The sequence below is a fragment of the Micromonospora sp. NPDC049903 genome (assembly GCF_044460945.1).
Classification (GTDB): Bacteria; Actinomycetota; Actinomycetes; order Mycobacteriales; family Micromonosporaceae; genus Micromonospora.
Window position 1 is genome coordinate 387,665 of record NZ_JBITKL010000002.1, and the last position, 113,215, is coordinate 500,879.

Annotated in this window: 106 protein-coding genes, 1 tRNA gene and 1 pseudogene (2 of these 108 cut by a window edge); 42 read left to right on the top strand and 66 right to left on the bottom strand. The window is 72.2% G+C overall.

Translation table 11 applies throughout. The features are described from left to right. The 3 genes in view from ACIBO1_RS06595 to nagA are tightly spaced (each overlapping or abutting the next) and all read left to right on the top strand, a layout consistent with a single transcriptional unit that may run on beyond the window. A protein-coding gene (locus ACIBO1_RS06595; RefSeq protein ID WP_396742032.1) for an SIS domain-containing protein crosses the window boundary here: on the top strand, positions 1–339 show its end. The gene continues 591 nt to the left of window position 1, outside the view; 339 of the gene's 930 nt are visible here — the last part of the coding sequence; the start codon falls outside the window, past its left edge; it ends in the stop codon at positions 337–339. Further along, a complete protein-coding gene (locus tag ACIBO1_RS06600; protein WP_396742034.1) occupies positions 336–1,379 on the top strand; it encodes an ROK family protein in 1,044 nt (347 codons plus the stop codon). Before ACIBO1_RS06595 ends, ACIBO1_RS06600 begins: the two co-directional genes overlap by 4 nt. Next, positions 1,379–2,488: an N-acetylglucosamine-6-phosphate deacetylase gene (gene nagA, locus ACIBO1_RS06605; protein WP_396742036.1), complete on the top strand. Its 1,110-nt coding sequence runs from the start codon at positions 1,379–1,381 to the stop codon at positions 2,486–2,488. Before ACIBO1_RS06600 ends, nagA begins: the two co-directional genes overlap by 1 nt. A 10-nt stretch (positions 2,489–2,498) precedes the next feature. Here the strand turns inward: nagA and ACIBO1_RS06610 are convergent, their stop codons facing one another. After that, positions 2,499–3,710 (bottom strand): DUF4032 domain-containing protein, encoded by a 1,212-nt coding sequence (locus ACIBO1_RS06610; RefSeq protein ID WP_350699248.1) that lies wholly within the window; start codon positions 3,708–3,710, stop codon positions 2,499–2,501. 135 nt (positions 3,711–3,845) lie between these two features. Here ACIBO1_RS06610 and ACIBO1_RS06615 point away from each other — a divergent pair, with 135 nt between their 5' ends. Both ACIBO1_RS06615 and ACIBO1_RS06620 read left to right on the top strand, forming a co-directional pair. Then, positions 3,846–4,577 (top strand): phosphatase PAP2 family protein, encoded by a 732-nt coding sequence (locus ACIBO1_RS06615; RefSeq protein WP_396742459.1) that lies wholly within the window; start codon positions 3,846–3,848, stop codon positions 4,575–4,577. Positions 4,578–4,586: 9 nt separating this feature from the next. Then, a complete protein-coding gene (locus tag ACIBO1_RS06620; RefSeq protein WP_396742039.1) occupies positions 4,587–5,819 on the top strand; it encodes an APC family permease in 1,233 nt (410 codons plus the stop codon). 12 nt (positions 5,820–5,831) lie between these two features. Here ACIBO1_RS06620 and ACIBO1_RS06625 read toward each other — a convergent pair whose 3' ends face one another. From ACIBO1_RS06625 to ACIBO1_RS06635, 3 genes are read right to left on the bottom strand one after another with little or no spacing between them, the layout of a single operon-like run. Next, on the bottom strand, positions 5,832–6,185 hold the full coding sequence (locus ACIBO1_RS06625; RefSeq protein ID WP_396742041.1) for a hypothetical protein: 354 nt from the start codon (positions 6,183–6,185) through the stop codon (positions 5,832–5,834). Beyond that, positions 6,182–6,655: a hypothetical protein gene (locus ACIBO1_RS06630; protein ID WP_396742043.1), complete on the bottom strand. Its 474-nt coding sequence runs from the start codon at positions 6,653–6,655 to the stop codon at positions 6,182–6,184. Before ACIBO1_RS06630 ends, ACIBO1_RS06625 begins: the two co-directional genes overlap by 4 nt. A 33-nt stretch (positions 6,656–6,688) precedes the next feature. After that, a complete protein-coding gene (locus tag ACIBO1_RS06635; RefSeq protein WP_396742045.1) occupies positions 6,689–8,485 on the bottom strand; it encodes a potassium channel family protein in 1,797 nt (598 codons plus the stop codon). Positions 8,486–8,577: 92 nt separating this feature from the next. Between ACIBO1_RS06635 and ACIBO1_RS06640 the strand changes: the two genes are divergently transcribed. Further along, complete coding sequence (locus tag ACIBO1_RS06640; RefSeq protein WP_396742461.1) at positions 8,578–9,048, top strand: MSMEG_6728 family protein; 471 nt, start codon at positions 8,578–8,580, stop codon at positions 9,046–9,048. 210 nt (positions 9,049–9,258) lie between these two features. Then, positions 9,259–10,785, top strand: coding sequence for an FAD-dependent oxidoreductase (locus tag ACIBO1_RS06645; RefSeq protein WP_396742047.1), 1,527 nt, complete (start codon positions 9,259–9,261; stop codon positions 10,783–10,785). A 63-nt stretch (positions 10,786–10,848) separates the two neighbouring features. Here the strand turns inward: ACIBO1_RS06645 and ACIBO1_RS06650 are convergent, their stop codons facing one another. After that, positions 10,849–11,616, bottom strand: a complete 768-nt coding sequence (locus tag ACIBO1_RS06650) for an enoyl-CoA hydratase/isomerase family protein (RefSeq protein ID WP_396742049.1) — start codon at positions 11,614–11,616, stop codon at positions 10,849–10,851. 166 nt (positions 11,617–11,782) lie between these two features. Between ACIBO1_RS06650 and ACIBO1_RS06655 the strand changes: the two genes are divergently transcribed. Then, the gene (locus ACIBO1_RS06655) at positions 11,783–12,808 is read left to right on the top strand and encodes a glycosyltransferase family 2 protein (RefSeq protein ID WP_396742051.1); all 1,026 of its coding nucleotides are present in this window, start codon (positions 11,783–11,785) and stop codon (positions 12,806–12,808) included. After that, on the top strand, positions 12,795–13,961 hold the full coding sequence (locus ACIBO1_RS06660; RefSeq protein ID WP_396742053.1) for a glycosyltransferase: 1,167 nt from the start codon (positions 12,795–12,797) through the stop codon (positions 13,959–13,961). The genes ACIBO1_RS06655 and ACIBO1_RS06660 overlap by 14 nt, the downstream gene beginning before the upstream one ends. 60 nt (positions 13,962–14,021) lie before the next feature. On the opposite strand, the gene ACIBO1_RS06665 is transcribed toward ACIBO1_RS06660, so the two are convergent. The 3 genes from ACIBO1_RS06665 to ACIBO1_RS06675 all read right to left on the bottom strand — a co-directional run bounded on the left by ACIBO1_RS06665 (position 14,022) and on the right by ACIBO1_RS06675 (position 16,735). Next, positions 14,022–15,605 carry a hypothetical protein gene (locus tag ACIBO1_RS06665; RefSeq protein ID WP_396742055.1) on the bottom strand — a complete coding sequence of 528 codons (1,584 nt, stop codon included), beginning with the start codon at positions 15,603–15,605 and terminating at the stop codon, positions 14,022–14,024. Beyond that, positions 15,602–16,525, bottom strand: coding sequence for a hypothetical protein (locus tag ACIBO1_RS06670; protein ID WP_396742057.1), 924 nt, complete (start codon positions 16,523–16,525; stop codon positions 15,602–15,604). The genes ACIBO1_RS06665 and ACIBO1_RS06670 overlap by 4 nt, the downstream gene beginning before the upstream one ends. Positions 16,526–16,658: 133 nt before the next feature. Beyond that, positions 16,659–16,735: transfer RNA gene (locus ACIBO1_RS06675), tRNA-Thr, on the bottom strand. Positions 16,736–17,059: 324 nt separating this feature from the next. Between ACIBO1_RS06675 and ACIBO1_RS06680 the strand changes: the two genes are divergently transcribed. Further along, positions 17,060–18,151 (top strand): sn-glycerol-3-phosphate ABC transporter ATP-binding protein UgpC, encoded by a 1,092-nt coding sequence (locus tag ACIBO1_RS06680; RefSeq protein ID WP_350699237.1) that lies wholly within the window; start codon positions 17,060–17,062, stop codon positions 18,149–18,151. A 74-nt stretch (positions 18,152–18,225) separates the two neighbouring features. Here the strand turns inward: ACIBO1_RS06680 and rlmB are convergent, their stop codons facing one another. Together rlmB and cysS are read right to left on the bottom strand one after the other, a co-directional pair. Continuing rightward, positions 18,226–19,347, bottom strand: a complete 1,122-nt coding sequence (rlmB, locus tag ACIBO1_RS06685) for a 23S rRNA (guanosine(2251)-2'-O)-methyltransferase RlmB (protein WP_396742060.1) — start codon at positions 19,345–19,347, stop codon at positions 18,226–18,228. Next, positions 19,347–20,762 (bottom strand): cysteine--tRNA ligase, encoded by a 1,416-nt coding sequence (cysS, locus tag ACIBO1_RS06690; protein WP_396742062.1) that lies wholly within the window; start codon positions 20,760–20,762, stop codon positions 19,347–19,349. Before cysS ends, rlmB begins: the two co-directional genes overlap by 1 nt. 63 nt (positions 20,763–20,825) lie before the next feature. Between cysS and ACIBO1_RS06695 the strand changes: the two genes are divergently transcribed. After that, on the top strand, positions 20,826–21,506 hold the full coding sequence (locus tag ACIBO1_RS06695) for an IclR family transcriptional regulator (protein WP_396742064.1): 681 nt from the start codon (positions 20,826–20,828) through the stop codon (positions 21,504–21,506). A gap of 121 nt (positions 21,507–21,627) precedes the next feature. Continuing rightward, complete coding sequence (locus tag ACIBO1_RS06700; RefSeq protein WP_396742066.1) at positions 21,628–22,491, top strand: hypothetical protein; 864 nt, start codon at positions 21,628–21,630, stop codon at positions 22,489–22,491. 83 nt (positions 22,492–22,574) lie between these two features. Here the strand turns inward: ACIBO1_RS06700 and ACIBO1_RS06705 are convergent, their stop codons facing one another. From ACIBO1_RS06705 to ACIBO1_RS06715, 3 genes are read right to left on the bottom strand one after another with little or no spacing between them, the layout of a single operon-like run. Beyond that, entirely contained in the window at positions 22,575–24,251 is a 1,677-nt protein-coding gene (locus tag ACIBO1_RS06705) for a S8 family serine peptidase (RefSeq protein WP_396742068.1), read from the bottom strand. A gap of 35 nt (positions 24,252–24,286) precedes the next feature. Continuing rightward, positions 24,287–25,027 (bottom strand): HAD family hydrolase, encoded by a 741-nt coding sequence (locus ACIBO1_RS06710; protein ID WP_396742070.1) that lies wholly within the window; start codon positions 25,025–25,027, stop codon positions 24,287–24,289. A 13-nt stretch (positions 25,028–25,040) separates the two neighbouring features. After that, positions 25,041–26,000 (bottom strand): EamA family transporter, encoded by a 960-nt coding sequence (locus ACIBO1_RS06715; RefSeq protein ID WP_396742072.1) that lies wholly within the window; start codon positions 25,998–26,000, stop codon positions 25,041–25,043. Between the two features lie 84 nt (positions 26,001–26,084). Here ACIBO1_RS06715 and ACIBO1_RS06720 point away from each other — a divergent pair, with 84 nt between their 5' ends. Then, positions 26,085–26,630 carry a CGNR zinc finger domain-containing protein gene (locus ACIBO1_RS06720; RefSeq protein ID WP_396742074.1) on the top strand — a complete coding sequence of 182 codons (546 nt, stop codon included), beginning with the start codon at positions 26,085–26,087 and terminating at the stop codon, positions 26,628–26,630. 348 nt (positions 26,631–26,978) lie between these two features. Here ACIBO1_RS06720 and ACIBO1_RS06725 read toward each other — a convergent pair whose 3' ends face one another. Next, the gene (locus tag ACIBO1_RS06725; protein ID WP_117229063.1) at positions 26,979–27,161 is read right to left on the bottom strand and encodes a DUF397 domain-containing protein; all 183 of its coding nucleotides are present in this window, start codon (positions 27,159–27,161) and stop codon (positions 26,979–26,981) included. Then, entirely contained in the window at positions 27,152–27,964 is an 813-nt protein-coding gene (locus tag ACIBO1_RS06730; RefSeq protein ID WP_396742076.1) for a Scr1 family TA system antitoxin-like transcriptional regulator, read from the bottom strand. Before ACIBO1_RS06730 ends, ACIBO1_RS06725 begins: the two co-directional genes overlap by 10 nt. Positions 27,965–28,224: 260 nt before the next feature. On the opposite strand from ACIBO1_RS06730, the gene ACIBO1_RS06735 reads away from it, so the two are divergent. Then, the gene (locus ACIBO1_RS06735; RefSeq protein ID WP_396742078.1) at positions 28,225–28,518 is read left to right on the top strand and encodes a hypothetical protein; all 294 of its coding nucleotides are present in this window, start codon (positions 28,225–28,227) and stop codon (positions 28,516–28,518) included. 108 nt (positions 28,519–28,626) lie between these two features. Here the strand turns inward: ACIBO1_RS06735 and ACIBO1_RS06740 are convergent, their stop codons facing one another. Then, entirely contained in the window at positions 28,627–30,027 is a 1,401-nt protein-coding gene (locus tag ACIBO1_RS06740) for a class II fumarate hydratase (protein WP_396742080.1), read from the bottom strand. Positions 30,028–30,203: 176 nt separating this feature from the next. Here ACIBO1_RS06740 and ACIBO1_RS06745 point away from each other — a divergent pair, with 176 nt between their 5' ends. Next, positions 30,204–32,624: a hypothetical protein gene (locus ACIBO1_RS06745; protein WP_396742082.1), complete on the top strand. Its 2,421-nt coding sequence runs from the start codon at positions 30,204–30,206 to the stop codon at positions 32,622–32,624. Positions 32,625–32,727: 103 nt separating this feature from the next. On the opposite strand, the gene ACIBO1_RS06750 is transcribed toward ACIBO1_RS06745, so the two are convergent. After that, on the bottom strand, positions 32,728–33,381 hold the full coding sequence (locus ACIBO1_RS06750; RefSeq protein ID WP_396742084.1) for an NYN domain-containing protein: 654 nt from the start codon (positions 33,379–33,381) through the stop codon (positions 32,728–32,730). 212 nt (positions 33,382–33,593) lie between these two features. Continuing rightward, entirely contained in the window at positions 33,594–33,995 is a 402-nt protein-coding gene (locus ACIBO1_RS06755) for a hypothetical protein (RefSeq protein WP_396742086.1), read from the bottom strand. 423 nt (positions 33,996–34,418) lie between these two features. Between ACIBO1_RS06755 and ACIBO1_RS06760 the strand changes: the two genes are divergently transcribed. Further along, entirely contained in the window at positions 34,419–34,601 is a 183-nt protein-coding gene (locus ACIBO1_RS06760) for a hypothetical protein (protein WP_396742088.1), read from the top strand. Between the two features lie 74 nt (positions 34,602–34,675). Here the strand turns inward: ACIBO1_RS06760 and ACIBO1_RS06765 are convergent, their stop codons facing one another. The 3 genes from ACIBO1_RS06765 to ACIBO1_RS06775 all read right to left on the bottom strand — a co-directional run bounded on the left by ACIBO1_RS06765 (position 34,676) and on the right by ACIBO1_RS06775 (position 39,295). Then, positions 34,676–36,343 (bottom strand): fumarate hydratase, encoded by a 1,668-nt coding sequence (locus ACIBO1_RS06765; RefSeq protein ID WP_396742090.1) that lies wholly within the window; start codon positions 36,341–36,343, stop codon positions 34,676–34,678. Positions 36,344–36,432: 89 nt separating this feature from the next. Next, complete coding sequence (locus ACIBO1_RS06770; protein ID WP_396742092.1) at positions 36,433–37,866, bottom strand: PQQ-binding-like beta-propeller repeat protein; 1,434 nt, start codon at positions 37,864–37,866, stop codon at positions 36,433–36,435. Between the two features lie 163 nt (positions 37,867–38,029). Next, positions 38,030–39,295: an MFS transporter gene (locus tag ACIBO1_RS06775; protein ID WP_396742094.1), complete on the bottom strand. Its 1,266-nt coding sequence runs from the start codon at positions 39,293–39,295 to the stop codon at positions 38,030–38,032. 66 nt (positions 39,296–39,361) lie between these two features. On the opposite strand from ACIBO1_RS06775, the gene ACIBO1_RS06780 reads away from it, so the two are divergent. Further along, on the top strand, positions 39,362–40,354 hold the full coding sequence (locus ACIBO1_RS06780) for a DUF5937 family protein (RefSeq protein WP_396742096.1): 993 nt from the start codon (positions 39,362–39,364) through the stop codon (positions 40,352–40,354). Positions 40,355–40,500: 146 nt separating this feature from the next. Here the strand turns inward: ACIBO1_RS06780 and ACIBO1_RS06785 are convergent, their stop codons facing one another. After that, a complete protein-coding gene (locus ACIBO1_RS06785; protein WP_117229056.1) occupies positions 40,501–40,986 on the bottom strand; it encodes an Lrp/AsnC family transcriptional regulator in 486 nt (161 codons plus the stop codon). Between the two features lie 139 nt (positions 40,987–41,125). On the opposite strand from ACIBO1_RS06785, the gene hppD reads away from it, so the two are divergent. From hppD to hisC, 4 genes are all read left to right on the top strand, one after another. Then, entirely contained in the window at positions 41,126–42,331 is a 1,206-nt protein-coding gene (hppD, locus tag ACIBO1_RS06790) for a 4-hydroxyphenylpyruvate dioxygenase (protein WP_396742099.1), read from the top strand. Positions 42,332–42,597: 266 nt separating this feature from the next. Beyond that, positions 42,598–43,143: an RDD family protein gene (locus tag ACIBO1_RS06795; protein ID WP_396742101.1), complete on the top strand. Its 546-nt coding sequence runs from the start codon at positions 42,598–42,600 to the stop codon at positions 43,141–43,143. A gap of 22 nt (positions 43,144–43,165) precedes the next feature. Next, entirely contained in the window at positions 43,166–44,176 is a 1,011-nt protein-coding gene (locus ACIBO1_RS06800; protein ID WP_396742103.1) for an RDD family protein, read from the top strand. Beyond that, entirely contained in the window at positions 44,173–45,273 is a 1,101-nt protein-coding gene (hisC, locus tag ACIBO1_RS06805; protein ID WP_396742105.1) for a histidinol-phosphate transaminase, read from the top strand. The genes ACIBO1_RS06800 and hisC overlap by 4 nt, the downstream gene beginning before the upstream one ends. A gap of 106 nt (positions 45,274–45,379) precedes the next feature. Here hisC and ACIBO1_RS06810 read toward each other — a convergent pair whose 3' ends face one another. From ACIBO1_RS06810 to ACIBO1_RS06825, 4 genes are all read right to left on the bottom strand, one after another. Continuing rightward, positions 45,380–46,639 carry a PQQ-binding-like beta-propeller repeat protein gene (locus tag ACIBO1_RS06810; protein WP_396742107.1) on the bottom strand — a complete coding sequence of 420 codons (1,260 nt, stop codon included), beginning with the start codon at positions 46,637–46,639 and terminating at the stop codon, positions 45,380–45,382. Positions 46,640–46,799: 160 nt separating this feature from the next. Further along, a complete protein-coding gene (locus ACIBO1_RS06815) occupies positions 46,800–47,009 on the bottom strand; it encodes a DUF397 domain-containing protein (RefSeq protein ID WP_396742109.1) in 210 nt (69 codons plus the stop codon). Positions 47,010–47,179: 170 nt separating this feature from the next. Next, positions 47,180–48,376, bottom strand: a complete 1,197-nt coding sequence (gene fahA / locus ACIBO1_RS06820; RefSeq protein ID WP_396742111.1) for a fumarylacetoacetase — start codon at positions 48,374–48,376, stop codon at positions 47,180–47,182. Positions 48,377–48,407: 31 nt separating this feature from the next. Beyond that, positions 48,408–49,268: a hypothetical protein gene (locus tag ACIBO1_RS06825; RefSeq protein ID WP_396742113.1), complete on the bottom strand. Its 861-nt coding sequence runs from the start codon at positions 49,266–49,268 to the stop codon at positions 48,408–48,410. Positions 49,269–49,346: 78 nt separating this feature from the next. Between ACIBO1_RS06825 and ACIBO1_RS06830 the strand changes: the two genes are divergently transcribed. Next, positions 49,347–50,513: a homogentisate 1,2-dioxygenase gene (locus ACIBO1_RS06830; protein ID WP_396742115.1), complete on the top strand. Its 1,167-nt coding sequence runs from the start codon at positions 49,347–49,349 to the stop codon at positions 50,511–50,513. Positions 50,514–51,327: 814 nt separating this feature from the next. On the opposite strand, the pseudogene ACIBO1_RS06835 reads toward ACIBO1_RS06830, so the two are convergent. From ACIBO1_RS06835 to ACIBO1_RS06850, 4 genes and pseudogenes are all read right to left on the bottom strand, one after another. Then, positions 51,328–52,002, bottom strand: a pseudogene (locus tag ACIBO1_RS06835) (tetratricopeptide repeat protein); the annotation flags it as partial. Positions 52,003–52,011: 9 nt separating this feature from the next. Next, a complete protein-coding gene (gene ispF / locus ACIBO1_RS06840) occupies positions 52,012–52,491 on the bottom strand; it encodes a 2-C-methyl-D-erythritol 2,4-cyclodiphosphate synthase (protein ID WP_131057666.1) in 480 nt (159 codons plus the stop codon). Positions 52,492–52,558: 67 nt separating this feature from the next. Next, positions 52,559–53,254 carry a 2-C-methyl-D-erythritol 4-phosphate cytidylyltransferase gene (gene ispD, locus ACIBO1_RS06845; protein ID WP_396742118.1) on the bottom strand — a complete coding sequence of 232 codons (696 nt, stop codon included), beginning with the start codon at positions 53,252–53,254 and terminating at the stop codon, positions 52,559–52,561. Positions 53,255–53,310: 56 nt separating this feature from the next. Next, positions 53,311–53,796, bottom strand: coding sequence for a CarD family transcriptional regulator (locus ACIBO1_RS06850; protein WP_007073334.1), 486 nt, complete (start codon positions 53,794–53,796; stop codon positions 53,311–53,313). Between the two features lie 395 nt (positions 53,797–54,191). Here ACIBO1_RS06850 and ACIBO1_RS06855 point away from each other — a divergent pair, with 395 nt between their 5' ends. After that, on the top strand, positions 54,192–54,869 hold the full coding sequence (locus tag ACIBO1_RS06855) for a hypothetical protein (RefSeq protein WP_396742120.1): 678 nt from the start codon (positions 54,192–54,194) through the stop codon (positions 54,867–54,869). 106 nt (positions 54,870–54,975) lie between these two features. Here ACIBO1_RS06855 and ACIBO1_RS06860 read toward each other — a convergent pair whose 3' ends face one another. From ACIBO1_RS06860 to ACIBO1_RS06880, 5 genes are all read right to left on the bottom strand, one after another. Beyond that, positions 54,976–55,671 carry a hypothetical protein gene (locus tag ACIBO1_RS06860; RefSeq protein ID WP_396742122.1) on the bottom strand — a complete coding sequence of 232 codons (696 nt, stop codon included), beginning with the start codon at positions 55,669–55,671 and terminating at the stop codon, positions 54,976–54,978. A gap of 27 nt (positions 55,672–55,698) precedes the next feature. After that, positions 55,699–56,304 (bottom strand): hypothetical protein, encoded by a 606-nt coding sequence (locus ACIBO1_RS06865; RefSeq protein ID WP_396742124.1) that lies wholly within the window; start codon positions 56,302–56,304, stop codon positions 55,699–55,701. A 25-nt stretch (positions 56,305–56,329) separates the two neighbouring features. Continuing rightward, positions 56,330–57,379, bottom strand: a complete 1,050-nt coding sequence (locus tag ACIBO1_RS06870; RefSeq protein ID WP_396742126.1) for a type III polyketide synthase — start codon at positions 57,377–57,379, stop codon at positions 56,330–56,332. Positions 57,380–57,413: 34 nt separating this feature from the next. Further along, a complete protein-coding gene (locus ACIBO1_RS06875) occupies positions 57,414–58,586 on the bottom strand; it encodes an acyl-CoA dehydrogenase family protein (RefSeq protein ID WP_396742128.1) in 1,173 nt (390 codons plus the stop codon). A gap of 121 nt (positions 58,587–58,707) precedes the next feature. Further along, the gene (locus ACIBO1_RS06880) at positions 58,708–59,445 is read right to left on the bottom strand and encodes a methyltransferase domain-containing protein (RefSeq protein WP_396742130.1); all 738 of its coding nucleotides are present in this window, start codon (positions 59,443–59,445) and stop codon (positions 58,708–58,710) included. A 9-nt stretch (positions 59,446–59,454) separates the two neighbouring features. On the opposite strand from ACIBO1_RS06880, the gene ACIBO1_RS06885 reads away from it, so the two are divergent. From ACIBO1_RS06885 to disA, 4 genes are all read left to right on the top strand, one after another. After that, the gene (locus ACIBO1_RS06885) at positions 59,455–60,330 is read left to right on the top strand and encodes a UbiA family prenyltransferase (RefSeq protein WP_396742132.1); all 876 of its coding nucleotides are present in this window, start codon (positions 59,455–59,457) and stop codon (positions 60,328–60,330) included. A 141-nt stretch (positions 60,331–60,471) separates the two neighbouring features. Next, on the top strand, positions 60,472–61,215 hold the full coding sequence (locus ACIBO1_RS06890) for a hypothetical protein (RefSeq protein ID WP_396742134.1): 744 nt from the start codon (positions 60,472–60,474) through the stop codon (positions 61,213–61,215). 91 nt (positions 61,216–61,306) lie between these two features. After that, the gene (radA, locus tag ACIBO1_RS06895; protein WP_396742136.1) at positions 61,307–62,758 is read left to right on the top strand and encodes a DNA repair protein RadA; all 1,452 of its coding nucleotides are present in this window, start codon (positions 61,307–61,309) and stop codon (positions 62,756–62,758) included. Positions 62,759–62,859: 101 nt separating this feature from the next. Beyond that, positions 62,860–64,038: a DNA integrity scanning diadenylate cyclase DisA gene (gene disA / locus ACIBO1_RS06900; RefSeq protein ID WP_350699166.1), complete on the top strand. Its 1,179-nt coding sequence runs from the start codon at positions 62,860–62,862 to the stop codon at positions 64,036–64,038. Between the two features lie 68 nt (positions 64,039–64,106). On the opposite strand, the gene ACIBO1_RS06905 is transcribed toward disA, so the two are convergent. The 3 genes from ACIBO1_RS06905 to ACIBO1_RS06915 form a co-directional block, all read right to left on the bottom strand. Next, positions 64,107–64,838, bottom strand: coding sequence for a hypothetical protein (locus tag ACIBO1_RS06905; protein WP_396742139.1), 732 nt, complete (start codon positions 64,836–64,838; stop codon positions 64,107–64,109). Between the two features lie 147 nt (positions 64,839–64,985). Then, a complete protein-coding gene (locus ACIBO1_RS06910; protein ID WP_396742463.1) occupies positions 64,986–65,546 on the bottom strand; it encodes a peptide deformylase in 561 nt (186 codons plus the stop codon). A gap of 23 nt (positions 65,547–65,569) precedes the next feature. Further along, complete coding sequence (locus tag ACIBO1_RS06915; RefSeq protein ID WP_396742141.1) at positions 65,570–66,082, bottom strand: glycine cleavage system protein R; 513 nt, start codon at positions 66,080–66,082, stop codon at positions 65,570–65,572. A gap of 133 nt (positions 66,083–66,215) precedes the next feature. Between ACIBO1_RS06915 and ACIBO1_RS06920 the strand changes: the two genes are divergently transcribed. Continuing rightward, a complete protein-coding gene (locus ACIBO1_RS06920; RefSeq protein WP_396742465.1) occupies positions 66,216–67,118 on the top strand; it encodes an A/G-specific adenine glycosylase in 903 nt (300 codons plus the stop codon). A 271-nt stretch (positions 67,119–67,389) separates the two neighbouring features. Here ACIBO1_RS06920 and ACIBO1_RS06925 read toward each other — a convergent pair whose 3' ends face one another. The 4 genes from ACIBO1_RS06925 to lysS all read right to left on the bottom strand — a co-directional run bounded on the left by ACIBO1_RS06925 (position 67,390) and on the right by lysS (position 73,437). Continuing rightward, positions 67,390–68,058 (bottom strand): C39 family peptidase, encoded by a 669-nt coding sequence (locus ACIBO1_RS06925; protein ID WP_396742467.1) that lies wholly within the window; start codon positions 68,056–68,058, stop codon positions 67,390–67,392. A gap of 433 nt (positions 68,059–68,491) precedes the next feature. Continuing rightward, positions 68,492–71,026 carry an ATP-dependent Clp protease ATP-binding subunit gene (locus tag ACIBO1_RS06930; RefSeq protein WP_131053723.1) on the bottom strand — a complete coding sequence of 845 codons (2,535 nt, stop codon included), beginning with the start codon at positions 71,024–71,026 and terminating at the stop codon, positions 68,492–68,494. Between the two features lie 433 nt (positions 71,027–71,459). Then, on the bottom strand, positions 71,460–71,810 hold the full coding sequence (locus tag ACIBO1_RS06935) for an Lsr2 family protein (protein WP_350700676.1): 351 nt from the start codon (positions 71,808–71,810) through the stop codon (positions 71,460–71,462). 118 nt (positions 71,811–71,928) lie between these two features. Further along, entirely contained in the window at positions 71,929–73,437 is a 1,509-nt protein-coding gene (gene lysS, locus ACIBO1_RS06940; RefSeq protein WP_396742143.1) for a lysine--tRNA ligase, read from the bottom strand. Positions 73,438–73,527: 90 nt separating this feature from the next. Between lysS and ACIBO1_RS06945 the strand changes: the two genes are divergently transcribed. Next, complete coding sequence (locus tag ACIBO1_RS06945) at positions 73,528–74,268, top strand: class I SAM-dependent methyltransferase (RefSeq protein ID WP_396742145.1); 741 nt, start codon at positions 73,528–73,530, stop codon at positions 74,266–74,268. 209 nt (positions 74,269–74,477) lie between these two features. Here the strand turns inward: ACIBO1_RS06945 and ACIBO1_RS06950 are convergent, their stop codons facing one another. From ACIBO1_RS06950 to ACIBO1_RS06980, 7 genes are all read right to left on the bottom strand, one after another. Then, positions 74,478–75,236 (bottom strand): type III pantothenate kinase, encoded by a 759-nt coding sequence (locus ACIBO1_RS06950; protein ID WP_350700682.1) that lies wholly within the window; start codon positions 75,234–75,236, stop codon positions 74,478–74,480. Between the two features lie 19 nt (positions 75,237–75,255). Then, positions 75,256–76,149: a carboxylating nicotinate-nucleotide diphosphorylase gene (gene nadC / locus ACIBO1_RS06955; protein ID WP_396742147.1), complete on the bottom strand. Its 894-nt coding sequence runs from the start codon at positions 76,147–76,149 to the stop codon at positions 75,256–75,258. After that, complete coding sequence (locus tag ACIBO1_RS06960) at positions 76,149–77,840, bottom strand: L-aspartate oxidase (protein WP_396742149.1); 1,692 nt, start codon at positions 77,838–77,840, stop codon at positions 76,149–76,151. The genes nadC and ACIBO1_RS06960 overlap by 1 nt, the downstream gene beginning before the upstream one ends. A gap of 62 nt (positions 77,841–77,902) precedes the next feature. Next, positions 77,903–78,799, bottom strand: a complete 897-nt coding sequence (locus ACIBO1_RS06965; RefSeq protein WP_396742151.1) for a septum formation family protein — start codon at positions 78,797–78,799, stop codon at positions 77,903–77,905. A gap of 147 nt (positions 78,800–78,946) precedes the next feature. Beyond that, positions 78,947–79,366, bottom strand: a complete 420-nt coding sequence (panD, locus tag ACIBO1_RS06970) for an aspartate 1-decarboxylase (protein WP_350700689.1) — start codon at positions 79,364–79,366, stop codon at positions 78,947–78,949. A gap of 27 nt (positions 79,367–79,393) precedes the next feature. Further along, the gene (gene panC / locus ACIBO1_RS06975) at positions 79,394–80,242 is read right to left on the bottom strand and encodes a pantoate--beta-alanine ligase (RefSeq protein WP_396742153.1); all 849 of its coding nucleotides are present in this window, start codon (positions 80,240–80,242) and stop codon (positions 79,394–79,396) included. A 47-nt stretch (positions 80,243–80,289) separates the two neighbouring features. Next, positions 80,290–81,252, bottom strand: coding sequence for a Rossmann-like and DUF2520 domain-containing protein (locus ACIBO1_RS06980; protein WP_396742155.1), 963 nt, complete (start codon positions 81,250–81,252; stop codon positions 80,290–80,292). A gap of 607 nt (positions 81,253–81,859) precedes the next feature. On the opposite strand from ACIBO1_RS06980, the gene ACIBO1_RS06985 reads away from it, so the two are divergent. Together ACIBO1_RS06985 and ACIBO1_RS06990 are read left to right on the top strand one after the other, a co-directional pair. Continuing rightward, the gene (locus tag ACIBO1_RS06985; RefSeq protein WP_396742157.1) at positions 81,860–82,804 is read left to right on the top strand and encodes an SAM-dependent methyltransferase; all 945 of its coding nucleotides are present in this window, start codon (positions 81,860–81,862) and stop codon (positions 82,802–82,804) included. Positions 82,805–82,817: 13 nt separating this feature from the next. Next, the gene (locus ACIBO1_RS06990; protein WP_396742159.1) at positions 82,818–83,999 is read left to right on the top strand and encodes an NADH-quinone oxidoreductase subunit D; all 1,182 of its coding nucleotides are present in this window, start codon (positions 82,818–82,820) and stop codon (positions 83,997–83,999) included. Between the two features lie 12 nt (positions 84,000–84,011). Here the strand turns inward: ACIBO1_RS06990 and ACIBO1_RS06995 are convergent, their stop codons facing one another. From ACIBO1_RS06995 to ACIBO1_RS07010, 4 genes are all read right to left on the bottom strand, one after another. After that, the gene (locus tag ACIBO1_RS06995) at positions 84,012–85,679 is read right to left on the bottom strand and encodes a hypothetical protein (RefSeq protein WP_396742161.1); all 1,668 of its coding nucleotides are present in this window, start codon (positions 85,677–85,679) and stop codon (positions 84,012–84,014) included. Between the two features lie 153 nt (positions 85,680–85,832). Then, complete coding sequence (locus tag ACIBO1_RS07000) at positions 85,833–86,831, bottom strand: glycine betaine ABC transporter substrate-binding protein (protein ID WP_396742163.1); 999 nt, start codon at positions 86,829–86,831, stop codon at positions 85,833–85,835. Positions 86,832–87,032: 201 nt separating this feature from the next. Further along, a complete protein-coding gene (locus tag ACIBO1_RS07005) occupies positions 87,033–87,755 on the bottom strand; it encodes an ABC transporter permease (RefSeq protein WP_396742165.1) in 723 nt (240 codons plus the stop codon). Between the two features lie 43 nt (positions 87,756–87,798). Beyond that, a complete protein-coding gene (locus ACIBO1_RS07010; protein WP_350698588.1) occupies positions 87,799–88,485 on the bottom strand; it encodes an ABC transporter permease in 687 nt (228 codons plus the stop codon). Between the two features lie 2 nt (positions 88,486–88,487). Between ACIBO1_RS07010 and ACIBO1_RS07015 the strand changes: the two genes are divergently transcribed. Further along, a complete protein-coding gene (locus tag ACIBO1_RS07015; RefSeq protein WP_396742168.1) occupies positions 88,488–89,483 on the top strand; it encodes an ABC transporter ATP-binding protein in 996 nt (331 codons plus the stop codon). A gap of 74 nt (positions 89,484–89,557) precedes the next feature. Here ACIBO1_RS07015 and ACIBO1_RS07020 read toward each other — a convergent pair whose 3' ends face one another. The 7 genes from ACIBO1_RS07020 to folP all read right to left on the bottom strand — a co-directional run bounded on the left by ACIBO1_RS07020 (position 89,558) and on the right by folP (position 94,236). Beyond that, on the bottom strand, positions 89,558–90,049 hold the full coding sequence (locus tag ACIBO1_RS07020; RefSeq protein ID WP_396742170.1) for a hypothetical protein: 492 nt from the start codon (positions 90,047–90,049) through the stop codon (positions 89,558–89,560). A 94-nt stretch (positions 90,050–90,143) separates the two neighbouring features. Continuing rightward, positions 90,144–90,449 carry a hypothetical protein gene (locus ACIBO1_RS07025; RefSeq protein ID WP_117227372.1) on the bottom strand — a complete coding sequence of 102 codons (306 nt, stop codon included), beginning with the start codon at positions 90,447–90,449 and terminating at the stop codon, positions 90,144–90,146. 63 nt (positions 90,450–90,512) lie between these two features. Beyond that, on the bottom strand, positions 90,513–91,724 hold the full coding sequence (locus ACIBO1_RS07030; RefSeq protein WP_396742172.1) for an ABC transporter permease: 1,212 nt from the start codon (positions 91,722–91,724) through the stop codon (positions 90,513–90,515). A 110-nt stretch (positions 91,725–91,834) separates the two neighbouring features. After that, positions 91,835–92,320 carry a DUF3180 domain-containing protein gene (locus tag ACIBO1_RS07035; RefSeq protein ID WP_396742469.1) on the bottom strand — a complete coding sequence of 162 codons (486 nt, stop codon included), beginning with the start codon at positions 92,318–92,320 and terminating at the stop codon, positions 91,835–91,837. A gap of 136 nt (positions 92,321–92,456) precedes the next feature. Beyond that, positions 92,457–92,984, bottom strand: coding sequence for a 2-amino-4-hydroxy-6-hydroxymethyldihydropteridine diphosphokinase (gene folK, locus ACIBO1_RS07040; protein ID WP_396742174.1), 528 nt, complete (start codon positions 92,982–92,984; stop codon positions 92,457–92,459). Next, the gene (gene folB, locus ACIBO1_RS07045; protein ID WP_396742176.1) at positions 92,981–93,346 is read right to left on the bottom strand and encodes a dihydroneopterin aldolase; all 366 of its coding nucleotides are present in this window, start codon (positions 93,344–93,346) and stop codon (positions 92,981–92,983) included. The genes folK and folB overlap by 4 nt, the downstream gene beginning before the upstream one ends. Next, a complete protein-coding gene (gene folP / locus ACIBO1_RS07050) occupies positions 93,343–94,236 on the bottom strand; it encodes a dihydropteroate synthase (RefSeq protein WP_396742178.1) in 894 nt (297 codons plus the stop codon). Before folP ends, folB begins: the two co-directional genes overlap by 4 nt. A 345-nt stretch (positions 94,237–94,581) precedes the next feature. On the opposite strand from folP, the gene ACIBO1_RS07055 reads away from it, so the two are divergent. The 7 genes from ACIBO1_RS07055 to ACIBO1_RS07085 all read left to right on the top strand — a co-directional run bounded on the left by ACIBO1_RS07055 (position 94,582) and on the right by ACIBO1_RS07085 (position 103,197). Beyond that, on the top strand, positions 94,582–94,899 hold the full coding sequence (locus ACIBO1_RS07055; protein ID WP_131054228.1) for a hypothetical protein: 318 nt from the start codon (positions 94,582–94,584) through the stop codon (positions 94,897–94,899). Between the two features lie 13 nt (positions 94,900–94,912). Then, a complete protein-coding gene (locus ACIBO1_RS07060; protein ID WP_093409867.1) occupies positions 94,913–95,275 on the top strand; it encodes a hypothetical protein in 363 nt (120 codons plus the stop codon). 109 nt (positions 95,276–95,384) lie between these two features. After that, a complete protein-coding gene (locus ACIBO1_RS07065) occupies positions 95,385–98,753 on the top strand; it encodes an ATP-binding protein (protein ID WP_396742180.1) in 3,369 nt (1,122 codons plus the stop codon). Between the two features lies 1 nt (position 98,754). Further along, a complete protein-coding gene (locus ACIBO1_RS07070) occupies positions 98,755–100,710 on the top strand; it encodes an MFS transporter (protein WP_396742182.1) in 1,956 nt (651 codons plus the stop codon). Next, positions 100,707–101,264, top strand: coding sequence for a hypothetical protein (locus ACIBO1_RS07075; RefSeq protein WP_396742184.1), 558 nt, complete (start codon positions 100,707–100,709; stop codon positions 101,262–101,264). Before ACIBO1_RS07070 ends, ACIBO1_RS07075 begins: the two co-directional genes overlap by 4 nt. A gap of 156 nt (positions 101,265–101,420) precedes the next feature. Beyond that, entirely contained in the window at positions 101,421–102,590 is a 1,170-nt protein-coding gene (locus ACIBO1_RS07080; RefSeq protein WP_396742186.1) for a M23 family metallopeptidase, read from the top strand. 13 nt (positions 102,591–102,603) lie between these two features. Then, a complete protein-coding gene (locus ACIBO1_RS07085; RefSeq protein ID WP_396742188.1) occupies positions 102,604–103,197 on the top strand; it encodes a hypothetical protein in 594 nt (197 codons plus the stop codon). On the opposite strand, the gene ACIBO1_RS07090 is transcribed toward ACIBO1_RS07085, so the two are convergent. Then, complete coding sequence (locus ACIBO1_RS07090; protein ID WP_396742471.1) at positions 103,198–103,758, bottom strand: hypothetical protein; 561 nt, start codon at positions 103,756–103,758, stop codon at positions 103,198–103,200. It lies immediately after the preceding gene. Between the two features lie 197 nt (positions 103,759–103,955). Between ACIBO1_RS07090 and ACIBO1_RS07095 the strand changes: the two genes are divergently transcribed. Then, entirely contained in the window at positions 103,956–106,520 is a 2,565-nt protein-coding gene (locus tag ACIBO1_RS07095; protein ID WP_396742190.1) for an FtsK/SpoIIIE domain-containing protein, read from the top strand. Next, positions 106,517–107,239, top strand: coding sequence for a hypothetical protein (locus ACIBO1_RS07100; RefSeq protein ID WP_396742192.1), 723 nt, complete (start codon positions 106,517–106,519; stop codon positions 107,237–107,239). Before ACIBO1_RS07095 ends, ACIBO1_RS07100 begins: the two co-directional genes overlap by 4 nt. 69 nt (positions 107,240–107,308) lie before the next feature. Here ACIBO1_RS07100 and folE read toward each other — a convergent pair whose 3' ends face one another. From folE to ACIBO1_RS07120, 4 genes are all read right to left on the bottom strand, one after another. Continuing rightward, on the bottom strand, positions 107,309–107,926 hold the full coding sequence (gene folE / locus ACIBO1_RS07105; protein ID WP_396742473.1) for a GTP cyclohydrolase I FolE: 618 nt from the start codon (positions 107,924–107,926) through the stop codon (positions 107,309–107,311). Between the two features lie 83 nt (positions 107,927–108,009). Beyond that, entirely contained in the window at positions 108,010–110,028 is a 2,019-nt protein-coding gene (gene ftsH, locus ACIBO1_RS07110) for an ATP-dependent zinc metalloprotease FtsH (protein WP_396742194.1), read from the bottom strand. A gap of 339 nt (positions 110,029–110,367) precedes the next feature. Then, entirely contained in the window at positions 110,368–110,943 is a 576-nt protein-coding gene (gene hpt / locus ACIBO1_RS07115; RefSeq protein ID WP_013736289.1) for a hypoxanthine phosphoribosyltransferase, read from the bottom strand. A 99-nt stretch (positions 110,944–111,042) separates the two neighbouring features. Next, the gene (locus ACIBO1_RS07120) at positions 111,043–111,180 is read right to left on the bottom strand and encodes a hypothetical protein (RefSeq protein WP_396742196.1); all 138 of its coding nucleotides are present in this window, start codon (positions 111,178–111,180) and stop codon (positions 111,043–111,045) included. A 148-nt stretch (positions 111,181–111,328) separates the two neighbouring features. Here ACIBO1_RS07120 and ACIBO1_RS07125 point away from each other — a divergent pair, with 148 nt between their 5' ends. Continuing rightward, a complete protein-coding gene (locus ACIBO1_RS07125) occupies positions 111,329–112,288 on the top strand; it encodes a GlxA family transcriptional regulator (RefSeq protein WP_396742197.1) in 960 nt (319 codons plus the stop codon). Positions 112,289–112,299: 11 nt separating this feature from the next. Here the strand turns inward: ACIBO1_RS07125 and ACIBO1_RS07130 are convergent, their stop codons facing one another. Then, a protein-coding gene (locus ACIBO1_RS07130) for a gamma-glutamyltransferase family protein (protein WP_396742199.1) crosses the window boundary here: on the bottom strand, positions 112,300–113,215 show its 3' portion. The gene runs 719 nt beyond the window's last position; only the last 916 of its 1,635 coding nucleotides appear in the window; the start codon falls outside the window, past its right edge — the gene reads right to left on this strand; its stop codon occupies positions 112,300–112,302.

Sequence of the window (113,215 nt, forward strand, 5' to 3'; positions counted from 1 at the left end):
AAGTGCCGCGAGGCGGCCACCTTCTGGGCCGAGGCGTACCCGGCGATGGACTACCGGCACGGCCCGATCTCGGTGGCCGCGCCCGGCCGGCTGGTCTGGGCCTTCGGCGAGCTGCCCGACGGGCTGCCCGAGGACGTCGCCGCCACCGGTGCCGCGTTCGCGCACAGCCGCACCCACGGTGTCCGGACCGTGCTGGGCCGCTGGGCCGCCGGTCGTACGCCGGTGGACCCGATGGCCGACCTGATCCTGGCGCAACGCTTCGCCGTCGCCCTGGCCACCAGTCGCGGGCTCGACCCCGACGCACCCCGGCACCTGAGCAGGTCCGTGGTACTCACGTGACCCCAGCACACGAGCGGGTCGTCGTCGCACTCGACGTCGGCGGCACCGGGATGAAGTGCGCGCTGATCCGACCCGACGGTGCCGTGGTGCACGCCGAACGACACCCCACCGAGGCAGCCCGGGGAGCCGAGGCGGTCGTCGACACGATCCTCGCCGTGGCCGAGGGGCTGGCCGACAAGGCCCGCGCCGACGGCCTCGCCCCGGCCGCGCTCGGCATCGTGGTGCCGGGCGTGGTCGACGAGGCACGCGGCGTCGCGGTCTGGTCGGCGAACGTGGGCTTCCGGGACGTACCCCTGCGGGCGCTGGCCACGGCACGGCTCGGCCTGCCCACGGCGCTCGGGCACGACGTGCGGGCCGGCGGACTCGCCGAGGCGCGCCTCGGGGCCGGTCGCGACGCCGGGCACGTGCTGTTCGTGGCCATCGGCACCGGCATCGCCGCCGCACATGTGGTCGCCGGATCGGCCGCCACCGGCGCGCACGGCGCGGCCGGCGAACTCGGCCACATCCTGGTCCGCCCGGACGGCCCGCCCTGCGGCTGCGGCCGGGCCGGCTGCCTGGAGTCGATCGCCTCCGCCTCCGCCGTCGCCCGCCGCTACGCCGCACTCACCACCGCCGCCGCCACCACGCCGGCCATCGACGGGTCCGACGCCGAACACGCCGGGTCGAGCGCCGCCACCGACCGCGCCGGGTCGGACGGCGGGTCCGCCACCGGCTCGGGTACGCGGCCGACGATGGTGAGCGCCGCCGAGGTGGCCGCCCGTGCGGCGGCCGGTGAGGAGATCGCCAGTCGGGTCTGGCGGGAGGCGGTCGCGGCGCTGGCCGACGGGTTGGCCACCGGCCAGGCCCTCTTCGACGTGGAGACGATCGTCCTGGGCGGTGGGCTCGCCCAGGCCGGTGCCGGGCTGTTCGACCCGCTGCGTACGGCGCTGCGGGACCGGCTGACGTTCCACCGGGAGCCGCGACTGGTCCCGGCCGCCCTCGGCGACGAGGCGGGCTGCCTCGGTGCCGCCCTGCTCGCCCTCGACCAGTTGGAGACGTGATGACCGAACGGGTTAACGGCAAGGTGGTCACCCCGAGCGGGGTGGTCCGGCAGGGTTGCGTCGAGGTCAGGGGTGACCGGATCAGCGCTGTCGCCGAGTACCCGTCGGTCCGGGACGGCCACTGGGTGGTGCCCGGTTTCGTCGACATGCACACCCACGGCGGCGGTGGGCACACCTTCACCACCGGTGACGCCGACCAGGCCCGCGCCGCCGCCGCGTTCCACCTGCGGCACGGCACCACCAGTCTGCTCGCCAGCCTGGTCAGCGCGCCGTTCGACCTGATGCGCTCGGCCACCACCGCGTTCGCGCCGCTGGTGGGCGACGGTGTGCTGGCCGGTATCCACTTCGAGGGGCCGTACCTGTCCGCCGCCCGGTGCGGCGCGCAGAACCCGGAGTTCCTCCGCGACCCGTCCACCGACGAGCTGGACGAGTTGATCAAGCTCGGTGACGGAGCGGTCCGGATGGTCACCCTCGCCCCGGAGCGCCCCGGCGCGCTGGAGGCCATCGAGCTGCTCACCCGGCACGGCGTGGTCGCCGCGGTCGGACACACCGACGCGACGTACGAGCAGACCGTGGCCGCGGTGGCGGCCGGGGCGAACGTCGGCACCCACCTGTTCAACGGCATGCGTCCGGTGCACCACCGCGAGCCGGGGCCGGTGGTGGCGTTGCTGACCGCGCCCAACGTGGTGTGCGAGTTGGTCGCCGACGGGGTGCACCTGCACCAGGGCACGTTGACCTTCGCCACCGGCACCGCCGGTCCGGAGCGCTGTGCGCTGATCACCGACGCGATGGCCGCCGCCGGGATGCCCGACGGCGAGTACGAGTTGGGCGGGCAGGCGGTGACCGTGACCGGCGGTGAGGCCCGACTGGCCCGCGACGGCGCCATCGCCGGCAGCACCCTGACCATGGACGCGGCGCTGCGCAACGCGGTGGCCGCCGGGGTCCCGGTGCCCGACGCGGTCCGCATGGTGTCCACCACGCCGGCGCTCGCGATCGGCCTCGCTGACCAGGTCGGCGCCCTCCAGCCCGGCCTGCGCGCCGATCTGGTGGTGCTCGACGACGACCTTCAGGTCGTCCGGGTGATGCGCGGCGGCGACTGGGTCGAGTAACCCGGTCAGGTCAGCGGGGCGCCGGAATCTCCACGCCGAGCACCGCCTGCTCGTCGGGGCGGTGCACCAGCACGTCGCCGAGGAACGAGTGCACCGCGTGCCGCATGCCGACGTCCCGGCCGGCCTCCTCGGAGAGCAGCCACTTGTGCTCGATGATCTGCGCGAACAGCTCCTGCGGCTCCAACTTGCGCCGCAGGTGCGCGGGCACCGCGCGGACCACCGGCTCGAACACCTCGGTCAACCAGCGGTGCGCGGCCTGCTGCTCGTCGATCAGGTCGCTCTCCGCCCGGTACGCGTCGAGGTCGTTCAGCAGCCTGCGGGCCTGGTTCTCCTCGGCGTCCAGGCCGGTCAGCCGGAGCAGTCGCCGGTGGTGGTAGCCGGCGTCGACCACCTTCGGCCGGATCAGGTACCGCCCGTTGTCGATCGTCGACATGGCCACCTCGGCCACGTCGAAGCCCAGTTCGTTGAGTCGCCGGATCCGACCCTCGACGTCGTGTCGGGCGTCCCGCTCCACCTGCTGCTCGTAGGTGATCTCGTGCCAGAGCCGCTCGTACCGCTGCACGACCTCCTCGCAGACCACCTCCGGGTCGATCGAGTCGTGCAGCAGGCCGGCGGCGGCGAGGTCGAGCGCCTCGCCGAAGATGTTGACCCGGGCGATCTCCAGGTCCTCACCACGCTGACCGTTGGAGAGCGCGCTGCGCAGCGCCCCGGTCTCGGCGTCGACCAGGTACGCGGCGAACGCGCCCGCGTCCCGCCGGAACAGTGTGTTCGACAGCGAGCAGTCGCCCCAGAAAAAGCCGGTCAGGTGCATCCGGACCAGCAGCGCGGCGAGCGCGTCCAGCAGGCGGCCCATCGTCTCCGGCCGCAGCGTGTGCGAGAACAACGCCCGGTACGGCAGGGAGAACTGGAGGTGCCGGGTGATCAGCACCGGGTCGAGTGGCTCACCGGCGTCGGACTGCCGGTCGGCGACGATCGCCACCGCCTCCACCGACGGGAAGTCGATCCGTTCCAGCGCGCGCAGCAGGTCGTACTCCCGCTCGGCCACCCGCTCGCCGGTCTCCTTGACCGCGTAGACGAAGCCGCCGAGGCGTACGAAGCGCACCACGTGCCGGGAGATGCCCTGCGGCAGCGCGACCAGGTGTTCGGCCGGCCACTCCTCCAGCGGTGTCGACCAGGGCAGGTCGAGCAACGCCGGGTCTACGAGGGCCGAAGTGATCCGCACGGCGTCAAGTCTGACGGCTCGCCGCCCGGAACGCTTCCCCGCGTGGTCGGCCCCACAGTGCCGAGGCGGAGGCGCGGTCCGTCCGTCCGGGCGGGCCGGTAGCGTGGCGGGGTGCGGGAAACGACATCCCGGAGGCTGCGCCCGGCGCCGGTACGCCCGGCCGGCTGGTGGTGCGACGCCCTGCTGATCGCCGGGTTCGCGGCGCTGACCGCAGTGCTCGCCACCGGCCGGTACTACGGTCTCGACCTCGTGGTGAGCGAGTGGGCCTTCGCCCACGCACCGACCCCGTTGTACTGGATCGCCCGGGCGTTCAACCTGCTCGGTCAGGGCGGCGGGCTGTTGCTGCCGCTCTCCGGCGGACTGGCGGTGGCGGTGGCCTGGCGGCGCCGCACGATCCGGCCGTTCCTGCTGGTGGGGGCCGCCTTCGTGATCACCATGCTGACGATCGGCCCGCTCAAGCTCTGGACCGACCGGGCCGCACCGACCGCCTCGGTCAAGGAGCCGTTCCTGGCACCGGAGGAGGCGGTGCAGATCTTCCACGATCTGCCGGCAGACGCCTACTCGATGTCGTACCCGTCGGGCCACGTCGCCAACGCGATCGTCTGGTACGGCGTGATCGCCGTGCTGCTGCTCTCGCTGACCGCCGGCCGGCTCCCGACCGGGCTCTACCGGCTGGTCCGGTACGCGCCCCCGGCGATCCTGCTGGTCACCACCACGTATCTGAACTTCCACTGGCTCACCGACGGGCTGGCCGCACTGCTGCTGGGCCTGTTGCTGGACCGGCTGCTGCACCGGGTGCCCTGGGACGGGCTGCCGCTCCCCGGTCGGCTACGCGATTGGAGCGCGCCGTTCACCGAACGCCCCTAGGCTGCCGCCGTGGAACGGTTGGCACGGCGGTTGGGCGTACCGGACGCGGTCGTCATCGGTCTGGGGTCGATGCTCGGCGCGGGCGTCTTCGTGGTCTTCGCACCGGCCGCTGCGGCAGCCGGCGGCATCGGGCTGCTGGTCGCGCTGGCGCTGGCCGGTGCGGTGGCGTTCTGCAACGCGACCAGCTCGGCCCGGCTGGCGGCCCGCTACCCGGAGTCCGGCGGCACCTACGTCTACGGCCGGGAACGACTCGGTCCGTTCGCCGGATTCGTCGCCGGCTGGGGATTCGTGGTCGGCAAGACGGCCAGTTGCGCGGCGATGGCACTGACCGTCGGCGCGTACCTCTGGCCCGGGCAGGCCCGGCTCGTGGCCGTCGCCGCCGTCGTCGCGGTGACCGGCGTGAACCTGCGCGGGGTCACCAAGACCGCCACCGCCACCCGGGTCCTGGTGCTGGTCGTGCTGGCGGTGCTGGCCCTGGTCGCGGTGGCCGGCGCGACCGGCGTCCAGGTCGACCGGATCGACCAGCCCGGCGGCTCCGCGCGGGGCGTGCTCACCGCCGCCGGGCTGCTCTTCTTCGCCTTCGCCGGGTACGCCCGGATCGCCACCCTCGGTGAGGAGGTGCGCGAGCCGGAGCGGACCATCCCTCGGGCGGTGCCGCTGGCGCTCGGCCTGGTGCTGGTGATCTATCTGGTGCTGGCCGTGATCGCGCTCGGGGTGCTCGGGCCGGACCGGCTCGCCGGATCGACCGCGCCGCTGGCCGACGTGGTGAGCGCCGCCGGGCTGCCCGGCCTGGCGTGGGTGGTCCGCGCCGGGGCGACCGTCGCGGTGACCGGGGTGCTGCTGTCGCTGCTGGCCGGGGTGGGCCGCACCACGCTGGCGATGGCCCGCCGCCGCGACCTGCCCGCAGCACTGGCGGCCGTGCACCCCGTACACCGGGTGCCGCACCGCGCCGAACTGGCCGTCGCCGCCGTGGTGATCCTGGTGGTGGCGCTCGGCGACGTCCGGGCCGCGATCGGCTTCTCCAGCGTCACCGTGCTGGTCTATTACGCGATCACCAACGCGGCGGCGCTGACCCTCGGACGGGACCCAGCGCGGAGGCTGCCGGTGCGGGCACTCGCGGTGGCGGGGCTGGTCGGCTGCGTCCTGCTCGTGGTCAACCTGCCTCTGACCAGCGTGCTCGCCGGCCTCGGGGTACTCGCCCTCGGTGCCGCCTGGTACGCGCTGCGCCCCACCCGCGCCTGACCTCTGCCCGGTTCACTCGGTCTCCCGGGGATGGCCGGTGCCGACGTACGTGAGCCAGACCGTACGTTGCTCGTCGTCGACGAGATACCAGATCCGGCCTCCGCCGGTCACCTCGTACTGCCAACGCTCCAGTTCCTGGCCCTTCCAGGCGGCCGAAGCGAGGGAACCCTTGAGACGGTGTTGACGCTCGGGTGAGAGGCGCGAACGGGGAGCGCTTCGCAGGATGTCGAAGGCCCGCCGCAGGTTGCCCGGTGCGTGACGAGCGAGATGTTCCCAACCGTCGGCTGCCGCCGAGTCGGCGAAGCGCAGGTCGTACTCGCCCGCCAGGGCCGGAGGTGCGGCACGGTCGCCTCGTTTGGGGCTCACCGGTCCGCGCCAGGTTCTGTCACCGGCCCCAGGTCGCCGGCCGGTTCCCTGGTCACCCGCTCCAACAGGACCGGGTCCGCATGGATCTCGGCGGTGTGCCGCCACTGCGTCAACAGCACGGCGATCGGCGAGAGGTTCTCCAACGAGGCAGCTCCCTGGGCGACCGTGACCAGCTCGTTCAGCAGCTCCGTCACGTCATCCGGCGGGAGGAAGGCGACCCACGGCAGTGCCTCGCCGAGCACGCGGCGAACGACATCGGTCGACTCCGAACGGACGAGACCCGCCAACAGCCGCGCGGTGAAGTCGATCACCACCGCGTCCCGCTCCATTTGGTCGGCCGACGTCAGGGCCAGGTCGTCGGCGCCGCGACGACGCAGCCGGAGGGCACGCACCTGACCGAGTCGCTCGGCCGCGGCCGCGGGACGATGCAGGAACTCGCTGAACGGAAGCTCTTCGTAGACCGCCGACACGACTTCCACACTACCGTGGAAGTCTGCGGACCGTCACTCATCGGCCTCGCGCGGGACCGGCGGGCCTGTCTGCGCCGGTGGCTCCGGCTCGGGCGGCGCGACCTCGCGGAGCAGGGAGTTCAGCCCGGCCCGGCGGGCCATCACGGTGAGCCGGTCCCCCGCCGAGACCATCATCCGCCGGTCCGGCGACCAGTCGAGACGCTGCCCGACCCGGGCGTGCGCGAGCAACCGGACGCTGCCCGGTCGGCCGACGCTGGCGAGTGTCCGGCCGTCCAGCCTCGAACCGGCCGCCACCGCGACCTCGGTCACCAGCAACGCGTGCCGGCCGACCGGGATGGTGGCGATCACCGCGCGGTCCAGCAGGGCCGCCGCGAACGACGGTGCCGCCAGGTAGGAGACGCTGCGGGAGGTGCCGATGCCGAAGGCCCGCTGCACCCGCTCGGCGAAGTCGCCGTCGAAGAGCCGCAGCACCACCCGGAGCTGGTCGTTCACGGTCCGGCCGTTCAGCGCCGCCCGCAGGTTGGCGCCGTCGTCGGTGGAGACCACCACCAGCGCCTGGCAGGTGGCGATCGAGGCGGCGCGCAGCGTCTCCTCCTGCGCCGCGTCACCCACCACCAGCGGTACGCCCAGCCGCCGGGCCAAGCCGGCACCCCGGGCGTCGGCGTTGCTGTCGATCGCGACCACCTCGACGCCGAAGTCGTTGAGCTGGGCCATCACCCGGGTGCCGATGTTGCCCAGCCCGACCACCACGACGTGCCCGGAACGCTCGATGAAGTTCCGCCCGGCGTGCAGGGCCAGCCGCGCCCGGACAACGCCGTCGACGACCACCGCCGTGATCAGCGGGATCAGGGCCACTCCGGCGAGGTTGAGCACCACCTGCATGACCTTCTCGGCGCTGTCCTTCTCGACGTCCGGGTCCTGCCCGGTGAGCGTGGTGACCATGGTCAGGTAGAGCGCATTGGCCCAGGAGACGTGAGCGGCGCGCCCATAGAGGGCACCGAGCGCGGCGATCACGGCGAGCAGCACGAACACCGCGATGCCGATCTTGCGGGTGGCGAAGCCCCGCACGGCCCCGAACAGCATCGCGACCGGGCGTCGCCGACGTCGGGCGCGGACCAGCCGGCGGGCGGCCAACTCGGTGCCGGCCGGACGGCCGACGGCCTCCGCGAGCACCACGTCGGCGTCCTCGTCGTCGGCGGGAAGCACCAGGTCCTGCTGGGGGTCGCGGGTGTCGGCCACCCCGCAGACGATCTCGCTCGGGCGTACGTCGTCGCGGCGGGCCACGTACAGGGTGCGCCCGCCGTGCCGGAAGTGCGTCGGCGCGACCTCGCCGAGCGCGGCGGCCACGAAGGCCGGGGCGGCCATCGAGGCGTCGGAGAGCACCGACGAGTCGGGGAAGATCTGCCGTACGCCGTTGGCCAGGCCGGTGTTGAACATCCGCACGACCAGCCGCAGCCGGGGCTCGACCTCCTGTGCGCAGAGGGCGGCCTGCATGTTGCCCACGTCGTCCTGGTGCAGCAGGGCCAGCCCGGCCGCACCGGCCAGCCCGGCCCGGCGGAACGTGGCCTCGTCCAGCCGGTCGGCCGGGATCACCTCGATGCCGGGCAGGTCACGCCCGTCCGGGCCGGGTGACCGCTGTCGCTCGGGCACGATCAGGGTGATCCGCAGCCGCCCGGCCTGCGTCTCGGCGGCCAGCATCGCCCGCACCACCCAGTACGCCAGGGGATCCTGGCCGCAGACCACGTAGTGCGCCCGTGGCTCCCCGTTGACCCGTAACCGGCGGCCTGCCCGCCGGGCGCGATCGAGCAGCGGCTCCGCCATGCTTCGCATGGTAAACAGCCGGTCGCAGTCCGCGCAGCCCCGCGACGATCATGAGAGTCCCGGCCCGGCATGTCCGGGTCGTGGACGGGTACGGCAGCCCCATGCAGACCTTCCTGCCGTACCCGGACTTCCTGGCCAGCGCCAGCACGCTGGACCAACGGCGGCTCGGCAAACAGCGGGTGGAGGCGATCCAGGTGTTGCGTGGGCTGACCCGCCCCGGGTACGGCTGGCGTCACCATCCCGCTGTCAAGATGTGGACCGGTTACGAGGAGGCCCTCACCCGCTACGGGCTGGACGTCTGCGCGGTCTGGTGCGCGACCGGACGGGCCGACACCTGCGCCACCACGTTGACCGCCGACCTCGCCGCAGCCCGGGGCATCGAGCGGGTCCGTACCCAGCAGGAGTTGGCCGAGGCCGGTGAACTGCCGCCCTGGCTGGGCCGCGCCGACCTGCACCTGAGCCACCGCTCGTCGCTGCTGCGCAAGGATCCCGCGCACTACCGCCCGATCTTCGGCGACGACACCCCCACCGACGTCGAGTACGTCTGGCCGACGTCCGACCGCCGCGGGTAAGGGGGCCGCGGGTAAGGGGGCCGCGGGTAAGGGGGCCGCGGGTAAGGGGGCCGCGGGTAAGGAAGGGTCCCCTGCTAACGCCTCGTGTATTACAAGGGTCCCCTGCTAACACGAGAGCGCACCGGCACGCACAGCGACACCGAGCGCACCGGCACGTACGGCGATCCCGAGCCCCGTCGGGCAGACTGAGGGGCCATCGGGAGGTGCGGTGTGAAGCTGTCACAGGTGTTCGGTCGGCTCATCGGCGTACGGCCGCACCAGGTGGACCCGGGCGGCGGTGGCGCGACCCAGGTGCCGCATCCGGTGCAGGCGGTCGTGGTCGGTGGCGGCATCGCCGGGATGTCGGCGGCGGTGGTGCTCGCCGAACGCGGTGTCGAGGTGACGGTGCTGGAGGCCGCCCCGACGCTCGGCGGCCGGCTCGGCGCCTGGCCCGACACCCTCGCCGACGGCACCGGGCAGGTCGACGAACACGGCTTCCACGCCTTCTTCCGGCAGTACTACAACTGGCGCAACATCCTGCGTCGCATCGACCCGACGCTCCGCTTCCTGCGCCCGGTGCCCGGCTATCCGGTGCTCAGCGCGCAGTGGCCGACCGAGGAGTTCGGACGGTTGCCGCCCGCACCGCCGGCCAACCTGCTCACCCTGTTGGCCCGCAGCCCCAGCCTGCGACTACGTGACCTGCGCACGATGGACCGCGACGCCGCCCTGCCGCTGCTGACCTACCATCCGGAGCGCACCTACGCCGAGTTCGACCACCGCACCGCCGACGAGCTGCTCACCTCGCTGCGGCTGCCGGACCGGGCGCGGGCCATGCTCTTCGAGGTCTTCTCGCACTCGTTCTTCAACCACGAGGCGCAGATGTCGGCCGCCGAGATGATCGCGCAGTTCCACTTCTATCTGCTCGGCAACCCCGAGGGGCTGGCCTTCGACTGCCCGGACGAGGACTACGCCACCGCGATCTGGCAGCCGCTGACCCGGCACCTGGAACGCCACGGCGGTCGCGTGCACACCGGCGTCGCGGCGACCATGCTGGACCGCGAGGACACCGGCTGGCGGGTACGCACCAGCGACGGCTCGTACCCGGCCCGGCACGTGGTGTTGGCCCTCGACCCGCCGGCGCTGGCCGACCTGGTCGCCGCCTCCCCGACACTGGCCGAGGCGGCACCGGCGCTGGCGGCGGCGATGCCCGCGTACGGTCGGCCCGGTCCGCCGTACGCGGTGGCGAGGCACTGGTGCGACGGGGACGTGGACCCGGGTCGGGCGACCTTCAACGGGGTGTCCCGCCAGTCCACCCTGGACTCGGTCACGCTGTACCACCGGCTGGAGGAGGAGCCGCGACGCTGGGCCGCGCAGACCGGCGGCTCGGTGATCGAGCTGCACGCGTACGCCTGCGATCCGGACGTGTCCGCCGACGAGCTGGCCGACCGGATGTGGGCCGACCTGGGCGCGCTCTGGCCGGAGACGCACCGGTTGCGAATCCGCGAGCGGCGCGCCCGGGTGGAGGCCAAGGCCCCCGCCTTCACCCCCGGAAGTCATCCCGGACGGCCCGGGGTACGCACCGAGGCCGCCGGGCTCTACCTGGCCGGCGACGGCATCCGCACCGACTTCCCCAGCGCGCTGATGGAGCGGTCCGCGGCCACCGGCATCCTGGCCGCGAACCACATCCTGCGGGCCGAGGGCGGCGCGGCCGAGCCGATCCACTCGGTACGCCCCCGGGGCCTACTCGCCCGTCCCTGAGCCGCCGGGTCGCGTCCGCCCCTGACCGGCCGGGCCAGGGCGGGACGGGCCAGGGCGGGACGGTCAGCCGACCGTCGGCGGGGTCCAGCCGAAGCGGGCCGGACGGCGTTCGTGGAAGGCAGCGACGCCCTCCCGGGCCTCGCCGCTGTCTCGCGCCTGCCCGTGCCACCAGGCGATGCGATCGGCGTCGACCCGACCGTCCACGATCTCCTTGGCGGCGGCGACGCTGAGCTGCGAGCGTTCGGCGATCGTCGCGGTGAGCGCGTCGACCCGGGCGGCCAGACCGGTGCCGGACAACACCTCGTCCACCAGCCCGGTGCGCAGCGCCCGGTCGGCGTCGACCAGCTCACCGGTGAAGAGTAGGTGCTTGGCCGTCGACGGGCCGACCAGCCGGGTCAGCCGCCGGGTGGCCGGTGCCGGATAGACCAGGCCGAGCCGTGCAGGTGGTACGCCGAACCGCGCGTCGTCGGCGGCCAGCCGCAGGTCACAGGCGACGGCCAGCAGGCAGCCACCGCCGACGCAGGCGCCCCGCACGGCGGCGACGGTCGGCTTGGCGAAGTCGGCCAGCCGCCGCTCCGCCACGTCCACCACGTTGCCGTCGCCCGGGTTCAGCACCTCGTCGAGGTCACCGAGATCGGCACCGGCGCAGAAGGTGCCGTCCGCGCCGGTGAGCACCAGGACGCGTACCGCCGGGTCGGCCGCCAGGCCGTCGAGCAGCACCGGGAGCTGCCGCCACATCGCCGTCGTCATCGCGTTACGGCGGCCCGGGTTGCGGATCACCACCGTGGCCACCGTGCCGGTCACCTCGACCACGAGTTCCGCGTCCGCCACCACCCACCCCCTTCGACGGCCTGAGGGTAACCCGCACCGGCGCCGCGCCCGTCCGGTGACCCGAGCTGTACGCCTGGTAGCTGCCCGGCATTCACCGACGAGCCGCCCACGCCTGACAGCGTCACCGTGCGCACCTACTTCCCGCACCCCGAGCGAGCAGGTGATCATGGCTTCCACACCCCAGGTCAGCGTGGTCGTGCCGACCTTCGCCCGACCCGCGTTGGTGACCCGCGCGGTCCGCAGCGTCCTCGCCCAGACCGTGACCGACATCGAGGTCATCGTGGTCGTCGACGGACCGGACGCCGCGACCGGCGCGGCCCTCGCCGAGATCGGTGACCCCCGGGTACGGGTGGTGGAGCTGCCCGGCCGGGGCGGCGCGCCGAACGCCCGCAACACCGGCGTACGCGAGGCCCGCGCGCCGTGGACGGCCCTGCTCGACGATGACGACGAATGGCTGCCCACCAAGCTGGCGGTCCAGCTCGACGTCGCCCGACGCAGCCGCGTACCGAGCCCGGTGGTGGCCAGCCGTCTGATCAACAAGATGCCCCGGGCGGAGTTCGTGCTGCCCCGCCGGCTACCCGAGCCGGGCGAGCCGATCAGCGAGTACCTGACCGTGCGCCGGGGCCTGTTCCACGGTGACGGCTTCATCCAGACCTCGACGATCATGGCGCCGACCGAGTTGCTGCGCCGGGTGCCGTTCACCGTCGGCCTGCGCCGGCAGCAGGAACTCGACTGGACCGTCCGCGCCACCGGCCACCCCGACGTCGAGCTGGTCTTCGCCGCCGAACCACTGGTGCTCTGGCACCAGGACGAGGACCGGCCCCGGATCAGCCTCAGCTCGCCGTGGGAGGCCCAACTCGCGTGGCTACGCGGCATCCGACCGCTGATCACCCCACGGGCGTACGCGGCGATCACGATGAGCATCATCAGCTCGATGGCCGCACCCACCCGCAGTCTGCGGGTCTTCCGCCTGCTGCTGGCCGAGGCACGCCGGCACGGCAGCCCGAGCCTGGTCGACTACCTCACGTTCGCGCAGATCTGGCTGATCCCGCCGACCCTGCGCCGCCGGGTACGCGACCGCATCCTCGGCCGCCGGGCCGTACGCCCTGCCCCGGCCGCGCCTTCCGCCGCAGCCCCGCCTTCCGTGGCGATTCCGGTGGCCACGGAACTCGGAGCCGATGTCGGACGCTAAGGTCGCCGTGATCTGGCGGAGTTGCCTGCTGCCCGGCTCGGAGACGTTCGTCCGTCACCAGGGCGACGCGTTGCCCACCTGGCGTGCCGTCTATCTCGGCGCGATCCGGGTTGACTCGCCGTTGAGCCGGGACACCGACGTGCTGCTCTGCCCGGACACCCCCCGTGGTCGCCGGGACTGGCTCCGGCTGCGACTGACCGGCGATCTGCCCCGACTGCACCGGCTGCTGGCCCGACTGCGGCCCGACGTGGTCCACGCCCACTTCGGCGGGGACGGCTGGCTGGTCAGCCGTGCCGCGACCCGGCTCGGCATCCCGCTGGTGATCACCCTGCACGGGCTGGACGTCACCCGTCAGCCGACCGTCCGGGGCTGGCGGGGCGCCCGGCACCGACGCCACCTCCGGACCGCCTTCGACCGGGCCGCACTGATCCTGGCCGTCTCCGGCCCGATCCGCGACCGGGCGCTGGAGCTGGGCGCGGACCCGGCCAAGGTACGCGTGCACCACACCGGCGTGCCGGTACCCGCCGAGCCGCCGACCGGCCCGAAGAACTGGGACGTGGTCTTCGTCGGCCGCTTCGTCGACAAGAAGGGCGTGGACGACCTCGTCGAGGCGCTGAGCCTGCTCGCCGACCTACGCCCCCGCACGCTGTTCATCGGCACCGGCCCGCTGCTCGCCCCGGTACGCGCCCAGGCCGAACGCTCGGGTGTCGACGCGACATTCGCCGGGGCGCTGCCACCGGACGAGGTGCTGCGGCACGTCACCGGGTCCCGGGTGCTCGCCGCTCCGTCGCGTACCGCCGCCGACGGCGACACCGAGGGCCTACCGACCACGATCCTGGAGGCGGCGAGCCTGGGCGTACCGGTGGTGTCGACGTACCACAGCGGCATTCCCGAAGCGGTCACGCACGAGGTGACCGGCCTGCTCGGCCCCGAGGCCGACCCGCCGGCCCTGGCCGCCAACCTCCGTCGGCTCCTCACCGACACCCCGCTACGCCACCGCCTCGGCGAAGCGGCCCACCGCCGCGCCGCCACCCACTTCGACCTCCACCGCCAAACCCGCACCCTGGAACACCTCTACGCCACCCTGAGCACCCCCACCCCCCGTCCCTCCCCCGTCGATCATGGAGTTGCGGCAAGCGATACGCGTCTTTGAGCCCGTTTTGCACTCACCACAACTCCATGATCGGCGCGCCGAGGGAGGGGTGGGGAGGGGTCAGGTGGGGCGGCGCAGGTGGTGGAGGGCGGTGCGGGCGGAACGGCGGGCAGTGCGGGCACCGGCCAGCAAGGCTCGGGCGGCGCGGGCGGTCGGGGTGCCGCTGAGCAGCGAGACGATCCGCCGCAGCCGCGTCAGCTCGCGGTCGCGCTCGGCCAGCGTCCGTTCGTACCACTGCGCCAGGGCACGGGCCTCGGCCAGTTCCCGCGCCAGTTCGTCCCGGTCGATCAACAGCTCCCGCCACCCTCGTGCGGTGGTCTGGGTACGGTCGTCGGCGAACGACTCCGGTTCCCGCCCGGACAGGGCGGCCAGGGTGGCTGCCAGTTCGCCGGGCGGCAGGAGGTGCGCCAACCCGGCATCGGCCGTCCGGGCCGCCAACCGACGCAGCACCGACCCGACCTCCGCCGACCCGACCTGCGCCGACTCGGTTACCGCGACGGCGTGCCAGGCGCTGTCAGGTGCGACCACCACCTGGTCCCCCGGCACGTCCGCCAGCGGACCGGCCTGCCAGGCGGTGAGCAGCGCACGCAACCCGGGCAGCTCCCGCCGCGCCGTCGCGGTCAAGGCCAGGTCCTCGACGGTACGTCCCGACGGCACGACCGTCCCGTCGGCGAACCGCCATCCGCCGGCCGGACCACGGCGGACCTCTCGACGCCGACCGTCCCGCATCAGCACCCCCGCCGGAGGCCGACCCCCGACCTGATCGGTGGCCTCGTCGGACACGTCCGGAGTGGAGCCGGCGGCGGTCAGGCGCTCGGCCAGCAGCACCCAGCCGGGAGCCGACTCCGTGACACCGCCGTGCCGGAGCGCCAGCATCGTCAGCCGAGCCGGATCGGCGAACGGCGGCACCGCGCCCGGCCGGTCCGAATCGGCGGCTCCGGTCGGCTGGGTGGTGCTCAGGGTGGCCTGGAGGAAGCCGGTCAGGTCGGCGTCGGCCAGCAGCTCGGTACCGAGCAGGGCGGTCGGCGTCCAGGGAGAGGGAAAGGTGGCCCAGGTGCCGACGGTCCACAGGCCGGACGCCGCCAGCCGGTCCCGCAGTCGGGGCAGACCGGCGGGGCGGGTGTGGTCGTACTCGTCCGGTGCGGTCCAGTCGGAGTCGGTGCGTGGCGGCGGCGGAAACGGCAGCCGGTGCAGCCCGAGGGGGTTCTCCGCGCCGAGCAGCAGTCGGCCGGTGGGGCGCAGCATCGACGTCAGCAGGTCGAACCGGTCCGTCCAGCTCAGCTCCGGGCCCTCCACGGAGGCGAGCCGCCCCAGTCCGTCCAGCGCGACCAGGCTGTCGTACTGCGGCGAGGCGGGCAGTCTCTCGGGGCCGCCGCAGTACACCTGCACTTCCGGACGGTCGGCGTACCGGGCGGCCAGTGTCTCGGCGTCCGCCAGTCCGCGTACCAGGATCGTCAGGTCGGGCGAGGGCACCGTGTCGAGCAGGTCGGGGTGGTGCGGGCCGACGACCAGGGTGCGTCCACCGACGGCGGTCAGCAGCGCGGCCAGCGTCGGCCCGCCTACCGGGCCGGGGCCACGGGACCCGTCGAGGTCCGACCAGGCGAGCATCTCGCCGCCGAGCAGACGCGGGCTTCCGGAGGTCATGCCGGCGTCCGATCGGCGGACGCCGCCCGCGCACCCCGCCGCGAGCCCGGGGCAGGCAGCGGTGCCGGTACGACCGCAGGGGCACCCGGTGGGGCCGGTACGGCGGCCGGGGTCGGCCAGCGGAACAGGTGGCGCAGCTCGGCGGGCGTGAGCAGGCGGTCGGCGCCCAGCTCGGCGTCGGCCAGGGCCCGGGCCACGGTCACGTCCACCCGGGGGCCGTGCAGGTCGGCCCACTGACGGCGGATGCGTGGCTGGCCGCCCCAGACGGGGGTCTCACCGGCCAGGTGCATCGGGTCGCCGTACACGGCGGGCTCACAGCCGGCCAGGATGCCGTAGAAGATCGCGCTGCACAGCCGGTTGGAGGCGACCCGCCGGTGCCGGCGCAGTTCGGCGAGCTGCCGGACGAGGAACTCCGGGTCGAGGTCGGTCCACCGGCCACCCCGATAACCGTGGCAGACGACCCGGAAACCGGCCCGCTCGTAGTACCGGCGGACCCGCGTCGACCGGTACTCCTGCCAATAGAGGCAGACCGTCACCGGGCCCGGCTCCACGGCCCGGATCTCGTCGACCAGCCGACCGTGGTCGCCCAGGATCCGTTGCCCCTCCCAGCCGTGGAAGGGATACCAGAGGGTGCCCTCCCGCCGGGACGGCCCGTCGGGAGTCATGGCGGTCAGGTACGCGAAGGGCGCGCCGAGGACGTACGTCCGCCGGTGCCCGAGGGACCAGGCGCGTCGACGCGTCCGCTCGGACCAGAGGAACAACGGCATCCCGGGTACGAACTCGTGGTCGGGGGCCATCCCGTCGCCGATGTTCCAGCCGTGCTGCAGGTAGCCGGGTACCCGGGGCGGCTCCCGGTCGTCGAGCCCGCAGTAGCGGGCCAGCAGGTGGGAGTGCCCGTAGTAGTGGTTGGCGTGGTGCACGGTGTGGGTGTCCCTGGGGGTGGCGGGGGGGGGGGGGGGGGGGGGGGGGGGGGCCCCCCCCCCCCCCCCACCCCCCCCCCCCCCCCCCCCGGCCACGACGAGGTGTCGCCCGGTGTTCCGTGCGCGATACGGATGGAGCCCCCGGCCGGGATCGAACCGGCGACATCCCGCTTACAAGGCGGGTGCTCTGGCCAGCTGAGCTACAGGGGCGTTGTTTCCCGGTCAGCATAGCGACCGACGTCTGCTTTTCCCGCTCGGCAGGGGTCCCGAGCACGGGAAACGTCAACATCCCGACCTGCGGGCGTCGATTCGTGTCCGACCGTGCCCGAGTGACCGGAATGCGAATGCTCTCAGTCCCATCCATCGTCCCGAACCTTGGCATTGCGGCGAAAGCCGTTTACCGTGCAGTGACACGGACGACACCGGGGTTTTCCTCACGTCGTCCGTCGCGCCGGTACGGGGCTCCCGTGCCGGTCGCTCCTTCACTCGGATCGTCCGGCACGTTCCTGCCGGTGAAAGGAAGCGCACCCCCTCATGGCTACGGTCACGTACGCGAAGGCGTCCCGGATCTACCCGGGCACCGAACGCCCCGCGGTCAACCAGCTCGACCTCCAGATCGGCGACGGGGAGTTCCTCGTCCTGGTCGGCCCCTCCGGTTGCGGTAAGTCCACCAGCCTGCGCATGCTCGCCGGCCTGGAGGACGTCGACGACGGCGCGATCTACATCGACGACCGGGACGTCACGCACCTCCCGCCGAAGGCCCGCGACATCGCGATGGTCTTCCAGAACTACGCTCTGTACCCGCACATGACGGTGTACGAGAACATGGCGTTCGCGCTCAAGCTGCGCAAGACCTCCAAGGCCGAGATCGACCGTCGGGTCAAGGAGGCGGCGGCGCTGCTCCAGCTGGAGGAGTACCTCAGCCGTAAGCCCAAGGCGCTCTCCGGTGGTCAGCGTCAGCGTGTCGCGATGGGCCGCGCCATCGTCCGGGAGCCCCAGGTCTTCCTCATGGACGAGCCGCTGTCCAACCTCGACGCCAAGCTCCGGGTGCAGACCCGTACCCAGATCGCCTCGCTGCAGGCCAAGCTCGGCGTCACCACCGTCTACGTGACCCACGACCAGGTCGAGGCCATGACCATGGGTCACCGGGTGGCGGTCATGCTCGACGGTGTGCTCCAGCAGGTGGACACCCCGCGTGCGCTCTACGACACCCCGGCCAACGTCTTCGTCGCCGGCTTCATGGGCTCGCCCGCCATGAACATCAAGACCGTGCCGCTCACCGAGCAGGGCGCGGCGTTCGCCGAGCTGTTCGTCCCGCTGACCCGCGAGCAGGCCGAGGCGGCCCGCGCCGAGGGTGGCGACGGCAAGGTCACCGTGGGCTTCCGCCCGGAGGACTGCGACATCGTCAGCCCGACCGAGGGCGGCATGCCGGTCGTCGTCGAGCTGGTCGAGGACCTCGGTTCGGACGCCAACGTCTACGGGCACGCCGCCCTGGACGGCTCCTCCGAGCGCTTCGTGGTGCGGACGGACCGGCAGCACAGCCCGAACATGGGCGACACGATCTTCGTGAAGCCGCGTACCGGCCGCAGCCACGTCTTCCACGCCGCCAACGGCAAGCGGATCTGACGTAGCAACCGCGAAGGGGCGGTCCGCCGATGGCGGGCCGCCCCTTCCGCGTACTCCCGGTGGTTGGTGGGGGGTCAGAGCTCGACGGCGCGGCGGCGCGCCACCTCGGCGAGCGTCACCGCGGCGGCGACGCTCGCGTTGAGCGACTCCACCTCGGAGATCATCGGGATGCTCACGGTCAGGTCGCAGGTCTGCCCGACCAGCCGGGACAGCCCGCGCCCCTCCGAGCCGACCACCACGACCAGCGGTCCGACGGCGGCTTCCAGGTCGTAAAGGTCCGTCTCGCCGTCGGCGTCCAGGCCGACCACCAGGAAACCGGCGTCCTGGCACGCCTTCAACGCCCGGGTCAGGTTGGTGACCTGCGCCACCGGCACCCTGGCCGCCGCACCGGCACTGGTCCGCCAGGCCGTCGCGGTGATCCCGGCGGCCCGCCGCTCGGGTACGAAGACACCCTGCGCGCCGAACGCGGCGGCCGAACGGATCACCGCGCCGAGATTGCGCGGATCGGTGACGCCGTCCAGCGCCACCAGCAGCGGTGCCGCCTGCTCCACCGACGCCGCGACCAGGTCCTCGAACGGCTGGTACGCGAACGGCGGCACCTGGAGGCCGACGCCCTGGTGCAGCACGCCCCCGGTCATCCGGTCCAGCTCGGCGCGGCTGACCTCAAGGATCGCGATGCCCCGGTCGGCCGCCGTCCGGACGATCTCCTTCATCCGGTCGTCGACGTCGATGCCCTGCGCGGTGTAGAGCGCGGTGGCCGGCACCTGGGCGCGCAGCGCCTCCAGCACCGGGTTGCGCCCGACCAGCAGCTCCGGCGTGTCCTTCGCCGGGTTCGACTTGCGACCCGGCGCGACCCGGGGGCCGCCGCGCCCGGCGGGCTGCTTACCCCGGGCCGGTTTGGCCGCAGGGGTGCCCCGACCGCCGCCCCGACCCCAGGTGGTGTCCTTGCTGCCGGGCTGGCCGATCTTGGGGGCGCGCCCCTCCTCGGCCGCCGCCCGACGCTCCTTCTCCTGCTTCCAGGCGGTGCGCTGGGGCAGCTTCTCGGTGCCCGAGTAACCCTTGTGCCAGGGACGTTCGTCGGCCGGCAGGGTCCGGCCACGCCCGGCGAGGGAGTCCCGGTTCTTGCCGCCGGAGCCCTTCGGGGCCCCCGCCTTCGACGTCATCCGCCGGCCACGGCGTTGCGAATTGCCGGCCATCAGTCATGTTCTCCAATTGTCCAACGCGGGCCCTGCGGGGTGTCCTCGACCACCACACCGGCTCGCTTGAGTTGATCCCGCAGCGCGTCGGCGGCGGCCCAGTCCTTGCGGACCCGGGCCTGTGCGCGCTGTTCGAGGGCCAGGGCGACCAGGGAGTCCACCACACCACGGAGGTCGCTCGCCCGGGCGCCACCCGTCCACACCGGGTCGAGCGGGTCGACGCCGAGGATATCCAGCATGGCCCGGACGTCGGCGAGCGTCGTGCGGACGGTCACATCGTCCGCGTCGGCCAACGCGGTGTTGCCGTCGCGCAGCACGTCGTGCAGCACGGCCAGCGCGGCCGAGGTGTTGAGGTCGTCGTCCATCGCCGCGGCGAACGCCGCCGGCACCTCGCCGACGTGGCCGACCCCGACCCGTTCGACGGCCCGCTGGACGAAGCCCTCGATCCGCCGGTACGCGACGGCCGCCTCCCGCAACGCGTCCTCGGAATAGTCGATCCGGGAACGGTAGTGCGCGGCCACGTAGTAGTAGCGCAGCTCGACCGGGCGTACCCCGAGCGAGGCGACGTAGGCCAGGTCGAGGGTGTTACCCAGCGACTTGCCCATCTTGGTGCCGCCGATGCCGAGCAGGCCGTGGTGCACCCAGTACCGGGCGAACGGCAGGTCGGCGGCCTGCGACTGGGCCAGCTCGTTCTCGTGGTGGGGGAAGATCAGGTCCAGCCCGCCGCCGTGGATGTCGAACTCGGCGCCGAGGTAGCGCCAGCACATCGCCGAGCACTCGATGTGCCAGCCGGGCCGACCCCGCCCCCACGGCGAGGGCCAGTAGGCGTCGGTCGGCTCGTCCGGTTTCACGCCCTTCCAGAGCGCGAAGTCACGCGGGTCCCGCTTGCCGCGTTCCGGCCCCTCGCAGGCGGAGAGCATGTCGTCCGGTGACTGGTTGGACAACGCGCCGTACGCCGACCAGGACCGCACGTCGAAATAGACGTCCCCGGAGTCGTCGGTGGCCGGGTACGCGTGCCCCCGCTCGATCAACTGCGCGATGAGCTGGTGCATCTCCGGGATGTGCCCGGTGGCGCGCGGCTCGTAGGTCGGCGGCAGCACGTTCAACGCCCGGTACGCCTCGCCGAGCTTCAACTCGTTGGCGTACGCGATCGACCAGAACGGCTGCGCCTGCTCCTGCGCCTTGACCAGGATCTTGTCGTCGATGTCGGTCAGGTTGCGGACGAAGGTGACCTCGAAGCCGGCGGCCAGCAGCCAGCGCCGTAACACGTCGTAGTTGACGCCGGAACGGAGATGGCCGATGTGCGGCGCTGCCTGGAGGGTGAGACCACACAGGTAGACCCCCACCTTGCCGGCTTCCCGCGGGACGAAGTCCCGCACCGATCGGGTGGCGGTGTCATACAGGCGTAGCGTCACCGTACAAGGGTAGCCGTCCGTCGTTTTCCGGGTCCGCCGGAGCCGGGTCGTACGCTGCTGGTCGTGGACTCCGCAGCGACGCCCGACATCGATCCGCCGTCACCCGCCGTGCCCGGTGGCGAGACGTCGCAGACGCTGGACCGGGGCCTGCGGCTGCTGCACCTGGTCGCGGAGGCGTCGGGCGGGCTGACGGTCACCGAGGCGGCGACCCGACTGGGCATCGGTCGGGCGGCCGTCTATCGACTGGTCGGCCCGCTGGCCGGGCACGGCATGCTGCGCCGGGACGCCGCCGGTCGACTCCGCCTCGGTGCCGGGGTGCTGCACCTGGCCCGGCGGGCCCAACCGCTGCTCGCCGAGGGGGCGCTGCCCGCGCTGCGTCGGCTGGCCGAGCAGGCCGGGGCCACCGCCCACCTGACCGTGGTGGAGGGTGGCGAGGGGGTGGCGCTGGCGGTGGTGGAGCCGAGTTGGACGTCGTTCCACGTCGCGTACCGGACCGGTGCCCGACACCCGTTGGAGCGGGGTGCCGCCGGGCAGGCCATCCTCGCCGGGCGGACCGGCGCCGCCGGCCCAGTGAGCACCGCCGGTGAGCTGCAACCCGGCGCGTACGGGGTGGCCGCGCCGGTGCTCGGGGTGCCGGGTCTGGAGGCCAGCGTGGGGGTCGTCGCCCTGGCCCCGCTGGACGCCGAGGCGGTCGGCGCGCAGGTGCTCGCCGCCGCCACCGCGATCGCCACCGCGCTGAGCTGACCCGGCGACATACCACAACGCGCGCCCTCGGCGGGGGTTGTCCACAGGCGGCCGTTCCGGTCGTCGTCGCGGTTGTCCACAGGGGTCGCCGGGCCGGTGACACGGGTCGCAGGCTGCTCTCATGCCAGTTCGCACACAGCCACCGGACGCCCTGGCGTGGCAGGTCTTCCGCGGCTCGGACGTCGTCCGCCGAGGTCTGCTCACCGCCCACCAACTCCGCAACTCCGCCTGGGTCCGACTGCGGCACGACGTCTACGCCGACGCCCGACTCGACCGGGACCACACCCTGGCCTGCCGCGCGGCGGCCCTGCAACTGCCCGCCGGGGCGGCCGTCGCCGGCCCGTCCGCGGCCTATCTGCACGGCATCGGGCACGCCGCCGACTTCGACCAGGCCGTCCACGTCCTGGTGCCGACCCGGGCCGGGCTACGCAGCCAGCGCGGGCTCCGGGTGCACACCGAGTCCCCGCAGTCGCTGGCCGGGCTGACGATCAAGGGCACCCCACCGCACACCGACACCGCCCGGGCCGCCTGGGAGAGCGCGGTGTGGCTGGAGCCGAGCCGCTCGGTCGGCATCGTGGACGCGCTGCTGGGCCGAGGGCTGACCACCCCGGCGGCGTTGGCCGAGGTGGCGGCGGCGAACGACGACCGCCCCGGCGGGCGTCGGGCCCGTTGGGTGTTCGACCTGGCAGACCCGGCCGCGCAGTCCCCCGACGAGTCACGGCTGCGGGTCGGACTGGTGCTGGCCGGGCTACCGCGCCCGGTGGCCCACCATCCGGTGAGCCTGCCCGGCGGCGTGGTGCTGCGACCCGGCCTGGCCTGGCCGCAGCAGCGCGTGGCGGTGGAGTTCGACGGTCAGCGGCTCTATCCGCTGGCCGGGGCGGGCTGGCTGATACGGCACGTCACCGGCCGACGCCTGCACCAGGACCTCCCCGGGGTCGCTCGCGAGATCCGCGCCGCACTGCTGGACGGCGGACGCCCTCGGTGAGGGGGCAGAACGGGGGACAGCCCGGCCGGGGGCAACCCGGCCGGGCCGTCTGTTCGCCCGTCGAGGGCGGGTGTCCTACCCGGTCATCGGCGCAGCGGCGCGGTCACCGCCGCGTACGCGTCGATGATGCCGTGCCCGTAGAAGCCGTTGAAGTCGACCGAGCCGTCGCAGTAGGCGTCGAACTCGGCCGGCCGCCCCTCGTTGGTGTAGGTCTGCAACCGAGGCTCTGGGCAGGCCCGCTCGGTGGCGGTGCGGAGCAGGTGCTTCTCGACCAGCTTCGGAGCCAGGCCGAAGTCGCCCCGGCCCTGCGGCTTGCCGTACCTGCTCACGATGAGCGCGGCCACGCCGGAGGCGTGCGGTGCGGCCATCGAGGTGCCCTGGAGGTACGTGTAGTAGCCGCACTGCCCGTTGGCCTTGCACTCCTTGAACACGAAGGTCTCGGCGCCCGGCACGATGTTGCCGGCCTCGTCGACCGTCCCCTCCTCCTGGAGCACCTTCTTGGGATAGGTGGAGAGGATCATGTTGGCGTCGATGCGGAACGTGTCGGTCCCGAAGCCGTCGCGGAACCAACCACCCGGAGCGGCCACCGCCGTCTGCTCGGTGCCGTAGTTGGAGTAGTCGGCCTTCTTGCCGGACGGACCGACCGAGGACACGCTGATCACGTGCGGCCCCTCGGCGGGCAGGTCCCAGCAGCTGTCGTTGTCGATCTCCCGGGGGTACGGCGCGACGTCACCGTAGTTCGGGCTGGACACGTCGGTACGCGGGTCGCCCAGGTCCTCGTGGTTGTTGCCGAGCGCACCGACCAGCGTGACGCCCCGGTTGTGGGCGAAGGTCAGGGCCCGCTTCATGGCGCGGATGGTGGCCCGCTGGGCCGCCTGCGCCTCTGGGGAGTCCGCCGGGTTGGCCGTGCAGTTATAGAGCCACGGGTCGACATAGAACGACATGTTCACCACGTCCAGGCCCGACCGGCCGGCGTGCAGCAACGCGTTGACCACCGGGTTCAGGAAGAAGTACCCGGAGTCCTGGCCGCCCTTGAGGTTGACCAGGGAGACCTTCGGGGCGACGCCGGAGAGGCCGAAGCCGTTGGCGGCGGCGCCGATGGTGCCGGCGACGTGCGTACCGTGCCCGCCGTCGTCGGTGCCGGCCGGGTCGAGGCAGCTCGGCACCTCGCACTCCCCGTCGATCTCGGGGATGTCCGGGGCGAAGTTGCGCGACAGGGCCCAGTTGAAGTTCGGCGCGATGTCCGGGTGGGCAGCGTCCACGCCGGTGTCCAGCACGCCGACGGTCACCCGACGGTCGCCGGGCTCGACCTTGCGCGCCTTGTCGGCCCGGATCATCTCCAGGCCCCAGAGCTTGTCGTCGAGCGGGTCCAGCTTCTTGCCCCGCTGCTTGCCGGCGCCCTTCGCGGCGGCCACGGCCAGGAGGTGCTCCTGCTCGACCCGGTCCAGCTTGGGCTTGCGGCCGATCGCCCTCTGCTCGGCGGCACCGATCAGCGCGGCGGCAGCAGTCGCCTTCGTCGCGAAGTCGGCCCGGTCACTGGTCACCTGGAACACACCGACCTCGTCGGTGCGGGACACCACGGTCCCGCCGGCCGACCGGATCGCGGCGAGGGCCGCGTCGGCGGAGTACCCGTCCTCCGCGACCACGGTGAACGTTCGGACGGTCGTCGGCTCGGCGCTGGCCGGCACGCCCAGACCCGTCACCGTGAGTGCCAGTGCCGCCGCGGTCGCGACGACGCCGACGGTGAAGCGCTTGCTCACCACATCGAATCCTCTCTTTGAGGGACGTGGCGTCATCAGACATCAACGCATGACGTTTCGCCAGACCGGCGTCGGTAACACGGCGGAAGTTCCGCTTCGCCGGAAAGGCCGACCAGGACGGCAGGCAACTCGGCAAGCGAGGACACTGTCGCGTCCGGCAGTACACCGGCCGGGAGCGAGTCGCCCCGCCGGTTCAGCCAGACCGCCCGCAGACCAGCCCGCTGCGCTCCGACCACGTCGAACGCCGGGTTGTCACCGACGTGTACCACCTGCGACGGCGGTACCCCGGCAGCCACGCACACCGCGGCGTAGAACTCGGGCGCAGGCTTCTTGGGCACGCCGTTCTCGTGTGCGTACACCTCGAAGGCGAACTCGCCGGCCAGGCCGCAGCGTTCCGCGCGGCTGTTGCCGTTGGTGGCGAAGCCGATTCTCCATCGCGCCCGCAGTGCGGTGAGCGCGGGCCGCACGTCGGAGAAGGGTCGGGTGAGCGCGAACCTCCGGACGAAGAAGACCTCGGCCAGCTCGTCCAGGTGGTCGCCCAGACCCGCTCGCGCCAGCGAACGGGCCAGCGCCGCCCGACGGATCTCCATCACCGGCGCCGAGGCCAGGTCACCGAAGACCGCGTCCCAGTCCGACTCCAGGTCGGCCAGTGACACCTCGGCCGCCACCGGGGTCAGCCGCCGCATCTCGTCGAGTACGGCGACCAACCCGCCGGTGACAGCCGGGCGCAGATCCAGCAGAGTCTCGTCGGCGTCGAACACCACCGTGCTCAGCATGTCGATCAGGGTGTCACGTGAGGGCCGGCTCCGCCGCCTTCGCCTGGTCGGGGGTGACGGGTGCGCGCAGCTCGTCGAGGCGGACCAGGGCCACCCCGGCGACGATCAACGCGCCGCCCATCAGTTGCACGACCGTCGGCAGTTCACCCAGCACCAGCCAGGCGATCAGCACCGCGAACATCACCTCGGTGAGCCCGACGAAGGAGGCCATCCGGGCACCCAGGACGCGGGCCGCGGCGATCCCGGCCAGGTACGCGACCACCGCCGCCACCAGCGCGAGGCCGACGATCGGCACCAGCCAGCTCGTCTCCTGCCCGGCGAACTCGACCGTGCCGAAGCTGGCCCGCAGCGGTAGCGCGCCGAGCAGGCCGAGCAGCAGCAGCGCACCGGCACCGACGGCCATTCCGCCGCTGGCCATGACCACCGACGGCAACGCGGCGTCGACCCGGCCGGCCAGCACGAAGTAGCCGGCCAGACCGACCGCCGCGCCCAACCCCCAGAGCACCCCGATCGGGTCGAGCCGCCCGGCTCCGGTGAGGTCGAGCACGAAGAAGAGGCCCGCGAGGGCCGCCCCCGAGCCGGCCACGGTCAGCCGGCGGGGGCGCTGCCCCTGGATCAACCAGGTCCACCCGACGACGAGAATGATGCCGAGGTACTCCAGCAGCAGCGCGACGCCGACCGGCAGGTAACGGACCGCATTGAAGAAGCACACCTGGGCGAGTGCCACCCCGAGCAGCCCGAAGACACCGATCGAGGTGATGTTGCGGCGCAGCACCGCCCACCGGCCCCGCAGCACGAGCAACGCCGGCCCGGCCAGCACCAGGGCCGCGATGCCGACCCGGGCGACGACGACCGCCTCGGCGGACCAGCCGTCGTTGATCAACGAACGGGCGAAGGTGCCCGAGGTGGCGAACGTGACGGCGGAGAGCAGGGCCAGGGCGAGCCCGGCCCCCGCGACGGGGGAATGACGCATCGACTCTCCTTGGCACGGTCGCCCGCCATGGGCAAACTAGGCTTACACCGATGACGCTAAAGCGGGGCCACGACAGGAGTCAAGTTGCTTTTCGCCCATGACACCGAATGTTCGCTGACCGCCGCCGCCGCGCTGGTCAACACCGACGGCCGGGACGGCGACAAGCTGCCCGACGTCGCCGCGCTGGACGCGTTCTACGTCACCCACTCCTACAGCGGCCGACACGAGCACAGCGAGGCCGAACTCCGCGCGGTACGCGCCCTGCGTCCCCGGCTGCGACGATTCTGGTCCGCCGACGTCGACGAGATCGTCGAGATCGTCAACGGGCTGCTCCGCGAGCATCGCGCCCTGCCGCAGCTCATCACGCACGACGACGAGCCGTACCACCTGCACGCCGTCCCCCGCGACGCGCCGCTGGCCACCCGGATGGCGGTCGAGGCGGCGATGGCGATCGCCGACGTGGTCCGCGGTGGCGAGCTGCGCCGGCTGCGGACCTGCGACCACCCCGACTGCGACAACGTACTGGTCGACCTGTCGAAGAACCGGTCCCGCCGGTTCTGCGAGGCGGGCTGCGGCAACCGGGCCGCCGTCAGCGCCTACCGTGCCCGAAAGGCCGCCGCCCGCTCCTGACCTGACCCCGACCCCGAGCTGCCCATTGCCCCGAGCTGCCCATCGCCCCGAGCTGCCACGCTCAGGGTCGAGGTCCTGCCCCAAGGCCATGCAGAGTCGAGGTCTTTGCCAAGGTCACGCTCGATCCAGGATCGAGTGGCATCGGTCGTCCGCGATGACCACTTGATCCTGCATCGAGGATGTTCATGGCGTCCCGGGGCACACGAAGCCGACGGGACAGCCTCGCCCTCCGCGACGACCGATCGTCCCCCTTGGTCGAGCACCGTCGGTGGAAGCACAGGGAGGTGGGTAGCTTTCTTGTCGCCCCAGCGACAAGAAAGCTACCCACCTCCGGGTCAGGCGATCAGATCAGCGCGGCGGCGCGGCGACGAAGACCCGCCAGGAGTACGGGTCGAAGGCCAACACCGGTCCCGCCGGGTCCTTGCTGTCCCGCACCCCGACCACCCCGCGAACGTTCAACGCCACCTCGACACAGTCGTTGGACTGCGCGCTCCGACTGCTCGTGCGCCAATGGGCTCCGGTCAGCTCCATGCCTCGGCCACTTCCCTCAACAGCTCGATCGTCTGGCGGGGCGTATACGCCTCGCCAAGGCAAACCTCCCACACCTGCCTGAGAAGATCGAGATCCTCCGACCGATCCAGCTCCTGGCCGCCGATATGGCTACCGAGAAAGGCCACCTCGGTGCCGTCCCTTCCGCTCGCGAGCAGGAAAGGTCCACCCAGGCCGGGGTACTCCGCCGCCGCTTGCGGAACCACGTGCACCCGGATGCGGGGATGCTCGCCGGCAATGTCAGCAAGGTGCGAGACCTGCTCCGAGACGATCTTCTGGTCGCCGACACACCGCCGGATCGCAGCCTCGTCGATGATCACGATCAGGTAGGGCGAGTGGTCCCCAGACAGGACCGTCTGGTTCTCCATCCGCTCTGTCAGCCTGCGCTCCACTTCGTCTGGATCCAGCAGACCACCAGCCTCGAAAACGGCGCGCGCGTAAGCCTCGGTTTGCAGCAGACCTGGGACATACAGCGGCTCGTACCACCGGAGCTTTGCCGCCTGCCCGACGATCGTCTGTGCCCCGCGTAGCCAGACCTGGGCTTTGTCGAGGGCGACGAGGTCGGTGAGCATTCGGCCGTATAGGCCGCCGGTGTCGAGGGCCTTGTCGAACTGTTCCAGGTACTTCGGGGTGGGCGGCTGTTGCCCCAACTCCACCGCACTGACCATCGACGCCGAGTAGTTGACCGCCTTGGCCAGGTCCTCCTGGCTCCAGCCGCGTCGCATCCGCGCCCGACGTAGCTCCGCGACCAGGAACGTCGCCGCTGTCATCTGCCCGCCCGTCATCTCCAGCCACCCTCCAGGAACCGGTCGATCGACTCCAGCGCCCCGCCACCGGCGAGCCCAGCCACCGCAGCGGGCCTCGGACAACACGGTCGAACCCTTCCGACCGTAGTGGTGTCGTCAGCAGACTGTGAAGACCGACGGTTCGCCGCTCATCCCCCGAGCACGAAACGTCGAGGTGGGACCGTCCGCTCCCCCGGCCGGGCGGTCCCACTGCCGGGGGCGATGGCATATCCGACTCAGCTCGAAAGGACACCCGTGCCATGTCCCGACCCGCCCGCCCGACCTGGTTCCGCAGCACCCGCCGCAATCAGCGGCCGATCCCCCTCGCGCCTCGGCACCGTCGGGTCTGGCGGGGGCTGCGCCGCTACTGCTCCTGTGGCCTGCGCTGGCGCACCTGCCCGGACCGGCACGCCCCGGTGCCGACCGAGCCGACCGCCGCTTCGCCTCCGAACCGTCCCTCGTGGGCCCAGGCCACCGTGGCGAACCCGCAGGTCGGCATGGCCGGCAGGCTCACGCCGGCACAGTCCTGGCGGGCCAACGGCGGCCACTGGTGACCGGCCCGTCGGTGCCGGTCACGCCGGCCACCCCGGTCCCTCCGCACCTGACACACCCCGACCCGTGACACCCTGGCCCGTGACCGGCGCACCCGCAGGGGTCCACGCTCAGGGGTGGGTCATCCGGAGCAGGTCGAGCGCCTCGTCCAGTTGGATCTCGCTGAGTTTGCCGGACTCGACGTGGCCACGCGACACCACCACCTCCCGGATGGAGATCTGCTTCTCCAGCGCCTCCTTGGCGATCGAGGCGGCCTCGTCGTACCCGAGGTGGCGGTTGAGCGGGGTGACGATCGACGGCGAGCCCTCGGCGTACGACAGACAGACCTCGGCGTCCGCGACCAGGCCGACCACGCAGCGGTCGGCGAGCAGGCGGCTCGACGCGGCGATCAGCCGGATCGACTCCAGGATGTTGCGGCCCATCACCGGCAGCATGACGTTCAGTTCGAAGTCGCCCTGCGAGCCGGCGAAGGCCACCGTGGCGTCGTTGCCGATCACCTGCGCGCAGACCTGCCGGACCGCCTCGCAGACCACCGGGTTGACCTTGCCGGGCATGATCGACGAGCCCGGCTGGAGGTCGGGGATGCGCAGTTCGCGCAGGCCGGCGCGCGGACCGGAGCCCATCCAGCGGATGTCGTTGGCGATCTTGTAAAGCCCCACCGCGACGGTACGCAACTGCCCCGAGGTCTCCACCAGCGCGTCGCGGGCGCCCTGCGCCTCGAAGTGGTTCCGCGCCTCGCTGACCGGCAGCCCGGTCGAGTCACGCAGCTTCTCGATCACGCGGGCGGCGAACCCGAGCGGCGTGTTGATGCCGGTGCCCACCGCCGTACCGCCCAGCGGCAGCTCGGCCAGCCGGGGCAGCACGCCCTCCACGCGCTCCAAGCCGTAGCGGATCTGGGCGGCGTACCCGCCGAACTCCTGCCCGAGGGTCACCGGCGTGGCGTCCATCAGGTGGGTACGCCCGGCCTTGACCACGGTCTCGAACTCCGACGCCTTCGCCTCCAGCGCGGTGGCCAGGTGGTCCAGCGCCGGCAGCAGGTCCCGGACGACGGCCTCGGTGGCCGCCAGGTGGATCGAGGAGGGGAAGACGTCGTTGCTGGACTGCGAGGCGTTCACGTCGTCGTTGGGATGGACCGCGCTGCCCAGTTCCCGCCCGGCGAGCGTGGCGATCACCTCGTTGGTGTTCATGTTCGACGACGTACCGGAACCGGTCTGGAACACGTCGACCGGGAACTGGTCGTCGTACCCGCCGTCGGCCACGTGCGCGGCGGCGGCGGCGATCGCTGCGGCCACGTTCGCGTCGATCACGCCCAGATCCCCGTTGACCTCGGCCGCCGCGCCCTTGATCTGCGCGAGTGCCCGGATCTGCGCCGGCTCGATTCCCCGGCCCGAGATCGGAAAGTTCTGCACCGCCCGCTGCGTCTGGGCCCGCCAGAGCGCCTCGGCGGGCACCTCCACCTCGCCCATCGAGTCGCGTTCGATCCGGTAGCCCGTCGTCTCTGGAGTCGTCACGCGTTCCATCCTGCCCCGGTCGGCGGGCACGTGCAGATGATCGCCCCAGCCGCTCGACCCGAGATCGAACAACAACCGGCCGGGAGGCACCGTTCCACCCGAAAGTGCGGCGCGACCAAGACAGCGATCCTTTTAAGATCTTCGAGGTCTGCCACTCTCATCGAAGGGTTCACACCTTGCAGGACAACGGGGGTAACACCGGCGTGCGTACCGCTCGCCGACGGCGTACACTGCGTCGATTCCTCATCACGGGCGCGGCCGCCCTGCTGACCGCACCGATCGCCGTGCTCGTCACCAGCGCGCCGGCAGCCGCCGGGGTGACCAGGTTCGAACGCCCGACGAGCATCAGTCACACCGACCTCAAGCAGCCGTCCGTCGCATTTCCGGTGGGCACCACCGACAAGGTGCCGGTCGGCACCTGGACGTCCGACGAAGGCAAGCACACCTCGCGGGCGTACTTCACCTTCGATCTCACGCGCTATCAGGGCAAGGAGATCATCAACGCGTACGGAGTCGTCGGCGAGTCGTCGGTGACCGACTGCGGCCAGCCTCGCAAGATCGAGATCTGGCGCACCGACACGCCGTCGACACCGCCCACCTGGCAGACCGCGCCGCAGGTGCACGAGCGGGGTGGGGACGTCTACAACTCCCCCGCGTGCCCGGCCAGTCGCCTCGAACTCGATCTCACCGAGACGCTGCGCCAGGCGCTCGCCGGCGGTCAGGACAGCCTCACCCTGATGGCCCGGATCGCCGGCAACCACGAGAAGAACAAGCGCCTCAGCCGGTGGATCACGCCGCTGGGCATCTCGATCGAGGCCAACGCCGCACCCGACGTGCCCAGCGCGCGGATGGTCGCCGGCCTGGCCTGCGCGGACGGCCGCCGGATCGGCACCACCGAGCCGGTGCTCAGCGCCCAGGTCACCGACCCGGACACGGTAGACGGGTTCGCCGGAGATCCGGTGACCGCGACCTTCGCCTGGTGGCCCGTCGATCGGCCCACCGAGCGCACCGAGTGGACGTCCTACCGCATCTCCGCGCCGAACCGCTTCGTCTACACGGTGCCGGCGGGTGGGATGGTCAACGGCGGCACGTACGCCTTCTCGGCGCGCGCCGCCGACCAGCACGCCAGTTCCGACTGGTCACCGGAGTGCCGGTTCACCGTCGACACGGTGCGCCCACCGGCCCCGACCGTCACCTCCACCGACTACCCGTCCGGCCGTACCCAGCCAGGTCACGGCGGTCCGGGTATCCCCGGCACCTTCCACTTCTCCGCGCCGGGCGCGGACGACATCGCCGGCTTCTACTACGGCGAGAGCGGCCCGACCTCCTACGTGGCCGCCGGCGAGTCGGGCACGGCCACCATCAGTCATACGCCGAGGCGTAGCCACTCCAACCAGCTGTACGTGCAGGCTGCGGACCGGACCGGCAACCGCTCGGCGCAGATGAGGTACGAGTTCACGGTGCGCGACACCGCACCTCGGATCACAGACGGGAACCCGGACGGCGCGATCGATGAGCCCCGCGAGCTGACGTTCACGCCCGGCATGGATGACGTGGTCGAGTACACCTACCGGCTCAACGACGGCGAGCCGGCCACCGTGCCCGCCGGCGCGAACGGCACCGCCACGGTGACGATCACCCCTCGCAAGTCCGGCATGAACCGGGTCACCGTGACCAGTCGAACCTCAGGTGGGCTGCCCAGCGGCGAGGCAGATTTCCAGTTCCGTCTGGCGACCGAGCCCACCGTCTCGTCCGAGCAGTACCCCATCGGCGGTGGCGAGGGCGCCCTCGTCGGCACCGCCGGCACGTTCGTCTTCCGCCCCGGCATGCCCGGTGTGACCGAGTACGTCTGGTCGGTGGCCGGCGGGCCGGAACGGACTGTCGCCGCCGAGGCGGACGGCACGGCGAGCGTGACCTTCACCTCCACCTTCGGCGGGTTGCACTGGATGGAGGTCTACAGTCGGACCGCCGACGGCACCGTCTCCGAGACCGCCTCGGCGTACTTCCAGGCGACCTCGTGGGCACCGACGATCGAGTCGGCGGACTATCCCGAATACCAGGCGAGCGGCGGGCCGGGGGTCACCGGTGAGTTCACCTTCCGTCCGGCCCGTGAAGGGGTGACCGGTTACGTCTATACCTTCGAGGGCGAGGAGGAGCGGACGGTCACGGCGGGCGCCGACGGAGTAGCCAAGGTCGACTGGACGCCGCAGTCCTACCCCGCCGATCGTTCCGGCTGGGTGCGGCTGACCGTACGCGCCACGTCGGGATCGCTGGTCTCGGACCAGGTCGAGTACGCCTTCGTCCTCAACCGGTTGACGCCGACGGTCACCAGCGCGGACTATCCGCCCACCGGCGGCGGTGCCCCGAACGTGCCAGGTCAGTTCACGCTGACCGCGCAGATGCCGGGCAGCACCGAGTTCGTCTACCGGTACAACGGGGAGGAGCGGACGGTCGCGGCGGGAGCCGACGGCACGGCCACGATCACGCTGACCCCGCAGTACGACGGCGGCAACTACCTGTTCGTGTCGAGCAGGACCGCGTCGGGCATCACGTCCGGCGAGGACTACTACTACTTCTACGTGCGCAGCCAGAGCTGACCTCCGCAACGACAGGGGCGCCGGGCTTCCGCCCGGCACCCCTCGTCATGCATGCCCCGCCCCGGTCGCACCCAGCAGGCCTCGGCAAATAGCGGAAGCACAGCTAGATCCACTTGCTGGGGCGGGTATAGCTTCGTCCGGTCACAGGATCGGCGACGATGCCGGGTAGTTGGGCGCTGCGAAGGGCCCGTTCCCTGATGAAGAACTGGCCTATGTTGCCGATGCTGGTGAGGTGGCTGGACGCTCGGGTGTTCCCGGGTGGCATCGCGAGGTAGATCAGTTGTGCAGGGTTGACCTGTTTGACGGTCTCCAGGGCAGGAGCAAGATCAGTGTCAGCGCTGATCAACAAGGTGATGTCAGCGACCCGGAGAGCCGCATCGGCGACCATCGTGGCACCAAGGGCTACGTCGGTGCCCTTCTCCTCGTAGCTCTTGTAGGGGCGGCCGCAGCCGCAGGTGTAGCTCTGGCCGCAACGCCGACAGTCCCGGGTGGTGCGCTCTTTGAAGCGTCCGAGGTGCACTGTGAGCGCTGCCCCATTACGGATCTTCATAGCTTCGATGTAGTTGGTCTGATTCTGCGCAGCTGCGGGTTCGTTCTTGACGATGGCGGTGAAGTAGTGCACCGAAGCGACAGTGTCCTTGGACCTGAGCTGGCGAACGAGTTCGACGACGTCGAGCCACATGTGCTTCCGGCCGTACTTGCTCTTCATGCCGTAGTACAGGTTGAAGCCGTCGATGTAGGCGGCGACTGTGCCCACGTTCACCCCTCATGGTTCCCTGGCTGGTGTATGGTGGCCGTATACGACGCCGAGAGATACGGCAGGAACGGCCCCTTCGGGGGCCGTTTTTTTGCGGGTGATGGCCTAACGCACCAAGCAGCCATCGATCACGGGGACTTACCGCAACGGCGGCCACGATCAGGCCACGCTCCTGGGCCTCATCTACGAGGATTTATATGCCCACGCCACCCTTAGCGGTGCCGAAGGCTCTGGAGAGGTACGTTGCTGTCCTCGATCAGAAAGAAGCTCCAGCCGTTGCGATGCGGACTGACCTCCGGCTTGTGATGACCGACGATCGCCCGAGCCGCCTGGCTCGGAGTCTTGAAGACCTGCCCGGCCAGGGGCCCGGAGGTGATTTCCATCCGCCCGGGGCCGGGCACGAAAGAGGCATAGGTGCGGTGGCCGGCGTAGTCGGCGTAGACCCGTACGGCCTTCGGCTCCTCTCGGTCGCCGCGCTCCGGCAGTGGCGCCCTGAGGCGAGAACGCGCGTCCACTACCAACTTCGCAACGATCTGTCCTTTGCTGAGACCCGCGATCTCGGCAGCAAAGGACAGGTACCGGTCTGTGTCATCGTCAATCTCGATCGATGGCATGCGTCACCTCCTCGTCAAACGCAACGATATCACATCCTAGTTCATCCAAAACTCAGTGACACAAGAAGTCAACTGAGCTTCTTACTTTGCTCAGCGGTGGGCGTTGGCCCAAAGGTGATGGGAGACCTTGCAGTCGGTCCCGGGCGGCGCTGATACGCCAGCCCGGGACCTTGATTGGACAAGGGAGATCCGACCGTGAACAGTCTCCCCGGCTCGGCTCCGCCGGACGAACCACACACCCGCCCGGCAAGAGCCCGGTCATCGGCCGGGCGGAGAACGCCCTCGGATGTTCGAGGCCACCGACCAGCCCAGCCCCGAACGTCTGCTGCCCAAGTAACACCACAGCCCCGAGTTGTCCCGCCGGGAGCGCGCCGCCGCGCTGGCCTGAGTCCTTCCCACACATTCGAGCGGAAGGCAGAACTCGTGACGATCCTGGCGATCCACCCGCGTGAGCTACCGAAGACGGAGACGGTCGAGGTACGGCTCGATGCTGGCAGTGGCTCCACCGGCCAGCGCGTCATGATCCTCGTGGAGCGATTGACCCTCTCCGATCTCGACCAGGGAGAGGGTGTGACGGCGCTGTACGAATACGAGACGCCCTACTAAACGCGGCAGGCGAGCCCTCGGCAACAAGCCGAGGACTCGTCGTCGCAGTGCGGTTGATCGGGTGGCCGAAACGCTCAGCGGCGACCGATGCTGAGGACCGGCTTGGTCACCTCGGCGAAGAAGTCGTTGCCCTTGTCGTCGACCACGATGAAGGCCGGGAAGTCCTCCACCTCGATCTTCCAGACCGCCTCCATGCCGAGCTCCGCGTACTCCAGGACCTCGACGTGCTTGATGCAGTCCTGGGCGAGCCGGGCCGCCGGTCCACCGATCGAGCCCAGGTAGAAACCGCCGTGCTGCTCGCAGGAGCGGGTCACCTGGGTCGACCGGTTGCCCTTGGCGAGCATCACCATCGAGCCGCCGGCCGCCTGGAACTTCTCCACGTAAGCGTCCATCCGCCCGGCCGTGGTCGGGCCGAACGAGCCGGAGGCGTACCCCTCCGGGGTCTTCGCCGGACCGGCGTAGTAGACGGCGTGGTCACGGAGGTACTGCGGCATCGACTCGCCCGCGTCCAGCCGCTCGGCGATCTTCGCGTGCGCGATGTCGCGGGCCACCACCAGCGGGCCGGTCAGCGACAGACGCGTCTTCACCGGGTACTTCGACAGCTCGGCGCGGATCTCGTCCATCGGGCGGGTCAGGTCGACGCGGACCACCTCGGTGGCGTCCAACTGCCCCTCGGTGACCTCGGGCAGATAGCGGGCCGGGTCGGTTTCGAGTCGCTCCAGCCACACACCCGACGGGGTGATCTTCGCAACCGCCTGACGGTCGGCCGAGCAGGACACCGCGATCGCCACCGGGCAGGACGCGCCGTGCCGGGGCAGCCGCACCACTCGCACGTCGTGGCAGAAGTACCGCCCACCGAACTGCGCGCCGATGCCGAAGTTGCGGGTCAGCTCCAGCACCTCGGCCTCCAACTCCAGGTCCCGGAAGCCGTGCGCGGTCATCGAGCCGGAGGTGGGCAGCGCGTCGAGGTACTTGGCGCTGGCGTACTTGGCGGTCTTCAGGGCGTACTCGGCGCTGGTGCCGCCGATCACCACCGCCAGGTGGTACGGCGGGCAGGCCGAGGTGCCGATCAGCCGCAGCTTCTCGTCCAGGAACTGCATCATCCGCGTCGGGTTCAGCAGCGCCTTCGTCTCCTGATAGAGGTACGACTTGTTGGCCGAGCCGCCCCCCTTGGCCATGAACAGGAACTTGTACGCGTCCGGGTGCCCGTCCGGGTCCTCCGCGTACAGATCCACCTGGGCCGGGAGGTTGCTGCCGGTGTTGCGCTCCTCCCACATGGTGAGCGGGGCGAGCTGGGAGTAGCGCAGGTTCAACCGCGTGTACGCCTGCCACACGCCCCGCGAGATCGCCTCGGCGTCGCTGCCGTCGGTGAGTACGTGCCGGCCGCGCTTGCCCATCACGATCGCGGTGCCGGTGTCCTGGCACATCGGCAGCACCCCGCCGGCCGCGATGTTGGCGTTGCGCAGCAGGTCGAGCGCCACGAACCGGTCGTTCGGCGACGCCTGCGGGTCGTCGACGATCGCCCGCAACTGGGCCAGGTGCGCCGGACGCAGGAAGTGCGCGATGTCATGCATCGCCTCGGCGGTCAACGCGGTCAGCGCAGCCGGATCCACGGTGAGGAACCGCCGACCACCGGGCCCGTTGACGACGTCGACGCCCTCGTCGGTGATCAGGCGGTACTCCGTCTGGTCGGGACCGGTCGGCAGCAGGGGGGCGTACGAGAAGTCCACGGCACTGCTCATGACGGCAAAGCCTAGGGCAGAAGGGTCGATCAGTCCCACCCGCCGGGTGGGGTGGTGGGGCGTCGCACTCATCCGCCCCGGTGACCGGCTCACTTGCCGGGATCGGGGGCGGCGCAGAGTTCGTTCTTGGGGCCGCAACTCTCCTGGGGCTGCGGCACCTGTCCGGTGCCGGCGGGACCCGGCACTCCCCCGTCACCGTCGCGCGCCGGGTCGCCCGTGGCGCCGAAGCGGACGTACCCGATCTCTCGGCCCTCGCCGATCACCATGCCGGCGGGGCCGACGGCGAGGGCGTTGGCGGAGGTCCGCAGCACGGCCAGTTCCCGACCGGTACGCGGGTCGAGCGCCACCAGCCGGTTGGGCTTCTCGTCGGTGAGTACGGCCGCGTACGGGGTCAGCGCGGCACCCGTCTTCTCCCCGGTGGGCCGGTTCCACCGGGTCCGGTCGGTGCCGAGTTCCCGGCTGGAGACGGTGTCCCCGTCGGCGGTCCGCACCACGCCGTACCGGTCGTCGACGGCCAGCACCCGCTCCCCCTCGGCGGCCACCAGCAGCAGCCGACCGTCGTAGCCGTCGAGAACCGTCTCCCGGCCGTCGGGCGCGACCCCGATCAGCACGTTGCGGGCACCGTACGGGTCCTCCCGCTGCACGCAGCCCGCACTGTCGGCGGTCCGCAGGTTGATCCCCGACCGCCGCCACGCCTCCTGGCCGGTGGCCGGATCGCGGCCGGTGATGGCGAAGTAGCAGTTGCCGTCCTGCGAGCGGGCGGCGATGTGCAGCAGGCGCCCACCGATCACCGCCAGCCGCTCGTCCCGGCCGGGCTCCACGTTCTGGAGCACCCGGCCGGTGGCGGTGTCGACCACGTGCACCCGGCCGTCGACCGGGAACCCGAGCAGCGGCGGCACCGACTCCGGGCCGGCCACCTCCTCGTGGATGCGGTTGGTGCCGAGTCGACGGGTGTCCAGCAGGTTCGGGTTGTCGGCGAGCAGGCCGCTGCTGACTCCGGGCAGGAACGCGGTCCAGATCGGGGCGGAGCCGCGCGGGTCCCAGGCGCTCAGCGTGCAGTCGGTGGCCTCCACGCACCGCGCGTCGAGCAGCATGTTCCGGTACGTCCAGACGGCCACCGCGTCGTCGTCACGTCGTCGCGTCACGCCGGTGCTCGGGTCGAGGACCTCGTATCCCTTGACCAGCAGCTTGCCCACGGCGACGACGGACTCCGGGCCGACGCCGGCCACCGCGCTCCAGTCGGCCTTGCGTTCCCAGAGCTGGGAGCCGGTGGCCAGGCTGCGGGCCTCGACCCGGGTGCGCTGCTCGACGATCACCGCCTCGCCGGCAATCGTGACGCTGCGCGGGGTGCCCCCGATGCGCTGCTGCCACTGCACGTCCGGGGAGGAGATGGGCTGTCGTCGGTTCACCCAGTCCCACATGGTCGGGAACGGGTTCCAGACGCCGGTGGCGGCGAGCGCCACCACCGTGGCCAGTCCGAGCAACAGCCAGCCACGTACGCCGAGCCCGCTGCCCTTCGCCACCGGATCACGGTAGCCACCCGCGCCCTGAACCGCCCGTACCGCCCCGCGTGTCGTGAAAGGAAGGGACCCTTTCTAACGCCTCCGGTGGTAAAAGGGTCCCTTCCTAACCTCACGCACCGCCCTCACACGACGACCTCACACGACGACCGAACGCGGCTACATCTCACGCGGCGACCCGACGCGTGCGGCCGCTCGGGGCGAGCACCGGCCACAGGATCAGCGTCGCCGTGGCCGACGCGGCACCGGCCAGCGCCATCACGATGCCCGGCGCGAGCACCTCGCTGAGCGCCCCCGCGCCCGCCGCAGCCAACCCCTGCATCGCCATCATGCCGGTGCTGACCAGCCCGAACGCCTGCCCACGCCGCCCCTCGGGCACCGCGTCGAGGAACCGCCGGGCCAACCCGAGCTGATAGGCGAAGCCCGCGGTGGCCACCGCGAACAGGGCCGCCGCCGGCACCAGCGACGGCCGGGCCACGAACGCGAGCATCGGTACGCCGAGCAGCAACGCGAGCCAGGGTGTCCAGCGTTCCCGCCGGGCCGGTGCCACGAACCGCCCCACCAGCAGGTCACCGACGAGCATGCCGCCCGCGCCGGCCATCAGGAGTACGCCCGCGCTGGCCCCCGGCCCCAGGTCGGCCGCGTACGGCACGGCCACCCCCTCCGCGCCCACCAGCAGCGAGCCGGGCAGCCACTGGGCGAGCAGCAGTCCCCGGATCCGGCGATCGGCGAGCAGCGTCCGGTTGACGCGCAACGTCTCGCGTACCGCCCCGCGCGCCGGCGTGTCGGTCGTCGGGGCGTACTTGACGCGGGCCGGGCGTCGGGTGAGACCGACCCGTACCAGCAGCGCCGAGAGCCCGCAGGTCACCGCGGTCAACCAGAGCGCACCGTACGGGCCGACCAGCCCGAGCAGCAGTCCGCCGACCGCGAAACCGGCGACCTGGGTCCCGCCGGCGGCGACCGAGAGCAGCGAGCGCCCCAGCACGTACGCGTCGCCGTGCAGCACCTCGGGCAACAGCGCGGTGCGGGCGGCGTTGCTGACCGGGCCGAACAGGGCCACCACCGCGACCAGCCCGAGCATGGCCGACGGGGACATCACCCCGACGGCGAGTACCGCCACCATGACCATCCGCAGCAGGTCGTAGCCGACCATCATGGCCCGGGCCGGCCACCGGTCGGCCAGCGCCAGCAGGAACACCCCGCCGAGGGCGTGCGGCAGGAACCCGGTCACGTACGCCAGGGCGGCCAGCAGGCCGGATCCGGTGCGCTCGTAGACCAGCACGGACAGGGCGAGCATCTTCACCGTCTCGCCGATCATGAAGACGCCGAAGCTGGCGAAGATCACCCGGAACTCGGCGACGGCGAAGACGTCCCGGAACGTCGCCGGCCGGTCGGCAGCCGCCTGAGCTGCGGTGGTACTGGTGCTGTTCACGCCGGCAAGCTTCGTGGTACGGCCCGTCCGGTTCTATCCTTTCGCCAGGGAGCGAAAGGTCGTGGCATGCGCATCGAGGTGACCCCGGCTGACCTGGCCGCGAGCCGGTTCGCCGTCTCGCCGCTGGGTGAGACGGTCTCCGCGCTGCGGCTGCTGGCCGGGCTGAACACCGCCCCCGGGCTCACCCCCTGGGTGGCCCGGCAACGGCCGGTGTACGAGCGGCTGCGGCGCGAGCTGCCGGAGGTGGGCGCGCTGCTGGCGCTGATGCGCCGGGGCGGCTACAACGCCGACTTCATCCATCCGCCACCGGCCGACACCGCCCAGGACTTCGCCGACGAGCTGGCGGTGGTCCGGGCCACCCCGCTCGCCCAGGCCCGCGACGAGCTGGCCCGCAACCTCGTCGCCCCGCACACCACACCACCCGAGTACGCCCGCCGGATCTACCGGTCGCCGAACGTGGTGGACCTGCTCGCGGACGCGATCGAGGCGGCCTGGACGACACTCGTACAGCCGGACTGGCCCCGCCTGCGGGCGGTCCTGGAACGCGACCTGCTGCACCGGGCCGGTCGACTGCTCGCGTACGGCTGGGGGGCGGCGGTCGCGGACCTGGACCCCCGGTTGCGCTGGGTGCCCGGCGGCGACGTAGGCACCATCGAGGTCGACGACCCGCACCAGGAGGAGACGCATTCCTTGGCCGGGCGGGGTCTGCTCTTCGTCCCCACCGTCTTCGGCATCCTGATCAAATACCTCGAACCGCCCTGGCCGTTCGCGATCGTCTACCCGGCCTACGGTGCGGCGGAACTGCTCGGGCCACCCGATCCGGGCCGCCCGGACGACGTGCTGGACCGCCTGGTCGGGCGGTCGCGGGCGGCGGTGTTGCGAGCGCTCGCGCTGCCCGCCACCACCAGTCAGCTCGTCGCCCAACTCGGGCTGAGCCTGGGCGGGGTCGGTGACCACCTGACCGTGCTGCGCGAGGCGGGCCTGGTCAGCCGGGTACGTTCCGGTCGCGCCGTCCGCTACCGACGCACCCCGCTCGGCGACGCCCTAGCCGAACGCTGACGCTCCCGCACCGCCACGTCCACCGCGTCCGCCGCGTCCAGCCCGGATGTTAGGAGGGGTCCCCTGCTATGCACCAGGCGTTAGCAGAGGACCCCTCCTTACACAGCACCCCCGGCGCGGCGCTACGACCCGCCGGACGACGGCCTTCAGGCGACGGCGGAGCGGACCAGAGGGAGGACGCGGTAGGGGATCTGCTCGGCGAGGGCGATAATCGTCGAGGCGCGGGTGATCCCCTCGTACGCCACGATCTGGTCGATCACCCGCTGCAGGTCGGTGTTGGACCGGGCCACGATGCGGCAGAGCACGTCGCCCGAGCCGGTGATGGTGTGCGCCTCCAGCACCTCGGGGATCGCCGCGAGGTGGCGGGTTACCGGGTCGTGCCCGAGCCGCTGGCTGATCTCCAGCGTGACGAAGCTGGTCACCGTGAAGCCGAGGGCGGCGGGCCCGAGGTCCGGCCCGAAGCCGGCGATCACGCCCCGGCCGACCAGCTTGTCCAACCTGGCCTGGACGGTGCCCCGGGCGACCTGGAGTCGGCGGGAACACTCCAGCACACCGATGCGGGGTTCCTCGGCGAGCAACTCGATCAGTCTGGCGTCCAACGCGTCGAGCTGTACAACCTGACCAGGGTTCATGCGTGAACACCATACCGTTTGCGCAACCTGACCAGCAGAGCAGGAGTGTGTTGCCCAGTCAGCCCGGTCACCGCGATGCTCGCAGCAGCAGACGACCCCGTCGGCCCACGAGGCCGGCCGGTACGCAAGGGAGGCCACCATGACCCAGGCGATCGACCGACCCCAGTCGACCGAAGAGGTCGACATCGACGCCCTCGTCGGCGCCGTCGACCACGACACCAGCAAGGACCCGTTCCCGGTCAAGGGCATGGACCACGTGCGCTTCCTGGTGGGCAACGCCAAGCAGGCCGCGCACTACTACTCCACCGCGTTCGGCATGACCTGTGTGGCGTACCGGGGCCCGGAGCAGGGCTACCGGGACCACGCCGAGTACGTGTTGACCAGCGGCTCGGCCCGGTTCGTGCTCACCGGGGCGGTACGCCCGGACGCCACCGGCACCGAGCACGTCGCCCGGCACAGTGACGGTGTCTCGGACATCGCGCTGGAGGTGCCGGACGTGGACGCCGCGTACGCGCACGCCACCGCGCAGGGCGCGACCGGGCTGGCCGAGCCGCACGACGTCACCGACGAGCACGGGACGGTACGGCTGGCCGCCATCGCCACCTACGGCGACACCCGGCACACCCTGGTCGACCGCTCCCGGTACACCGGCCCGTTCCTGCCCGGTTTCGTCGCCCGTAAGCCGATCGTGGACCGGCAGCCGATGATCGACGCCGGGGTGCAGCCCAAGCGGTTCTTCCAGGCGGTCGACCACGTGGTCGGCAACGTGGAGCTGGGCCGGATGGACGAGTGGGTGGAGTTCTACCGGCGGGTGATGGGCTTCACCAACATGGCGGAGTTCGTCGGCGATGACATCGCCACCGACTACTCGGCGCTGATGAGCAAGGTCGTCGCGAACGGCACCCGCAAGGTGAAGTTCCCGCTCAACGAGCCGGCGATCGCCCGGAAGAAGTCGCAGATCGACGAGTACCTGGAGTTCTATCAGGGTCCGGGCGCGCAGCACATCGCCGTCGCCACCAACGACATCCTGGCCAGCGTCGACGCGATGCGCGCCGCCGGGGTCGACTTCCTGGAGACCCCGGACTCGTACTACGACGACCCGGAGCTGCGGGCCCGGATCGGCGAGGTCCGGGTACCGATCGAGGAGCTGAAGTCCCGCAAGATCCTGGTCGACCGGGACGAGGACGGCTACCTGCTCCAGATCTTCACCAAGCCGGTGCAGGACCGGCCGACCGTCTTCTTCGAGCTGATCGAGCGGCACGGCTCGCTCGGTTTCGGCAAGGGCAACTTCAAGGCGCTCTTCGAGGCGATCGAGCGGGAGCAGGACAAGCGCGGCAACCTGTAACACTGTCCAGCGTGACCCAGCCTCCCGTGCACCCGTCGCCGGCCGGTGGGCCTACGCCCCCGGCCGGCGGCGCACCGCCGCCCCTCGGCCCGCCGCATCCGATTCCGCCCCAGTACGCACCACCGGGCCACTCGCCATCGGGCCACTCGCCACCCGGCTATCCGCCACCGCCCGGGTGGTCGGGTCCGCCTGGACCGCAGCAGCCGCCGGGCGCGGGCTGGTCGGGTCCGCACGGACAACCGCCGCCGCCGGGCTGGGCGCCGGGCGTGGTGCCACCGGTACTCGGGCCGGGCGGGCAACCGCTGGCCGGTTTCGGCGACCGGCTGGTCGCGTACCTGATCGACGCGCTGATCGCCGGTGCGGTGCTGATGGTGCTGTTCGTGCCGGCCTTCCTCTTCGTCTGGTTCCGGATGCTCAGCACGTTGACCCGGACCAACCCGGACGGCACCCTGGTCGAGCCGGATCCGGGGACCATGGTCACCGACTTCCTGCTGCCGTTCCTGCTGCTCCAGGCCGGTCTCTTCGTGGCGATGTTCGGGCTGTACTGGGTCTACCACGTGGAGTACCTGATCCGGAACGGCGGGCAGAGCGTCGGCAAGCGGGTGATGAACCTGCGGGTGGTGATGCTCGACCCGACGCACACCCTGGACCGCCGGGCGGCCGGCAAGCGGTACCTCGTGCAGTTCGTCGGCGGGTCCCTGGTGCCGGGTGGCAGTTACATCGACGGGCTCTGGCAGTTGTGGGACAAGCCCTGGCAGCAGTGCCTCCACGACAAGTTCGCCGGGACCGTCGTCGTTAAGGTGTCGAGGTGAACGAGCGCAGCGAGGCCGCGACGTGAGCGTGGCACCCGGTTGGTACGTCGACCCCGCCGACCCCGAGACCCGCAGGTACTGGGACGGTGAGGGTTGGATCGGCGCGCCCATCCCGGTGGACGCCACCCCACCCGAGGGCCCACCCCCACCGGAACCCGAGCCGACGCCCGAACCCGAGCCGGCGACCCCGGCCGCCGGGGCCGCCGCGCCGACCGGCACGCCCACCGAGCCGGGCCCGCCGACCACCTGGCCCGGCCAGCCCACCGGCACTCCCGGCCAGCCCACCACCTGGCCCGGCCAGCCCGGCGGCACGCCCGGACCACCGCCGGGCCAACTCGGCGGCCACCCCGGACAGCACGGCGGCCACCCCGGACAGCAGCCGGGCTGGCCACCCGGTTCGGGGCCGCCGCCGGGTTGGCCGTATCCGACCTGGCCCGGTCAGCCACCTCCGCCCCGGCCGCACGGGCTGCCGCTGGCCTCGTTCGGTGCCCGCTTCGGCGCCCGGCTGATCGACTTCGGCATCGTCTTCCTGCTCAACGTGTTCGTCAACGGGATCTTCGTCTATTGGCTGGTGCAGGAGTACGCCACACCGCTCAACGAGTTCTGGCGGCGGGTGGAGGCGCAGGACCGCACCACCGACCCGCTGCCCCCGGCGGGTGACCAGGCCGGCTCGCTGGTGGTGGTGATCCTGCTGCTCGCCACCGCGCTGTGGTTGGCGTACGAGGTCCCGGCCATGGCGGCCAACGGACAGACCTTCGGCAAGCGGCTGCTCCGGGTCAAGGCGGTGCCGGTCGAGGCCGACGCGCCGCTGGGCTTCGCTCGGGCCCTGCGCCGGTGGAACACCCTCGGCCTGCCCACCCTGCTCTGGTACTGCTGCGGCCTCGGCCTGCTGCTCCAGTTGATCGACGCGCTCTCGCCGCTCTTCGACCATCCGCTACGGCAGGCCCTGCACGACAAGCGGGCACAGACCGTGGTGGTCCAGCTTCCCCGCACCCCTGACGACCGTGCAGACACATCGGGAGACACCCCATGACCGACACCGGACGACGGCCGACACCCCGGCTGACCCGCGCCGACCTGGACGCACTGCCCAACTACGTACCCGGACGCAGCCCGGCCGACCTGGCCCGCGAGCTGGGTCTACCCGAGGCCATCAAGCTGGCCAGCAACGAGGTGCCGTACGGCCCGCTCCCCGGGGTCGTGGAGGCGGTCGCCGAGGCGGTCGCCGGTGTGCACCGCTACCCGGACATGGGCGTCGTCGCGCTGCGTCAGGCACTGGCCGACCGGTACGACGTGGACCCGGATCGCATCGCGACCGGCTGCGGCTCGGTGGCGCTGGCCGAGCACCTGGTTCGGACCACCTGCCTGCCCGGTGACGAGCTGGTCTACTCGTGGCGGTCGTTCGAGGCGTACCCGATCATCGCGGCGACCAGCGGCGCGACCAGCGTGCAGGTGCCCAACGAGGCCGGGCACGGGCACGACCTGTCCGCGATGGCCACGGCGGTGACCGACCGGACGCGGATGATCCTGGTCTGCAACCCGAACAACCCGACCGGCACCGCGGTACGCCGGGCCGAGCTGGACCGCTTCCTGGACGCGGTGCCGGACGACGTGCTGGTGGTCATCGACGAGGCGTACCGGGAGTTCGTCACCGACCCGGAGGTGCCGGACGGGCTGACCTATGCCGACCGGCCGAACGTGGCGGTGCTGCGCACCCTGTCCAAGGCGTGGGGCCTGGCCGGTCTGCGGATCGGCTTCCTCGTCGCACAGCCGCAGGTGGCGGCGGCGGTCCGCAAGGTCGTCACGCCGTTCTCGACGAGCATGGCGGCGCAGGCGGGCGCGCTGGCCGCGTTGGCCCAGGCGGACGAGGTGCAGCGGCGGTGCGCGCTGGTGGTGGCCGAGCGGGACCGGGTCACCGAGGCGCTGCGCAAGCTCGTCCCGGACGTGCCCACCAGCCAGGCGAACTTCGTCTGGCTGCCGTTGGGCGACCAGGCGCTGGCGTTCGGCAAGGCCTGCGAGTCGCGGGGCGTGATCGTCCGGCCGTTCGCGGGCGACGGGGTGCGGGTGACCATCGGTACGCCGGAGGAGAACGACGCCTTCCTGGCCGCCGCCGAGTCCGCGCTGGGCTGAGCCACGAGCGGTGCCGGGCCGATCCGCCATCCCCCAGCGGACCGGCCCGGAAGCCCACCGAGAGCATACGTAACTTTTGTCCGATTTGCCCGAGACTCGCTAGCTCCTAGGTCGCCGCCAGCACCAGCGGCTCCGAGGTGAGGAAGTAGCGCTGGTCGTCGGCGTCCGATGCGGACGGCTGCCGGAGCCGCTCCACCGCCAGGTAGCCACCGCTCGCGTACGCCGCCCCGGGCGTCCAGCCCACCCCGTCGGCCCCCACGTTCAGCACGAAGCGGGACCGCTCGGCTCCGGTGGCCGGGTCGACGGTGATCAGGTCGTTCGTCTCGGTGATCAGGTGCACCCGGTCGGGTTGGACCGCCACGATCCGGACCGGCCCGAGGTCGGTACGCCGCCAGACCTCCTCGCCGCCCTCGCCGTCACGGGCGGACCGTCCGGTGACCGCGCCGTCCGCCGCCCGGACGACCCACTCGCCGGTCAACTCGGCATCGGCCGGATCGAGTGCGGGTGCGGCCACCGGGCCGTCGGCGGCCAGCAGCCAGCCTCGCCCCTCGTCGTCGCCGGGGCCGGTGACACGTAGACCACCGCAGCGCACGCCCTCGGTGAGGCACCCGACCGGCGTCACGCTCCACTCGGCGGCGGCACCCGGCGGCTCCCACCGGTCCACCGGCTCACCGCTGCGCAGGTCGCGGAACTCGACCACCGCCGGACCACCGCACCGGTCCAGCGAGGCGAATCGGCCGGTCGAGGTGGTGCCGACGTCGGTGCGGCAAGCGCCGTCCACCTCCGTCGACCAGAGTTGCCGGCCGTCGTCGAACGCGAAGGCGGCGAGTCGCTGCGGCCCGGACACCACGAGCGTCGGCGAGTCGCCGGCTTCGGCGTGGAACAGGCCCGCCGGGCTCCAGACCGCACCGGCGCCGGTGCGGCGCGCGGTCCACCCCTGCGCGGGTGCCGGGCCGTCGACCTGCCAGGCCACCTGTCCGGTACGCGCGTCCAGCGCCACCAGCTTCCCGTCCGACCAGTGACTCACCACCGTGGTTCCGGTCGCGACGACCCCGCTCACCTCGGCGGGCCAGCGCCGGTACGACCAGTACGGCGTGCCCCGGTGCCGGGCGTCCACCGGCCCGTCGGCGTATACCTGACGCTGTGCCGCGTACACGCGGAGGCGACCGTCGACGATCAGCGGCGCCACCGGCAGCCGGCCTACCACCCCGGCCTCCCGCTCGGCGGCGGCCGGATACTCGCCCCGCGCAGTCGTGCTGACCTCGGCCGGAGCGAGTACGCGGTACGCGGTGATCGCGGTGACCGCGACCATGACAGCCACGGACACCACCGCCACGATCCGCCGCCGGCCCGTCGTCCACCCCATCCCGCACCTCCGACCGGCACCCTATCCAGCCGGGCTGAGTGCGCCGGGGCACGGCCCCGGAGGTACGGGCGGCACGCCCACCGCTACCGGGCCGGTGCGGCACGGGAACGGCCGTGTCCCACGAGAGCGGTACGGCACTCGTGGGACACGGCCTGTGGTGTCAGCGGGTGAAGCGCCCGTTCCGGATCGCGCCGACGAACGACGTCCAGTCCGGCGGGCTGACCACGAGGACCGGCCCGGCCTGGTCCTTGGAGTCGCGTATGCCCACCACACCGTGGACACGGGCCAGGTTGTCGGCCACCTCCACACAGAGACCCTGGTCGTTCGAGCGGCTGCTGGTGCGCCAGACCGCGCCCACGAGTTCGCGCATCGTCATCTCCTCGGTTTGTGACGTGTCGCCAGCCGGGGCCGGGCCGACCGGAACGGGGGGCACCGGCCGGCCCGGCGCGTCGTGGCGACGCAATTCCGAGTCATCAACGAAGTCGGTGACGGTCCTCGATCGCACATCGCGTGCGATCAAGGAATAGTGTCGGGTTGGGGTCAGTTCGCGGGCGTGACCGTGCCGGTCACCTCACCCAACTCGATGGTGCTGCCGTCCGGTCCGGGAGCGGTCGCGGTGATGGTCACCGTGTCCCCGTCGGCGAGGAAGGTCCGCTCCGCTCCGTCCACCACGACCGGCTCGGTGCCGCCCCAGGTGAGCTCCAGGAACGAGCCGACCTGATCCCGGCGCGGGCCGGAGACGGTGCCGGAGGCGTACAGGTCGCCGGTACGCAGCGAGGCGCCGTTGACGGTCAGGTGCGCCAACTGCTGGGCCGGCGTCCAGTACATGCTGGCGAACGGCGGCTCGCTGACCGCCTCGCCGTTCCAGCGCACGGTCAGCCGCAGGTCCAGCCCCAGGCGCGACTCCTCGCGCAGGTAGTCGACCACCGGCGGGTCCTGCTCCGGGGCGGGTACGAAGGCGTCTCGCAGCGCGTCTAGCGGCGTGATCCAGGCGGCCACCGAGGTGGCGAACGACTTGCCGAGGAAGGGCCCGAGCGGCTGGTACTCCCACGCCTGGATGTCCCGAGCCGACCAGTCGTTGACCAGCACCACCCCGAAGACGTGGTCGGCGAAGTCGGCGGCGGCGACCCGGCGTCCGAGCGGGCTCGGCACGCCCACCACGAACCCGACCTCGGCCTCGATGTCCAGGCGCGCGGACGGGCCGTAGACCGGCCCCTGCGGACCGGGCCGCTGGCCGTGCGGGCGTACCACCGGGGTGCCGGAGACCACCACCGTGCCGGCCCGGCCGTGGTAGCCGATCGGCAGGTGCTTCCAGTTCGGCAGCAGCGGCGGCTGGCCCGGCCGGAAGATCAGCCCGACGTTCGAGGCGTGGTGCTCCGAGGAATAGAAGTCGACGTAGTCGGCCACCTCGAAGGGCAGCTCCATCGTCACCTCGGCCACCGGCACCAGCAGCGGCTCGACCGCCGCACGGTGGGTCTCCTCGGTGAGCAGCTCGGTGATCCGCTGTCGGGCGGTGGTCCACTGCGGGCGGCCCAGCGCCAGGAACGCGTTCAGCGTGGACTGCCGCAGCGCGCCGCCGGCCAGCACCAGGCCGGCCTCCTCCGCGCCCGCCAGGTCCAGCACGAGGTCCCCGACGCGTACGCCGATCCGGGGCTCGCCGGAGCCCACCCGGAACACCCCGTACGGCAGGTGGTGCAGCCCGTACCCGGAACCCTCGGCACCCGTCACCCAGCTCACGCCGACCCTCCGTTCCACCGTGCCCACTCGCTCATCCCTCGAATCCTCCGTTCACCAGCCCGAGCCGGATCAGGTCGGTCAGTGGTTCGGTAATGCTGCACGAGCCGAAGCCCACCCAGAGCGGGCGCGCCGAGTCGCGTCGCCCCTCGGTGCCCTGGACCAGCGGGCGCTCGTCGCGCACGGTGAGCAGTTCGGCGACGGCGTCCACCCCGGCGCCGTCGGCGGCGGCCAGCGTGGCGGCCAGCACGTTGCCGAAACCGTGGTGGGTGAATCCGGTCTCCGGATCCACCTGCCGCACCGCGTGGTGCAGCCCGGCGGTCAGCTTGAACGGCAGCCGTCGGTCCCGGCACGCGCAGATCACCGCGGCCAGCTCGGCGGGGGTGGGGAACAGCTCGGCGGCCAGCCCGCCGGTGCGGAACTTCGCGGCGACCGGCAGTCCAGCGGCCCGCGCCTCGGCCAGCGCGTCCAGCGCCCCCATCAGCCCGAAGGTCAGCGGGATCTCGGCGTAGACGGGTACGCCGTCCAGCCGTTCGGTCAGCGTCACCAGCTCGGCCAGGCCGGGCTGCGGGTCCTCGCCGCGCCGGGCGACGGGCGCCTCGACCTGCCGGGCGGTCACGCCGAGCGGAGGCAGGCACGACAGCGCAAGCGGCAGGTGGTCGAGACCGGTGTCGCCGATCAACCCGATGGCGAGGCCGGGATCGACCAGGCCGTCCAACTCGCCTGCCGTCACGGTCGAGGCCGGCAGCAGCAGCGGGCCGACGAGGTCGGCGTACCAGGCGGCGCGGTGCTGCCGGTGGGCGGCGAGGGCATCGGGCAGCGACGCGCTGCCCGGCGGGAAGACGGCGGCGTCGTCGACCAGTCCGGTGACGAGCGCGGGCAGCTGCGTTGACACGAGACAAGAATGTACGGGACGCTCTAAGAAGCGGACAACAGCGTCCGATTATCGGACGCGCTGGTGACGGGAGGCGAGATGCCGTACTACCGCAGCGTCGGCGAGGTGCCACGGAAGCGCCACACCCAGTTCCGGCAGCCCGACGGCAGTCTCTACACCGAGGAGCTGATGGGCCAGGAGGGCTTCTCCTCCGACTCGTCCCTGCTCTACCACCGGTACGCGCCGACCGCGATCGTCGCCGCCGAGGAGTTCACCCCACCGGCGGTGACCCGGGCGCCCAACCTGCCGCTCAAGCCCCGGCACCTGCGGACCCACAAGCTCGACGGCACCGGGGCGGACCCGGTCCTCGGTCGGCGCTACCTGCTCGCCAACGACGACGTCCGGATCGCGTACGTGCTGGCCGACCGGCCCTCCCCGCTCTTCCGCGACGCCACCGGCGACCACTGCCTGTACGTCGAGTCCGGGGCGCTGCGGGTCGAGTCGACCTTCGGTGTGCTGGACGTGACCGCCGGCGACTACGTGATCATCCCGACCTCGACGGTGCACCGCCTGGTGCCGACCGGTGACACGCCGACCCGGTTGCTCGCCGTCGAGGCGTCCGGTCACATCGGCCCGCCCAAGCGCTACCTCTCCGTACGCGGGCAGTTCCTGGAGCACTCGCCGTACTGCGAGCGCGACGTCCGGGGACCGGACACGCCGCTGCTGGTCGACGGCACCGACGTGGACGTGCTGGTCCGTCACCGTCGCGGGTGGACCCGCCACGTCTTCGCCAACCACCCGTTCGACGTGGTCGGCTGGGACGGGCACATGTACCCGTGGGCGTTCTCCATCCACGACTTCGAGCCGATCACCGGCCGGATCCACCAGCCGCCACCGGTGCACCAGACCTTCCAGGGGCCGAACTTCGTGATCTGCTCGTTCGTCCCGCGCAAGGTCGACTACCACCCGGGCGCCATCCCGGTGCCGTACCACCACCACAACGTCGACTCCGACGAGATGCTCTTCTACACCGGCGGCAACTACGAGGCCCGGCGCGGCTCCGGCATCGAGCAGGGATCCATCTCGCTGCACCCGTCCGGCTTCACGCACGGTCCCCAGCCCGGCGCGGCCGAGCGCTCCGTCGGCGTGGACTTCTTCGACGAATTGGCGGTCATGGTCGACACCTTCCGGCCACTCGACCTGTGCGACGCGGCGAGCGAATGCGAGGACGAGGCGTACGCCTGGACCTGGGCACGCCGGCCCTGAACCAGGCGCGTCACCCGGCCGGTCAGGCGACCGGTCGGGTGATGATCGCGAGCTGCGCGGCCATCGCCACCCCGATCGCCAGCACCAGCGGCCACGGGGTGCCCAGCAGGGCGTAGAGCAGGATCAGCACCGGCGCCACGCAGGCCCCGTAGACGGCGAAAGCGAGCGTCCGGTCGGTACGCCGCAGCACCGGCAGCACGGTCCGGGTCAGGCCGGGCAGCCGCGACGCCTGCCGCCACACCACGAAGCCGCCGCCGGCTGCGGCCAGCAGCGCCATCATGCGGGAGAAGCCGGGCCCGGTGGCGGCCGAACAGGCGACCATCACGGCGGCGATCACCGACCAGCCGGCGCCCCAGACGACGAGCTGCCGCAACGCCGCCGGCACGGTACGGTCGGCGACCGGACCGGCCGGACCCGCGTCGCCCGGCGCGGCGAAGGGATCACCCTGGTACCCGCCGGCCGACCCGCTCTCGGACGGCCAGGTCGGCGGCTCGTCCCGCCCGTCGGCGGACCGACCAGCGCCCGCCCCGGCCTGGCTCGTGCCACCCTGGTCCGATCCACCCAGCGGCCAGCCGGCCCCGCTCTGACCGCCCGACTGGCCCGTTTCCGGCCCGCTCGTGCCGTCCGGTCGACCCGTCCCGCTCTGACCCGCCGTGGGCCAGCTCAGGCCGCCGCTGGGCCAACTCGGGCCGCTCTGACCCGCCGTCGGCCCGCCCGACCCACTCTGACCCGGTCTCGGCCCGTCCGAGGTGTCGTTCCGGCTCTGGTCGAGACCGCTCAGGTCGTCCGGGACGGTGTCCGGCCGGTTCGGGTCGGTCCGCGCCCCGTCCCGGCGGCCCGAATCGGGCGGCAGGCTGGCCACCGCCGCCTCCGCGAGCTGCTCCAGAGTCGCGCTCCACCGGCGCTGCTCCAACCGCAGCACACCGACGTCCTCGCTCACCTCGGCCAGCCGTGGGTCCAGCCGCAGCGCCTCCCGGTAGGCGCGCTCGGCCAGGTCGTACATCTGCATGTTGGCCGCCACCAGGCCGAGCACCAGATGTGCCTGCGGCTCCTCGGGCGCCAGCTCCACCCCGTGCCAGGCCGCGTTCAGCGCCGGCTGTCCGTTGCGGGAGCCGGCCAGGATCGCCGCCGCGCTGCGCTGCGCGTACGCGTCCTCCGGCCCCAGCGCCATGATCTCGTCGGCGGTACGGGCGGCGTCTGCGTACCGTTCCAGGTCGCCCAGGGCCAGGCCCCGCACGACGAGTGGGGCGAGCTGCCCCGGCGCGGCTGCCACGGCGGTCTCGGCGGCGGTGAGCGCCTCGGCCGGGCGGCCGGCGGCCAGGTGCACCCGGGCCAGCATCGTCGACACGTCGACGGCGGCGGGGTCGAGGGCGAGCGCGAAGCCCAGCTCGGCGGCGGCCTCGTCGTAGCGGCCCAGCTCGCCGAGGAGGGTGGCGCGCTCCAGGTAGCCGTCGGCAGCGGGCGGATCGGTGGGGACGTCGGCGGACATCGCGCGAGCCTAGCTCGCCTGCTCGTGGACCAGGGCCACCGCGATCCCGGCGAGCCCCTCACCGCGCCCGGTGAAGCCCAGCCCGTCGGTGGTGGCGGCGGAGACGGTGACCGGTGCGCCGACCGCCTCGGAGAGCACCCGCTCGGCCTCCGCGCGACGCGGGCCGATCTTCGGGCGTACGCCCACGACCTGCACCGACACGTTGCCGATGGCGAAACCGGCGGCCCGCACCCGACGGGCCGACTCGGTGAGCAGCGCCACGCCGCTGGCGCCCGCCCACTCGGGCTGGTCCACTCCGAAGTTGGCGCCCAGGTCGCCGAGGCCGGCGGCGGAGAGCAGCGCGTTGCAGGCGGCGTGGGCGGCGACGTCCGCGTCCGAGTGCCCGGCCAGGCCGTCCTGGTCGGGCCAGTGCAGACCGGCCACCCAGCAGGGCCGACCGGCCTCGAAGGCGTGCACGTCGGTGCCGATGGCCACCCGAGGAACGATCATGAACCGAGGGTACGCGCTAGGGCCTGTGTCGAAGTCCTCGGTCGAGCCGAGGACTTCGACACAGGCCCTAGGCGTCGAGGGAGAGCAGGTGCTCGGCCAGCGCTAGGTCGAACGGCCGAGTGATCTTCAGGGCGTGGTCCGACCCGGGTACGCAGTACACCGGTACGCCCTGCTTCTCGACCAGCCCGGCGTCGTCGGTGAGCGGGTCACCGGCGGCGGCGTGCGCGGCGGCCAGCACCGCCCGACGAAAGCCCTGCGGCGTCTGCACGGCCCGCAACGCGGCCCGGTCGACGGTCCCGAGCACCACCTCGCCCGCGTCGACCTCCTTGATCGTGTCGACCACCGGCAGCACGGGGATCACCGCGTCGTGCCCGTCCCGCACTGCGGCGGCCACCGACTCCACCAGCTCCGACGGGGTCAACGCACGGGCCGCGTCGTGCACCAGGACGATCTCGGGGCCCTCCGGTACGGCGGCCAGCGCGGCGGCGACCGACGCCTGCCGCTCCGCCCCGCCCGGCACCACCGTGACCGGTGCGACCGGGGCGAGCAGTTCGCGTACCGCCGAGACGTCGGCGACCGGGGCGGCCACCACGATGGTGTGCACCGACGCGGCGGCGGCGAGCCGACGGACCGCGTGCACCAGCAGCGGCTCGCCGGCCAGCAGTCGGAGTGCCTTCGGACGGCCGGGCCCCAGGCGTACGCCGGCACCGGCCGCAGGCACGAGGACCGCGACGTCACCGCGCGGATTAAGCTGCGCGGTCACGTCGCGGTCCTCGATGGTTTCTTCGCTACGAAGTGGGTACGACGATGCTGTGCGGACTAGGCCTCGGTCAGCACCTTGTCGAGCAGCGTCTCCGCCTCGTCCTTGGTGCTCTTCTCGGCCAGCGCGACCTCGCCGACGAGAATGTCGCGAGCCTTGGCGAGCATCCGCTTCTCGCCTGCGGACAACCCGCGCTCCCGCTCCCGGCGCCACAGGTCACGCACGACCTCGGCCACCTTCAGCGGGTTACCGGAGGCCAGCTTCTCCAGATTTGCCTTGTAACGCCGCGACCAGTTGGTCGGCTCCTCGGTGTGCGGAGCCCGGAGAACGTCGAACACCTTGCCGAGACCCTCTTCGCCGACCACCTCGCGCACACCCACGATCTCGGCGTTCTCAGCGGGCACCCGGACCGTCAGGTCACCCTGCGCGACCCTCAGGACGAGGTACTGCTTGGGCTCGCCCTTGATGACCCGAGTCTCGATTGCCTCGATGAGTGCGGCCCCGTGGTGGGGGTAAACAACGGTCTCGCCGACACTGAAAACCATAGGTTCGAAACCCCTTTCGCTGTGTCTAGGGTAACACGCTCAGGCACCGATGTCTCACCGCTGTCCTGACCGTTGGCGCAGCTCAGGGGCCCTGTGAGAGGTATTTCTTCGGCTTGACAGACCGCCCAAACAATGATTCGACCACGCTGCGTAATCAGCAGATGACCCCCGGGCACCGCCCGGGGAAGAGCATCGAAGATCACGACTGGCATTGCACGTCAGGGCCTACGCCACCCGCCCCATGATATCCCGCCGTTGAAGAGTGTGGGCAGCGGTAGCGGGACCCGGGCCTGGTACGGGACGCTTGAGGGGTGCCCGCGTATGCACATCCGCGACGGGCGAGAGCGACCGGCGACAGGGCGGTCCCCACCGCCGGTCGCGCTGAGGAGGTGGTGATGGGCAAGGCCGACGCCGACGGTCCCGGGTTGCCCGACCTGCCGCCCGAGTGGGGCCGGGTGGTCGTCCCCGACGACGCCGCCGCCCTCGCGGACGAAGCCGAGCAGGTACGCCGCGAGCTGCGTGGCAGGGCCGCCGGAAACGCCCGCCGATGGCGTCCGTCCGCCTTGCCCGTGCTCGCGCTGCTGCTCGCGGTCGTGGCGACCGTCGCCGGCCTGGCCGCCGCCACCTGGCCCCGCGCCGGCCGCTCACCCGGTCCGACCACCGGCACCGGCGACCCGGCACCGATCCGGCTCACCGGACGACCACTGCCCGCCCTGGACCTGGTCGACGGCAGTCAGTCCCCGGTGCCGCTGCGCGCCCTGGTGCCGACCGTGGTGCTGCTGGTCGACGGGTGCGCCTGCCCGGAGCGGGTCGCCGAGGCAGCGACGGCGGCACCGGCCGGAGTGAGCGTGGTCACCGTCGCCTCCGCCCGCCCCCGGGCCGCACCGGCCGGCACCGACGTCCGCGCGCTGGCCGACCCGGCTGGTGGCCTCCGCGACTTCCTGCACCTGCCGGCCCGCCCGGACACCGTGACCGCCCTGCTCGCCGATCGCACCGGCCGGGTCGTCCTGGTCGTGCCCGAGGTCGACTCCCTCGCCGACTACCAGGCCGAACTCGCCCGCCTGGCGGGCTGACCTCGCGCCGCCGAGCCGGACCGCGAGCGCCCGGCCAGGCCCGACCCCGCCACCGCGACACCCGGCCCTTCCGGCACCGGCCGCCGGTCGGCGGGCACGACCGATCTCAGGACTGAGCGACCAGGCGGGCCACCAGCTGAGCCCGCGCCGCGTCGCCGGGATGGAACGTGACCCGCAGCCGCCCACCGGCGCCAGTGATCCCGATCGTCGACACCGCTCCCGTGCACTCGACCCTGTGTGGGTAGAGCGCCCCCCGGGCACCGTCCACGGCGACATTGACCTCGCCCGAGCCGGTGCACCTGACGAGCAGCGCCAACTGGTCGCCATCGCCGACCCGAGCCGTGCGGACCACGGGCTCGCCCGCCCGCAACGCCGACCGGTCGATCCACACCACGTTGCCGCCGCCCGCTCGCCGCCGGCCCGACTCTCCGGTCTCCGGAGCGCTGACGTCGCCGGATCCGGCCCCGGCCAGCATACGTCTCGTGCCGTCGCGGGGTTCGAGCACGAGAGAGGAACCGGCGGCCGGATCCATCCCGATCACCGCGCCGGTGGCCGGATCCAGCCAGAACGACGCCGTCGCCCCGGGCCGGACCGAGGCCGGACCGGAGCTCTGCCGGTTCCCACCGACGAACGGATCCACCGGCCACTCGATCGTCTGCGGGGAGCCGTCCGACGCCGACCGGGCACCGGTGCCGACGCTTGGTGCGGTCGCCTGCCACCATCCGCCACCGGCAACGAGCGCCACCACGCCCACACCGGCGAGCAGGGCGCCTCGGAGCCGATGGACGGGATCATCACGCATGCCGGAAAGAGTAGATGCTCGAACGGCTCAGGACGGGGCGATCAGGCGGGCCTCCAGTTGCAACGGCTCCGCACCTGCGGTGGAGAACGAGATGCGTACCGGCCCGCCGGTGCCGGTGACCTCCGTCATGGCCGCCCCACCGTCGCAGCCGATCGTGATCGGATCGGCCGCCCGCGCTCCGTCGACCGTCACCAACAGATCTCCCGGCCCGACGCACCGGAAGCGGAGGCGGAACGTCTCCCCGTACCCGATCGGGGCCTGTCGGACCACCGACGCTCCCTCGGTCAGTTTCGTCAGCTCGGTCCAGACCACATTGCGGACCTCCGCCCGCCGTAAGCTCCGATGGTCGGCACTGGACGAGGCGTCCACCGTGCCGCCGGGTGGCCCGTACCCGCCGCCGGGAGACGCCGAGACGACGCCGCCGGTTCGTGCGTCGAGTACGACACTGGTCCTGGTGCCGGGTTCCATCCGCCACGTCGTCGCCGACCTCGGGCCGTCGCCGGAAGCGATCGACGCCGGGGCACCCGGCGTCGGCTCCTGCGCCTGCCACCACCAGCCCCCGAGCACCAGCGCGACCGCACCGAGCCCGGCGAGCAGAGCGCCGCGCAGCCGGTGAACCGGATCGACGTTCATCTTTAAAGAGTAGCCGCCCGAACGGTCAGACATGACGTTCCAGCAGGACCGCGTAGAGAGTCAGACCGGGTCCGAAGGCGAGCATCACCACCCGGCGCGGTGACGGCGCGGCCCGCAGCAGACGGTCGAGGATCAGCAGCACCGTCGGGGACGAGCAGTTGCCGTGCTCGTCCAGCGTCGCCCGGGACGCCGCCAAACCGGTCAGCGGCAGCTCCAGTTCGCGCTCCACCACGTTCAGGATGCGAGGGCCGCCCGGGTGCACCGCCCAGCCGTCCACCCCGGACACCGTGGTGCCGTGCCGGGCCAACAGATCCTCCACCAGCCCGCGTACGTGGGTCGACAGCACCTGCGGCACCTTCGGCGAGAGCCCCATCCGGAAGCCGGTGTCGGTCACGTCCCACGTCATGTGATCGGCCGTGGAGGTGTCGGTGACCGAGGTGACCTCGCGTACCGCGTACCCCCGACCACCGGGGACGAGCACGGCGGCGACCGCGGCGTCCGAGAAGAGCGCGTGGGAGACGATCTGCTGGGTGTCCACCCGGGCCGAGGAGGGTTGCAGGTGCAGGCTGGTCAGCTCGGCGCAGAGCAGCAACGCCGGGCGTCCCCGGGAGACCACGAAGTCACTCGCCGCACCCAACCCGGGCAGGGCCGCGTAACAGCCCATGTGGCCGACGAACATCCGCTGCGTCGTCGGGGACATGCCCAGGTCACGAGCGAGCAGGATGTCCAGCCCCGGCGTGGCGTACCCAGTGCAGGAGCAGACCACGAAGAGACCGACGTCCCCGGCGTCCAAGCCGGCCGAGGTCAACGCGCGGCCGACCGCCTCCTTGCCCAGCGGCAACGCCTCCACCTGGTAGCGGCGCATCCGCCGCTCGGTCGGCCAGTCCGAGACGTCCTCGATCAACGGACTCACCGCCGCCTGTCGGCGGGTCACCCCCGAGTTCGCGAAGATCCGTTCGGCGAGCGCGCGGGTGCTGCCGGAATAGTGCCGGGAGAAGAACTTCTCCCAGAGTTCCTGCTGGTCGGCCGAGGGCGGATGAGCCGTACCCACACCCGCGATCACCGGTACGGTCACCGTCCCACCTTCCGCTCGCTCGGGCTCCTCACGCTCACCAACGAGGAGCCGACCCGTCACGGTCCGGGTCGCCGCCGAGCGCGGCGATGCCCAACCAGTCGGCGCAGACGTCGGAGGTGGCCGGGTGCAGCGACCCGCAACGGGCGTCCCGGTAGAGGCGCTCCAACGGGTGACCACGCCGGGTGGCGGAGGTGCCGGCCGCCTCCAGCATGGACGCGGCCACCTCCGCCGCGGTCGTACCGGCCAGCAGCTTGGCCCGCCACACCCAGCGGTTCGTCTCGGCGTCGCCCGGCGCCTCGTCCACCCGACGGGCCGCCTCGGCGACCGCGAGCTGCGCCGCCGCCACCGCCGCGTCGGCCCGCCCCAACCGGGCACGGACCGCCGGCAGGTGCGTCAGACCCCGGGCGTGCAGGTGCTCCGCCGCCGCGTCGATCGACGCCTGCGCCACCCCGACGTAGACGGCGGCGTAGCTGGCCACCAGCCAGTGCGGCATGAGCTGGGCGACCACCAGGGCCAGACCCTCCACCCCGCCGAGCAGCCGATCGGCGGGCACGGTGACGTCCAGGTGCAGGTCGTGCGAGGCGGTCGCGCGCATGCCGAGCGCGTCCCAGGTCGGCTCGACGGTCAGGCCCGCACCGGCCGGGACCAGGAACTGCGAGACCACCGACGGGTCGGCCGCGCTGCGGGCCGCCACCAGGTAACCGTCGGCGTGGCCGGCACCCGAGCAGAAGGTCTTGCTGCCCTTGATCCGCCAGCCGCCGTCGACCGGCTCGTAGACCGTGGTCAGCTGGGACAGCCGGGCACCGGCGCCGCGTTCGCTCATCGCGACCGCGTACCACGCACCCTCGGCCGCCGCCCGCAGCAACCGGTCGCGGGCGGCGAGCGCCTCCTCCGGTACGCCCAACGCCTCGGCCAGTTCCTCGGTGACCGCGCCCAGAGCGCCGGTGACCGAGGCGTGCATGTTGAACACCAGAGCCGTGGCGCCGTTGCCCCGGGCCAGTTCGGTGGCGACGGCCGCGTACCCGGCGAACGTCGAGCCGGTGCCGCCCAACTCGGCGGGGACCATCAGCCCGAACAGCCCGGCCGCACCGAGATCGGCGAAGTCGTCGACCGGGAACGAACCGTCCCGGTCGTGCTCGGCCGCGCGGGCGGCCAGCCGGGGCGTCAGCCGCCGCGCGGCGTCCACCGCTGCCAAGCGCTCGCTCATGTCGGCACTCCGCTACGCTGCGTGCCGCCACGAGACACCCACGCACTGAGCCGATGACTCGCTCGCTGACGCTCGCTCATGGAACCCCCTTCTCGGCTTCCCTTACCCCCGCCCGGACCGGCTACCCGCGGTACACTCCGCGTCCCTGGTAGAGCACGGCCGGCGAACCGGTCGGCACGATCCGGGGCGCCTGACCGGGCGGCGTCGCCGCGCCGCGTACCTGCCGGAACAGCCAGCGCAGCAGGCCCGGCACCGCCGGGCGGACACCCCGGACCCGTAGGTCCACGCCGTGGCGGGCACACTCGGCCACCAGCTCACGATGGTCCACGAACAACCGTGGGTCGTGGATGCCTCGCGGCACGGTCGGCAGCCGCTCGGCGATGCGGACCGCGACCAGCCGACACAGCGCGGTGTCGTTGAGCGTGTCCAGCACCAGCAACCCGCCGGGACGCAGCAGACGGCAGGCCTGCGCCACCACGGCCCGCCAGTCGGGTACGTGCTCCAGCAGCTCACCGGCGGCCACCACGTCGGCGCACCGGTCGGCGAGGGGCACCGCCGTGGCGTCTCCGTTGACCACCGTCACGCCGTGCGCGGCCGCCTGGGCCAGCGCGGACCGGGTCAGGTCCACTCCCACGTGGCGGTAGCCCTTGCCGACCAGGTGCGGGGCGAGCAGACCGGCGCCGCACCCGAGGTCGACCAGGAGCGCGTCGGGTCGCGTCGCCGGTGGCACCATGGCCGCCCGCGCCTCGGCCAGCCAGTGCAGCATCGCGAACGCGCCGTCCGGTCGCCACCATTCGCCGGCCAGGTCGTCGTACTGACGCGGGTCGTTGCGGGGCAGGCTCAAGCCGGCGTCACGCATTCACCGAGCGTGGCACGACTAGCCGGTAACGGCCAGACTTCCGTTATGTCGTCCACGGTGTTAGGGCTGGTCAGAGCGAGCCATCCAGAGCCGACGATGGCCGTCACCACAGTGGCCGGTCTGCTCGCGGCCGGCGTCGGGCACCCGCCTGGCGGAATCGCCGTGGTGGCGCTGACGGTGGCGGCGAGCCAGTTCGCGGTGGGGTGGACCAACGACGCGCTCGACGCCGACCGGGACGCCGCGGTGGGGCGTACCGACAAGCCGGTGGCCGCCGGTGTCGTCAGCCGGCGGGTCGTCGCGGTGGCCGCCGTGCTGGCCGCCGTCACGACCGTGGGGCTGGCCCTGACCACGAACTCGGCCGCTGCGCTCTGCGCCGTCGTCGCGTTGGTCTCGGCCCTGCTGTACGACTGGCCGCTCAAGTGGACCTCGGTCTCGGTGCTGCCGTATGCCATCTCCTTCGGCGCGCTGCCCGCCTTCGTGGTGCTGGCGCTGCCCGGCGCACCGACGCCGCCGGTGTGGCTGATCGCCGCCGCGGCCCTGCTCGGCGCCGGTGCGCACTTCGCCAACGTACTGCCCGATTTCGCCGACGACGCCCGAACCGGGGTGCGCGGCCTGCCGCATCGGGTGGGTCCGGCGGGCAGCCGGGCGGCTGCCGTCGGGCTGCTCGTCGCGGCGACCGTCACGCTGGTGCTGGGCCCACCCGGTCCGCCGTCCGGGCTGGGGCTCGCGGCGGTCGTCGCGGCCGTGATCATCCTGGTTCTCGCCTGGTACGCCGGACGCACCGCCGACCGGCCCGGGGCCCGCTCGGTGGCCGCCTTCCGGGCCGTCATGCTGGTGGCCCTGATCGATGTCGTCCTGCTGGTCACGAGCGGTCGACTGGTCTGACCACGTCCCCCGGCAGGTGGCAGCACCGGGTCGCCGTGCGGGCCACGATCAGCTCCAACTACGCTGGGAATAGGTCTGCGCGGGTATGGCCAGCGGTTCCGGCGACGTCGCCGGGGTGTGATCGTGACGAGGAGGACCGACGTGACGCGCTCGATCAGGGGTTCCCGGCGGGCTGCCGTACTGCTGCCCGGGATCGCGGCGGCAGCCGGCATGCTGCTGCTGTCGGGATGCGGCGCCGGTCAGATCTCCGAGACGGCGAACAAGGTCCCGTCGATCCAGGGCGTCGACCTCCAGGCCGAGGACGGCCGGTACGGCGTACGCAGCGTGCTGGTCGCCTACCCCGGTGTGGAGGGCTACCAGGCCGGCGACGACGCCATCCTGAACGCGCTCTTCTACAACGACTCGCCCGACCCGGTCACCGTGACCGTCACCTCGTCGGACGCCCGCGAGGTGGTACTCACCACGGTCCAGGCCGCGACCAGCCCGTCGCCCACGGCCTCGCCCTCGCCGACCGGCTCCCCGTCGCCGGAGCAGTCCCCGGAGGGCACCCCCTCCCCGGGCGGTTCCCCGTCGCCGGACGAGACGCCCTCCCCGGACGAGACGCCCTCGCCCGACGCGACCGAGTCGCCGGCCGGCGGCCCGGCCCGGATCGAGATCCCGCCGCTGAGCTACGTGCAGCTCAACACCGAGGGCGAGCAGGTGCTCCAGCTCCTCGGGCTGAACTCGGCTCTGCTCGCGGGTCAGAACATCACGGTCAGCTTCGACTTCGGCGACGGCAACACGATCACCAGCCCGGCCCCGGTGGCCGTGCCGCTCAGCCCGGCCCCGCCGCCGTCGCCGATCATCGAGCGGCACACCGAGTTCGAGGGCGAAGGCGGCCACTGACCCGTCCCGCCGGAGTTTCCGACGGCACCGTCGGCGTGGTGCATCCATGCCGGCGGTGCCGTCGTCGTACCGGGGGGCTAGCGTCGCTCGGGTGAGCATCTCCCGATCGACCCCGGCCCGGGGAGCGGGTGGCGGGCGCGGCAGGGCCGCCGCCCGTGAGCCCCGCCCCGCGTACGAGTGCGACGCCTGCGGGCACCAGCCGCCCAAGTGGGTGGGGCGCTGCCCGGAGTGCGGCGAGTGGGGCTCGGTGGTCGAGTGCACCGTCACCGGCCCGACCGTCTCCGGACGCGTGGTCAGCTCCCGGATGCCCGCCGAGCCGGCCCGGCCCATCGCCACCATCAGTGCCGCACCGGCGCGCGCCCGGCCCACCGGCGTCAGCGAGCTGGACCGGGTGCTCGGCGGCGGACTGGTGCCCGGGGCGGTGGTGCTGCTCGCCGGTGAGCCGGGAGTCGGCAAGTCCACCCTGCTGCTCGACGTGGCCCAGCAGTGGGCCGCCGGAGCGGGCAGCCCCTCGCTGGTGGTCAGCGGCGAGGAGTCGGTCAGCCAGGTGCGCCTGCGGGCCGAGCGGATGGGCACCCTGCACGACCAGCTCTACCTGGCCGCCGAGAGCGACCTCGCGGCGGTGCTCGGCCACCTCGACGCGGTCAAGCCCGGCCTGCTGGTGCTCGACTCGGTGCAGACCATCTCCACCACCGGCACCGAGGGCGTGCCGGGCGGGGTGACCCAGGTGCGGGCGGTCACCGCCGCCCTGGTCTCGGTCGCCAAGGAGCGCGGCATCGCCACCGTGCTGGTCGGCCACGTGACCAAGGACGGCCAGGTGGCCGGTCCCCGGGTGTTGGAGCACCTGGTCGACGTGGTGCTGCACTTCGAGGGCGACAAGCACTCCTCGCTGCGGATGGTGCGCGGCGTCAAGAACCGATTCGGCGCGGCCGACGAGGTGGGCTGCTTCGAGATGCACGAGGGCGGCATCAGCAGCCTGGCCGACCCGTCCGGGCTGTTCCTCACCCGCTACAGCGAGCCGGTGCCGGGCACCTGCGTGACGGTGGCGATGGAGGGACGCCGGGCGCTGGTGACCGAGGTGCAGGCGTTGATCGGTGCCACGGTGGCCGGTTCGCCACGGCGTACGGTCTCCGGGCTGGACTCGGCCCGGCTGGCGATGGTGCTCGCGGTGCTCCAGCGTCGCACCGAGCGGCTCACCCTGCACGACCGGGAGGTCTTCGCGGCCACCGTCGGCGGCATCCGGGTGGTGGAGCCGTCGGCGGACCTGGCGGTCGCCCTCGCGGTCGCCTCCGGCGGCCTGAACCTGGCGATCGCGCCGCACCTGGTGGCGATCGGCGAGGTCGGCCTGACCGGCGAGGTACGCCGGGTGGGAGCGGTGCCGCGCCGACTCTCCGAGGCGGCCCGGCTCGGGTTCCGGCTGGCCCTGGTGCCGCCCGGCTGTGGCCCCGCGAGCACCGGCGCCGGGCCGGAGCAGATGCGGGTGGTGGAGGTGTCCGACGTCCGGGCGGCGTTGCAGGCCGCAGCCCGGGCTTCGGCGGAGTGAGCCGCGTCTCCGGCGGACGGGCCGGACGGGACGGGCCGAATCGTGACACATCCCAGTAACCACAGGAGCACCCACCGCAGGGCAGTCCGTAGACTGTGCCCGTGCCGATCGACCGCGAAACCACCAAGCCTGCCGGCGCGACACCCCACGCCCGCACCGGTGCCGTGGGCTCGCCCGCTCGTCCGATCAGCGTCAGCGTGACCGGGGGCGGCAGCGCCGGCGACCCGCTGCGCGCGAATCTGGCGCTGATGGCGCCGGGCACCGCACTCCGCGACGGCCTGGAGCGCATCCTGCGCGGTCGCACCGGCGCACTGATCGTCCTCGGGTACGACAAGGTGGTCGAGGGTCTGTGCACGGGCGGTTTCCCGCTGGACGTCGAGTTCTCCGCCACCCGGGTCCGTGAGCTGTGCAAGATGGACGGCGCGGTGGTGCTCTCCAGCGACGGCACGCGGATCGTCCGGGCCGCCGTGCACCTGATGCCCGACCCGACCATCCCGACCGAGGAGTCCGGCACCCGGCACCGCACCGCCGAGCGGGTGGCCCGGCAGACCGGTTACCCGGTGATCTCGGTCAGTCAGTCGATGCGGATCATCAGCCTCTACGTCAACGGCCAGCGGCACGTGCTGGACGACTCGGCGGCCATCCTGTCCCGGGCCAACCAGGCGTTGGCCACCCTGGAGCGCTACAAGCTCCGGCTGGACGAGGTCTCCGGCACCCTCTCCGCGCTGGAGATCGAGGACCTGGTCACCGTCCGGGACGCGGTGGCCGTGGTGCAGCGGCTGGAGATGGTCCGCCGGATCGCCGACGAGATCGCCGGCTACGTGGTCGAGCTGGGCACCGACGGCCGACTGCTCGCCCTGCAGCTCGACGAGCTGATGGCCGGCGTGGACGCCGACCGCACCCTGGTCATCCGGGACTACCTACCCACCGGCCGTAAGCCCCGCACCCTCGACGAGGCCCTGGTCGAACTGGACCTGCTCAGCGCCACCGAGCTGATCGACCTGGTGTCGGTCGCCAAGGCGATCGGTTACCCGGCCGCGTCCGACGCGCTGGAGGCGGCGGTCAGCCCGCGCGGCTTCCGGCTGCTGGCCAAGGTGCCCCGACTGCCGGTGGCGGTGGTGGACCGGCTGGTGCTGCACTTCGGCAGCCTCCAGCGGCTGCTCGGCGCGACGGTCGAGGACCTGCAGGCCGTCGAGGGCGTCGGCGACGCGCGGGCCCGAGGCGTACGCGAGGGACTCTCCCGGCTCGCCGAGGCGTCCATCCTGGAACGCTACGTCTGAGCCGGGCCGCGATCACCGGACGGCCCGGGTCCCCGCCCGGTGAGCCGAGAGCCGTGAGCCGGTGCCGGTCAGCCGGTCAGCCGAAGCTTGGCCGGCTGGCTCAGTCGGGTACCCACCCGCGCGAAGACCTCGTACGTCCCGGCCTGCACGACCGGGCCGTTCGCCACTCCCTCAGCGCACCGGCTGCTGTCCTTGCCGTTCCAGCCGACCTGGTAGGAACGCTCGAAGCCCGGCGTGAAGGACTGGGTGTCCGACCCGGAGGCCGTACCACACGTGTCCGAGGACCAGACCACCTCGGCGCCGGACTTGATGAAGATCTCCTGCGCGTCCGCGCCGACGTCCCGGCTACACGTCCGCTCCGCCCGGTTGCGGATCTTGAGATGCAGGTCGACGGCGGCACCGCGTACCACCTCGCCCGGCAGAGCCTGGGCGGTCACCACGATCTCGTTGTCGGTGCACGAGCCGTCGTCGGTCGAGGTGTTGTTGACCGGCGGGTCGTTGCTGAGCGACGGCTCGTTCGACGGGCTGGCCGCCGGGTCGCCGGACGGCGTGGACGGACCGGCTCCGGCGTCACCTGACGGGGGCGAGCCGGTCTCCGGGGTCAACACCGACCCGGTCGGCCCCGGCGTACCGGTCGACGCACCGGGATCGGGCTGACCGTTGCCGGTCGCACCGGGGTCGCCGCTCTGCCCGTTACAGGAGTAGAGCACGACAACCAGCAGGAGCAGGACCGCGCCGAGCACGACGGCACGACGCCGCCAATACACCGCGGGAGACAGGGGGCCGACCGTCAGACGCATGATGCCCCCACCGTAGCGGCGCCGCACACGACGGACGGTAGCGACGCGCCGGGGTCGACAGCACCCATCGGAACCCACTCTCCATTCACGACGGTGTGAGGTGCGAGCGAGGCCGATTCGTCACTCACCGTATCCGTTCGGCCTCGATCAGAGATACACCTTGCGTTGGTAGATCGCGTGCGCGCCGGCCACCCGGTCCAGGAACAACAGCCCGGCGCAGTGGTCGATCTCGTGTTGCAGGGCCCGCGCCTCGAAACCGTCGGTGACCAGGCGTACCAGCTCGCCACTGCCCGGCAGCGCCCCCTCGACCACGAGCCGGCTCGCGCGCTTGACGTCACCGGTCAGGTCCGGCACCGACATGCACCCCTCCCGGCCCGCCTTCCACCGGGTCGCCTCGACCACCCGCGCGTTGCAGAGCGCGAACGTGCCGTGCAGCGTGACCGCCTTGGGGTGGCCCGTCACGTCCACCGCGAACACGTGCGCCCCCACCCCCACCTGCGGTGCGGCCAGACCGACGCAGCCGGGCGAGACCCGCATGGTGGCGATCAGGTCGGCCGCCAGCCGGATCGTCTTCTCGTCGGTCGGGTCGACCTCCGCGCCGGCCCGACTGAGCACCGTGTGCGGGGCGGAGACCACCGGCAGGACCGCGCCGGCACCGAGCGACTCGGGCGTCCACGCCCCCAACCCGGCGTACGCCTCGGCGGCCAGGTCCGGCGTACCCGCGTCGCCGCTCACAGCAGATCCGGTTCGGCGGGACGGAGAGTGACGTCGACACCGAGATTCGTGGCGGCCTCGGACAGCCGGGCGGCGAGCGGTTCGGCCGCACCCGGCGGCAACTCGACCTCGGCCACCACCACGTAGAGCGACCCCACCAAACGGGTACTCAGGTCGGTGACGTTGCCGCCGGCCTCGGTCAGCACCCGGGTCATCGCGGCCACGATGCCCATCCGGTCCGCACCGTGCACCGCCACCACGTACGGCTCACCGGCCGGAGCCGTCTCCCCGTCCGGCGTGACCTCGCGTACGGTCGCCAGCAGTTGGCCGTCGGCGGTCAGCGTGGCCAGTGCGGCCTCCACCTCGGCGGCGGCCGGGCCCACACAGATCAGGGTCATCGCGAAGTGTCCGCGCAGCCGGGTCATGGTGCTGTCGGTGAGGTTCGCCCCGAGCCGGGCCAGCACCTCGGCGACGTCGGCCACGATGCCGGGTCGGTCCCGACCGATGACGGTGATCGCGAGCTCGTTCATCCGGGCATTCTCCCCGATCCACGTACGCCGACGGTGGCGGCCCGCCCGGACCGTCCAGTCGGCGGAATCCCGCGCCCGTGGCCGGACGGTCCAGTCGGCGGAATCCGGCACCCGTGGCATGATCGGCGGCGCGATGACAGAACCCACCTTCGCCGGCTTGGTGAGCCGGTGGTACGAGCGCAACGCGCGGGACCTGCCGTGGCGCCATCCCGACGTCAGCCCGTGGGCCATCCTGGTCAGCGAGGTCATGCTCCAGCAGACCCCGGTGGTCCGGGTGCTGCCCGCCTGGCAGGCGTGGCTGGCCCGCTGGCCCACCCCGGCGGCACTGGCGCAGGACACCCCGGCCGAGGCGATCCGGATGTGGGGGCGGCTCGGCTACCCCCGCCGGGCGCTCCGGCTGCGGGAGTGCGCGGTCGCCGTCGTGGATCGGCACGGCGGTCAGGTGCCCGATCAACTGGAGCAGTTGCTCGCCCTGCCCGGGGTCGGCACATACACGGCGCGGGCGGTGGCGGCCTTCGCGTACGGGCAACGACACCCGGTGGTCGACACCAACGTGCGGCGGGTGGTCTGCCGAGCGATCGCCGGAGAGCCGGACGCCGGTCCGGCGACCCGGCCGGCGGACCTGGTCGCCACCGAGGAGCTGCTGCCGGTCGAACCGGCGGCGGCCGCCCTGGCCAGCGCCGCGTTCATGGAGCTGGGCGCGGTGGTCTGCACCGCCCGCTCGCCCCGCTGCGGTGTCTGCCCCGTCGAGACGAGCTGTGCGTGGCGCGCGTCGGGCCAGGTGGCCCCGGACGGCCCGACCCGCCGACCGCAGCGGTACGCCGGCACCGACCGCCAGGTACGCGGCCTGCTGCTCGGGGTGCTGCGCGAGGCGACCGGCCCGGTGCCGCACCAGCGGCTGGACCAGGTCTGGTCGGACGATGTGCAGCGGGCCAGAGCGCTGTCCGGGCTGGTGACCGACGGCCTGGTCGAGCCGGTCGGCGAGACCGCGTTCCGCCTGGTCGGCGACGGCCCACCGGCCCCGGTGCCCACCTGACCTCGGACACCCGGCCGATCCGCTGACGTCGGACTCTCGAACCCCGCCTGACCGCGGACTCTCGAACCCCGCCTGACCGCGGACTCTCGGATGCCGCCTGACCTCGCACGGCGAACCGGACGCCGACCTGATGTCAGGATCGGCCCGATTGTGGGCTGGACAGACGAGTGGGCCGACTCCCCATGTGGGGAGCCGGCCCACTCGGTTCTGCCTGGCGCGGCCGGCCTGCCCGGTCCGCACCGGGAAGCCTGCCCCGATCGATGGTGCTCGGTCAGGCGGAGTAGCCGCGGCTGGCGATCCAGTCCGCCAGCACCTCGGTGTCCATCCAGTACTCGGCCTTTGCCGGATCCGCCGAGTCCGCGATCTTCACCTGGCTGCCGCCGTCGCGATAGCCGGTCACCGAGATGTAGTGGCCGGCCTCGAACGAGTGGCTGCCGCCGCCGGTGTCGAGAGCGGTGCCGAAGACGTTGGCGACCACGCTCCGGCCGTCGTCGACCGTGCGGACGACGTCCTCGCGCAACCGCTCGGTCTCGGCCTCGTCGGCGACCTGGCCGGGGATCTCCACGGTGCGGTAGACGTCCTTACCGGCCTTGTTGTTCAGCGCCTTGGTGATCACGAACGCGGAGTCGGTGCCCCGCTCAGTGGTGCCCATCTCACGGGCCAGGTCGTCCTGGGAGACGTCCTTGTCCAACACGCTGAGGGCGTTCCGCACCGCCGCCGGACCGCAGTAGTAGAAGTTCGGCTGGGCCTGGTAGCGGACCTTGAGCTGCCGCTCACCCTTGCCATGGCCGCGCTCCGTCACCGCGGACAGGGCGTCGGTGTTGTTCGTCGCCGTGCTGTTCGTCGCCGCCATCGCGGCCATCGGCCCACTGATCATCCCGCCGGCACAGACGGCACCGGCGGCGGTCAGGGCGGCCTTACGCATCAACGTCGTCATGATCATGCCTTCCAGCTCGGGGGATCGACACGACACCCGGAAGTGCAGGAGGGTGCGGATACCGCATCGGAAGGAAGAAGCAGGTGGCACCACGATCGGTGGGGTGGCCTGCCATGGGTGCAACGGCTCGGATAGGCCACACATTCCGGGCTTACCGGGCGTACGCGAATCGCCCTGCGGGACAGCGAGGCCGTCGACACCGGCCGCGCGCGAGAGCCGCTGCGGACACCCCCGGTACAACCGCTCGGGCTGCCCGCCCATGCCCGGACGGCGGGGTGACGGGGTCCATCCGCGCGATCGTGGGCGGTGGGATGCGACCTGGTGCGGCCATGTCTCCCGAATGTCCGATTCTGGGCGCTTGACCAGGCTGGCGACAGACGACGGCGGCCCGGTGGCAGATGCCACCGGGCCGCCGCTGGTCGAACCAGCCGGTTACCTACTCGTCCGCGCCTGCCGCAGCGGTGCTGCCGCCGAGGTCGGCCGGGACCGCGTCCGGCACGGTGACCGGCCGGTCGGAGCCCTTGAAGACGAGCTTGGACTTGTCGATGTCGTTCGGGTCGCCCTCGCAGTCGACCACCACGATCTGACCGGGGGTCAGCTCGTTGAACAGGATCCGCTCGGACAGGTTGTCCTCGATGTCGCGCTGGATCGTGCGACGCAGCGGCCGAGCGCCCAGGACCGGGTCGAAGCCCTTCAACGCCAGGTACTTCTTGGCGTTGTCGGTCAACTCGAGACCCATGTCCTTGTTGCGCAGCTGGGTCTCGATCCGGGCGATCATGATGTCCACGATCTGGAGGATCTCGTTCTGACGCAGCTGGTGGAAGACGATGGTGTCGTCGATACGGTTGAGGAACTCGGGCCGGAAGTGCTGCTTGAGTTCGTCGTTGACCTTCTGCTTCATCCGGTCGTAGTTGGACTCGGAGTCCTCCGACTGCTGGAAGCCGAGCGAGACCGCCTTGGCCACGTCCCGGGTGCCCAGGTTGGTGGTCAGGATGATGACCGTGTTCTTGAAGTCCACGATCCGACCCTGACCGTCGGTGAGCCGACCGTCCTCCAGAATCTGGAGCAGCGTGTTGAACACGTCCGGGTGGGCCTTCTCGATCTCGTCGAAGAGGACCACGCTGAACGGCCGACGCCGCACCTTCTCGGTCAGCTGGCCACCCTCGTCGTACCCGACGTAGCCGGGAGGCGCACCCACGAGCCGCGACACGGTGTACCGGTCGTGGAACTCGGACATGTCCAGCTGGATCAGGGCGTCCTCGCTGCCGAACAGGAACTCGGCGAGCGCCTTGGACAGCTCGGTCTTACCGACACCCGACGGACCGGCGAAGATGAACGACCCCGACGGGCGCTTCGGGTCCTTCAGGCCGGCGCGGGTACGCCGGATCGCCTTCGAGACCGCCTTGACCGCGTCCTCCTGGCCGATGACGCGCTTGTGCAGCTCGTCCTCCATGCGCAGCAGGCGTGAGGTCTCCTCCTCGGTCAGCTTGTAGACCGGGATGCCGGTCCAGTTGCCGAGCACCTCGGCGATCTGCTCGTCGTCGACCTCGCTGACGACGTCGAGGTCACCGGCCTTCCACTCCTTCTCCCGCTGCGCCTTCTGGCCCAGCAGCTGCTTCTCCTTGTCGCGAAGCTGCGCGGCGCGCTCGAAGTCCTGCGCGTCGATCGCGGACTCCTTGTCGCGGCGCACCTGGGCGATGCGCTCGTCGAAGTCACGCAGGTCCGGCGGCGCGGTCATCCGGCGGATCCGCATCCGGGCACCGGCCTCGTCGATCAGGTCGATCGCCTTGTCCGGCAGGAACCGGTCGGAGATGTACCGGTCGGCCAGGGTCGCCGCCGCCACCAGCGCCGCATCCGTGATGCTGACGCGGTGGTGGGCCTCGTACCGGTCCCGCAGGCCCTTGAGGATCTCGATGGTGTGGGCCAGCGAGGGCTCACCCACCTGGATCGGCTGGAAACGACGCTCCAACGCGGCGTCCTTCTCCAGGTGCTTGCGGTACTCGTCCAGCGTGGTCGCACCGATGGTCTGCAGCTCACCACGGGCCAGCATCGGCTTGAGGATGCTCGCCGCGTCGATCGCGCCCTCGGCGGCGCCCGCGCCGACCAGGGTGTGGATCTCGTCGATGAACAGGATGATGTCGCCCCGGGTGCGGATCTCCTTGAGCACCTTCTTCAGGCGCTCCTCGAAGTCACCCCGGTAGCGGGAACCCGCCACCAGCGCACCCAGGTCGAGCGTGTAGAGCTGCTTGTCCTTGAGCGTCTCGGGCACCTCGCCCTTGATGATCTTCTGGGACAGGCCCTCCACCACGGCGGTCTTACCGACGCCGGGCTCACCGATCAGGACCGGGTTGTTCTTGGTCCGGCGGGAGAGCACCTGCATCACCCGCTCGATTTCCTTCTCCCGACCGATCACCGGGTCGAGCTTGCCCTCCCGGGCCGCCTGGGTCAGGTTCCGCCCGAACTGGTCGAGCACCAGGCTGGTCGACGGGGCCGCCTCGCCCGGGGCGGTGCCGGCGGCGGCCGGCTCCTTGCCCTGGTAACCGGAGAGCAGCTGGATCACCTGCTGGCGGACCCGGTTCAGGTCGGCGCCCAGCTTCACCAGCACCTGCGCGGCCACGCCCTCGCCCTCGCGGATGAGGCCGAGCAGGATGTGCTCCGTACCGATGTAGTTGTGGCCGAGTTGCAGAGCCTCGCGCAGCGACAGCTCCAGCACCTTCTTGGCCCGCGGCGTGAACGGGATGTGCCCGCTCGGCGCCTGCTGGCCCTGGCCGATGATCTCCTCCACCTGCTGGCGGACGCCCTCCAGGGAGATCCCCAGGCTCTCCAGGGCCTTCGCCGCGACGCCTTCACCCTCATGGATCAGGCCCAACAGGATGTGTTCCGTACCGATGTAGTTGTGGTTGAGCATCCGGGCCTCTTCCTGGGCCAGGACGACAACCCGTCGCGCTCGGTCGGTGAACCGCTCGAACATGCCCTCGTGCTCCTCACGTGCCGTGCGCACTCGATCTTGGTGGTCAAGACTCTCGGCGGGGCCGGATACGCGAGCGCCCGGGACGGGCGTCCGCGCCTCTTTACTCTATCGCCGCGGACCGACTCGGCTGACCTCGTGTGTCTCCGCCGGTGGCCCGGTACGCGTCGTTTTGCACAACCATCCACGCTCAACCGGTGTTCCGGGCATGGTGCCTGTACGCGCAGAGCGAAATTCGAGCACGAGCCGAGGGCCGCCGGGAGCACCCTACGGAGCCCTTCCGGCACCGGACGGGCACCCCGAAGCCGCCGTCCACAGGCTGTGGACAACGCGTCCACCGGCTGTGGACAACGTTCGGCCCGACCGCATCGTCCCACCAGACGACCGCGCCGGCCCGGAGACGCGCTCCGAACCGGCGTGGCGAACGACCCTGGTCTCAGTGACCGGCCTTGGAGTGGTACTCGTCGACGATCTCCTGCGGGATCCGGCCCCGGTCCGAGATCTCCTTGCCGGCCTTGCGTGCCCAGGCCCGGATGGCCTTGTTTTGCTCGCGGTCCGCCGTCGCGCTTCCCCGGCCCCGGGCGGCACGCCCTCCGACGACCACGCCACCGCGTCCCACCTTCGACCCACCGGAGATGTACGGAGCGAATGCCTCACGCAATTTCTCGGCGTTCGAAGTCGACAGGTCGATCTCGTACTGAACGCCGTCGAGCGCGAACTTGACAGTCTCGTCCGCGTCCCCGCCGTCCAGGTCATCGACCAGCCTCTGAATGATCTGCTTGGCCACGTCCCACATTCCTTTCGAGCAGGGTTCGGTGCACCTGCCAGTTACCAGAGCACAATAGCCCGTCAGATGCTTGTTGCGTCAATAGGATCGGGTATCGCGGCGGAAAGTTCCCTGTCGACTACTCGGGGCGAACCAAGGGGAACAAGATGGTTTCCCGAATTCCCAGGCCGGTCAGCGCCATCAGGAGCCGGTCGATTCCCATTCCCATGCCACCCGCCGGCGGCATTCCGTACTCCATCGCCCGGAGAAAGTCCTCGTCGAGCCGCATCGCCTCGTCGTCGCCACGGGCACCCAGTTGCGCCTGCGCGACCAGCCGTTCCCGCTGCACCACCGGGTCGACCAGCTCCGAGTACGCGGTGGCCAGCTCGACCCCGCGCACGTACAGGTCCCACTTCTCGGCCAGCCCGGGCTCCTCGCGGTGCCCCCGGGTCAGCGGACTCGTCTCCTCCGGGTAGTCCCGCACGAAGGTCGGCGCCACCAGACCCGGCACGACCAACTCCTCGAACAGTTCCTCGACCAACTTGCCCGACCCCCACTTGGGGTCCACGGTGAGGCCCACCTTGTCGGCGTACTCGACCAGGCGGGTGTGCTCGGTGCGTACCGTGACCTCCTCACCGAGCGCCTCGGAAAGCACGCCGAACAGGCTCACCGAACGCCACTGGCCACCGAGGTCGAACTTCTGGCCGTCGGCGTGGGTGACCACCGTCGACCCGGCGACCGCCACCGCCGCCTGTTGCACGAGATTGCGGGTCAGTTCGGCCATCGTGTTGTAGTCGCCGTACGCCTGGTACACCTCCAGCATCGCGAACTCGGGCGAGTGCGAAGAGTCGATGCCCTCATTGCGGAAGTTGCGGTTGATCTCGAAGACTCGCTCGACACCGCCGACCACGGCGCGCTTGAGAAACAGTTCCGGCGCGATTCGTAGATAAAGATCGGTGTCGAGTGCATTGCTGTGGGTCACGAAAGGCCGGGCCGTCGCGCCCCCGTGCAGCAACTGCAACATCGGGGTCTCCACCTCGAGGAAACCCGTGTCGTGCAGGGAATCGCGAAGGCTGCGGACCGCCGTCGCCCGGGTGCGTACCATCTGGCGGGCCTGCGGACGCACGATCAGGTCGACGTAGCGCTGCCGGACCCGGGCCTCCTCGCTCAGCGGCTTGTGCGCCACGGGCAGCGGGCGCAGCGCCTTGGCGGTGGTCACCCACTCCTGCGCCAGCACCGACAACTCGCCCCGGCGGCTGCTGATCACCTCACCGGTGACCCCGACGAGGTCACCGAGGTCGACCAGCCGCTTCCAGTCCTCCAGCCGCTCGGGGCCGACCCGGTCCAGCGAGAGCATCGCCTGTAGTTCGGTGCCGTCGCCGTCGCGCAGCGTGGCGAAACAGAGCTTGCCGGTGTTCCGTACGAAGATCACCCGTCCGGTGACCGACACCTGGTCACCGGTGGCGGTGTCCGTCGGCAGGTCGGCGTAGCGCTCCCGCACCTGGGCCAGCGTGCTGGTCCGGTGGAAGCTGACCGGGTACGGCTCGACGCCGTCGGCGAGCATCCGGTCCCGCTTCTCCCGGCGGACCTTCATCTGCTCGGGAAGGTCGTCGGCGGGGTCGACTGGCACGGGGCTCTGCTGGGTCACGGCACGCTTCCTCAGTGGGAGATTTCGGGCGAGGTCAGGCCCGAGCGTACTCAAGCCCTCCGGCGGCCGTCGCCGGATAGCCTGCCGGTCATGACGCACCCCACCGGGGCCCGCTCGTTCGGTCCGGCGGCGGCCGACTACGACCGGTACCGACCCCGCTATCCGCAGGCCGCGCTGCGCTGGGCGCTGGACGGACCGGCCCGGCCTGCCCGGGTGGTCGACCTGGCGGCCGGCACCGGCATCCTCACCCGTGGCCTGCTGGCCCTCGGGCACCAGGTGACAGCCGTCGAGCCCGACCCCGACATGCGCGCCCACCTGGTCGCCACCACCCCGGGAGTACGCGCCCAGGCCGGTGCCGCGGAAGCGATGCCGCTTCCCGACGGGTACGCCGACGCCGTCCTCGCCGGCCAGGCGTACCACTGGTTCGACCGGGAGCCGGCGCACGCCGAGATCGCCCGGGTGCTACGCCCCGGCGGGATCTTCGCCCCGATCTGGAACCTCCGTGACGAGCGCGTCGACTGGGTGGCCGAGCTGAGCCGGATCGCCGAGATCGGGGACACCGTCGACCACCTGCGCCAGACCGTCACCGACTTCGGCGACGCCTTCGCCCCACCCGAGTGGGCCGAGTTCCCCCACACCACCACGCTGACCCGTGACGACCTGCTGGGCCTGGTCCGGACCCGCTCCCACTACCTGACCGCCGCCCCCACCAGACAGGCCGAGGTCGACCACCGGGTCCGCGACCTCCTGAACACCCACCCCGCCCTGGCCGCCCAAGATCCCATAACTCTCCCCTACCGCACCCTCACCGCCCGCACCCACAAACCCTGACCCACCCACCCTTGGCTCCCCACTCAACGCCCGCCCCTGCCCACCCCCACAGTCGGACGCACCGCCCCCACCCAGCCGACCACCTCAGCGGAACGGATGACGCCGGCCCCGCGAGGGTTTCCGGGCCGCCCGACCGGCGCAGGGATCAAGCCTGACCGCCCGGAGCCGGTCGGGCGGCCCGGAAACCCCACCGCAACAACCCCAAAGCCTCAGACGTTCCGCTCATACACCATGCGCAACCCGATCAACGTGATCATCGGCTCGTGGTGCGTGATCGTCCGGCACTCGTTGAGCACCAACGACGCCAGCCCACCGGTGGCGATGACCGCCTTCAGCTCGCCCATCTCGGCGGCCATCCGCTCGACGATCCGGTCCACCTGTCCGGCGAAGCCGAAGTACAGCCCGGCCTGGAGGCACTCGACCGTGTTCTTGCCGATCACCGACCGGGGCCTGGTCGCTTCGACCTTGCGCAGTTGGGCGGCGCGGGCGGCGAGCGCGTCGAAGGAGATCTCGATGCCGGGCGCGAACGCGCCTCCGAGGAACTCGCCCCGACCGCTGATCACGTCGAAGTTGGTGGTGGTGCCGAAGTCGACCACGATCGACGGTCCGCCGTAGAGGGTGTAGGCCGCGAGCGTGTTGACCACCCGGTCGGAGCCGACCTCCTTGGGGTTGTCGATGGCGAGCTGCACGCCGGTGCGGACGCCCGGCTCCACGATGACGCTCGGCAGGTCCGCGTAGTAGCGGGTCAGCATGGTCCGCAGCGAACGCAGGGCGGCCGGGACGGTCGAGCAGGCGGCCACCCCGGTGATCTCGACGGCGTCCCCGGCGAGCAGCCCCCGGAACATCAGGCCCAACTCGTCGGCGGTGGATCGGGCGTCGGTCTTGATCCGCCAGTTGTGCACCAGCTTGTCACCGTCGAAGGTCGCCAGGACGGTGTTGGTGTTCCCGATGTCGATGCAGAGCAGCACGCACGAAGCCTAGACGGGTTCAGTCCGTGCGCAGGTCCAGGGCGATGTCCAGGATCGGCGAGGAGTGGGTGAGCGCGCCGACGGAGAGGAAGTCGACGCCGGTGGCACCCACCTCGGCGGCGTCGGCGAGGGTGAGCCCGCCGGTCGCCTCCAACTCGGCCCGGTCGCCCACGGCCGCCACCACCGCGCGCAGTGTCGCCGGGGGCATGTTGTCCAGCAGCAGGAAGGCCGCACCGGCCTCCACCGCCTCCACCGCCTCGTCGAGGGTGTCCACCTCCACCTGCACCGGTACGTCCGGGAACGCCTCCCGGACCCGGCGGTAGGCGGCGGCGACTCCACCGGCGGCGAACTTGTGGTTGTCCTTGACCATGGCGACGTCGTGCAGACCCATCCGCTTGTTCGTGCCGCCGCCGGCACGGACCGCGTACTTCTCCAGGGTGCGCAGGCCGGGCGTGGTCTTGCGGGTGTCCAGGACCATCGCCTTGCTGCCGGCCAGGGCGTCGGCCCAGGCCCGGGTGTGGGTGGCGACGCCGGACATCCGGCAGAGCAGGTTCAGCGCGGTGCGCTCGGCCGTGAGCAGCACGCGGGTGGGGCCGGTGACCGTGGCGAGCACGTCGCCCCGGGCCACCCGCTCGCCGTCGCGGGCCACCACCGACACCTCGACCGTACGTCCCGTCCCGGTCACCTCGCCGGCCAGCTCGAACACGGCGGCCGCGACCGCCAGCCCGGCGACCACCCCGTCGGCCCGGGCGACCAGGTCGGCGGTGTCGGTCTGGGTGGCCGGGATGGTGGCGACACTGGTGACGTCGAGCAGGTCCGGGCCGAGGTCCTCGACCAGGGCCGTCTCGACGATCCGGCGGACCTGCGCCGGGTCGAGACCGTTCTCGTGCAGCAGCCGTGCCGTGTCCGCCATCAGCTCTCCTCCCACCGGGTCGTCAACCGGCCCTGCGCGCCCACCGCGCCGACCAGGTGTCCCTGCCATCGCTTGTCGGTCGTCCCGTAGTCCTCCCGCCAGTGGCAGCCACGGGTCTCCTGCCGCGCGTACGCGACGGCGACCAGCGCGGCGGCCACCGTGAGCAGGTTCGTCGCCTCCCAGTCGGCGGTACGCGGGGTACCTCGGCCGGTGCCCAGCTCGACCAGTTCGGCGGCGGTCGCGGCGAGCGTCCCGGCAGAGCGGAGCACACCGGCGCCACGAGTCATCGCCGCTTGCAGCCTCGGGGTCGTGGCCGCCGGCGCCACCCAGCCGGTGCCGCCGCGCCACGCACCGGTCTCCGCCGGTCGGGCCTGCTCGGGCAGGCCGGATGCGATGTCGTCGGCGATCCGCCGGGAGAAGACCAGCCCCTCCAGCAGCGAGTTGCTGGCCAGCCGGTTGGCGCCGTGCACTCCGGTGCAGGCGACCTCGCCACAGGCGTACAGGCCGGGGATGGAGGTCCGGCCGCGCAGGTCGGTGCGTACCCCACCGGAGGCGTAGTGGGCGGCCGGCGCGACCGGGATCAGGTCGACCCCCGGGTCGACGCCGATGGCCAGGCACGAGGCGACGATGGTGGGGAAGCGTCGGGCCAGGAAGTCCCCGCCGAGGTGCCGGGCGTCGAGGTGGACGTGGTCCTCGCCGGTGGCCAGCAGGACCCGGTGGATGCCCTTGGCCACCACGTCCCGGGGGGCCAGCTCGGCGAGTTCGTGCTGGCCGAGCATGAACCGCTTGCCGTCGGCGTCCACCAGGTACGCGCCCTCGCCGCGCAGCGCCTCGGAGACCAGTGGCTGCTGGGCGTGCCCGGCACCGGGTACCCGGGCGGCCGGCGGCACGATCAGCGCGGTCGGGTGGAACTGCACGAACTCCACGTCGGTGACGGCCGCGCCGGCCCGCATGGCCAACGCCACGCCGTCACCGGTGGAGACGGCGGGATTGGTGGTCGCCGCGAAGATCTGCCCCATCCCGCCGGTGGCCAGCACCACGGCGCGGCCCAGGATGGCGCCGACACCGTCCTCACTGCCCTCGCCGAGCACGTGCAGGGTGATGCCGCACGCCGGACCGAGCCCGTCCGGGCCGTCGCCGGGGGCGCGGAGCAGGTCCAGCACCAACGCGTGCTCGACCAGCCGGATCCACGGGTCGCGGCGTACCGACTCGTGCAGGGCGCGCTGGACCTCGGCGCCGGTCGCGTCGCCGCCGGCGTGCACGATCCGGTCGGCGCGGTGCCCGCCCTCGCGGGTGAGCATCAGCGAGCCGTCCGGGTGGCGGTCGAACTCGGCACCGATCCGCATCAGCTCGCGCAGTCGGGTCGGCCCCTCCTCGACCAGTACCCGCACGGCCGCCGGGTCGCAGAGGCCGACACCGGCGATCTCGGTGTCCGAGGCGTGCATGGCCGGGGTGTCCGCCGGGTCGAGGACCGCCGCGATGCCGCCCTGGGCCCAGCGGGTCGAACCCTCGTCGATGTTGACCTTGGTCACCACCGTGACGTGCAGACCGGCCTGGCGCAGGTGTAGCGCGGCGGTCAGTCCGGCCACCCCGGAGCCGACCACGATCACGTCGGTGGTCTCCACCCAGCCGGGCGCCGGAGTGGCCAGCAGGCTCGGCAACGTGGGCAGGCCGACGGTCGGTAGCTCCATGCCCCCAGTCAACCCGAGCGCCTCTCGGCTCGGACGTGCGGGGGCCGGACGAGTGGTTCCGGCTACTTCGTCCGGACCGGCAGGCCGGCCGGGCCGACGCCCTTGAGCGATCCGGTCACCTTGCGGTCGCCGAGCCACAGGTAGCAGCGCACACCCCGGTCCCCGGCCCGCCACCGACCGGCCCCGGGTGGCCGGACCACCAGGTCGCTGCGGAAGACCAGGTACGCGTCGTCCGGTACGCCCGCGTAGCGCGCGATCACCGAACGGCAGCCCTCGTAGAACGGCGCCCACTGGGCGCTACGCGTCGGGTACGTCCGCTCGGGCGACTGCCACACGCCGACGAACTCGGCGTCGTGGCGCGTGGCGCAGTCCACCGCGACCAGGGTCTGCACCACCCTGTTCCGGTCGATACGCGCCTGCTGGCAGCCCAGCCGCACCGGCGACGGCGTCCGGAGCGCGTTCCGCAGCGAGCCGGTACGCAGCACCACCGTGGCCGCCGCCTCGGTCGTGGTGACCTCCATCAGGTCGCAGCGGTACCAGCGCGAACCGGCGGCCCAGCCCGGCTCGGACGGCACCGCCAAGGCCAGTCGCAGCCGGCCGGCCCGCCAGTCGTCGCCGACGAAGCCACTGGCCCGCTTGTCGCACTCGGCGAAGGCGGTACGCAGCTCGGCGGAGCCCACCGCGGGCGGCGCGGCACGCTCGGCTGGCAGCGCGCCGACGTGCACCGTCTCGACCCGGTGCGGCTGCGCGCAGTCCACCGGCGCGTACGCGGCCAGCGAGACCGTGGGGGTGAACTCGGGCTCGTGGCAGACCTCGGCGGCCGGGGTGAACGGACCCGGTGGCGGCAGGGCACCCCAGTCGTCGGTCAGGTCATCGTCGAGCCCACCGGACCCGCTGCAGCCCACCAACAGGGCCGCCACGGCGAGGGCCGCGACCAGGCTTCTCGTCGCACGCTGCATGACGCCGCCTCCCCCAGCCAGCGACCGTCTCCCGACGGCGCCCCCAGGGTAACCAAAAATGACCTTCCGGTGACAGACCGGATTCCCCGGCTTGGGTGTAAGGAAGGGACCCTTCCTATACACGAGGCGTTAGTAGGGGACCCTTCCTTACACCGTGAGCGGGTTGGGGACGGGTGCGCCGGCGGTGCCGGGAGCGGCGGTCGCCGGGTCGGCGTCCAGCTCGACGATCCGGTTCTCGGCGTCCACGTGCACCACCCGAGGGTGGTACGCCCGCGCCTCGGCGTCGTCCATCTGCCCGTACGAGATCAGGATCACCAGGTCGCCCGGGTGCACCAGGTGGGCGGCGGCACCGTTGATGCCGATCACGCCGCTGCCCCGCCGCCCCGGGATCACGTACGTCTCCAGCCGGGCGCCGTTGGTGATGTCCACGATCGCCACCTGCTCGCCGGGCAGCAGGTCGGCGGCGTCGAGCAGGTCCTCGTCGACGGTCACCGAACCGACGTAGTGCAGGTCCGCCTGGGTGACGGTGGCCCGGTGGATCTTCGACTTGAGCATGGTGCGGTACATCGGGAACGCCTTTCGCGAGCTGCGGGGTCAGGAGGTCGGGGCGAGCCGGACCGGAGCGTTGTCGATCAACCGGGTCTCGCCCACCCAGGCCGCGACGAGCAGCCGGGCCGGACCTTCGACCGGGCCGGGCGCCAGGTCGGGATCGGTGAGCACCAGGTAGTCCAGCCGGACACCGGCGGCCTCGGCGCCGAAGGCCGCGTGCGCGGCGGTCAGCACCGCACCGGCGTCCCCGCCCGCCTCGGCGGCGTCGGCACCAGCGCGCAGCGCCCGCGACAGGCTCAGCGCCGCCGTCCGCTCCGCCGCGGAGAGATACCGGTTGCGGCTGGACAGCGCCAAGCCATCCGGCTCCCGGACCGTCGGCACGCCGACCACCTCGACCGGCACGTCCAGGTCCCGGCACATCCGCCGCACCAGGGTCACCTGCTGGTAGTCCTTCTCGCCGAAGAAGGTCAGATCCGGCCGGGTGAGCTGGAGCAGCTTCATCACCACGGTGAGCACCCCGTGGAAGAACCCGGGCCGGCTGAGCCCCTCCAGGTCCTCGCCGAGCGGCCCCGGATCGACCCGGACCGCCGGCTGGCCACCGGGGTACATGTCCGTCACCGAGGGCGCGAAGACCAGGTCGGCCCCGGCCCGCCGACACACCTCAAGATCACTTTCCAGCGTACGCGGATAGCGGTCGAAGTCCTCGTTCGGCCCGAACTGCAACGGGTTCACGAAGACCGTCACGATCACGTGGTCGGCGCGGTCCCGGGCGGCCCGGATCAGCGTCTCGTGCCCGGCGTGCAGCGCCCCCATGGTCATCACCACCCCCACCGTCCTGGTGAGAGCGGACCGCGCCCGGGCCAGGTCGCCCCGGCTGTGCACCAGTTCCGTCATCTCGTCCACCCTCCCTGACCTCTGCCGGACCGCCCCGCCGCCCGACGTCACGCCGCCACTCCGGTCTGGTCCCGACCGAGCACGCCGAGCAGCGACTCGGCGTCCACCGGGCGCAGCCGGCCGGCGGCCACCGCCCGGTCGGCGGTACGCCGGGCCAGCGCCAGGTACGCGCCAACCGACTCGGGCGCGGTGACGGCGAGCACGGCCAGGTGACGCTCGACGGTCCCCGCGTCGCCCCGCGACACCGGGCCGGTCAGCGCGTCGTCGCCCAGCCGCAGCGCGTTCTCCAGGGCGGCCCGCAACAGCGGGGCCAGCACCTTCTCGGGCCGACCCACCCCGGCGTCCCGCAGCCGGTCGGCCGCCTCGTTGACCAGGGTCACCAGGTGGTTCGCGCCGTGCGCCAGCGCCGCGTGGTACAGCGGCCGGTCGGCCTCCCCGATCCACTCGGGCACCCCGCCCAGATCCGTCACCAGCCGGGCGGCCAGCGGCCGAAGCTCGGCCGGGGCGGTCACGCCGTACGAGATGCCGGGCAGCCGACCGAGGTCGTCCGGCGTACCGGTGAAGGTCATCGCGGGATGCAACGCCAGCGGACGGGCGCCGACCCGGACCGCCGGTGCCAGTACGGACAGGCCGTGCGCGCCGGAGGTGTGCGCGACCACCTGGCCCGGATGCAACGCGCCGTCGGCGGCCAACGCGGCGACCACCCCGGCGAGCGCGTCGTCCGGTACGGCGATCAGCAGCAGGTCGGCGGCGGACCGGGCGACCGCCTCGGCGGGCCGGCAGGAGGCAGCCGGCAGCAGCAACGCCAGTCGGGCCTGGGAAGCCCCGGAACGCCCGGTGGCGGCGACCACATGGTGCCCGGCGGCGGCGAGCGCGGCACCCAGGGTGGCACCGACCCGGCCGGCGCCGATGACGCCGACGGTGAGCACGGCACGGTTCACGACCTGGGCCGACGGGCCGGTCGCAGGCCGCCGGAGGGCGGCCGGATGGTGGCGCAGCGGTGCGCTCATGTCACGATCCAGTCCTCGAGATGGGGTACCGGTCGGGGCAAGTATGCGTCGCTGACACGGATCTCAAACAAGGATGTGTGAAATCGTTCACCGGCGCCGAGGAGGTAACCCGATGTCGATGCCTTGGCGGGCCGCGATGCAGCAGGCGCTCTACGGGCCTTCGGGCTTCTTCGTCTCCGGCGCCGGGCCGGCGGCGCACTTCCGCACCAGCGTGCACGCCTCCCCGGTCTTCGCCTCGGCGCTGGTCCGGTTGATCCACCACCTCGACGCGGTCCTCGGCTTTCCTGAGCGGTTCGACGTGGTGGACGTGGGGGCTGGTCGGGGTGAGCTGCTTTGTTCCTTGTCTTCTTGGGTTGCGGTGGGGGTTTCCGGGGAGCCCACCCGCTCCGGGCGGTCAGGCTTGATCCCTGCGCGGGTGGGCTCCCCGGAAACCCTGACTTCCACGGCCGCCGTCCGTGCCGCAGGCTGTACCCCGGGGGTTGGGGGTACGGCTGGAGCTGGGGAGGGTGCGGCCGTCACGACGGGGGGCGGGGGTACGGCGGGACGCGGGGAGGGTGCGGTCGTCTCGGCGGGGGACGGGGGTGCGGGGGTTCCGCTGGTGGAGCGGGTGCGGTTCATTGCGGTGGAGGTGGCGCCGCGACCGGATGATCTGCCCGAACAGATCGCCTGGACGGATGAGATCCCCGACGGCGTCACCGGGCTGCTGCTGGCCACCGAATGGCTGGACAACGTGCCGCTGGACCTGGCCGTCCACGGCGAGGACGGCTGGCGCTACCTCCTAGTGGACCCGACGTCGGGCGAGGAGACGACAGGTGACCCGGTCAGCCAAGAAGACGCCGCCTGGCTCACCACCTGGTGGCCCCCACAGACCCAGCCCCACCCAACAGACCCACCGGACGGCTCGCCGGAAATCGCCTCGGACCTCCCACCGGGCGCGGACGCCGCCCCCCTGAGCCCACCAAGCCCGACCGGGTCGGGTTTCCGGGCAGCCCGACCGGCGCAGGCATCAAGCCTGACCGCCCGGAGCCGGTCGGGCTGCCCGGAAACCCCCACCGACGGCACCCCCACGAACCGCGGCCGGTCCGTCGAGCGCGCCGAGATCGGGCGGCCTCGGGACGAGGCGTGGGCCGCTGCGGTGGGCCACGTCGAGCGTGGACTGGCGCTGGCGGTGGACTACGGGCACCTGCGTGCGAGCCGGCCCTTCGAGGGGTCGTTGACCGGGTACCGGGGTGGGCGACAGGTGCCGCCGGTGCCGGACGGGTCGTGTGACGTGACCGCGCACGTCGCCATGGACTCGGTCGCCTCTGCCGGTGAGCGGGTCGCGCGGTGTGCGTACTCCCTGGGGACTCAGCGGGAGGGGCTGCGCGCGCTCGGGGCGGACGGTGGTCGACCGCCGTTGAGCCTGGCCTATCAGGACCCGGCCGGGTACGTGCGGGCGCTGGCCGAGGCGACGGCGGCGGCCGAGTTGACCGATCCGGCCGGGCTCGGCGGGCATCTGTGGCTCTGGCAGCCGGTCGGGCCGGCCGTGGACCGGCTGCCACTGCGGCCCTGACGTTCATGGCACGATGGCGGGCATGACCACGGGCGACCTGCGCGAGCTGACCGTCGGCACCGGTGCCGGGTTGGTGGCGGGCACCGGCGGGGAGCAGCTCGGCACGGACATGGTGCTCAACATCGGGCCGCAGCACCCCTCCACCCACGGTGTGCTGCGACTCAAGCTCGTCCTCGACGGCGAGCGGGTGGTCGCCGCCGAGCCCATCGTGGGCTACATGCACCGGGGCGCGGAGAAGCTGTTCGAGGTACGCGACTACCGGCAGATCATCGTGCTGGCCAACCGGCACGACTGGCTCTCCGCCTTCGCCAACGAGCTGGGCGTGGTGCTCGCGGTGGAACGGCTGCTGGGCATGGAGGTGCCGGAGCGGGCCACCTGGCTGCGGATGGCCCTGGCCGAGCTGAACCGGGTGCTCAACCACCTGATGTTCCTCGGCTCGTACCCGCTGGAGATCGGCGCGATCACGCCGATGTTCTACGCCTTCCGGGAACGGGAGACGCTCCAGGCGGTGATGGAGGAGGTCTCCGGCGGGCGGATCCACTACATGTTCAACCGGGTCGGCGGCCTCAAGGAGGAGGTGCCGTCAGGCTGGACCGGGCGGGCCCGCGCCGCGATCGGCGAGGTACGTCGCCGGATGCCCGACCTGGACAACCTTATCCGGCGCAACGACATCTTCCTGGCCCGGACCGTCGGGGTGGGGGTGCTCTCCGCCGCCGACGCCGCCGCGTTCGGCGCCTCCGGGCCGGTCGCCCGGGCCTCCGGGCTGGACCTGGACCTGCGCCGCGACGAGCCGTACCTCGCCTACGACCAGCTCGACGTGCCGGTGGTCACCCGCACCACCGGCGACTGCCACGCCCGCTTCGAGGTCCTCCTCGACCAGGTGTACGCGTCACTGGACCTGGCCGAGCAGTGCCTGGACCGGGTGGACCGGCTGACCGGCCCGATCAACACCCGGCTGCCGAAGGTGCTCAAGGCGCCCGAGGGCCACACCTACGCCTGGACGGAGAACCCGCTCGGCATCAACGGCTACTACCTGGTGTCGCGGGGTGAGAAGACGCCGTGGCGGCTCAAGCTGCGCACCGCGTCGTACGCGAACGTGCAGGCGCTCGCCACGCTGCTGCCGGGCTGCCTGGTGCCGGACCTGATCGCCATCCTCGGTTCGATGTTCTTCGTGGTCGGCGACATCGACAAGTAGGCCGGTGACCGGTCAGCGCCAGCGACCCCGGTCGGGCTCGTAGCCCTGACGGTCGTAGCCGGGCTCCTCGGCCTGGTGCCGCCGCCCGTACGGCTCCGGTTCCGGCCGTCCACGGACCGGTTCGGGCTGCTGACCACGCTGGCGGGGTGGCCGCCACTCCTGCGGCACCGGGACCCCGCCGGGCGGTAGCGCGGGCTGGCCCTCCGGCTCGCCCCAGCCTTCCCGCCACGCCTCCTCGCGGGCACCGCCACGCCGAGGCTCGTCCTGCCGCACGCTGGCCCAGCGATCCTGCATCCGGTACTCGGTGCCGCTCTGGTCGGCGTGCACCTCGGCACGCCGTTCACCGACCCGCAGTTCCCGGCCCTGATCGTCGTCGCGTACGGCGGCCCAGCGGTCACCGGCGCGCATCTGCGCCCAGTACTCCCCGGTGTCGTCCGGTCGGGCCGTCCGGCTCGCGGCCGGAGCCTCGGGAGCCGCCTCCCACCGCGCGGCGCCGCCGTCCCACCCCCGGTCGTCCCGGCCCGTCTCCCGATCGTCCCGGTATCCGGCGTACTCGTCCCGGTAGCCGGCACGGTCGTCGCGATGGCCGGCGCGGTCATCCCGATGTCCGGCACGGTCGTCGTGCGAGCCGGCCCAGGAACGTTCCTGGTGCGGTTCCGCCCGGGAGGCGTCGTCCTCGCGGGCCCGGCCGGAGCGGGGACGGTCATCGGCCCGGCCCGCACCGGACCAGGACCGCTCCTCCTCGCGGCCGGGCGGGGGCGGCCAGGAGCGGTTCTCGCCACGGTGGCTACGCTCGTCCGCGTCGGACCAGGACCGCTCGTCCCGCTCGGCGGCGTGACCGCCCCGGGACCGCTCCTCCGGCCAGGACGTCCCATAGCCGCCGTACCGGCCGCCGGACTCCCCGACGCCGCCGTCCACCACGGTGTGCCGGGTGGTGACGTGCACGGTCTCGGTGTGCCGGACCACCCCGTGCGGGCGGTGCGCGTGGTCACCCGAGCGGTTCTCCGCCTCCTGGCGGTTCGCCGCACCGTAGACCCCGGCGGTACCGGCCGGGCGTTCGGCGCCGTACCCGGACGGCCGCTCGTCGCCGCCGCGCGACGCCGGGCGTTCGTCGTGGTATCCACCGGTCGCTGCGGCGTCTGGTTCGGCGGTCGCCGCCGCGCCGTACACCCCCGCAGCGGCGGGCTCCGCGACCTGGGCCGCGCCGTACGTGCCGGCGGGTCGCTCGGCGTACCGGGGCGGTGCCTCCGCGGCGGGCGCCGGCACGCGAGCCCGGCCGGGGCCGGGCACCTCGTCGGTACCGGCCAACTGAGCGGCGCTGGCCTCCAGCCGACGCCGCAGCCCGGCCAGTGCCTCCTGGGCTCGCTGCGCCTCGTCGAGCGCCTGGTTGCCACGCTGGGCGGCGGCCACGATCTCGCCCCGTAGTTCACGCCGGAGTTCGTCGAGGTCCGCGCGCAACTCCTCGCTCCGCGCCGACCCGTCCCCCTCGGTCCGTAGCGCGATGGAGAGGCCGATGAGCACCACGGCCATGATGGCCAGCACTGCGGCGAAGCGGAGTGGGCCGTTGCCGTCGGCAACCAGCAGAATCAGCGCCGCGACGGGGGCCAGGGCCACACCGCCCCAGAAGAGCGCTTTGAGCATTTTCTTGTTGCGCGCGTCGACGGGTAGCGGGGCAGGCATGGGTCCCCACCCTACCGAGAGTTGCGGTGGGTGGGAACGGCTCGGCCGAAGACCTTTCGGTCGGCGTTGCGCCGATATCGCCGTACTTGGCGGGGACCAGCGACGACGCGGCGCCCCCGGCCGGATCGACCGAGGGCGCCAGGTGTCGACGGGTCAGCTCTGCGCGTACGCCGCGTCGGTCGAGAAGACCAGGCCGACGCTGATCGTGCCGTTACGCAGACCGGTCTTGGTCAGCGGGCCGCCACCGTCCAGCGACGAGAAGGAACCCACCGTCAGGCCGTACTTCTCCTCCAGGCCGGGCTTGCAGAACGGGCGCTCCTGGCACTCCGGCGGGCCGCCCAGCACGGTGGCCGTACCCGAGCACTTCTCGGCCAGCTCGGAGAGGGTCCGTACGCCGTACTTGTCGGCGAACTCCTGGGTCACCGCGAACGCGTTCTGGCTCTGCGCGGCGGCCGGGGCGCCGAAGGTGAGGCCGGCCTTCTCGCCGAGACCGCGCAGGGCGGTCACGGTGGCCTCCACGTCCGGCGAGGAGACCGGCTGACCGCCGCCCGCCTTGCCGTTGAGGAACTCGGCCATGGTGGCCGCGTACTCCGGGACGACCTGGATCTCACCCTTCTCCAGCGCCGGCTCGTACAGCTCCCGGTTGCCGATCTGCTGGACGGTGACCTGGTATCCGGCCGCGGTGAGCTGGATCTTGTAAAGCTCGGCGATGATCTCGCTCTCGGTGAAGTTGCCGGCGCCCACCGTGATGCGTCCGCCCGGTCCCCGCTCGACCCCGTCGGCCAGCGAGTTGGCCGTGGCGAACTCCTGCGCGGCCACCTGGGCGCTCTTGCGGTCCACGTCGACCGCCTTGTTGAGCTGCACCAGCTTGGGGGTGTCGAGCACGGACGAGACCTTGTCCAGCGCCGCGACGAGCTGCGGGTTGGACACCTCGCTGTTGATCGCCGGAATGATGTTGTCCGCGTTCTGCAGGGACTTGTCGTCGTCGAGCGCGATGAGCTGCTCGCCGGCCACCGGCGCGCAGCCCTCCCCCGAGGCCCCCTGCTGCGGCGCCTCGGTGCCGGAGGAGCCGGCCTCGCCGCACCCGGCCAGCACGCCCGCGGCGGCGATCGCGCCGACGAACGCGATGGACAGTCTTCTACCTGCGCGCATGTGCCCGCCTTCCGTGTCCCGGCGCGACCCCCTCGGGCCGGCCGCGTGTCCGACGGGCGATCGCATCAGCCGCCCGCAGTCCCACCCAACATCGTCGCGGCAGGCACCGACAACCTGGAGAGAACTTCGTCACCGGAACGTCACCATCCGTCCACGACGGGCCGCGCGAGCAGCCGCACGGACCGGTGGGAACCGGGCGGTTCAAGTGCCGGTGACCGCGTCCGCCGCGCGTCGTGCGGCCCGGCGCCGGACGCGACGCAGCGGGCGCGGGGTGACCATCCGCTCGACCCACGCGAAGACGAGTTCGACGCTTACCGCGAGCACGGCCACCAGCAGGCCACCGGCGAGGATCTGGCCACCGCCGACCGCGATGCTCAGCCCGAAGCCGAATCGGATGATCTCCCCGAGGCCACCGCCGTTGACGAAGGTCGCCAGGGCCGCCGTGGCGACCACCTGCACGGCGGCGGTCCGGAACCCGGCGGCCAGGTAGGGCACCGCGAGCGGCAACTCGACGCGCCGCAGCACCTGCCGGCCGGTCATGCCCATCCCCCGGGCCGCCTCGCGGATCTGCGCGTCCACCTGCCGTACCCCGGTGTACGCGTTGGCCAGCAGCGGCGGCACCGCGAACACCGCCAGGGCGACCACCACGGCCGGGCGACCGAAGCCGAGGAAGGTCAACGGCAGGATGGTCAACAGCGCCAGCGTGGGCACCGCCAGGGTGACGTTGGAGACCAGCACCACCAACCCGCCGCCCCGGCCGGTGTGTCCCAGCCACAGGCCGAGCGGCCAGGCCACCAGGCAGCCCAGCAGGACGGCCGCAGCCGACATGCTCACGTGCTCGCCGAGCCGGTCCAGCACCCCGCCCGGGTTGGTCCAGTTCAACGGGTCGTTGAGCCAGAGCACCGCCTGCTCCACGGGATTCATGGCGTCCTCCCACCGACCCGCCGGCCGGCCATCGCGCCCGCGCTCATCCGACCCGCCCGCGCAGCCACGGGGTGAGCAGCCGGCCGACGCCGACCAGGAACAGGTCGAGCACCAGCGCCAGCAGTACGCAGAGCAGCGTCCCGGTCATGATCTGGGCCTTGTAGAAGTTGTTCTGGAAACCCGCGAAGATGATCTGCCCGAGGCCGCCACGCCCGATCACCACACCGACGGTGACCAGCGCGACGGTGGAGACCGTGGCCAGCCGCAGGCCGGTGAGGATGCCGGGCAGGGCGAGCGGCAGTTCCACCCGCAGCAGCCGACCCCAGCGGCCGTAGCCCATGCCCTCGGCCGCCTCGCGCACCTCGTCCGGCACCTGGTTGAGCCCGGCCACGGCGTTCCGGACGATCACCAGCAGCGCGTAGAGCACCACCACGCTGAGCACCGTCGCCACCCCGATGCCCAGGTACGGCGCGATGAACGCGAACAGCGCCAGGGACGGGACCGTGTAGAGCACCCCGGTGAGTGCGAGAATCGGGCCGGTCAACGGCCGGAACCAGTACGCCACGACGGCCAGCGGGATGGCGATCAGCGCCGCGATCAGCACCGCCCGTAGGGTCAGCGTGGTGTGGTCCCGCAGGGCGGCCAGCACCGTGTCAGAGTTGTCCCGCACGTACTGCCAGGAGAACCACGGGTTACCCGGGTCGGCCCGGTAGCTCAGGCGGAAGGACATACGTGGACGTTACCCCGGTCGTCGACGACGGTCAGCGCGCGGCGTCGATCACTCTCGACGGTATCGGCAAGCGGTATCCGGACGGTACCGAGGCCGTCCGCGACCTCAGCCTGCACATCGACGCAGGCGAGCTGGTCGTGCTGATCGGGCCCTCCGGTTGCGGCAAGTCGACCGTGTTGCGGATGATCAACCGCCTGATCGAGCCGACCGCCGGCCGGATCGTGCTCGGCGACTCCGACGTGACCCGGGTCGACCCGGTGAAGCTGCGGCGGCAGATCGGGTACGTCATCCAGAACGTCGGCCTGTTCCCGCACCAGACGGTGGCCGCCAACGTGGCCACCGTGCCCCGCCTGCTCGGCTGGCCCCGGGACCGGGCCCGGCGGCGCGTCGACGAACTGCTGGAGCTGGTCGGCCTCGATCCGGCACAGTTCGGCCGGCGCTACCCGCACGAACTCTCCGGCGGTCAGCGGCAGCGGGTCGGTGTGGCCCGGGCGCTGGCGGCCGACCCGGTCGTGCTGCTGATGGACGAGCCGTTCTCCGCCGTGGACCCGATCGTGCGGACCCGGTTGCAGGAGGAGTTCCTGCGGCTCCAGGCCGAGGTCCGCAAGACCATCGTCCTGGTCACCCACGACCTGGACGAGGCGGTACGCCTCGGCGACCGCATCGCGGTGCTCTCCGAGGGCGGCCACCTGGAGCAGTACGACACCCCGGCGGCCCTGCTCGGCAGCCCCGCCACCCCGTTCGTCCGCGAGTTCGTCGGCGCTGACCGGGGCATCCGGCGGCTGGCGGTCACCCCGCTGACCCGCGAGGTGCTCGAACCGCTGCCCGCCGACGGCACGGCGGAACTGCCCTCGGTGCCGCTGGGCCGTTCGGCGTACGACGCGTTGGCGGTGCTGCTCACCTCGGCGCAGGGTCGGGCCGTCGTCACCGAGGAGGGTCGCCCGGTCGGGGTGCTCAGCCGGGAACGCGTGCTCACACTGGCCGAACCGACCGGCTGAGCTGCGCCGCACCTCGGTCCGCACCGAGCCGGGCCCGCCGGTGCGGCAGGCCCGGTCCCGGTCGACGGACGAGGTCAGCGGCGTCCCCGGTAGCCACCGAGGGTGGCGATGCCGATGATCCAGCCGGTGAACAGGCCGTACTCGGCACCGTCACCGGCGGCCTGGAGAGCGCCGAGCAGCGACGGGTTGGTGCGGATCAGCGCGGTGAGCAGGGCCGCGAAGGCCGCCGCGAAGACGTACGCCGCCCAGCCGGCGAAGAACTGGCTGAGCGTGCCCCGGGCCCGGGCCAACTGCGAGCCCGGCAGGAGGTACAGGAAGACGAAGGTCATCACGACCACGAGAATCGCCTTGAGATCAGCGGCGAAGATCTCCTGGATCGAGTCGGAGGAGTCGAACCGCCAGGCCGGCCAGGCGAGGAGTCTCAGGAACCAGCCGCCGGCGCTGTCCGGGTCGGTGTTGTCCCGTGCCCAGTCGGCGTACCAGGGGCTGCCGAAGACCAGGACCAGAATGAGCGCGGCGAGCGTGCCGGCGCCCGGTGCGGACTTGTATCGATTGGTGAGAGCCATGGCCCCGCTAGTTCCCAGCACATCGACATGGGCAAACGCGAGGCGTGCTTTATGGTGGTACGCCCTGTTCCGCGGCGGGCTCCGACCCGGTCGGTCAGTGCTTCATCAGGTAGTCGATGAAGGCGGCACGCAGCAGCGGAGCGGACTCCTCGTAGCCGTGGCCGGTCATCTCCCGCCACAACGCGACGGCCTCGTCGATCGTCGGCCCCACCGAGTTCGGCGCGCCGTCCAGGGCGGCGGCCTCGTCCGCATTCGGCAGACGCCGCAGCACCGACCAGAAGAACTTGACGTCCCGGTTCTCCCGGGCGAGCGCGAACGCCTGCTCGCGCAGCTCCTCCGTGGAGAGGGCGTCCAGCTCCTCGAACGACCGGCCGCCGGAGATCGATGATGTGTCGGTCATGAACCGAGCCTAACCGTCGAGATCACATTCGGCGCGTCGACGGCACGCGGGAACCGCCGCCCGTCAGCGATCCTCGGCGTCCCACGGGCGCGGGCCGGTCTCCCACCGGCGGGGCCCCCACGGGTCGGTGGTGCTCATCGGCGGCTCTGCCGGAGGCATCGGCGGCCAGTCACCGACCGGCTCCGGCCGTGGCAACGTCCACCCGCCGCCGTTGGTGGCGTCCGGCGGCGGGGGCGGCGGCGCGGCCCGGAACATCGGTGCCGGACGCCCGTACGCCTCGACCAGCCGGGTGACCACCAGACCGGTGGCCAGCACCACCCCACCGACCGCCCACCGGCTGACCGTCCAGCCACGGGTCTGCGCGTACGCGAGGAACAGGCCGATCGCGCCGGCCGTCAGCAGCGTGCCGAACACCCCGCCGCGCAGCCCGAAGGCGCTGGTGCCGGCGAGCACGGCCGCGCCCACCGCCAGCACCGTCCAGTCCAGCCCGGTCGCCGGGGTCACCGCGCCCTCGGCGGAGGCGACGAGTGCACCGGCGAGCATCGCCAGGACGGTGGAGACGACGTACCCCAGGGTGGTGACGACCGCCGCGGCCGTCCCCCGCCGCCGGGCCGGATCGGCGACCGGACGGAACCGGCCGACCAGCCGACGGATCGGTCCCAGCGCCCCGAACAACGCGCCGAAGACGGCGATCGCGGCGAAGCCGACGAAGAGCTGGCCGGCGACGCCGCGCGGGTCGAAGTCCCCCTGCACCAGCACCGGCGCGGAGCGCTGCTCGATGTAGACGATCACGCCGGCCGCACCCGCCAGGCTGGCCGCCCAGCCGGGCACGTGCAGCACCACGACGAGCAGCCCCAGCAGCAGTCCACCGAGGGCGGCCACGCCACCTGCCAGCCCGACGGCCTCGACCAGGCCCCGGTCCGACTGTTCGGCGAAGTGCAGCCCGGCCGCGACCGCCACCGGCCCGATCGCCAGGTTCACCGCAGCCGTCCGCAGGCTCAGCCCGGCGGCCAGCGCCAGCAGGCCGAGAGCGACCACCTCGACGATGAGTACGCGCAGCCCACTGCCCCGCAGGACCGCCGGGTCCTCCCGCCAGACCAGGTAGACCAGCGCGGCGAAGCCGAACAGCAGGAGCGTCTCCCAGACGATGTGCACACCGAAGCGGTCCGGGCCGGTCTCGCACTGCGGGTCGTCGGGACCGGGCTCCGCCACCGCGACGGGGGCGGCGGAGGTCGGTTCCGGGAGTTGACTCCGGCCCGAGTCGTCGTACGCCATGATCGTTGCCTCCCAGCAGCCGCCGGGAACCCATCGACGCACCGGCGGTGACCGTCACTTCTGGTCGCAGGCACCGTACCCGCGCGGCGGAGCCGGGCGTAACCCCGCGTTCAGCGTCGAGGCGGGCGGCTCTCCCAGTCGTCCGGCTCCTGCTCGTCCTCCGGCTGCTCCGGGACCCGGCAGGAGCGCTCCAACCAGAGCGCGGCCGCCACCAGCGCGACCGAGGCCACGAGTCCGGCGATCGCCGCCGGCCGATCCGCGCCGGCCGCCCGGGTGCTCTGCACCAACAACCAACCGACCAACCCGGCGTACGCCCCGGCGAAGATGGCACCGACCAGCGCGGACGCCTTGGCCAGCACGACGAAACGGGCGACCATCAACGGGTTGACCGGGTCGCGGCCGGGCCGACGGTCGATGCGACCACGGGTGTTGACCGCCGCGTACGCCTCCAGCACGGCTAGCCCGGCCAGGGTCACCACCGGCAGCCAGGGCAGTGGCGGCAGCCCGCTGTAGTAGAAGCTGCTGATCAGCAGCCAGGTCACGGCGGCGGCGGCCAGGGCAGCGACCACCAGGGTCGAGATGCGCGTGGGACCCATCCGCGACTCGTCGTCGGGGGGCGTGGACCGCGTCATGCCGGTCCTCCGTCACGCCGCGTGCCGGTCAGGGCCACCGCGGCGCCGCGCCACACGGCCGACCCGCCGTGCTCGCCCGTGTCGACTCCGCTGCGCTCGCTCATGGCGTCGACTCTAACGTCAGATCCGGCCGTGGGCTCAGTTCCGCGACCTCGGCGGCGAGCGGCCCGGCGGTGAGCAGATCGGTCAGCCAGCCGTGTCCGGGCAACCGGCCGTAGGGCTGGATGTCGATCCACGGCCGTAGCACGAAAGCGCGCAGGTGCGCCCGGGGATGCGGCAGGATCAGCTCGGGATCGTCGCTGAGCACCGGTTCACCGTCGTCGCCCCAGACCGCGATCACGTCGACGTCGAGCGTGCGCGGACCGAACCGCCGCTGTGGGTCGCGGACCCGCCCGGCGGCCTGCTCGGCGGCCCGGGCCCGCGCCAACCAGTCGTACGGGCCGGCGGCCGGGTCGCCGACCAGCACCACCGCGTTCAGGTACGCCGGCTGCGCGATGTCGCCCCAGGGCGGCGTCTCGTACACCCCGGAGACCATCAGCACGCTCTCGCCGAGCGTGGCCACGGCGGTACCCAGGTGGTCGAGGCGGTCACCCAGGTTGCTGCCCAGGGAGAGCACCGCCCGCGTCATCGGGTACGCGTCCGGCGCATCGTCACGGCCACGTCGCCGAAGGCGTGCGGCACCGGCGCCTCGGGTTTGTGCACGGTCACCGTCGCGGCGGACACCCGCGGATCGGTCAGGCAGACCGCGATCAGGCGGTCGGCCAGCGTCTCGATCAGGTTGACCGGCTCGCCGGTGATCACCGCGACCAGCCCGTCGGCCAGTTCGCCGTAGTGCACCGTGTCGGCCACGTCGTCGGAGCGCGCGGCGGGGCCGAGGTCCAGCTCCAGGACGACGTCGACGACGAACTCCTGTCCCCGGGCCCGCTCGAAGTCGTACACGCCGTGCCGGCCGTGGGCCCGCAGGCCGGTCAGCTCGATCCGGTCGGTCATCGCCACACCTCCCGGTCGGCCGCGCCGACAGGCGGTCGGCTCTGCGGCACGCCGTCGAGCCGGGGAGCGCCGGTGGCCTGCCAGACCGCGAGCGCGTCCACGGTGGCGCGCACGTCGTGCACGCGTACCCCCCAGGCACCGGCGGCGACCGCGAGCAGGCTGGTGGCGACGGTGGCCGACGCCCGTCCGTCGGTGGGTCGCAGGGTGCCGTCCGGGCCGGCCAGCAGCAGACCGAGGTAGGACTTGCGGCTCGCGGCGAACAGCAGCGGGTAGCCGAGGTCGAGCAGTTCCGGCAGCCGGGCGCTGAGCTGCCAGTTGTGCGCCGCCGTCTTGGCGAAGCCCAGACCCGGGTCGACGATCAGTCGGTTCTCGGACACCCCGGCGGCGAGCGCCGCCGCCACCCGCTCGCCGAGTTCGGCGCGGACGTCGGTGACCACGTCGCGGTAGCTGGCCAACTCGCTCATCCGCCGGGAGTGGCCACGCCAGTGCATCAGCACCCAGGGGCAGTCGGCGTCCCGGACGACGCGGGCCATGTCCGGATCGGCCAGGCCCCCGGAGACGTCGTTGACCACGACCGCCCCGGCCGCCAGCGCGGCCTCGGCGACCCGGGCCCGGGTGGTGTCGATGCTGACCGGCACGCCCGCCGCCGTCAGCTCCCGGACCACCGGCAGCACCCGGGCGCTCTCGGTCTCGGCGTCCACCCGGTCGGCGCCGGGCCGCGTCGACTCTCCACCGACATCCACCAACGCCGCTCCCTCGGCGCGCAGCCGGACGCCGTGTGCGACGGCCGCGGCGACGTCGGCGTAGCGTCCGCCGTCGGAGAACGAGTCGGGCGTGACATTCAGAACGCCCATCACCACCGGGGCCGGGGCCCGTACCAGATCGGTCACGACTAGACGGTACCGGTCCGTCCCACCGCCCTGAGCAGGCCCGCGATCCGGGCGCTGACATGGTGATTAGAACGTGTGTACTATCGGTCGTCCGGGCAGCTTCGGGCAGACTCTTCGCGGCTTGTCGCAAAGGGGGGCGGCCCGTACGCTGTGGAATTGCCCAGCATCGAGATGGCGAGGCGTGGAGGGGAGGGCCGAAGCGGGGTAATTCGCCCAAAAATCGCCACTTTCCGTGGCGAGTGACACACACAGGGTCTCGGTCGCTGTACCGACCGAGCACCAATCCCGCAAGGCTTGCCTACTGCACCACCGCGGCACCGCCGGCCGCGACTTGGGGAGGTTCCAGTGATCGCCATCGAGCTGATGGAAGCGGCGTCGAGCAACGCCGCCCACCTGCTCTCCACTGTGGCGTCGTCGATCCCGCTCGCCGCCGACGAGCCGACCGGGATCAACACCGAAGGCGTCGTCACCTTCTTCGCCAGCAAGATCGCGCCGATCCTGCTCGCCGTCCTGGGTGTCATCTTCATCGGGCGGGCCAGCCGGGGCGAGATCTCCAAGGTGTTGACAAGCTCCGCCATCGCGATCGTCGGGTTGGCCTTCATCGCCGGAGCCGCCACCCTCTTCTTCATCGGCGACTTCCTGATCAACCTGATCTTCGAATAGGCGCGGGCTCGACATGCGGCTGCGCACCGACGACGACATCTACCGGGCCCGCCTGGTCTATCTCGGGCCGCCCGGCTACACCCTTCCGGTTCACCTGCCGTACGCCCAGTACGGGCTGTTCATGCTGCTCGTTCCCCTCTACATGTTCATCCACTGGTTGTTCACGTTGCAGGTCGAGCTCTTCCCCGCCTGGGAGATCGCCCTCGCCATCGTGACCACCTCGTTCGTCTTCCGGTACGTCGACCCGGACCGGCCGGCGCGCATGGTGATCCGTACCGCGCTGACCGACTGGCGACGCACCCGGGAGCCGGCCGCCGAACAGCGCGATCCGCGCCTGGTCGGCAGCAGGATCAGGATCCGGGAGGAACTCGCATGACCGGCTGCACGCCGTACCGGCCGTCCCACAGGTTGCCGGGCCGCCCCGGTGCCGCCGAGGCGACACCCGGCTCCCCCACGGCCACCACGGACGCGGGCAGGGCGGTCGCATGAGCCCCTCCTCCACGCCGGGATCCCCGGCCGGGCGTCCGGCCGCACCGCACGGTAACCGTGCGCGATCATTCGACTACCCGCAGGCCGGTGAGCTCGACGACGTCGAGCTGGATCCGGCGCTCGCCACCACCCCCGGCCACGGTGGCGTCGGTGTCTTCCAGGCCCCTCGCCCGCCGCAGCGCCTGTCGGTGTCGGCCGAACCCGCACCACCGCCCCCGGCCCCCCGCGACGGGGCCGACATCGACTCGCCCTTCCTGGACCTGTTCGGCGGCACCTACGCCCGACCGGGTTCCGCCCAGCGTGCCCTGCCCGGGCGGACCGTGCCGCAGCAGGCGCTGCCCCCGCCACCGCCGGTCGTCCCTCCGGCGCCGGTGACCCAGCGGCCGGCAACACCACACCTGCCCGCACAGGCCACCGGCCCGGCCCCCACCGTCGCCCGACCGGCCGCCGAGCCTCCCGTGGTCGCCGCGCCCGCCGCACCGCCGCCGCCCGCCCGGACGCCGGCACCGACTCCCGACCGGCTGCCGAACGCCCGCCCGCCCGTCGACGACCAGCCGACCCGGGCCGAACGGTCCGCGCGCCCCGGCGTCGACGAGCGCCCGGCCCGCGACGACCGTCCGCAGCGCGAGCCACGGCCGACCCGTGACGAACGCCCGCCAGCCGACGAGGCCCGACCGGCCGAGACCGCCCCGCCGTCGCGGCGGACGCCCGCACCCGCCGCCCGGACGACCGCCGCGCCCCGGCAACGCTCGGTGGAGCGGCGCGACCGTCCGGTGAAGCCGACCCGCGTCCGCCCACCGAAGATCAAGTTCGGTGACCGGGATCCGTCGGTCGAACTGGCCATCACCGAGATCGCCGGTCACCTGACCTTCACCCCCAACACCGTCACCGCCTGGTACTGGCTGCCGGAGGTGCGCTGGGCGTTCCGGCCCGACGCGGAGCGGGAGGCGCTGCTCTCGGCCATCTCCGAGCAGTACGCCGGCCTGGCCGGATTCCGGTTGCACCTACGGCGCACCACCCGGCCCTTCCCGGCCGACGAGTGGGCCCGCACGATCGACGCCCACACCGCCGCCCCACTGCCGGACGTCCCCGACACCCCCAGCTGGGCCGACCACCTGGTCGCGGCGCAACGGCACCTGCTCTCGGTCAACCACGCCGAGGGGCAGACCTACCTCGGCGTCACCTTCGCGCGACGCTCGCTCGGCGACTCGCTCACCGAACGGGTGCTGCGCACCTTCGGCCGAGGCGTGGCCGAAGGCGAACGCCGCAAGCTCGGACGCACCGTCGAACAGTTCGACGAGGTCCTGGGCGCGTTCGGCATGCGGGGCCGCCGGGTCACCTCGCAGGAGCTGGAATGGCTGCTGTACCGCTCGGTGGCGCTCTGCATGGCACCGCCCGGCGCGCTCTCGCCCATCACCGACGGGCGCTGGGAACGCGGCGACCTGCTGGCCCTCACCGAGCAGGTCGAGCGTTACCGCACCCCGTACGGTTCGACGGTCAAGCTGGTCAACCGGATGACCGGCGAGGAACGGCACGTGGCGGTGCTCGCCGTCGGCCGGATGGAGCCGCTGGAGATCCCCGAGCGGCACGAGCCCTGGCTGCACTTCCACGAGCGGCTGCCGTGGCCGATGGAGCTCTCCACCCGGGTCGACATCCTCGGTTCCGGCGACTCCTTCCGAAACCTGGAGCACCGGCTCCGGATGATCCGGTCACAGCAGCTCGACTACGCCGAGCACGGCATCGACGCACCGCCCGAGCTGGAACGCCTGGCCAAGCGTGCCCTGGTGATCGGCGACGAGATGACCACCGGACTGCCGGTCGACTCCGCCCGGGCGCACGGCTGGCACCGCATCGCGGTGGGTGGACGTACCCGTGAGGAGTGCCTGGAGCGGGCCCGGCGGCTGATCCAGCTCTACTCGCGCGAGCTGCGCGTCTCCCTCCAGCATCCGAAGAGCCAGGACTGGCTGGCCCGCGAGTTCATCCCCGGGGAGCCGATCGCCAACACCGGATACGTCCGGCGGATGCCGGTCCCCCTGCTGGCGGCGGCGCTGCCCCAGGCCGCGTCGACGGTCGGCGACCGCCGGGGCGACCTGATCGGGCGGACCGCGGGCACCTGCCGCCGACCGGTCTTCCTCGACCTGCACTTCCCGATGGAGGTCCGCGAACGCTCCGGGTTGGCGGTCTTCGTGGCCGAGCCGGGCGGTGGCAAGTCGACCCTGCTCGGCGCCCTGGGCTACCTCGCCGCGCGACGCGGTGTGCAGGTGACGCTGCTCGACCCGTCCGGCCCGCTGGCCCGGCTCTGCGCGATGCCGGAGCTGCGCCCGTACTCTCGGGTGCTCAACCTGACCGGTTCCGAGCACGGCACCCTCGCACCGTACTCGCTGATCCCGACGCCGCTGCGTAGCGAGTTCAGCAGCGGCGCAGCCGGTGACCGCGAGTTCGAGATCGCGGTCTCCAACGCCCGCGCCGAGCGGCGGATGCTGGTGCAGGACATCTGCATGATGCTGGTGCCGCCGCAGGTGGCCCGCGAGGCGTCCACCGCCACCCTGTTCCGGCACGCCGTACGCCAGGTGCCCGCCGAGGAGACGTCCACGCTGGACGACGTGGTCACCTGCCTCGGGCAGCTCGACGACGACGCCGGCCGGGAACTGGCCAACCTGCTACTGGACACCGCCGAGATGCCGCTGGCCATGCTCTTCTTCGGCCGGCCGCCGGAGGGGCTGCTCGGGCCGGACGCGGCGCTCACCGTGATCACCATGGCCGGCCTGCGGCTGCCCGACCTCAAGATCGAACGCGAGTACTGGTCGGCCGAGGAGGCGTTGGCGCTGCCGATGCTGCACACCGCGCACCGACTGGCGGTACGCCGCTGCTACGGCGGCTCGATGTCGTCCCGCAAACTCGTGGGCCTGGACGAGGCGCACTTCATGGAGGGGTGGCGCTCCGGTCGATCGTTCCTGGTTCGGCTCGCCCGTGACTCCCGGAAGTGGAACCTCGCCGCGCTGGTCGCCTCCCAGAACCCACGGGACATCCTCGGCCTCGACGTGCAGAACCTCGTCTCCACCGTCTTCGTCGGCCGGATCGCCGAGGACGCCGAGATCGCCTCCGAGGCGCTGCGGCTGCTGCGCGTGCCGGTGGACGACGGGTACGAGGCCACCCTCGCCTCGCTCTCCACCGCCGACGCGACCTCCGCCCACCGACTCGGCTTCCGTGAGTTCGTCATGCGCGACGTGGACGGCCGAGTGCAGAAGGTCCGAGTCGACGTCTCCTACGTGGACGGACTGCTGAGTCACCTCGACACCACCCCCGCCGCCATCGCCGCCGCCGCAGGGGTGCTGCCGACCGTCCTGCCTGACATGGAGGCGTGACATGGCGAGGGCCCGGGCAAGGATCACGGCGTTCCTCCTGGCACTCGGCGTCCTCGCCGGAGCCACGATCAGTTGGCCCGGGCTCACCGCCACACCCGCGTACGCCGCCCCGGTCGCGTACCAGGCTTCCGCAGACCTGTGCACCGTGCAGGAGTGGCAGGTCGACTTCCGGGCCTGCGTGGCAAAGCTCCAGCAGGTCGCGGAGTCGGAGGCCACCTGCCTGAACCCCCCGACACCGACCGCACCGGACTCCGGCATGGCCGGCTGGTTCGCCTCCCGCCCCGAGGCCTCCAAGCTGCCTGGTCCGAAGGGGTACTACACCGACTACGGCTACGCCGGCTACAGCTACAGCACCTACAAGGTCGAGTCCGGCTGCGCCACCACACTGCTGCACCCGGACTACAAGTTCACCAACACCATCGCCAACGGCGAGTTCATGATTGCCACCTCGATCGTCGGCGCCTCGAACGCTCTGCGCGAGCGGGCCTGGGAGCCCGGGACCATGTGGGGCTGGGCCGATCCCCTCGTAGAGCAGGCGACCAAGGCGATCTACCAGAAGGTGTTCAGCGTCTTCGGCATCGTCACGCTCTGCGTCGTCGGGCTGTATCTGCTCTGGCGATCCCGCCAGTCCGACATGAGCAATGCCATGACCACTGCGGGGTGGGCGCTGGTGGTGATGATCGCGGTAACTGCGTTGGCTGCCTGGCCGGTCAAGTCCGCCAACCTCGCCGATGGTGCCCTCGTCTCCACACTCGGTGTCGTACACGACGCTGTGGGTCCCGCCTCCAAGGATGTGCCGCCCGACCGCTGTGCGATGCCCAACCCGGACGCCTGCACGGACAAGCGTCCGCCTGCGGTGCGGGCGAGTGACACGGCTGCCGAGGCGATGCTCTACCGCAACTGGTTACGTGGGGTGCTTGGCTCGGCCGACAGCGAGACCGCCCGCAAGTACGGTGCCGCCCTCTACGACGCCAAGTCGCTGTCTTGGGAAGAGGCGGAGAAGATCCGCGCCAATCCGCAGACTCGTGACGCGACCATCAATGCCAAGAAGCAGCAGTGGATGACCGTCGCGGCGCAGATCGAGCGAGAGGATCCGGAGGCGTTCGAGTACCTGCAGGGCGTCCGGGACATGGACCGGGTCGGCGCGGGTTTCATCGCCGTACTGGCCGCCCTGCTCTTCGCGATGTTCGACCTGACCGCGTCGCTGCTCGTCCTGCTCGGCTTCCTGATCTTCCGGTGGGCGGTGATCGCCGCGCCGATCCTGGGCACGATCGGTCTGCTCCGTCCGGCCAGCGCCGGGCTGCGTCGTCTCGGCAACGCGGTGGTGGCGGCTCTCTTCAACATCGCGATCTTCGGCACCGGTGCCGCCATCTACCTCTTCGCCGTCGACCTCATCATGAGCACCGCCACGCTGCCGGGCTGGCTGCAGGTGGTCCTGGTCTGGCTGTGCGGAGTGGTCGGTTGGCTGCTGCTGCGCCCGTACCGCCGGATCACCCAGTTGGGCGGGAAGGACAGCAGCGAGGCGGTCAGTTCCGCCGGGTCCTGGCACCGGAGGTTCTTCCGGGACATGCGGACCGCCGCCCGGCTCGACGTGGCCGAGCCGGGCGGGACCACCGAGCCGGGCATGGGGCGGCGCCGAGCCCTGGCGCCAGAGCAGCCGAAGGTGCGCCCCGAGGCCCGGCCGGACCCGGTCCCCGTCGGCGGCCCGGGCACTCCACAGCGTCCGGACGCTCCGCAGCGCCCGGACGGCCGAGAACCCAAGGGCACACCTTCCCTAGCCGAGGAGCAACGCCCCGAGGGCCGGCCCTCCGCGCCCCGACCGCGCCGCCGCCAGCCCGCTTCCTGGACGGCGCCGGACGTTCCCGAGGAGAACCCGTCGTTCGCCATCTACCGGCCGGGCTCGGCTGAGCGGGCACCCGAGAAGGTGACGCCGCGGGTTCGCTCCGAGGCCCGGTGAGCATCGTGCGGCGCGCGATCGAGTTCGTCTTCACCCGGTTGTTGCGGTCCCGGCTGGGCGTCGCGCTCGGCATCGCGGTCCTGGTGATCGGCGTGGTCGGGGCGGCCCGGGTGGTGTCCGGCCCGGACGACTCCTCCGCCGGACTGAGCAACCGCCCGCCGGCGCCGATCACCACGGTGCACCCGACCACCGGCGATGACGGCGCGATCTCGACGACCACGACGCCGTCACCGGTCACCCGCCCCGGCGAGCCCACACCGGAGCGGATCGCGGAACGCTTCACGACTGCCTGGCTCGGACAGCCCGGCCAGTCCGCGGAGCAGTGGCATCAGGAGCTACGCCCGTTCGCCACCCCGGCTCTCCTCGACAAGCTCGCCGGCGCGGACCCCGCAGGCGTGCCCGCCGGGGAACTGACCGAGGAGGTGACCGTGCGTCCTCGGGGCGAGACATTCGTGGAGGCGCTGGTCACGCTCGACACCGGGCGGCTCCGGCTCGAACTGGTGGCGCCGGACGGGCGATGGTTGGTCGACGCCGTGGACTGGGAGCGGGCATGAGCGAGCGTCAGCGAGTGAATCATCGTCACGGTGCAGTGGTGCCTCTCGGCGGTACGAAGCGAAGCGGAGTGCCGTCATGAGCGAGCGTCAGCGAGCGAATCATCGTGATTGTGCAGTGGTGCCTCATGGCGGCACGAAGCGAAGCGGAGTGCCGTCATGAGCAACGAAAGTAGTCCGCGTCGGCCGCCGGTGCGGGTGGGCGCACTCGCTGCGGCGCTCACCGCCGCGCTCGCGTTGCTGTGCTGCACGGGCGGTGCCGGTGCCTTCTTCCTCACCGAGTTGGGCGGCGAGTCCGCCGAGCAGATCGACCCGGTCAGCATGGAGTGCACCGGGGACTTCGAGGTCGACGTCACCGGCAAGATGCCCCGGTTCTCCGACTACGGGGAGCGGCAGATGCGCAACGCCGCAGTGATCATCAAGGTCGGCCAGGAGATGGAGGTGCCGGCCCGGGGCTGGGTGGTCGCCGTGGCGACCGCGATGCAGGAGTCACGGCTGCTCAATCTGGCCAACCGCACCGTAGCCGAGTCGCACGACATCCCCAACGAGGGCGTCGGCGCCGACCACGACTCGGTCGGTCTGTTCCAGCAGCGCGCCTCGTGGGGGTCGGTCCGGCAGCGGATGAACCCGGCGTACGCGTCCCGCAAGTTCTACGAGAAGCTCGTGGACGTATCCGACTGGGAGAAGCTGCCGCTGACCGTGGCCGCTCAGCGGGTCCAGATCAGCACCTTTCCCGACGCGTACGCCAAGCACGAGGAACTTGCCTCGCGCATCGTCGACGCGCTCGCCGGTGGTGCCGCCCGAACAGCACTGATCGCCGGTCAGCAGGTGTGCGACGCGGCCGCGTCGGGCGACATCGCCGCCTCCGGCTGGACCGCGCCCATCCCCGGCGGCGTGGGCTCCGGTTTCCGGACGGCCAGCCGCCCCGGGCACAACGGGGTGGACATCGCCGCGCCGAAGGGCACCCTGATCAGAGTCGCGGCCACCGGCCGGGTCATCGTCTCGCGGTGCGACCCGGACCGGCGCGGACGACTGAGCTGCAACGTGGACGGTTGGCCGAATAAGGGCGGCTGCGGCTGGTTCGTGGACGTGCTGCACGCCCAGGGTGTCATCACCCGATACTGTCACCTGGTCAGTCGTCCCCGCGTCCAGGTGGGGGACACCGTGCAGGCCGGCGAGGTGATCGGTGAGGTGGGCAGCAGCGGCAACTCCTCCGGACCGCACCTGCACTTCGAGGTGCACGTCGACGGCGATCGCAGCAGCCGGGGTGCCGTTGACCCGGTGCCCTTCATGCGCGCCAAGGGCGCACCGCTGAAGGGCGCGGGGTGAGACACCCGTCGTCATGACCGGACCCCTTCCCGACCCCTTCGCCGACCAGCCGGACTGGGCGCCACGACCACCCCGCCCGATCGAGATCGTGCCCGCCACCGGCCGCGTCGATCTGCGCGGGCAACGCGTCCTGGTCGGGCTGCCCGGCCTCGGATGGCGCACCGACTTGCGGGCCGACGAGCGGGTGGTGCAGAACAGTCGCACCTACGTGCCGATCATCCCGGAGCACGAGTGGTATCGCGCCGAGTCCGACCAGGTGGAGGTCTTCGCACCACTGGTACCGGTCGAGCGGGTCTGGGTCGAGACGGTGGGCTCGCGTACCGCCCCCGCCGAGGACAACGGCCTGCGGCTCGTCTCGCTGGACGCTCCCGCGCACCGGTCCCCCACCCCGGTCTTCGAGGCCGACGCGGTCACCGGCCGACGCGTCGTACACATGGTCGACGCCGTCGAGCACCGCGATCTGCGCGCGGTCACCGAGACCTACTCCGGTGCCGAAGGCGACATCTGCATACGCGTCGCGCCCGAGTTGGAGTGGTACCGCTGGGCCTGGCGTGGCCAGTCCCCGACCACACTGGAGGTACCCGTACACCTGCTATGGGTCGAGTAGTCAGGAAACCCTCTCAGCGGAACACACCCGCCAACTGTCGGCCAACTGCGTGGTAAATCTCCACGACTGGCGGTCCGTTTGTCTCATGCCATCCAACTGAGCGGCAAAGGTCAGGTCGACTCGCACGTCAGCCTCGTTGCCGTCCTGATTCCACCGAAGGCTTCCCCAACTGACCGACATGCTGGTTCCGAATTGTTCTTCGCGAGCCCTAATCTCGTCCCGTAACACTTCGATTTGGCTCAGGTCTGCGTTGTTGTCGCAAGCAAACAGGTCTGCCCGCACATCGTTGCGATCCGCTAAGTACGCGCGAAGGTAGTTGTCCACCACTACGTCAGGGGCGCTGCGGTCGGGAGTGGTGGCGCGGTCGTACATGACGAAGCCGGTGATCCCACCCGCCAGGCAGAGCGCCGCCACCGCCCCGGTGATCACCATCAGTACCTTCCGCAGTCGCCGCCGAGGCTGGGGTGGTGCCGGCGCGGTCGAGGGCGGCGCCAGATCCTCCTCCGGCGGGGTCCGTTGCGCCGGTACCCGGGAGACCTGGGAACCGGCGGGGGGCGGCACTGATTCCACCCCCTGAGGCTATCGGCTGGACGCTGTGGACCCAATGCCCCAGATTCAGCAGATCGTGACGGACCACTGGCGACCGGTGAGATCCACGACAACACCGGCGCTGTGGCGCCGCGCATCCCCGAGGAGGGGCCGCGACTGGGATACCGTCGTCTCTGCCCGGGACCTGGTGCCGACCTCGGGCGGAGGAGGTGGACGCGGTGGGCGGTCCGAAGGCACGGACGCTCCGTGCCGCCGCGCTGCACCGCCGAGCTGCCGCGACGGTCACCGCGGCGGCAGCCGTCCTCGACGAGACCCGTCCCGCTCCGGCCGACCAGCGTCGCCAGTACGCACTCGCCGAACGGCTGCGCGGCGCCGCGCTGATCCTCGCGCCCGGCTGGGCCGGTACCGAGCTGGACGCGATCGCGCCGACCTGTCCCGCCGGGGAGGGTCCACCGCCCTTCGTCCGGGTGGGCACCGCCGCGCCGCTGGACGACGCCCGCTTCCCCGCGCTGGTCCCGCTGGTCGGCACCGGGCATCTGGCCGTCGACGTCGACGCGCACGATCCTCGGGTGGCCGGGCTGCTGCGGGCCGTACTGCTGCGACTGGTGGCGGCGACACCGGCGGGGGCGCTGCTGGTGCGGGCGGTGGACGCGACGGGTGGGGTGCTCGGGCCGTTCGGGGCACTCGGCGACGCCGGGGTGCTCCCGCCGCCGGCCACGGACGTCGACGGGCTGCGGGCGGTGTTGACCGAGGCGGAACGGTGGGTGACGCCGGGGGCCTCGGGTACCCGCCGGCACGACCGGTCGATGTTGCTGGTGGTCGCCGCCCTGCCGGACTGCACCGGGGCGACCGACCTGGCGCGGATCGAGGCGCTCGCCGAGCAGGGCCCCACCGCCGGGCTGCATCTGGTGGTCGCCGGGTGGCCGACGGGCGGACGGGATCCGCTGCCCCGGGCCACCGCGCTCTCCGTCCGGACCGCGTACGCGCTGTTGGGCGACCCGCCCGGGGCCCCGTTCGCGAGCGCGGGCACCGGCTCGCCGGGTGGGTTGAACTCGCCGGTGTTCGTCGAGCCGGATCCACCGGCCGAGCTGGTCGACACCGTTTGCCGCCGACTCGCCGCCCAGATCGAGGCCGGTACCCGGCTGTCGCTGTCGGGCCTGCTGCCGCCGGAGAGCGACGATTTGTGGCAGGCGGACGCGACCGACGGGCTGAGCACCACGGTCGGCGACGCGGGTGGGCGTCCGGTGCCCCTCGGCTTCACCGAGTTGACGCCGCACTGGCTGGTCAGCGGCCGGTCCCGGGTCTGTCGCGCCACGTTCCTGACCACGGCGCTGCTCGGTCTCGCCGCCCGGTACGGCCCGGAGGAGCTGGAGCTGTACCTGGTCGACCTCGGTGCGGGCGAGTCCTTCGCGGAGTTCCTGCAGACCGAGCGGGACCGGTCCTGGGTGCCGCAGGTACGGGCCGCGGCGATGGCCGCCGACCGCGAGTACGTGCTGGACCTGCTGGAGCAGTTGACGGCGGAGGTGCAACGGCGGTCCGACGCGGCGACCCGCGCGGGTGGGCAACGTTTCGCCGAGCTACGGCGACACCGACGGCTGCCCCGGGTGGTCTGCGTGGTGGAGAACCTGCCGCTGCTCTTCGCCGAGCGGGACCGGTTGGCCGCCGACGTGGTGGCCCGGCTGGACGCGCTGACCAGGACGGGCCGGGCGTACGGGGTGCACCTGGTGCTGGCCGGTGAGGGCGATCTGGGGTTGGGCGTACGCGACGGTGGGCAGCGGGACTCGCTGCTCGGCCAGTTCCCGGTGCGGGTGGCGCTGCCAGGCGGCGGGCCGGTGCTGGAGCCGACCAACGATTCGGCGGCCGGGCTGCCGGTGGGCAGCGCGGTGGTGAACACCGCCGGGGGCCTCGGTGGTCCGCGTGGCGCGATCCGGGGACACGAGCGGATGGTCCGGTTCCCCGATCCGCAGGACGAGCCGGACGTCGTGGAGGGCCTGCGGCACCGTCTCTGGCAGGCGCGTCCGGAGGGCAGCGTCCCGCCGGTGGTCTTCGCCGGGTACGCGTACCCCTCGTTGCGCAACGATCCGCGCCACCGCTCGGCCGAGTCCGGGCAGACGTTGGCGCCGGCGGCGCTGCTCGGGCGGGCGGTGGACGTGGCACGGAGCACCGTGATGGTGCCGCTCGGCCCGGCCGCCGGGCGCAACCTGGCCGTACTCGGGCCGCGACCGGAGGCGACCCGGCTGCTGGCCACGGCCGCCCGAAGCACTGCGGCGCACCACCCGCCGGGAACGGCACGCTTCGTGATCGCCGTACCGGATCCCGAGTCGCGGTCGTCAGCCGACGACCTGGCACAGGAGTTGGCGCACCGGCATCCGGTGGAGACGGTGGACCTGGCCGGGCTGCTCGCGGTCGTCGACGCCGGGCAGCCCGCCTACCTGGTGGTGTTCGGGCTGGACGTGGCGCCGCCGGAGCAGCTGCCACCGGATCGGCTGCGGATGCTGCTGCGGGAGGGCCCACCGGCGGGGCAGCATCTGCTCGGTTGGTGGCGCACGGTGCCGTCGTTCGCGGCGCTGCTGGGTCCGGAGGAGACGGTCGACAAGCTGACCGCGGTGGCGGTCGCGGGTGTGCCGGGGGCGCAGCTCACGCCGGTGTTCGGGCGGCCGGTGGAGTGGCGGCCCCGGCCCGGGCGGGTGGTCCTCTGGGACGGCCCGGCCGAGCGTGGGCTGGTGCTGGTGCCGTACGACGTGCCGGATGACGTGGACGGGGAGGCGGCGTGACGGGAAGCGGATCGTCGACCACGACCGCCGGGCCGGTCCGACAGCGGACCGGTGGGACGTCGCCGTCCGGTTCCACCGATCCGGTGGCGGCGGCGTGGACCGACTATCTGGCCGCGACCCGTCAGCTCGACGGGGTACGCCGGGACGCGGCGACCGCCGCGAGCGAGCAGGCGCGGACGGTCCAGGCCGCCCGCGAGGAGTTGACGGCGGTGCGTACCCGGTTGGCGACGCAGGAGGCCCGGCTGCGGGAGTTGGGCGTACCGCCGATGTCGCTGGTGCCCGCGCCGCCGGAGCTGACCGAGGCGACCCGCGCGATGACCGGTGGGTCGGGGACGGTGCTGGCCGCGTTGCGGGAGGCGAACCGCTGGGCGCACGGTGCGGACGACGTCCTGGCGGCCCGGGGGCTGCCCGGGGCGGCCCACTGGTCGGCCCGACCGCGCAACCTGCTGCTGTACGGGCCGTTGGGGCTGCTGGTGCCGCTGCTCCAGATCGTGGCGTACCTGGTCGCCGACAGCGACGCGGTGGCGGTGCTGGCGCTGCTGGTCGGCCTGCCGGCACCGGCGGTGGCGTTCGGCGCGGGCTGGCTCGCGGTGGCGCGGCTCTTCCCGCCTCGACCGGGTGAGCGGGTGGACCGGACACCTCGGTTCGGCGCGCTGGTCTGCCTGGTCCCGGCGGTGCTGGTCACGGCCGGGATCGTCCTGGCGATGCTGGCTGCCTGAGCGACCCGGGCCGGGCTCCGGCGGCACCGGTGCCCGGCCGGTCCCCGTGCCGGGGAGGCCCCGAGCCGCTCAGCGCGGGATGATCAGGGCCATCGCCTCGGCGCGGGACTTGGCGTCCCGTTGCAGGGTGCCGCGGACCGCCGAGGTGATCGTCTTGGCGCCCGACTTCTGGATGCCGCGCATGGCCATGCACATGTGCTCGCACTCCAGCACGACCACCACACCCCGTGGTGCCAACCGCTCCATCAGCAGGTCGGCGATCTGGGAGGTGAGCCGCTCCTGCACCTGCGGACGCCGCGCGAAGACCTCGACCAGCCGGGCCAGTTTGGACAGGCCGGTGATCCGGCCGTCGGGCCCGGGGATGTAGCCGATGTGCGCGTTGCCCCGGAACGGCAGCAGGTGGTGCTCGCAGAGGCTCATCACGTCGATGTCCCGGACCAGGACGAGTTCCTCGTGATTGGCCTCGAAGGTGGTGGTGAGCACCGTGGCCGGGTCGACCCGCAGGCCGGCGAAGAGCTCGGCGTACGCCCGGGCCACCCGGGCCGGGGTCTGCTGGAGGCCGTCGCGGTCCGGGTTCTCGCCGACCGCGATCAGGATCTCGCGGACCGCCTTCTCGATCCGGCCGAGGTCCATGGTGTCCTCGACCGGGCGGCCGGTGAGCCGGCCGTTGACCAGCCGGGCGGCGATGTAGTCGAGATCGTCGATGTCGGGCTCGGTTGCCGAGGCGGCCGATCCCCGTGACTGGGGACCGGCCGCCGTGTCGTCGGTGCTCAGTGCGGGCCGTCCGAGTTGTTCGAGCTGACGCCACCGACCGTGGTGGCCTGGGCGCCATCGGCCTCGGCCTGCACCTTGAGCGCGTCCTTCTCGGCCGGGGTGAGCACGGGCGGCTCGGTGGAGGGCTGCCGCTTGCCGAAACCGTTGTACGGCGCCATCGGCGGACGCTTCACCACCCGGGCGCAGATCCGGGCCATGTCGGCAGTGGAGAGGGTCTCCTTCTCCATCAGCTCGAGCACGATGTTGTCCAGGACGTCCCGGTACTCGACCAGGATCTCCCAGGCCTCGTCGTGGGCCAGTTCGATCAGCGCCCGCATCTCGCCGTCGATCTCGGCGGCGACGGCGTCGGAGTAGTCCCGCTCGTGGCCCATGTTGCGGCCGAGGAACGGCTCGTCGCCGCTGGTGCCGTACTTGATCGCACCGAGCTTGGAGCTCATGCCGTACTGCGTGATCATCGCGCGGGCCAGTGCGGTGGCCTTCTCGATGTCGTTGCCGGCACCGGTGGTGGGCTCGTGGAAGACGAGTTCCTCGGCGGCCCGGCCGCCCAGCGCGTACGCCAGGGTGTCGATCATCTCGGCACGGGTCTGGGTGTACTTGTCCTCGGTGGGCAGCACCAGGGTGTGCCCCAGCGAGCGACCGCGCGACAGGATCGTCACCTTGTGCACCGGCGCGGCGTGCGGCAGTGCCCAGGCGACCAGCGCGTGACCACCCTCGTGGTACGCGGTGATCTTCTTCTCCTGGTCGCCCATCACCCGGGTCCGGCGCTGCGGACCGGCGATCACCCGGTCGATCGACTCCTCCAGCGACTCGTTGCTGATCGCCCGCTGGTCCTTGCGGGCGGTCAGCAGGGCCGCCTCGTTGATCACGTTGGCCAGGTCGGCGCCGCTGAAGCCCGGCGTCCGCTTGGCCACCGAGTCGAGGTCGACGTCGGGCGTGAACGGCTTGCCCTTGGCGTGCACCCGCAGGATGGCCTTGCGGCCCTCCATGTCGGGGGCGTCGACCGGGATCTGCCGGTCGAACCGGCCCGGGCGCAGCAGCGCGGGGTCGAGGATGTCCGGCCGGTTGGTGGCGGCGATCAGGATGACGCCGCCCTTGACGTCGAAGCCGTCCATCTCGACGAGGAGTTGGTTGAGGGTCTGCTCACGCTCGTCGTGACCACCGCCCATGCCGGCGCCACGGTGGCGACCGACGGCGTCGATCTCGTCGACGAAGACGATCGCGGGAGCGTTGGCCTTGGCCTGCTCGAACAGGTCGCGGACCCGGCTGGCGCCGACACCGACGAACATCTCGACGAAGTCGGAACCGGAGATCGAGTAGAACGGCACCCCCGCCTCACCGGCGACCGCCCGGGCGAGCAGCGTCTTACCGGTTCCGGGCGGCCCGAAGAGGAGTACGCCCTTCGGGATCTTCGCGCCGAGCGCCTGGTACTTCGCCGGGTTCTGCAGGAAGTCCTTGATCTCGTGCAGCTCCTCGACGGCCTCCTCGGAGCCCGCGACGTCCGCGAAGGTCGTCTTCGGGGTGTCCTTGGTGATCATCTTCGCCTTGGACTTGCCGAAGTTGAGCACCCGGGAGCCGCCGCCCTGCATCTGCGACATGAAGAACAGCAGCAGCAGCACGAGCAGCACGATGGGGAGCAGGTTGACCAGCAGGCTGACCCAGATGCTGTCCGACGACACCTCGGTGTCGGCCGGCCCGGTGACCCGGTTGTTCGCCTTGGCGTCGAGGACCTGGTTCCAGACCTCGTTGCCGACCTCGTACGGGAACTGGGCCTCGATCAGCTTGGTCTTCGTCTCGCCGAACTCGGCCTCTTCGGCCAGGTTCAGCTGGATCGTCTGTTCCTTGTCCTGGAAGACGACCTTCTCGATGCCGCCCTTGTTGAGCTGGTCGAGCGCGACTGAGGTGTCCACGCGGTGGTAGCTGGGCCCACCGGTGAACAACTGACTGAGCACGACGGCGCCGAGGATGACCAGGATGACCCAGAACACCGGTCGGCGGAAGAAACGCGTACGTTCCATGCTGTTGTCGAGCGCCGAGACGCCCGCATCCTCCTGATCGACGTCCTGACCGACTGTGGGTGTCGCCGCCTAGGCGGCTGCCGGAGCCGCCGTGCGGGCCGGCCTCGACCCCGGGGCACGAATTGTCGCGCCACGGTCATTCGACGGTACACCGTACGAGACGGATCTGAGCTGGCGAGCCCAGCACTTACGCGTACGGCGAACCGGATGTCGACCGGCGTGACGGAGAGCGGATCCCACCGTCACCGGAGTCCACGGTAGCCCGACCAGCTGAAAGTCGGCTGAACGTCGGCCGGACCGGCGGCACCGGACTCGGCCGCCGCGCCGATCGGGCCGGGGTCAGGACCGGGCGTACACCTCCGGCTTGAGTACACCGACGTACGGCAGCTCGCGGTAGCGCTCGCCGAAGTCCAGGCCGTACCCGACGACGAACTCGGTCGGGATGTCGAAGCCGACGTACTTCACCGGCACCGTCACCTTGACCGCGTCGGGCTTGCGGAACAGCGCGACCACCTCGACGCTCGCCGCGGACCGGGACTCCAGGTAGCGCAGCAGCCAGGAGAGGGTCAGCCCGGAGTCGACGATGTCCTCCACGACGACGACGTGCCGGCCGGCGATGTCCCGGTCGAGGTCCTTGAGGATCCGGACCACGCCGGAGGAGGTGGTGCCCTGGCCGTAGGAGGAGATGGCCATGAAGTCCAGCTCGGCGGGGGGTCCCTGGCGGCCCAGCGCCCGGGCGAAGTCGGCCATGAACATGACCGCGCCCTTGAGTACGCAGACGAGCAGCAGCCCGTCGGTGACGTGGGCGTAGTCCGCGGAGACCTGCTTGGCCAGTTCCGCAGTCTTCTCGCGGATCTGCGCCTCCGAAATGATCACGTGGTCGATGTCGGCGTCGTACCAGGAGCCGTCAGCCATGGCCCTAGCCTGCCGTACGCCCCGGGTTCGTCGTCGGCGGGGCCGCCTCTTTCGGGCGACCCCGGCCCGGATTTTTGGGGACGAAGAGCACTAATCAGTTCAGGACGGGTGGGACCGCCAGCGGTGGCCGCCGTCGGACGGCTTCCAGTCGGCCGAGTCGCGGCTGTCCGCGGTCAACCCGGCGGCCGAGAGCAGGGCGAGGAGCAGGAAGAACACGAGGAAGAACAGGAGTCCCATGGCGACGCTCGCTTTCATCTGATTTCTGGTGATCTCGCCGCCGGTGCACCGGGCTGACACCAGTCTCCGCGCCTCGCCACCCGCCGGACAGTGGCAGGAATGCCATCCACCCTCGATTTCCCGCCACCTCTCGGGTTACCCTCGTCACATGCTCCGCTCGGTCGCAGTACTCGCCCTGGACGGCGTCGCCCCGTTCGAAGTCGGCGTGCTCGCCGAGGTCTTCGGCACCGACCGCACCGCCGACGGCCTGCCCGGCTACCGGTTCGACCTGTGCAGCCCGCAGGGCGCCCCGGTGCGTACCATCGCCGGTTTCGGCCTGGTGCCCACCGCCGACCTGGGCCCGATCGACCAGGCCGACCTGGTGGCCGTGCCGGCGCACCACGGCACCGGAGCGCCCGCCGAGGTGCGCGAGGCGCTGCGGCGGGCCGCCGACCGGGGGGCACACCTGTTCAGCGTCTGCACCGGGGCGTACCTGCTGGGCGAGGCCGGGCTGCTCGACGGCCGGGAATGCACCACGCACTGGCGGCACGTCGACGAGTTGCAGCGCCGCCATCCGAGTGCCCAGGTCCGCTGCAACTCGCTCTACGTGCAGGACGGCCGGCTGCTCACCAGCGCCGGCACCGCCGCCGGCATCGACGCCTGCCTGCACCTGGTACGCCAGGAGCACGGCTCGGCCATCGCCACCCGGCTGGCCCGACGGATGGTGGTGCCGCCGCACCGCGACGGCGGCCAGTCGCAGTACGTCGAGGCGCCGATTCCGAAGGCACCGGAGGCCCCCACCCTGGAGCCGGTGCTGGAGTGGCTGATGGAGCGGCTCGACCAGCAGCTCACCGTCGACGATGTGGCCGCCCGCGCGGGCATGGCGCCCCGGACGTTCGCCCGCCGGTTCCGGGCGGAGACCGGCACCACCCCGCACGACTGGCTGACCGGCCAGCGGGTGCTGCTGGCCCGGCGGCTGCTGGAGGACACCGCACTGTCGGTGGAGGTGGTCGCCGAGCGGGCCGGCTTCGGGGACGCCGCCGCGCTGCGGCACCACTTCACCCGCCGCGTCGGCGCCACCCCGCACGCGTACCGCACCACGTTCCGCGACCGAGTTCCGGCGGGCTGACCCCGCTACGCCTAGAAGCCGCCGGCCGCACCGTCGACCCGGGACTCCGAGCCGACGACGTAGCCGCCGTCGGGACGCCGCCAGATCGCCTGGCCGTACCCGAAGACGGCCGGCTCGTCCGCGACGGTGACCCGGTGACCCCGGGCGCGCAGGTCGGCGACGAGTTCGGCACCCCCCGACCCGGCTGCCAGGTGCTCCTCCACCAGCACCGCCCGGCCGGCGTGCCAGTACCAACGCGGGGCGTCCAGCGCCGCCTGCGGGTCGAGACCGGCGTCCACGGTCGACGAGATCAGTTGCACGTGTCCCTGGGGCTGCATGTGTCCGCCCATCACCCCGAACGGCCCGACCGGCGCGCCCTCGCGGGTCAGGAACCCGGGGATGATGGTGTGGTACGGCCGCTTCGCCGGGCCCACCACGTTCGGGTGGTCGGCGTCGAGGCGGAAGCCGAGACCCCGGTTCTGCAGGGCGAAGCCGTGGCCGGGCAGCACCACGTGCGAGCCGAAGGCCAGGTAGGTGGACTGGATCAGGCTCACCATCATCCCGTCGGCGTCCGCCGCGCAGAGGTACACCGTGCCGCCGCGTTCCGGGACCCCGGCGACCGGATCGGCGGCGTCCTCGGTGATCGAGGACCGGCGCGAGGCCAGGTGTTCGGGGGTGAGCAGCGCCTGGACCGGCAGCCGCATCCGGTCGGCGTCGGTGACGTGGGTGTGCGCGTCGGCGAAGCCGAGCTTGACCGCCTCGATCTGCCGGTGCCGCCACGACGCGTCGGCCGGATCGAGCCCGTCGAGGATGCCCAGGGCGATCAGGGCGGCCACACCCTGCCCGTTCGGCGGCAGTTCCCACACCTCGTGGTCCCGGTAGCCGACCGGCACCGGGTCGACCCAGGTGGAGGCGTGCGCCGCCAGGTCGTCACCGGTGAGCAGCCCG

Coding starts and splice junctions, on each gene's coding strand:
- nagA (WP_396742036.1), top strand. CDS start 1,379: ATGACCGAACGGGTTAACGGCAAGGTGGTCACCCCGAGCGGGGTGGTC.
- ACIBO1_RS06635 (WP_396742045.1), bottom strand. CDS start 8,485: ATGCGAAGCATGGCGGAGCCGCTGCTCGATCGCGCCCGGCGGGCAGGC.
- ACIBO1_RS06640 (WP_396742461.1), top strand. CDS start 8,578: ATGCAGACCTTCCTGCCGTACCCGGACTTCCTGGCCAGCGCCAGCACG.
- ACIBO1_RS06655 (WP_396742051.1), top strand. CDS start 11,783: ATGGCTTCCACACCCCAGGTCAGCGTGGTCGTGCCGACCTTCGCCCGA.
- ACIBO1_RS06660 (WP_396742053.1), top strand. CDS start 12,795: ATGTCGGACGCTAAGGTCGCCGTGATCTGGCGGAGTTGCCTGCTGCCC.
- ACIBO1_RS06665 (WP_396742055.1), bottom strand. CDS start 15,605: ATGACCTCCGGAAGCCCGCGTCTGCTCGGCGGCGAGATGCTCGCCTGG.
- ACIBO1_RS06680 (WP_350699237.1), top strand. CDS start 17,060: ATGGCTACGGTCACGTACGCGAAGGCGTCCCGGATCTACCCGGGCACC.
- rlmB (WP_396742060.1), bottom strand. CDS start 19,347: ATGGCCGGCAATTCGCAACGCCGTGGCCGGCGGATGACGTCGAAGGCG.
- ACIBO1_RS06700 (WP_396742066.1), top strand. CDS start 21,628: ATGCCAGTTCGCACACAGCCACCGGACGCCCTGGCGTGGCAGGTCTTC.
- ACIBO1_RS06710 (WP_396742070.1), bottom strand. CDS start 25,027: ATGCTGAGCACGGTGGTGTTCGACGCCGACGAGACTCTGCTGGATCTG.
- ACIBO1_RS06715 (WP_396742072.1), bottom strand. CDS start 26,000: ATGCGTCATTCCCCCGTCGCGGGGGCCGGGCTCGCCCTGGCCCTGCTC.
- ACIBO1_RS06725 (WP_117229063.1), bottom strand. CDS start 27,161: ATGGAGCTGACCGGAGCCCATTGGCGCACGAGCAGTCGGAGCGCGCAG.
- ACIBO1_RS06730 (WP_396742076.1), bottom strand. CDS start 27,964: ATGACGGGCGGGCAGATGACAGCGGCGACGTTCCTGGTCGCGGAGCTA.
- ACIBO1_RS06735 (WP_396742078.1), top strand. CDS start 28,225: ATGTCCCGACCCGCCCGCCCGACCTGGTTCCGCAGCACCCGCCGCAAT.
- ACIBO1_RS06755 (WP_396742086.1), bottom strand. CDS start 33,995: ATGCCATCGATCGAGATTGACGATGACACAGACCGGTACCTGTCCTTT.
- ACIBO1_RS06765 (WP_396742090.1), bottom strand. CDS start 36,343: ATGAGCAGTGCCGTGGACTTCTCGTACGCCCCCCTGCTGCCGACCGGT.
- ACIBO1_RS06780 (WP_396742096.1), top strand. CDS start 39,362: ATGCGCATCGAGGTGACCCCGGCTGACCTGGCCGCGAGCCGGTTCGCC.
- ACIBO1_RS06785 (WP_117229056.1), bottom strand. CDS start 40,986: ATGAACCCTGGTCAGGTTGTACAGCTCGACGCGTTGGACGCCAGACTG.
- hppD (WP_396742099.1), top strand. CDS start 41,126: ATGACCCAGGCGATCGACCGACCCCAGTCGACCGAAGAGGTCGACATC.
- hisC (WP_396742105.1), top strand. CDS start 44,173: ATGACCGACACCGGACGACGGCCGACACCCCGGCTGACCCGCGCCGAC.
- ACIBO1_RS06810 (WP_396742107.1), bottom strand. CDS start 46,639: ATGGGGTGGACGACGGGCCGGCGGCGGATCGTGGCGGTGGTGTCCGTG.
- ACIBO1_RS06815 (WP_396742109.1), bottom strand. CDS start 47,009: ATGCGCGAACTCGTGGGCGCGGTCTGGCGCACCAGCAGCCGCTCGAAC.
- ACIBO1_RS06830 (WP_396742115.1), top strand. CDS start 49,347: ATGCCGTACTACCGCAGCGTCGGCGAGGTGCCACGGAAGCGCCACACC.
- ispF (WP_131057666.1), bottom strand. CDS start 52,491: ATGATCGTTCCTCGGGTGGCCATCGGCACCGACGTGCACGCCTTCGAG.
- ACIBO1_RS06850 (WP_007073334.1), bottom strand. CDS start 53,796: ATGGTTTTCAGTGTCGGCGAGACCGTTGTTTACCCCCACCACGGGGCC.
- ACIBO1_RS06855 (WP_396742120.1), top strand. CDS start 54,192: ATGGGCAAGGCCGACGCCGACGGTCCCGGGTTGCCCGACCTGCCGCCC.
- ACIBO1_RS06860 (WP_396742122.1), bottom strand. CDS start 55,671: ATGCGTGATGATCCCGTCCATCGGCTCCGAGGCGCCCTGCTCGCCGGT.
- ACIBO1_RS06865 (WP_396742124.1), bottom strand. CDS start 56,304: ATGAACGTCGATCCGGTTCACCGGCTGCGCGGCGCTCTGCTCGCCGGG.
- ACIBO1_RS06875 (WP_396742128.1), bottom strand. CDS start 58,586: ATGAGCGAGCGCTTGGCAGCGGTGGACGCCGCGCGGCGGCTGACGCCC.
- ACIBO1_RS06880 (WP_396742130.1), bottom strand. CDS start 59,445: ATGCGTGACGCCGGCTTGAGCCTGCCCCGCAACGACCCGCGTCAGTAC.
- ACIBO1_RS06905 (WP_396742139.1), bottom strand. CDS start 64,838: ATGCGTCTGACGGTCGGCCCCCTGTCTCCCGCGGTGTATTGGCGGCGT.
- ACIBO1_RS06915 (WP_396742141.1), bottom strand. CDS start 66,082: ATGAACGAGCTCGCGATCACCGTCATCGGTCGGGACCGACCCGGCATC.
- ACIBO1_RS06920 (WP_396742465.1), top strand. CDS start 66,216: ATGACAGAACCCACCTTCGCCGGCTTGGTGAGCCGGTGGTACGAGCGC.
- ACIBO1_RS06930 (WP_131053723.1), bottom strand. CDS start 71,026: ATGTTCGAGCGGTTCACCGACCGAGCGCGACGGGTTGTCGTCCTGGCC.
- ACIBO1_RS06945 (WP_396742145.1), top strand. CDS start 73,528: ATGACGCACCCCACCGGGGCCCGCTCGTTCGGTCCGGCGGCGGCCGAC.
- nadC (WP_396742147.1), bottom strand. CDS start 76,149: ATGGCGGACACGGCACGGCTGCTGCACGAGAACGGTCTCGACCCGGCG.
- ACIBO1_RS06960 (WP_396742149.1), bottom strand. CDS start 77,840: ATGGAGCTACCGACCGTCGGCCTGCCCACGTTGCCGAGCCTGCTGGCC.
- ACIBO1_RS06965 (WP_396742151.1), bottom strand. CDS start 78,799: ATGCAGCGTGCGACGAGAAGCCTGGTCGCGGCCCTCGCCGTGGCGGCC.
- panD (WP_350700689.1), bottom strand. CDS start 79,366: ATGTACCGCACCATGCTCAAGTCGAAGATCCACCGGGCCACCGTCACC.
- panC (WP_396742153.1), bottom strand. CDS start 80,242: ATGACGGAACTGGTGCACAGCCGGGGCGACCTGGCCCGGGCGCGGTCC.
- ACIBO1_RS06980 (WP_396742155.1), bottom strand. CDS start 81,252: ATGAGCGCACCGCTGCGCCACCATCCGGCCGCCCTCCGGCGGCCTGCG.
- ACIBO1_RS06990 (WP_396742159.1), top strand. CDS start 82,818: ATGGCGGGCATGACCACGGGCGACCTGCGCGAGCTGACCGTCGGCACC.
- ACIBO1_RS06995 (WP_396742161.1), bottom strand. CDS start 85,679: ATGCCTGCCCCGCTACCCGTCGACGCGCGCAACAAGAAAATGCTCAAA.
- ACIBO1_RS07000 (WP_396742163.1), bottom strand. CDS start 86,831: ATGCGCGCAGGTAGAAGACTGTCCATCGCGTTCGTCGGCGCGATCGCC.
- ACIBO1_RS07005 (WP_396742165.1), bottom strand. CDS start 87,755: ATGAATCCCGTGGAGCAGGCGGTGCTCTGGCTCAACGACCCGTTGAAC.
- ACIBO1_RS07010 (WP_350698588.1), bottom strand. CDS start 88,485: ATGTCCTTCCGCCTGAGCTACCGGGCCGACCCGGGTAACCCGTGGTTC.
- ACIBO1_RS07020 (WP_396742170.1), bottom strand. CDS start 90,049: ATGGCTCTCACCAATCGATACAAGTCCGCACCGGGCGCCGGCACGCTC.
- ACIBO1_RS07025 (WP_117227372.1), bottom strand. CDS start 90,449: ATGACCGACACATCATCGATCTCCGGCGGCCGGTCGTTCGAGGAGCTG.
- ACIBO1_RS07030 (WP_396742172.1), bottom strand. CDS start 91,724: ATGGCGTACGACGACTCGGGCCGGAGTCAACTCCCGGAACCGACCTCC.
- ACIBO1_RS07035 (WP_396742469.1), bottom strand. CDS start 92,320: ATGGGTCCCACGCGCATCTCGACCCTGGTGGTCGCTGCCCTGGCCGCC.
- folK (WP_396742174.1), bottom strand. CDS start 92,984: ATGACGCGGGCGGTGCTCTCCCTGGGCAGCAACCTGGGTGACCGCCTC.
- folB (WP_396742176.1), bottom strand. CDS start 93,346: ATGACCGACCGGATCGAGCTGACCGGCCTGCGGGCCCACGGCCGGCAC.
- ACIBO1_RS07060 (WP_093409867.1), top strand. CDS start 94,913: ATGCGGCTGCGCACCGACGACGACATCTACCGGGCCCGCCTGGTCTAT.
- ACIBO1_RS07065 (WP_396742180.1), top strand. CDS start 95,385: ATGAGCCCCTCCTCCACGCCGGGATCCCCGGCCGGGCGTCCGGCCGCA.
- ACIBO1_RS07070 (WP_396742182.1), top strand. CDS start 98,755: ATGGCGAGGGCCCGGGCAAGGATCACGGCGTTCCTCCTGGCACTCGGC.
- ACIBO1_RS07080 (WP_396742186.1), top strand. CDS start 101,421: ATGAGCAACGAAAGTAGTCCGCGTCGGCCGCCGGTGCGGGTGGGCGCA.
- ACIBO1_RS07085 (WP_396742188.1), top strand. CDS start 102,604: ATGACCGGACCCCTTCCCGACCCCTTCGCCGACCAGCCGGACTGGGCG.
- ftsH (WP_396742194.1), bottom strand. CDS start 110,028: ATGGAACGTACGCGTTTCTTCCGCCGACCGGTGTTCTGGGTCATCCTG.
- hpt (WP_013736289.1), bottom strand. CDS start 110,943: ATGGCTGACGGCTCCTGGTACGACGCCGACATCGACCACGTGATCATT.
- ACIBO1_RS07120 (WP_396742196.1), bottom strand. CDS start 111,180: ATGGGACTCCTGTTCTTCCTCGTGTTCTTCCTGCTCCTCGCCCTGCTC.
- ACIBO1_RS07125 (WP_396742197.1), top strand. CDS start 111,329: ATGCTCCGCTCGGTCGCAGTACTCGCCCTGGACGGCGTCGCCCCGTTC.